Source organism: Streptomyces capillispiralis, from assembly GCF_007829875.1.
GTDB lineage: Bacteria > Actinomycetota > Actinomycetes > Streptomycetales > Streptomycetaceae > Streptomyces > Streptomyces capillispiralis.
On sequence record NZ_VIWV01000001.1, the window covers coordinates 5,905,564 to 6,019,754 of the forward strand.

The 114,191-nt window shown below is 72.8% G+C and carries 109 protein-coding genes and 1 riboswitch (2 of these 110 only partly in view); of the genes, 68 read left to right on the forward strand and 41 right to left on the reverse strand.

Translation table 11 applies throughout. The features are described from left to right. Positions 1-22: the final stretch of an aminotransferase class V-fold PLP-dependent enzyme gene (locus tag FHX78_RS25690; RefSeq protein ID WP_145869769.1), read on the forward strand. The gene continues 1,352 nt to the left of window position 1, outside the view; the window shows 22 of its 1,374 coding nt (coding positions 1,353-1,374); its start codon lies beyond the left edge, outside the window; its stop codon occupies positions 20-22. A 63-nt stretch (positions 23-85) separates the two neighbouring features. On the opposite strand, the gene FHX78_RS25695 is transcribed toward FHX78_RS25690, so the two are convergent. The 7 genes from FHX78_RS25695 to FHX78_RS25725 form a co-directional block, all read right to left on the reverse strand. Next, a complete protein-coding gene (locus FHX78_RS25695) occupies positions 86-1,294 on the reverse strand; it encodes a glycerate kinase (RefSeq protein ID WP_145869770.1) in 1,209 nt (402 codons plus the stop codon). Between the two features lie 54 nt (positions 1,295-1,348). Next, complete coding sequence (locus FHX78_RS25700; RefSeq protein ID WP_167531854.1) at positions 1,349-2,764, reverse strand: SLC13 family permease; 1,416 nt, start codon at positions 2,762-2,764, stop codon at positions 1,349-1,351. 91 nt (positions 2,765-2,855) lie between these two features. Further along, complete coding sequence (locus tag FHX78_RS25705) at positions 2,856-3,518, reverse strand: response regulator transcription factor (RefSeq protein ID WP_145869771.1); 663 nt, start codon at positions 3,516-3,518, stop codon at positions 2,856-2,858. A gap of 20 nt (positions 3,519-3,538) precedes the next feature. Beyond that, positions 3,539-5,023: a sensor histidine kinase gene (locus tag FHX78_RS25710; RefSeq protein WP_189908692.1), complete on the reverse strand. Its 1,485-nt coding sequence runs from the start codon at positions 5,021-5,023 to the stop codon at positions 3,539-3,541. Further along, positions 4,953-5,264, reverse strand: a complete 312-nt coding sequence (locus FHX78_RS25715; RefSeq protein ID WP_145869772.1) for a small secreted hydrophilic protein — start codon at positions 5,262-5,264, stop codon at positions 4,953-4,955. Before FHX78_RS25715 ends, FHX78_RS25710 begins: the two co-directional genes overlap by 71 nt. A gap of 81 nt (positions 5,265-5,345) precedes the next feature. Next, complete coding sequence (locus FHX78_RS25720) at positions 5,346-5,627, reverse strand: Lrp/AsnC family transcriptional regulator (protein ID WP_030820493.1); 282 nt, start codon at positions 5,625-5,627, stop codon at positions 5,346-5,348. Then, positions 5,624-6,358, reverse strand: a complete 735-nt coding sequence (locus FHX78_RS25725; RefSeq protein ID WP_145869773.1) for a rhomboid family intramembrane serine protease — start codon at positions 6,356-6,358, stop codon at positions 5,624-5,626. The genes FHX78_RS25720 and FHX78_RS25725 overlap by 4 nt, the downstream gene beginning before the upstream one ends. A gap of 157 nt (positions 6,359-6,515) precedes the next feature. Here FHX78_RS25725 and FHX78_RS25730 point away from each other — a divergent pair, with 157 nt between their 5' ends. The 5 genes from FHX78_RS25730 (at position 6,516) to FHX78_RS25750 (ending at position 11,953) form a co-directional block, all read left to right on the forward strand. Next, on the forward strand, positions 6,516-6,755 hold the full coding sequence (locus FHX78_RS25730) for a hypothetical protein (protein ID WP_145869774.1): 240 nt from the start codon (positions 6,516-6,518) through the stop codon (positions 6,753-6,755). Between the two features lie 103 nt (positions 6,756-6,858). Further along, positions 6,859-8,202, forward strand: coding sequence for an NYN domain-containing protein (locus FHX78_RS25735; RefSeq protein WP_145869775.1), 1,344 nt, complete (start codon positions 6,859-6,861; stop codon positions 8,200-8,202). Between the two features lie 272 nt (positions 8,203-8,474). Next, a complete protein-coding gene (locus FHX78_RS25740; protein ID WP_145869776.1) occupies positions 8,475-9,515 on the forward strand; it encodes a C40 family peptidase in 1,041 nt (346 codons plus the stop codon). A gap of 197 nt (positions 9,516-9,712) precedes the next feature. Further along, positions 9,713-10,729 carry a C40 family peptidase gene (locus FHX78_RS25745; protein WP_145869777.1) on the forward strand — a complete coding sequence of 339 codons (1,017 nt, stop codon included), beginning with the start codon at positions 9,713-9,715 and terminating at the stop codon, positions 10,727-10,729. 33 nt (positions 10,730-10,762) lie between these two features. After that, on the forward strand, positions 10,763-11,953 hold the full coding sequence (locus tag FHX78_RS25750) for a hypothetical protein (protein WP_167531855.1): 1,191 nt from the start codon (positions 10,763-10,765) through the stop codon (positions 11,951-11,953). A 12-nt stretch (positions 11,954-11,965) separates the two neighbouring features. On the opposite strand, the gene FHX78_RS25755 is transcribed toward FHX78_RS25750, so the two are convergent. Continuing rightward, positions 11,966-13,198 (reverse strand): glycosyltransferase family 87 protein, encoded by a 1,233-nt coding sequence (locus tag FHX78_RS25755; protein ID WP_145869778.1) that lies wholly within the window; start codon positions 13,196-13,198, stop codon positions 11,966-11,968. Between the two features lie 122 nt (positions 13,199-13,320). Between FHX78_RS25755 and FHX78_RS25760 the strand changes: the two genes are divergently transcribed. Then, entirely contained in the window at positions 13,321-14,463 is a 1,143-nt protein-coding gene (locus FHX78_RS25760; RefSeq protein ID WP_145869779.1) for a glycosyltransferase family 4 protein, read from the forward strand. Positions 14,464-14,520: 57 nt separating this feature from the next. On the opposite strand, the gene FHX78_RS25765 is transcribed toward FHX78_RS25760, so the two are convergent. After that, on the reverse strand, positions 14,521-16,317 hold the full coding sequence (locus FHX78_RS25765; protein WP_145869780.1) for an AMP-dependent synthetase/ligase: 1,797 nt from the start codon (positions 16,315-16,317) through the stop codon (positions 14,521-14,523). A gap of 297 nt (positions 16,318-16,614) precedes the next feature. On the opposite strand from FHX78_RS25765, the gene FHX78_RS25770 reads away from it, so the two are divergent. From FHX78_RS25770 to FHX78_RS25805, 8 genes are all read left to right on the forward strand, one after another. Beyond that, on the forward strand, positions 16,615-17,412 hold the full coding sequence (locus FHX78_RS25770) for a metallophosphoesterase family protein (RefSeq protein ID WP_145869781.1): 798 nt from the start codon (positions 16,615-16,617) through the stop codon (positions 17,410-17,412). Positions 17,413-17,549: 137 nt separating this feature from the next. Next, a complete protein-coding gene (locus tag FHX78_RS25775; protein ID WP_145869782.1) occupies positions 17,550-17,993 on the forward strand; it encodes an SRPBCC family protein in 444 nt (147 codons plus the stop codon). Positions 17,994-18,035: 42 nt separating this feature from the next. Beyond that, positions 18,036-19,208: an ArsA family ATPase gene (locus FHX78_RS25780; RefSeq protein ID WP_145869783.1), complete on the forward strand. Its 1,173-nt coding sequence runs from the start codon at positions 18,036-18,038 to the stop codon at positions 19,206-19,208. A gap of 57 nt (positions 19,209-19,265) precedes the next feature. Then, a complete protein-coding gene (locus tag FHX78_RS25785) occupies positions 19,266-19,784 on the forward strand; it encodes a DUF5304 domain-containing protein (RefSeq protein ID WP_145869784.1) in 519 nt (172 codons plus the stop codon). A gap of 138 nt (positions 19,785-19,922) precedes the next feature. Further along, positions 19,923-20,876 (forward strand): ROK family glucokinase, encoded by a 954-nt coding sequence (locus FHX78_RS25790; RefSeq protein ID WP_145869785.1) that lies wholly within the window; start codon positions 19,923-19,925, stop codon positions 20,874-20,876. Between the two features lie 217 nt (positions 20,877-21,093). Next, entirely contained in the window at positions 21,094-21,915 is an 822-nt protein-coding gene (locus tag FHX78_RS25795; RefSeq protein ID WP_145869786.1) for a helix-turn-helix domain-containing protein, read from the forward strand. Next, entirely contained in the window at positions 21,912-22,097 is a 186-nt protein-coding gene (locus tag FHX78_RS25800; RefSeq protein WP_145869787.1) for a DUF397 domain-containing protein, read from the forward strand. Before FHX78_RS25795 ends, FHX78_RS25800 begins: the two co-directional genes overlap by 4 nt. A gap of 39 nt (positions 22,098-22,136) precedes the next feature. Then, positions 22,137-22,892 carry an endonuclease/exonuclease/phosphatase family protein gene (locus FHX78_RS25805; RefSeq protein WP_145869788.1) on the forward strand — a complete coding sequence of 252 codons (756 nt, stop codon included), beginning with the start codon at positions 22,137-22,139 and terminating at the stop codon, positions 22,890-22,892. A gap of 6 nt (positions 22,893-22,898) precedes the next feature. Here the strand turns inward: FHX78_RS25805 and FHX78_RS25810 are convergent, their stop codons facing one another. Together FHX78_RS25810 and FHX78_RS25815 are read right to left on the reverse strand one after the other, a co-directional pair. Further along, entirely contained in the window at positions 22,899-23,534 is a 636-nt protein-coding gene (locus FHX78_RS25810) for a hypothetical protein (protein WP_145869789.1), read from the reverse strand. Continuing rightward, positions 23,527-24,324, reverse strand: a complete 798-nt coding sequence (locus tag FHX78_RS25815; RefSeq protein ID WP_145869790.1) for an alpha/beta hydrolase — start codon at positions 24,322-24,324, stop codon at positions 23,527-23,529. Before FHX78_RS25815 ends, FHX78_RS25810 begins: the two co-directional genes overlap by 8 nt. 180 nt (positions 24,325-24,504) lie before the next feature. Between FHX78_RS25815 and FHX78_RS25820 the strand changes: the two genes are divergently transcribed. The 5 genes from FHX78_RS25820 to FHX78_RS25840 all read left to right on the forward strand — a co-directional run bounded on the left by FHX78_RS25820 (position 24,505) and on the right by FHX78_RS25840 (position 29,534). After that, positions 24,505-25,308, forward strand: coding sequence for a lysophospholipid acyltransferase family protein (locus FHX78_RS25820; RefSeq protein WP_145872159.1), 804 nt, complete (start codon positions 24,505-24,507; stop codon positions 25,306-25,308). Between the two features lie 42 nt (positions 25,309-25,350). Next, complete coding sequence (gene macS / locus FHX78_RS25825; protein WP_145869791.1) at positions 25,351-26,595, forward strand: MacS family sensor histidine kinase; 1,245 nt, start codon at positions 25,351-25,353, stop codon at positions 26,593-26,595. After that, positions 26,592-27,284, forward strand: coding sequence for a response regulator (locus FHX78_RS25830; RefSeq protein WP_145869792.1), 693 nt, complete (start codon positions 26,592-26,594; stop codon positions 27,282-27,284). Before macS ends, FHX78_RS25830 begins: the two co-directional genes overlap by 4 nt. A 127-nt stretch (positions 27,285-27,411) precedes the next feature. After that, entirely contained in the window at positions 27,412-28,440 is a 1,029-nt protein-coding gene (locus FHX78_RS25835) for a 6-phosphofructokinase (RefSeq protein WP_145869793.1), read from the forward strand. Between the two features lie 98 nt (positions 28,441-28,538). Next, positions 28,539-29,534: a 2-hydroxyacid dehydrogenase gene (locus FHX78_RS25840; protein WP_145869794.1), complete on the forward strand. Its 996-nt coding sequence runs from the start codon at positions 28,539-28,541 to the stop codon at positions 29,532-29,534. Here FHX78_RS25840 and FHX78_RS25845 read toward each other — a convergent pair. Beyond that, positions 29,486-31,375, reverse strand: a complete 1,890-nt coding sequence (locus tag FHX78_RS25845) for an anthranilate synthase family protein (protein ID WP_145869795.1) — start codon at positions 31,373-31,375, stop codon at positions 29,486-29,488. The two genes, FHX78_RS25840 and FHX78_RS25845, sit on opposite strands and share 49 nt — an antisense overlap. Positions 31,376-31,481: 106 nt before the next feature. After that, positions 31,482-31,538, reverse strand: coding sequence for a trp operon leader peptide (locus FHX78_RS38225; protein WP_190117052.1), 57 nt, complete (start codon positions 31,536-31,538; stop codon positions 31,482-31,484). Positions 31,539-31,697: 159 nt separating this feature from the next. Between FHX78_RS38225 and FHX78_RS25855 the strand changes: the two genes are divergently transcribed. Further along, entirely contained in the window at positions 31,698-33,053 is a 1,356-nt protein-coding gene (locus tag FHX78_RS25855) for a class II 3-deoxy-7-phosphoheptulonate synthase (protein ID WP_145869797.1), read from the forward strand. Positions 33,054-33,208: 155 nt separating this feature from the next. Further along, positions 33,209-33,445: a (2Fe-2S)-binding protein gene (locus FHX78_RS25860; protein WP_189908693.1), complete on the forward strand. Its 237-nt coding sequence runs from the start codon at positions 33,209-33,211 to the stop codon at positions 33,443-33,445. A gap of 8 nt (positions 33,446-33,453) precedes the next feature. Here FHX78_RS25860 and bfr read toward each other — a convergent pair whose 3' ends face one another. Next, positions 33,454-33,972 carry a bacterioferritin gene (gene bfr, locus FHX78_RS25865; RefSeq protein ID WP_145869799.1) on the reverse strand — a complete coding sequence of 173 codons (519 nt, stop codon included), beginning with the start codon at positions 33,970-33,972 and terminating at the stop codon, positions 33,454-33,456. A gap of 185 nt (positions 33,973-34,157) precedes the next feature. On the opposite strand from bfr, the gene FHX78_RS25870 reads away from it, so the two are divergent. After that, on the forward strand, positions 34,158-34,805 hold the full coding sequence (locus tag FHX78_RS25870) for a sulfite oxidase-like oxidoreductase (protein ID WP_145869800.1): 648 nt from the start codon (positions 34,158-34,160) through the stop codon (positions 34,803-34,805). Positions 34,806-34,816: 11 nt separating this feature from the next. On the opposite strand, the gene FHX78_RS25875 is transcribed toward FHX78_RS25870, so the two are convergent. From FHX78_RS25875 to thiO, 5 genes are all read right to left on the reverse strand, one after another. Next, positions 34,817-35,695, reverse strand: a complete 879-nt coding sequence (locus FHX78_RS25875; RefSeq protein WP_145869801.1) for a deoxyribonuclease IV — start codon at positions 35,693-35,695, stop codon at positions 34,817-34,819. Positions 35,696-35,738: 43 nt separating this feature from the next. Then, positions 35,739-37,661: a Stk1 family PASTA domain-containing Ser/Thr kinase gene (pknB, locus tag FHX78_RS25880; RefSeq protein WP_145869802.1), complete on the reverse strand. Its 1,923-nt coding sequence runs from the start codon at positions 37,659-37,661 to the stop codon at positions 35,739-35,741. Between the two features lie 98 nt (positions 37,662-37,759). Next, entirely contained in the window at positions 37,760-38,554 is a 795-nt protein-coding gene (locus tag FHX78_RS25885; RefSeq protein ID WP_145869803.1) for a thiazole synthase, read from the reverse strand. Positions 38,555-38,556: 2 nt separating this feature from the next. Then, positions 38,557-38,769 (reverse strand): sulfur carrier protein ThiS, encoded by a 213-nt coding sequence (thiS, locus tag FHX78_RS25890; RefSeq protein WP_145869804.1) that lies wholly within the window; start codon positions 38,767-38,769, stop codon positions 38,557-38,559. Continuing rightward, the gene (thiO, locus tag FHX78_RS25895) at positions 38,766-39,932 is read right to left on the reverse strand and encodes a glycine oxidase ThiO (protein ID WP_145869805.1); all 1,167 of its coding nucleotides are present in this window, start codon (positions 39,930-39,932) and stop codon (positions 38,766-38,768) included. Before thiO ends, thiS begins: the two co-directional genes overlap by 4 nt. Next, positions 39,930-40,041: riboswitch (TPP riboswitch) on the reverse strand. It overlaps the preceding gene by 3 nt. Positions 40,042-40,154: 113 nt before the next feature. Here thiO and FHX78_RS25900 point away from each other — a divergent pair. The 5 genes from FHX78_RS25900 (at position 40,155) to FHX78_RS25920 (ending at position 44,840) form a co-directional block, all read left to right on the forward strand. After that, complete coding sequence (locus FHX78_RS25900; RefSeq protein ID WP_189908694.1) at positions 40,155-41,396, forward strand: NAD(P)/FAD-dependent oxidoreductase; 1,242 nt, start codon at positions 40,155-40,157, stop codon at positions 41,394-41,396. A gap of 90 nt (positions 41,397-41,486) precedes the next feature. Continuing rightward, positions 41,487-41,852 (forward strand): Rv2175c family DNA-binding protein, encoded by a 366-nt coding sequence (locus tag FHX78_RS25905; protein ID WP_145869806.1) that lies wholly within the window; start codon positions 41,487-41,489, stop codon positions 41,850-41,852. Positions 41,853-42,099: 247 nt separating this feature from the next. Beyond that, positions 42,100-42,780 carry a thiamine phosphate synthase gene (gene thiE / locus FHX78_RS25910; protein ID WP_145869807.1) on the forward strand — a complete coding sequence of 227 codons (681 nt, stop codon included), beginning with the start codon at positions 42,100-42,102 and terminating at the stop codon, positions 42,778-42,780. 126 nt (positions 42,781-42,906) lie between these two features. Next, positions 42,907-43,830 carry a methylenetetrahydrofolate reductase [NAD(P)H] gene (gene metF, locus FHX78_RS25915; RefSeq protein ID WP_145869808.1) on the forward strand — a complete coding sequence of 308 codons (924 nt, stop codon included), beginning with the start codon at positions 42,907-42,909 and terminating at the stop codon, positions 43,828-43,830. 56 nt (positions 43,831-43,886) lie between these two features. Then, the gene (locus FHX78_RS25920; protein ID WP_145869809.1) at positions 43,887-44,840 is read left to right on the forward strand and encodes an SCO2102 family sporulation regulator; all 954 of its coding nucleotides are present in this window, start codon (positions 43,887-43,889) and stop codon (positions 44,838-44,840) included. Between the two features lie 7 nt (positions 44,841-44,847). Here the strand turns inward: FHX78_RS25920 and FHX78_RS25925 are convergent, their stop codons facing one another. From FHX78_RS25925 to FHX78_RS25940, 4 genes are all read right to left on the reverse strand, one after another. Further along, positions 44,848-46,344 carry a phytoene desaturase family protein gene (locus FHX78_RS25925; RefSeq protein ID WP_145869810.1) on the reverse strand — a complete coding sequence of 499 codons (1,497 nt, stop codon included), beginning with the start codon at positions 46,342-46,344 and terminating at the stop codon, positions 44,848-44,850. Positions 46,345-46,764: 420 nt separating this feature from the next. Further along, positions 46,765-47,394 carry a TetR/AcrR family transcriptional regulator gene (locus tag FHX78_RS25930; protein WP_145869811.1) on the reverse strand — a complete coding sequence of 210 codons (630 nt, stop codon included), beginning with the start codon at positions 47,392-47,394 and terminating at the stop codon, positions 46,765-46,767. A 35-nt stretch (positions 47,395-47,429) separates the two neighbouring features. Beyond that, a complete protein-coding gene (locus FHX78_RS25935) occupies positions 47,430-49,514 on the reverse strand; it encodes a YhgE/Pip domain-containing protein (RefSeq protein WP_145869812.1) in 2,085 nt (694 codons plus the stop codon). After that, entirely contained in the window at positions 49,486-50,244 is a 759-nt protein-coding gene (locus FHX78_RS25940) for an ATP-binding cassette domain-containing protein (RefSeq protein WP_229924094.1), read from the reverse strand. Before FHX78_RS25940 ends, FHX78_RS25935 begins: the two co-directional genes overlap by 29 nt. Before the next feature lie 165 nt (positions 50,245-50,409). On the opposite strand from FHX78_RS25940, the gene FHX78_RS25945 reads away from it, so the two are divergent. The 3 genes from FHX78_RS25945 (at position 50,410) to FHX78_RS25955 (ending at position 52,640) form a co-directional block, all read left to right on the forward strand. After that, a complete protein-coding gene (locus tag FHX78_RS25945; protein ID WP_145869814.1) occupies positions 50,410-50,982 on the forward strand; it encodes an SAV_6107 family HEPN domain-containing protein in 573 nt (190 codons plus the stop codon). Between the two features lie 190 nt (positions 50,983-51,172). Continuing rightward, entirely contained in the window at positions 51,173-51,943 is a 771-nt protein-coding gene (locus FHX78_RS25950; protein ID WP_167531856.1) for a class I SAM-dependent methyltransferase, read from the forward strand. 289 nt (positions 51,944-52,232) lie between these two features. Further along, on the forward strand, positions 52,233-52,640 hold the full coding sequence (locus FHX78_RS25955) for a DUF3040 domain-containing protein (RefSeq protein ID WP_145869815.1): 408 nt from the start codon (positions 52,233-52,235) through the stop codon (positions 52,638-52,640). 234 nt (positions 52,641-52,874) lie between these two features. Here the strand turns inward: FHX78_RS25955 and FHX78_RS25960 are convergent, their stop codons facing one another. From FHX78_RS25960 to FHX78_RS25975, 4 genes are all read right to left on the reverse strand, one after another. After that, the gene (locus tag FHX78_RS25960) at positions 52,875-55,214 is read right to left on the reverse strand and encodes a transglutaminase TgpA family protein (protein ID WP_189908696.1); all 2,340 of its coding nucleotides are present in this window, start codon (positions 55,212-55,214) and stop codon (positions 52,875-52,877) included. A gap of 47 nt (positions 55,215-55,261) precedes the next feature. Further along, positions 55,262-56,623, reverse strand: coding sequence for a DUF58 domain-containing protein (locus FHX78_RS25965; RefSeq protein WP_145869817.1), 1,362 nt, complete (start codon positions 56,621-56,623; stop codon positions 55,262-55,264). Next, on the reverse strand, positions 56,623-57,642 hold the full coding sequence (locus FHX78_RS25970) for an AAA family ATPase (RefSeq protein WP_145869818.1): 1,020 nt from the start codon (positions 57,640-57,642) through the stop codon (positions 56,623-56,625). Before FHX78_RS25970 ends, FHX78_RS25965 begins: the two co-directional genes overlap by 1 nt. Before the next feature lie 270 nt (positions 57,643-57,912). Continuing rightward, positions 57,913-58,461, reverse strand: a complete 549-nt coding sequence (locus FHX78_RS25975) for a beta-class carbonic anhydrase (protein WP_145869819.1) — start codon at positions 58,459-58,461, stop codon at positions 57,913-57,915. Positions 58,462-58,880: 419 nt separating this feature from the next. On the opposite strand from FHX78_RS25975, the gene rsmH reads away from it, so the two are divergent. From rsmH to FHX78_RS26055, 16 genes are all read left to right on the forward strand, one after another. Beyond that, positions 58,881-59,837 (forward strand): 16S rRNA (cytosine(1402)-N(4))-methyltransferase RsmH, encoded by a 957-nt coding sequence (rsmH, locus tag FHX78_RS25980; protein WP_145869820.1) that lies wholly within the window; start codon positions 58,881-58,883, stop codon positions 59,835-59,837. Between the two features lie 91 nt (positions 59,838-59,928). Further along, positions 59,929-60,462 carry a cell division protein FtsL gene (gene ftsL, locus FHX78_RS25985; RefSeq protein ID WP_483025209.1) on the forward strand — a complete coding sequence of 178 codons (534 nt, stop codon included), beginning with the start codon at positions 59,929-59,931 and terminating at the stop codon, positions 60,460-60,462. Between the two features lie 5 nt (positions 60,463-60,467). Then, positions 60,468-62,447: a peptidoglycan D,D-transpeptidase FtsI family protein gene (locus tag FHX78_RS25990; protein ID WP_280117373.1), complete on the forward strand. Its 1,980-nt coding sequence runs from the start codon at positions 60,468-60,470 to the stop codon at positions 62,445-62,447. A 170-nt stretch (positions 62,448-62,617) separates the two neighbouring features. Next, positions 62,618-64,165 (forward strand): UDP-N-acetylmuramoyl-L-alanyl-D-glutamate--2,6-diaminopimelate ligase, encoded by a 1,548-nt coding sequence (locus FHX78_RS25995; RefSeq protein WP_145869822.1) that lies wholly within the window; start codon positions 62,618-62,620, stop codon positions 64,163-64,165. 4 nt (positions 64,166-64,169) lie between these two features. Beyond that, positions 64,170-65,585 (forward strand): UDP-N-acetylmuramoyl-tripeptide--D-alanyl-D-alanine ligase, encoded by a 1,416-nt coding sequence (locus FHX78_RS26000; RefSeq protein ID WP_145869823.1) that lies wholly within the window; start codon positions 64,170-64,172, stop codon positions 65,583-65,585. After that, entirely contained in the window at positions 65,582-66,655 is a 1,074-nt protein-coding gene (gene mraY / locus FHX78_RS26005; RefSeq protein ID WP_030820598.1) for a phospho-N-acetylmuramoyl-pentapeptide-transferase, read from the forward strand. Before FHX78_RS26000 ends, mraY begins: the two co-directional genes overlap by 4 nt. Further along, positions 66,637-68,055: a UDP-N-acetylmuramoyl-L-alanine--D-glutamate ligase gene (gene murD, locus FHX78_RS26010; protein WP_145869824.1), complete on the forward strand. Its 1,419-nt coding sequence runs from the start codon at positions 66,637-66,639 to the stop codon at positions 68,053-68,055. The genes mraY and murD overlap by 19 nt, the downstream gene beginning before the upstream one ends. 81 nt (positions 68,056-68,136) lie before the next feature. Next, complete coding sequence (gene ftsW, locus FHX78_RS26015) at positions 68,137-69,489, forward strand: putative lipid II flippase FtsW (protein WP_145869825.1); 1,353 nt, start codon at positions 68,137-68,139, stop codon at positions 69,487-69,489. Positions 69,490-69,495: 6 nt separating this feature from the next. After that, positions 69,496-70,590 (forward strand): undecaprenyldiphospho-muramoylpentapeptide beta-N-acetylglucosaminyltransferase, encoded by a 1,095-nt coding sequence (gene murG / locus FHX78_RS26020; RefSeq protein ID WP_145869826.1) that lies wholly within the window; start codon positions 69,496-69,498, stop codon positions 70,588-70,590. A gap of 26 nt (positions 70,591-70,616) precedes the next feature. After that, positions 70,617-71,414, forward strand: a complete 798-nt coding sequence (locus FHX78_RS26025; RefSeq protein ID WP_145869827.1) for a cell division protein FtsQ/DivIB — start codon at positions 70,617-70,619, stop codon at positions 71,412-71,414. 288 nt (positions 71,415-71,702) lie between these two features. Next, positions 71,703-72,896, forward strand: coding sequence for a cell division protein FtsZ (gene ftsZ / locus FHX78_RS26030; protein WP_145869828.1), 1,194 nt, complete (start codon positions 71,703-71,705; stop codon positions 72,894-72,896). Beyond that, positions 72,893-73,621: a peptidoglycan editing factor PgeF gene (pgeF, locus tag FHX78_RS26035; protein ID WP_145869829.1), complete on the forward strand. Its 729-nt coding sequence runs from the start codon at positions 72,893-72,895 to the stop codon at positions 73,619-73,621. Before ftsZ ends, pgeF begins: the two co-directional genes overlap by 4 nt. Before the next feature lie 5 nt (positions 73,622-73,626). Beyond that, positions 73,627-74,346: a YggS family pyridoxal phosphate-dependent enzyme gene (locus tag FHX78_RS26040; protein ID WP_145869830.1), complete on the forward strand. Its 720-nt coding sequence runs from the start codon at positions 73,627-73,629 to the stop codon at positions 74,344-74,346. 129 nt (positions 74,347-74,475) lie between these two features. Beyond that, entirely contained in the window at positions 74,476-75,117 is a 642-nt protein-coding gene (locus tag FHX78_RS26045; protein ID WP_145869831.1) for a cell division protein SepF, read from the forward strand. A gap of 49 nt (positions 75,118-75,166) precedes the next feature. Continuing rightward, positions 75,167-75,457 (forward strand): YggT family protein, encoded by a 291-nt coding sequence (locus FHX78_RS26050; RefSeq protein WP_004932337.1) that lies wholly within the window; start codon positions 75,167-75,169, stop codon positions 75,455-75,457. A 52-nt stretch (positions 75,458-75,509) separates the two neighbouring features. Next, positions 75,510-76,664, forward strand: a complete 1,155-nt coding sequence (locus FHX78_RS26055) for a DivIVA domain-containing protein (protein WP_145869832.1) — start codon at positions 75,510-75,512, stop codon at positions 76,662-76,664. Between the two features lie 225 nt (positions 76,665-76,889). On the opposite strand, the gene ileS is transcribed toward FHX78_RS26055, so the two are convergent. Then, positions 76,890-80,033: an isoleucine--tRNA ligase gene (ileS, locus tag FHX78_RS26060; RefSeq protein ID WP_145869833.1), complete on the reverse strand. Its 3,144-nt coding sequence runs from the start codon at positions 80,031-80,033 to the stop codon at positions 76,890-76,892. Positions 80,034-81,074: 1,041 nt separating this feature from the next. Between ileS and FHX78_RS26070 the strand changes: the two genes are divergently transcribed. The 6 genes from FHX78_RS26070 to FHX78_RS26095 all read left to right on the forward strand — a co-directional run bounded on the left by FHX78_RS26070 (position 81,075) and on the right by FHX78_RS26095 (position 86,527). Next, the gene (locus FHX78_RS26070) at positions 81,075-81,953 is read left to right on the forward strand and encodes a TraR/DksA family transcriptional regulator (RefSeq protein ID WP_145872163.1); all 879 of its coding nucleotides are present in this window, start codon (positions 81,075-81,077) and stop codon (positions 81,951-81,953) included. 65 nt (positions 81,954-82,018) lie between these two features. Continuing rightward, positions 82,019-82,615 (forward strand): signal peptidase II, encoded by a 597-nt coding sequence (gene lspA, locus FHX78_RS26075; protein ID WP_145869834.1) that lies wholly within the window; start codon positions 82,019-82,021, stop codon positions 82,613-82,615. Positions 82,616-82,658: 43 nt separating this feature from the next. Then, the gene (locus FHX78_RS26080) at positions 82,659-83,603 is read left to right on the forward strand and encodes an RluA family pseudouridine synthase (protein ID WP_145869835.1); all 945 of its coding nucleotides are present in this window, start codon (positions 82,659-82,661) and stop codon (positions 83,601-83,603) included. Further along, a complete protein-coding gene (locus FHX78_RS26085; protein ID WP_145869836.1) occupies positions 83,600-84,070 on the forward strand; it encodes a GNAT family N-acetyltransferase in 471 nt (156 codons plus the stop codon). Before FHX78_RS26080 ends, FHX78_RS26085 begins: the two co-directional genes overlap by 4 nt. 88 nt (positions 84,071-84,158) lie before the next feature. Beyond that, a complete protein-coding gene (locus tag FHX78_RS26090; RefSeq protein WP_145869837.1) occupies positions 84,159-85,745 on the forward strand; it encodes a Na+/H+ antiporter in 1,587 nt (528 codons plus the stop codon). Positions 85,746-85,786: 41 nt separating this feature from the next. Further along, the gene (locus FHX78_RS26095; RefSeq protein WP_145869838.1) at positions 85,787-86,527 is read left to right on the forward strand and encodes an SDR family NAD(P)-dependent oxidoreductase; all 741 of its coding nucleotides are present in this window, start codon (positions 85,787-85,789) and stop codon (positions 86,525-86,527) included. 7 nt (positions 86,528-86,534) lie between these two features. On the opposite strand, the gene FHX78_RS26100 is transcribed toward FHX78_RS26095, so the two are convergent. Further along, on the reverse strand, positions 86,535-87,650 hold the full coding sequence (locus tag FHX78_RS26100; RefSeq protein ID WP_145869839.1) for a mechanosensitive ion channel family protein: 1,116 nt from the start codon (positions 87,648-87,650) through the stop codon (positions 86,535-86,537). A gap of 107 nt (positions 87,651-87,757) precedes the next feature. On the opposite strand from FHX78_RS26100, the gene FHX78_RS26105 reads away from it, so the two are divergent. Then, complete coding sequence (locus FHX78_RS26105) at positions 87,758-88,348, forward strand: dienelactone hydrolase family protein (protein WP_145869840.1); 591 nt, start codon at positions 87,758-87,760, stop codon at positions 88,346-88,348. On the opposite strand, the gene FHX78_RS26110 is transcribed toward FHX78_RS26105, so the two are convergent. The 5 genes from FHX78_RS26110 to FHX78_RS26130 all read right to left on the reverse strand — a co-directional run bounded on the left by FHX78_RS26110 (position 88,333) and on the right by FHX78_RS26130 (position 94,507). Further along, positions 88,333-89,316 carry a zinc metalloprotease gene (locus tag FHX78_RS26110; protein ID WP_145869841.1) on the reverse strand — a complete coding sequence of 328 codons (984 nt, stop codon included), beginning with the start codon at positions 89,314-89,316 and terminating at the stop codon, positions 88,333-88,335. The two genes, FHX78_RS26105 and FHX78_RS26110, sit on opposite strands and share 16 nt — an antisense overlap. 329 nt (positions 89,317-89,645) lie before the next feature. Further along, positions 89,646-91,328, reverse strand: a complete 1,683-nt coding sequence (locus FHX78_RS26115; RefSeq protein WP_145869842.1) for an alkaline phosphatase D family protein — start codon at positions 91,326-91,328, stop codon at positions 89,646-89,648. 90 nt (positions 91,329-91,418) lie between these two features. After that, positions 91,419-92,231 (reverse strand): DsbA family protein, encoded by an 813-nt coding sequence (locus FHX78_RS26120; protein ID WP_145869843.1) that lies wholly within the window; start codon positions 92,229-92,231, stop codon positions 91,419-91,421. A gap of 135 nt (positions 92,232-92,366) precedes the next feature. After that, positions 92,367-93,062: a hypothetical protein gene (locus FHX78_RS26125; protein ID WP_145869844.1), complete on the reverse strand. Its 696-nt coding sequence runs from the start codon at positions 93,060-93,062 to the stop codon at positions 92,367-92,369. Positions 93,063-93,157: 95 nt separating this feature from the next. Further along, positions 93,158-94,507, reverse strand: a complete 1,350-nt coding sequence (locus FHX78_RS26130) for a DUF2252 domain-containing protein (protein WP_145869845.1) — start codon at positions 94,505-94,507, stop codon at positions 93,158-93,160. Positions 94,508-94,733: 226 nt separating this feature from the next. On the opposite strand from FHX78_RS26130, the gene dnaE reads away from it, so the two are divergent. Next, entirely contained in the window at positions 94,734-98,273 is a 3,540-nt protein-coding gene (dnaE, locus tag FHX78_RS26135; protein WP_145869846.1) for a DNA polymerase III subunit alpha, read from the forward strand. Positions 98,274-98,364: 91 nt separating this feature from the next. Here the strand turns inward: dnaE and FHX78_RS36910 are convergent, their stop codons facing one another. Beyond that, the gene (locus FHX78_RS36910) at positions 98,365-98,532 is read right to left on the reverse strand and encodes a hypothetical protein (protein WP_167531858.1); all 168 of its coding nucleotides are present in this window, start codon (positions 98,530-98,532) and stop codon (positions 98,365-98,367) included. A gap of 220 nt (positions 98,533-98,752) precedes the next feature. Here FHX78_RS36910 and FHX78_RS26140 point away from each other — a divergent pair, with 220 nt between their 5' ends. The 4 genes from FHX78_RS26140 to FHX78_RS26155 all read left to right on the forward strand — a co-directional run bounded on the left by FHX78_RS26140 (position 98,753) and on the right by FHX78_RS26155 (position 102,732). Next, a complete protein-coding gene (locus FHX78_RS26140; protein ID WP_145869847.1) occupies positions 98,753-99,961 on the forward strand; it encodes an NYN domain-containing protein in 1,209 nt (402 codons plus the stop codon). A 143-nt stretch (positions 99,962-100,104) separates the two neighbouring features. Continuing rightward, on the forward strand, positions 100,105-101,079 hold the full coding sequence (locus FHX78_RS26145; protein WP_145872165.1) for an ABC transporter ATP-binding protein: 975 nt from the start codon (positions 100,105-100,107) through the stop codon (positions 101,077-101,079). An 89-nt stretch (positions 101,080-101,168) separates the two neighbouring features. Further along, the gene (locus FHX78_RS26150; protein ID WP_167531859.1) at positions 101,169-101,990 is read left to right on the forward strand and encodes an ABC transporter permease; all 822 of its coding nucleotides are present in this window, start codon (positions 101,169-101,171) and stop codon (positions 101,988-101,990) included. Positions 101,991-102,024: 34 nt separating this feature from the next. Beyond that, positions 102,025-102,732: an AAA family ATPase gene (locus tag FHX78_RS26155; protein WP_145869848.1), complete on the forward strand. Its 708-nt coding sequence runs from the start codon at positions 102,025-102,027 to the stop codon at positions 102,730-102,732. A gap of 230 nt (positions 102,733-102,962) precedes the next feature. Here FHX78_RS26155 and ybaK read toward each other — a convergent pair whose 3' ends face one another. The 4 genes from ybaK to FHX78_RS26175 all read right to left on the reverse strand — a co-directional run bounded on the left by ybaK (position 102,963) and on the right by FHX78_RS26175 (position 107,047). Then, complete coding sequence (gene ybaK, locus FHX78_RS26160; protein ID WP_145869849.1) at positions 102,963-103,463, reverse strand: Cys-tRNA(Pro) deacylase; 501 nt, start codon at positions 103,461-103,463, stop codon at positions 102,963-102,965. 28 nt (positions 103,464-103,491) lie between these two features. Then, positions 103,492-104,232: an LON peptidase substrate-binding domain-containing protein gene (locus FHX78_RS26165; protein WP_145869850.1), complete on the reverse strand. Its 741-nt coding sequence runs from the start codon at positions 104,230-104,232 to the stop codon at positions 103,492-103,494. Positions 104,233-104,243: 11 nt separating this feature from the next. Next, positions 104,244-105,308: a hypothetical protein gene (locus FHX78_RS26170; protein WP_145869851.1), complete on the reverse strand. Its 1,065-nt coding sequence runs from the start codon at positions 105,306-105,308 to the stop codon at positions 104,244-104,246. A 161-nt stretch (positions 105,309-105,469) separates the two neighbouring features. Beyond that, the gene (locus FHX78_RS26175; protein WP_145869852.1) at positions 105,470-107,047 is read right to left on the reverse strand and encodes an oxidoreductase; all 1,578 of its coding nucleotides are present in this window, start codon (positions 107,045-107,047) and stop codon (positions 105,470-105,472) included. 193 nt (positions 107,048-107,240) lie between these two features. Between FHX78_RS26175 and hisD the strand changes: the two genes are divergently transcribed. The 8 genes from hisD to hisF are packed head-to-tail and all read left to right on the forward strand — an operon-like array spanning position 107,241 to position 113,000. Further along, on the forward strand, positions 107,241-108,578 hold the full coding sequence (hisD, locus tag FHX78_RS26180; RefSeq protein WP_189908695.1) for a histidinol dehydrogenase: 1,338 nt from the start codon (positions 107,241-107,243) through the stop codon (positions 108,576-108,578). Then, complete coding sequence (locus FHX78_RS26185; protein WP_145869853.1) at positions 108,575-109,693, forward strand: histidinol-phosphate transaminase; 1,119 nt, start codon at positions 108,575-108,577, stop codon at positions 109,691-109,693. Before hisD ends, FHX78_RS26185 begins: the two co-directional genes overlap by 4 nt. Then, the gene (gene hisB / locus FHX78_RS26190; protein WP_145869854.1) at positions 109,690-110,292 is read left to right on the forward strand and encodes an imidazoleglycerol-phosphate dehydratase HisB; all 603 of its coding nucleotides are present in this window, start codon (positions 109,690-109,692) and stop codon (positions 110,290-110,292) included. Before FHX78_RS26185 ends, hisB begins: the two co-directional genes overlap by 4 nt. A 3-nt stretch (positions 110,293-110,295) precedes the next feature. Further along, the gene (locus tag FHX78_RS36915; protein WP_167531860.1) at positions 110,296-110,454 is read left to right on the forward strand and encodes a hypothetical protein; all 159 of its coding nucleotides are present in this window, start codon (positions 110,296-110,298) and stop codon (positions 110,452-110,454) included. Between the two features lie 4 nt (positions 110,455-110,458). Continuing rightward, the gene (hisH, locus tag FHX78_RS26195) at positions 110,459-111,100 is read left to right on the forward strand and encodes an imidazole glycerol phosphate synthase subunit HisH (RefSeq protein WP_145869855.1); all 642 of its coding nucleotides are present in this window, start codon (positions 110,459-110,461) and stop codon (positions 111,098-111,100) included. A gap of 4 nt (positions 111,101-111,104) precedes the next feature. Next, entirely contained in the window at positions 111,105-111,827 is a 723-nt protein-coding gene (gene priA / locus FHX78_RS26200) for a bifunctional 1-(5-phosphoribosyl)-5-((5-phosphoribosylamino)methylideneamino)imidazole-4-carboxamide isomerase/phosphoribosylanthranilate isomerase PriA (protein ID WP_145869856.1), read from the forward strand. Positions 111,828-111,843: 16 nt separating this feature from the next. Beyond that, positions 111,844-112,248, forward strand: a complete 405-nt coding sequence (locus FHX78_RS26205) for a Rid family hydrolase (RefSeq protein ID WP_145869857.1) — start codon at positions 111,844-111,846, stop codon at positions 112,246-112,248. Further along, positions 112,245-113,000 (forward strand): imidazole glycerol phosphate synthase subunit HisF, encoded by a 756-nt coding sequence (hisF, locus tag FHX78_RS26210; RefSeq protein ID WP_145869858.1) that lies wholly within the window; start codon positions 112,245-112,247, stop codon positions 112,998-113,000. Before FHX78_RS26205 ends, hisF begins: the two co-directional genes overlap by 4 nt. 3 nt (positions 113,001-113,003) lie before the next feature. Here hisF and FHX78_RS26215 read toward each other — a convergent pair whose 3' ends face one another. Then, a complete protein-coding gene (locus FHX78_RS26215) occupies positions 113,004-113,402 on the reverse strand; it encodes a VOC family protein (protein ID WP_145869859.1) in 399 nt (132 codons plus the stop codon). Positions 113,403-113,425: 23 nt separating this feature from the next. Beyond that, complete coding sequence (locus tag FHX78_RS26220; RefSeq protein ID WP_145869860.1) at positions 113,426-114,061, reverse strand: TIGR03085 family metal-binding protein; 636 nt, start codon at positions 114,059-114,061, stop codon at positions 113,426-113,428. A 128-nt stretch (positions 114,062-114,189) separates the two neighbouring features. Here FHX78_RS26220 and hisI point away from each other — a divergent pair, with 128 nt between their 5' ends. Then, positions 114,190-114,191 carry a 2-nt sliver of a phosphoribosyl-AMP cyclohydrolase gene (gene hisI, locus FHX78_RS26225; RefSeq protein WP_145869861.1) on the forward strand. 391 nt of this gene lie beyond the right edge of the window, so just 2 of its 393 coding nucleotides fall inside the window; its start codon straddles the right edge of the window (only 2 of its three bases are visible, at positions 114,190-114,191); the stop codon falls past the right edge of the window.

The following is a 114,191-nucleotide window of genomic DNA, read 5'->3' on the forward strand; positions in this document are numbered from 1 at the left end:
GGACACGTCCGACCGGGTCTGAGCCCCGCCCTCCCGGGGGCCTGCCGCCCCCGGACCCCGCTTCGGCCCCGAAGGGGCCTCGTCCTCACACGCCGGAGGGGCTGAACTCGGCGCCTGCGGCGTCCGGGGCGGGCGCGCCGGCCGGTACGGGCAGCCGGGTGCCCAGGACGATCATGCGCAGGGCGCGTTCCGTCGCGTCCGTGAGGAGTTCCGCGCCGCGGACCAGGGCCTCCGTCAGGGCCATCGGGGCGGGCAGGATGCCGTGGCAGGCGTCCACGCCCGGCACCTCGTGCGCGCCCTCGCCGAGCGTCCCCGCCAGCGCCAGCACCGGCCGGCCGGACAGCTTGGCCCGGCGGGCCACCTCCGCCGGGACCTTGCCGCGCGGCGTCTGGTGGTCCAGGGCGCCCTCGGCGGTGACGACCAGGTCGGCGCGGGCCAGCCGGGCGTCCAGGTCCAGGTGGTCCAGCAGCACCTGGAAGCGGGGCAGGAGGGCCCCGCCCAGGGCGGCGAGTCCGGCGCCGAGCCCGCCGGAGGCGCCCGTGCCGGGGCCGTGGCGCAGATCGGTGCCGGTGACGGCGAGGTCCCGGGTCAGCACCCGCGCCCAGTTCTCCAGCCCCGCCGACAGCTCCTCGACCTGCGCCGGGGTCGCCCCCTTCTGCGGCCCGAACACCCGGGCCACGCCCCGCTCCCCGCACAGCACGTTGAACGGGTTGCAGGCGACGAGGAGGTCGATGTCCGCGAGGCGGGGGTCGAGCCCGGCCGGGTCGATGCGTGCCAGCCGGTGCAACTCGCGGCCGCCGCGCGGCAGTTCGAAGCCGTCCGCGTCCAGCAGCCGGGCCCCGAGGGCCTGGAGCGCGCCCGCGCCGCCGTCCGAGGTGCCCGAGTCGCCGCACCCCACCAGCACCCGCCGTACGCCCCGGTCGAGCGCGGCGCGGATCAGCTCCCCCACGCCGTACGTGGTGGTGGCGCCCGGGTCGCGGCGGGTGCGCGGGACCAGGGAGAGGCCCGCGACCGCCGCCATCTCCACGACCGCCGTGTCCCCGGAGCCGAGCAGCGCGAAGTGGGTGCCGACGGGTTCGCCGACCGGGCCGGTCGCGGCCAGCTCGACCAGCCGGCCGCCGGTCGCCGCGGCCAGCGCGGAGGCCGTTCCCTCACCGCCGTCCACCAGCGGGATGCGGTCGATCTCGGCGTCCGGCAGGACCCGGCGCACGCCCGCCGCGATCGCGTCGGCGGCGGCCGGGGCGGAGAGCGACTCCTTGAAGCCGCTGGGGGCTACGACGACACGGCTGAGCATGGTGGACTCCTTGCGGTCGGGCCCCGGCGGTCCGGGGCCTCGGTGGTACGGGTGTCAGCGGGTGACGGGCACGCCGAGCAGCGGCCACACCGCGACGGCGAACAGCAGGACCAGCGCGGCCGTCAGCGGTGCGAGCACGGCGGACAGCCGCAACAGGTCGCGCGGGGTGTAGGTGGGGGTGCCGGGCAGGTCCGCGAAGAGCGTCACCGGCTTCGCGGAGGCCGGCAGCGTGTGGCAGAAGCCCGCCGCCGCGGTGGAGGCGAGCGCCGCCGCGACCGGGTTCACCCCGGCGCCCACGGCCGCCGCGACCACCAGCGGCACCAGTACGGAGGAGCGGGCGGAACGGGACTGCAGGACCAGGTGGGCCGCCGTGCTCACCGCGATCACGACCGCCAGGAACAGCACCGGTGTGATCCCCGACGGCATCCCGCCGACCAGCCACCTCGCCGCGCCCGACTCGGCGAGCGCCACGCCCATCGCCATGGTGGCCGCCATGAACAGCAGCAGCGACCAGGGCACCGTCCTCAGCGCGTCCTTCAGCCGTACGGTGCCCAGAGCCGGCGAGGCGGCGACGACCGCGCCGATCAGCGCGACCACGGCCGGCGGCACCCGGTGCAGCGGCTCGCTGCACCACAGGGCGACGACGGTGGCCAGCAGCAGCGCGCAGCGCTTCTCGGCCTGGGTCCAGGGACCGGTGACCGGGCGGTCGCTGTGCCGCTGGATCTCCTCGGCGGTGATGTGCACCGGGCCCGCGCGGTCCGCGCGCCGGGTGGTGGTCAGCAGGACGGCCTCGGCGGCGAGGTGGGAGGAGGCCACGGCCAGCGGCAGCCCGAGCAGCAGCCACTCGGTGAAGCCGACCCGTTCCCCGGTGGCCTCCCACAGCACCGACACGGTGATCAGATGCGCGCCGGCGCCGATCAGGGTCGCCACCGCCGACAGGAGGATCACGGTGGGGAACAGCAGCGCCAGCATCACCACCAGCCGCTTCCGGTCGGCGAGGGCCTTGGCGAGGGCGAGGAACACCGGCAGAGCCAGCGCCGCCCGGCCCGAGGTGGCGGGCACCGCGAACGCGGTGACGACCAGTGCGGCGGTCGTCAGGTGCGTCAACTGCCGTACCGTACGCGCCCCGCCGACCAGGAAGGCGGCCGCGCGGCCCGCGAGCCCGGTCCTGGCCACCGCGGCGGCGAGGACGAACGCGCAGATCAGCAGCCACACCGTGGAGTCGCCCAGGGTGCCGAACAGGGTGTCGCTGCTGATCACCCCGGTCACCGTCAGCGCCAGTCCGGCGCCCAGCGCGATGTACGTGTCGTCGATCGGCGTACCGATCCAGGCGCAGGTCGCCAGCGCGAACACGGCGAGGGTGACCCGCGCGTCCCCGCTCAGGCCGGGGAAGTTGCCGGGCACCGCGAGCAGCGCGCACAGCGACAGGGCCACGCACAGGGCCGCGGTCAGTCGGGGATTCAGGCTCACGTCATCGAGGATTCACCGGCGCCGTGAGCCGTCGATGAGCCGGAGATGAAGGGAACTTCACCCAAGGCGCGGCGGGGGCCGGCCGGCGCCGTCAGCCCGGGAGGCGGTAGCCCATCCCGCGGACCGTCTCCACCTTGTCCGCGCCGAGCTTCTTGCGCAGCGCCCGCACGTACACGTCCACGATGTTGGAGCCCGGGTCGAAGTCGTAGCCCCACACGTGGGAGAGGATCTGCTCGCGGGAGAGTACCTGCCCGGGGTGCCTCAGGAACAGTTCCAGGAGCACGAACTCACGGGCCGTCAGGTCGACCGTGCGGTCCGCCGCCCGTGCCCTGCGGGTCCTCAGGTCCAGGGTGAGGTCGCCCGACTTGAGCACCGTCACCTCCGGCGCGCGGGCCGCCGTGCGCAGCCGCAGCCGCACCCGGGCGAGCAGTTCCTCGAAGCGGAACGGCTTGGTCATCCAGTCGTCGGCGCCGCCCTCCAGACCGGCCACCGTGTCCCGGACCGAGTCCCGCGCGGTCAGCACGATCACCGGGGTCGTCACCCGGGACTCGCGCAGCTCCCGCAGCACGGTGAAGCCGTCCCGGCCGGGCAGCCCGATGTCCAGTACGACCAGGTCGAAACCGCCGGTCAGCGCGTACTCGTAGCCCGCCTCGCCGTCGGGGACGACGGTGGTGGTGAAGCCGTTGGCGCGCAGGCCCTTCTCCACGAAGGACGCAATGCGCTCCTCGTCCTCGACGATCAGAATCCGGTTCACGGATGTGCCTCTTCTTGTGCTCAGTCCAGCGTCAGTACGAAGGTGGCGCCGCCGCCCTCGGTGTCGTGCAGGCGGACCCGGCCGCCGTGGCCCTCCGCGATCGCCTTGACGATCGACAGGCCGAGGCCCGCGCCCGAGCCGCGCGCGCCGCGCCGGGCGGTGCCGCGCCGGAAGCGTTCGAAGATCAGCTCCCGGTCCTGCGGCCGGACACCGGGGCCGGAGTCGGCGACGTACAGCTCGATCCGGGAGCCCTCGGCGCGGGAGCCGATGCGGATGGTCTGGCCGGCGGTGGTGTGCTGCACCGCGTTCTGCGCCAGCTGCACCATGGCCTGGGTGATCCGCTGCGGGTCCAGTTCCGCCTCCCGGTCGGCTATGCCGGTGAGCTGCCAGTCGCGTTCGCCCAGGGTGCGGGCCTTGACGTAGACGTCGGCGGTGAGTTCGGCGAGCTGCACCGGCTCGGGGGTGACGAAGTCGGGGCGCTCGGCCTTGGCGAGCAGCAGCAGGTCCTCCACGATGCGGCTCATCCGGTCCAGTTCGTCGGTGACGAGGCGGACGGTCTCCTCGCGTTCGGCCGGGTCGTCGCCCATCAGCTCCAGATGGCCGCGCACGATCGTGATGGGCGTGCGCAGCTCGTGGCCGGCGTCGTCGACGAACTGGCGCTGCGCGGCGAAGGCCCGCTCCAGACGGTCCAGCATCGCGTTGAACGTCTCGGCGAGGGCCGCGATGTCGTCACGGCCGCGCACCGGGATGCGCCGGGTGAGGTCCTGCTCGGTGAGCTGCGCGGCGGCGGTGCGCACCAGCCGTACGGGCTGGAGGATGCGTCCGGCGACCGCCCAGCCGATGCCGGTGGTCAGCAGCAGGCCGACCCCCGAGATGGCGAGCAGCACCCGGAACACCTCGTCCACCCGGGCCGCTTCCCGCTCGGGGTGGAAGGCGACGACGAACGCCGCCGCGGGCTCGCCGCCGCCCGCCGGGGCCACGGACACCTTGGCCCAGCGAATCTCCCCCTCGGGCCGGTGCAGCACCCCGGTGGGGTCGGGCGAGTCGAAGATGCGGCGCCGGGCGTCGGGGTCCCGGTGCAGCGGCAGGGCGACGGGCAGGTCGCGCGGCTGGGTGAGCTGCGCCGGGCCGCCGCTCGGCCGCGCCACCAGGCCGATCAGCTCCTCGTCCGGGTCGGCGTACTGCCGTTCCAGGAAGACCCGCAGCAGCCGGTCCGGAGCGGTGAAGGGCCGGCCGGTCTCCGGGTCGAAGCCGCGCTGCTCGAAGTTGGCGAACTCGCCGGTCTCCTGGGTGAGCAGGCCGTTGATCCGGTCGTCGACGTCCCGCAGCAGGAAGGAGCGGGTGGTGGTGGCCACCGAGGCGAGCGCGACCGCCATGACGAACAGCAGCCAGAGCAGGATGCGGACCCGGGCGGAGATCCGCCGGCGCGGCACGTCAGCCGTCGTCGCCCGGTCCGTCGTCCCCGCCGGGGCCGTCGTCCGAGTCCTGGCCGCGGTCGTCGTCATCGTCATCACCCGCCGGGCTGTCGGTCAGCGGAGGCCGGGAGACGACCTCGTCGCTCGGCGTGGGGTCGGGCCGCGTCGAGGGGGCCGTGGCGGAAGGGGTGGGCGAGCCGCTGTCCAGTTCGACCTGCGGCGGCACCTTGGGCGGCGCGGGGCTGTCGGAGAGCGCGAAGCTGGTCGCGGCGACGCCCAGCGGGATCAGTACGACGGCGGCCAGGGCCGCCATCCGGCGAGTGAAGACCATGGCCCGAGCCTGCGGCCCGAACCGGACGGCCCGGATGAGTCCTGGATGAAGAACTCTTCATCCGCCGGGCCGCCCACCGCCTCAGCTGTCCAGGCCGATGGCGAACGCCGCCTCCAGGTCGTGCTGCGAGTACGTGCGGAACGCCACGTGCGTGTCGGTCCCCTCCACGCCCGGGATCTTGCTGATCCGGCCGGGGATGACCTCCGCCAGGTCCTCGTGCTCGCGGACCCGGACCATGGCGATCAGGTCGTAGGTGCCGGTGACGGAGAAGACCTCGCTGACGCTGTCCAGCGCGGCGATCCGTTCCGCGATCTCGGGGATCCGGTCCACGCTGGTCTTGATGAGGACGATCGCGGTGATCACGGCTGGTTCTCTCCCTCGGGGGCCGGAGCAGGGGCGGCCTTCACTGTAGTCGCCCCGCCGAAACGCACCCACGCGTAGCCGAAGCCCAGGCCGAACCCCACGAGGTGCGCCAGGTAGGCGACGCCCGGGCCGTCGTCCGCCCGCCCCGCCGCCAGCCACTGCAGCGCCGCCCAGAACGGCAGCACCACCCAGGCCGGCAGGCGGACCGGCAGGAAGAACAGGAACGGCAGGAGACTGGTCACCCGCGCCCGGGGGAACAGGAAGAGGAACGCGCCGAGCACCGCCGAGACCGCCCCGGAGGCACCGACCAGGGACCGCTCGGAGGCCGTGTTGGCGGCGGCGTACCCCAGCAGCGCGAGGTAGCCGCAGCCGGCGTAGCACAGGGTGAACCGGACCCGGCCCATCCGTGTCTCGGCCATCGTTCCGAAGACGTGGAGGAACAGCATGTTGCCGAGCAGATGCACCCAGCTGCCGTGCACGAACAGCGCCGTGGCGGGGGTGAGGAAGGCCTCGGGGGAACCCTCGAACAGGTCTGCGGGGATCACGCCCCAGCGCCGGAAATAGGCCGTTTGCGCGGCGAGCAGCTCCTCACCGGAGCCGTGCGCCGGGTGCAGCCCCGACGCGGGCCCGATCAGGAAGACGAGGCAGCACAGGACGATGAGGGTGCGGGTCACCGGCGCGGAGGCGCCCCGGATCGCCTCGGCGGCCGACGCGCTCCACTTGCGGATCATGAACACAGAGCATGACGTAACCGGACGCACCCGTACAGACCGCCTCGCCGCCGTGGACGGGCGGGCGACGGAGACCCGCCAGGCCGTAGGGTTACGTGCCACACGCACCGGGACGCCCGGCGCGTCACGGACACTGGAAGGAAGGCGAACAGCCACGATGACGGTTCCTCTGCCGACCGCCTCGACGCGGTGGCGCTGCACTCTCTGCGGCAACCTCACCCGCTTCGACGTGACCCGCTCGTCGAAGGTCGTCGAGTACGTCCACCTCGACCTGGCGGGAGAGCCCGCGGTCGAGGAGCGCGAGGTGCTCGATGAGACGATCGAGTCGGTGCGGTGCCGCTGGTGCAACGCGGTCGACCAGGTGGAACTCGTGGACAGGCCGGGCGCCGGCTCCTGAGCAAAGGGGGTCCCTCCCGCTCGAGCGAAGTCGAGAGTGGCGGAGGGCCCCGCTGACGGTGACCCCGCACACGGGGTCGCACACAGGCATTGGGGTGTGACGGATGGTGGAGACCACGGGCGGGGGGCCGCAGGACGGCGCCGCCGAGGTGCTCGACCGTCCGCTGCCCGACGGAGTGCGCCGCCGGGTCGTCCAGATCGTCGCCGACGGTTTCGGCGGGCTCACGGTCACCGAGCTGCCCGCCCAGCTCAGACAGTACGCCCGGTTCACCCCGAACCGGCGCGCCAAGTTCGCCGGCAACGCCATGGCCGCGGCACTGGAGACCGACCCGCTGTTCCGCCAGCGCATCGGCGAGCGGCTCAAGGAGGCCCAGCCGGAACTGACCGGCGCCCTCGAATCCGGTTCCCCGCCCCCGGCCGCGGACCCGCTCGACGTGGCGGCCGCGGCCTATGTGCTCCGCCCGCCCGGCTGGGTGAAGCTGGTGACCGCCGCCGGCGAGGAGGCCCAGCGCGCCGACGCCGAGCGCGTCGACGAGGAGAGCCGGGCCGAGCTGGAGCGGCTGCGCGCCGAGCTGGCCCGCGCCCGCGAGCACACCAAGGCCGAGACCGAGCGGCTGCGCACCGAACTGGAGTCGGCCAAGAAGGAGGTCGACGCGCTGCACCGCAAGCTGCGGTCCGCGCTCAGCGACGTCAAGCGCGGCGAGGCCGCCCTGCGCAAGCTGCGGGGCGAGACGGAGGCCGTCCGCGCCGAGGGGCACGCCCAGGTGTCGGCCGCCGAGAGCGAGAGCCGCAGGCTCAAGGCCCGGCTGGGGGAGACCGAGGCCGCGCTGGAGGCCGCGCGCCGGGCCGCCCGGGAGGGCCGCAGCGTGGAGGACATGCGGGTCCGGCTGCTGCTGGACACGGTGCTGGACGCCGCCCAGGGGCTCCGCCGCGAGCTGGCGCTGCCCCCGGTGTCCGTGCGGCCCGCCGAGACCGTGGACGCCGTGGAGCCGGGGCGCATGACCCCGAAGGACATCGCCGCCCGCGCGCTGTCCGAGCACGACCCGGCGATCCTCGACCAGTTGCTGGCACTGCCGCAGGCGCACCTGGTCGTCGACGGCTACAACGTCACCAAGACCGGCTATCCCCAGATGCCGCTGGAGAAGCAGCGCCTGCGCCTGCTGGGCCAGCTCGCGCAGCTCGCCGCCCAGACCGGCGCCGAGGTGACCTGTGTCTTCGACGGCGCCGAACTGGCCGCGCCGGTGCTGCTGGCGCCGCCGCGCGGGGTGCGGGTGCTGTTCTCCAAGCCGGGCGTCACCGCCGACGAGCTGATCCGCCAGCTGGTGCGCGCCGAGCCGCCGGGGCGGCCCGTCATCGTCGCCTCCACCGACCGCGAGGTCGCCGACGGCGTGGCCCGCGCGGGTGCCCGCCCGGTCGCCTCGGCGGTGCTCCTCAAGCGCCTCTCCTGAGGGCAGTTCATCACACCGCTCTCTTCCCACCGCTTTCATGGCACCTGATTGACTTGCGTCCCCCCTGCAACGTACGTGATCTATGCCTGAATTGACCGTTCCGTCACGCAACGTAGCGTCAAGGGTGCATCACTGCAGGTGAGTTGAGACCAAATACACGTGCTGTAACGGAGATTTTGTGCCCGGGGATTTGAACTGATCACAAGAGAATCACTAGGGTCTGCCTTCGAACCCGCGACCGCGCGATCACTCTCGAGAAGGAGCTCGTCTCCGTGGCGTCCCACCGTCGTCCCAAGCAGCCGAGCCGCGCACGTGTGACCGTGCTCACCACCGCTGCCGCAGCTGCCGTCGTCATGAGCTCGCAGGCCGCCAACGCCGCTCCCAGCGAGAAGCCGAGCAAGGACGAGGTCAAGGCCAAGGTCGACAAGCTCTACGAGCAGGCGGAGCAGGCCACCGAGAAGTACAACGGGGCCAAGGAGAAGCAGGAGAAGCTCCAGAAGGAGATCTCCACCATCCAGGACAACGTCGCGCGCGGTCAGCAGGAGCTCAACGAGCTGCGCGACGGCCTCGGTTCGATGGCCAGCGCCCAGTACCGCAGCGGCGGCATCGACCCCTCCGTGCAGCTCTTCCTCTCCTCCGACCCGGACGACTACCTCGACAAGGCGTCCGCCCTCGACCAGTTGAGCACCCAGCAGGTCGACGCGCTGGAGAAGATCCAGGAGAAGCAGCGCGAACTCGCCCAGCAGCGCTCCGAGGCGTCCGAGAAGCTCGAGGACCTCGCCTCCACCCGCACCGAACTGGGCAAGAAGAAGAAGGAGGTCCAGGCCAAGCTGGCTTCCGCGCAGAAGCTGCTCAACAGCCTGACCGCCGCCGAGAAGGCCCAGCTCGCCGAGGAGCAGAACCGCGCCACCCGCACCAGCGAGCGCGACGCCCTCTCCACGAACGTCCCGGCCGGCTCCGGCCGCGCCGCCGCGGCCTACGCCGCCGCCCAGAGCAAGCTCGGCTCCCCCTACGTCTACGGCGCCACCGGCCCGTCCTCCTACGACTGCTCGGGCCTGACCCAGTGGGCGTACGCCCAGGCCGGCGTCGCCATCCCGCGCACCTCCGAGGCCCAGACCGGCGCCGGCACCAGGATCTACTCGGTGAGCCAGCTCAAGGTCGGCGACCTGGTCTTCTTCTTCAACGACCTGCACCACGTGGGCCTCTACGCGGGCAACGGCCAGATCATCCACGCCCCGCGCACCGGCACCGTCGTGCGCTACGAGTCGATGAACACCATCGGCGGCCCGTTCATGTTCGGCGTCCGCGTCTAGTTCTCCTCCGCCCCCGGCCGGTGCCGCCGTTCGGGGGATTCGCACCGGCCCCGGCCGGCCCCGTGCCCCGCCTGTGACCTGCGTCAGAGGCGGGGCGCCGTCGTGTGCGGCCGACCGCGGCCGTTGGTCCGCCCGCCGCCGCTGGGGCTACTGTCTGCCGCGTTTCCCTGTCCGCAGCGGAAGGAGCGCGGTTTCCCGTGGGGTCCCATCGCCGTGTCGCACCGTCCTCCGGATCCGACCGGAGCACCGTCGTCGCCCTCGGGCTGCTGTCGGCGGCCGCCACCGCCCTCGGCGCCGTACCGGCCGCGGCCACGCCGGACGACGTCACCCGTGCCGAGGTGGACCGCCTCTACCGGGAGGCCGAGAAGGCCACCGAGGCGTACAACGAGGCCGACGAGCGCGCCGACGGCCTGCGCCGGCAGATCGCCGCCGCGCAGGACGGCATCGCCCGGCGGCAGGAGCGCGTCAACACCATGCGGGAGTCACTGGGCTCGCTCGCCGAAGCCCAGTACCGCTCCGGCGGTTTCGACCCCTCCCTCGCCCTGCTCTTCGCCGACGACCCGGAGGACTACCTGGAGAAGGCCTCCGTCCTCGACCGGATCACCGTCCACCAGGCCGGGGAGCTGAGGAGACTGAGAAGCGCCCTGCGCTCCCTCGCCCAGGACCGCGCGGAGGCGGCCGGCAAGCTCGGCGCGCTGGACAGGAGCCGCAGGGCCGCGGCCGCCCACAAGCGGACCGTGGAACGCAAGCTCGCCGAGGCCCGCCGGCTGCTCCACTCCCTCCCGGCCGGCGAACGCGCCGACTGGGACCGGGCCACCCGCTCCGGCCGCGCGGACCTGCTCGGCCCGGGCGGCACCGCACCCGCCTCGGCCCGCGCCGCCGCGGCCGTGGCCGCCGCCCGCTCCGCCCTCGGCAAGCCCTACGTCTGGGGCGCCAACGGCCCCTCCGGCTTCGACTGCTCCGGGCTGACCCAGTGGTCGTACGGGCAGGCGGGGGTCGCCCTGCCGCGCACCTCGCAGGCCCAGCGGTACGCCGGCCGGCAGGTGCCGCTCTCCGAGGCACGCCCCGGCGACCTGGTGGTCTACCGCTCCGACGCGAGCCACGTCGGCATGTACGCGGGCAACGGCCAGGTGATCCACGCGCCCTACCCGGGCGCCCCCGTGCGCTACGACCCGGTCGGGATGATGCCCGTAACGTCGGTCACCAGGGTCTGACCGCAACGGCCCGGCACCCGTACCCTCGGGAAGGTGGCTGGTCGAAGGCGGGTGTCGGGGGCGTCGGTGGTGGCGCTGTGTCTGCTGCTCGTCTCCCTCGTCGCGTGCGGCGGGGGAACGGCCGTCGACGGCGCCCGCGCGGAGGTGCAGTCGCTCCTCGACCGCCGCGCGACGGCGGTCCTCGACCGCGATGCCGCCGCCTACGCCCGCACCGGCAGCCGGGCCGGTTTCGACAACCTGCGCGCGGTACCGCTCGCGGACTGGTCCTACCGCGTCACCGGCCTGGACCGCACCGGTGACACCGCCACCGCCTCGGCCGACCTCAGCTACCGGGTCGAGGGCTACGACGCCTCCCCGGTCACCACCGCCCGCTCCCTGCGCCTGAGCCGGGACCGGGACGGCCGTTGGTCCGTCGACTCCGACCGCCCCGCGAAGAAGTCCGGCCAGCAGCTGTGGGACCAGGGCACCGCTCGGGCCGTCCGGGGGGAGCGGAGCCTGGTGCTGGGCGTCGGACAGCCCGAGGCGGAACTGCGCGACTACGCCGAGCTGGCCGACCGCGCCGTGCCCGCCGTGTCCGACGCCTGGAGTCCGCGCTGGTCCGGCCGGGTCGTCGTCCTGGTGCCGGAGTCCCTGGAGGGCATGGCGGGCCTGCTGGGCTCGCCCGCCTCCTCCTACCGGGGCATCGCGGCCGTCACCACCGGCGCCACCGCCCCCGGGGCGAGCGCGCCGGCCGATCGCGTCATCGTCAACCCGGACGCCTTCGGGCTGCTCGGCGACCCGGGCCGGCAGGTCGTCCTCACCCACGAGACCACCCACGTCGCCACCCGCGCCCACACCTCCGCCGCCACCCCGCTGTGGCTGTCCGAGGGCTTCGCCGACTGGGTCGGCTACCGCGGCTCCGGCCGCACCCCCGACGAGGCCGCCCCCGAGCTGGCCTACGCGGTGGGCCGGGGCGAGGCGCCGGACGCCCTGCCGGACGACGACGACTTCGGCTTCTCCGGCGACGCCGACCTGCTCGCCCGGGCCTACGAGGGCGGCTGGCTGGCCTGCCGCATGATCGCCGAACGCTGGGGCGAGGAACGCCTCGGCGCGTTCTACCGCGCGGTGGGCGCCCACGAGGGGCGCGCCGGCGCGGTGGAGGACGCCATGGACCGGGTCCTCGGCACCACCCCCGGAGAGTTCACGGCCCAGTGGCGGCAGTACGTGAGGGACGTACTGGGCTGAGCCGGAGCGGGGTCAGGACGACACCGGGGTCTCGCTGGAGCGGGCGGCCGGCTGCCGGGGCAGCGGCGCCGGGAGCGGGACGGTGGCGCTCCACAGCCTGCGGGCCGCGAGGAGCGACGCGGCCACCAGCAGCCCGTTGCGCAGCACCAGCAGGCCGATGCCCAGCGGATCACTGGCCACGACGTGCGCGAACCAGAGCGGGAACTCCAGCACCGTCACGAACGACGCCACCAGCACCAGCGCGACCGGAAGGCGCATCCGGCTCCCCCGGAAGCACAGGCAGACCGCCGCCAGCCCGACCAGCCACACCATGTACTGCGGGCTGATCACCCGGCTGGTGGTGGTGAACAGCAGCACCGCCACGAACGCCGCGTCGGCGACCGTGTGCGCCTCGGACCGGGTGGCCAGCAGCCGCCACAGCACCAGCCAGGCCAGCGCGGCCCCGCTCAGCACCAGCGCGCCCGTGCTCACCCAGGGCACGTACGGGCCGAGGAACTCCACCGAGCCGTAGTTCAGCAGCACCTCGCCCTCCCAGCCGTGGTGCCGGGCCACGTGGAAGACGAGGGAGCCCAGCGACTCGACCTCCGTGCCCCGGTCCCGCTGGAAGGTGAGGAACGCGAACGCGCCCGGCATGAGCACCGCGAACAGCGCGGCCGCACCGGCCCCGGTGACCGCCGCCGACACCCACGCGGCACGCCGGCGCACCCCGAGGAGCAGCAGGGCCGGCCACACCTTCAGCAGCGCCCCGAAACCGGCCAGCGCGCCCATCACCCGGGGGTACCGGCCGGCGGCCAGCAGCGCGGCCACCGCCACCGCGGTCACCATCACGTCGTAGCGCGCGTACACCGTCGGCCCGAGCAGCGGCACGCCCGCCACCCACACCCAGGCGCCGCCCCGCGTCCGGCCGGGGCCACGGCCCGCGTACAGCAGCAGCGCCAGCGTGACCACGTCGGCGACGAGGGCCAGGACGAAGAACGCGGTGGCGTACTCCAGGAAGGGCAGCAGGCCGGGGGAGAGGATCGCCAGGGCGGCGGCGGGCGGGTACTGCCAGGTGACGTCGTCCAGCGGGAAGGTGCCGGTGCGCAGGACGTCGTACCAGCCCCGGTAGATCACCGACACGTCGCTGGTGACGTCCGGGCCGGGGAAGACGACCACCTTCAGGACGCACAGCAGCAGGGCCCCTCGCGTCAGGGCCCAGAGGGCCAGGAGCCCGGCGAGGGAGCCTCGTGCGGCCGTCGTCTTCACGTGATTCCCGTCCGTCCGGTGTGCGGTCCTGAGGGGGCCATGATGGCGCGGACCCCTGTGCCCGTGCCACGGAGCGCCGCCGTGGCGGACGGCGGAACCGCTGTTCGGTAGGGTCGGCGGCGATGCACAAGACCCTGATCGTGACCAACGACTTCCCGCCCCGCCCCGGTGGCATCCAGGCGTTCCTGCACAACATGGCGCTGCGGCTCGACCCGGAGCGGCTCGTCGTCTACGCCTCCACCTGGAAGCGCACCCGGGAGGGCGTCGAGGCGACCGCCGCCTTCGACGCCGAGCAGCCCTTCACCGTCGTACGCGACCGCACGACGATGCTGCTGCCCACCCCGGGCGCCACCCGGCGGGCCGTCGGGCTGCTGCGGGAGCACGGGTGCACCTCGGTCTGGTTCGGGGCGGCCGCGCCGCTCGGGCTGATGGCACCGGCGCTGCGCCGGGCGGGCGCCGAGCGGATCGTGGCCACCACCCACGGCCACGAGGCCGGCTGGGCCCAGCTGCCCGCCGCGCGGCAACTGCTGCGCCGCATCGGCGAGTCCACGGACACGATCACCTACCTCGGCGAGTACACCCGCTCCCGGATCGCCGGCGCGCTCACCCCGGAGGCGGCGGCGCGGATGGCGCAGCTGCCGCCCGGGGTCGACGAGAAGACCTTCCACCCCGGTTCGGGCGGCGACGAGGTGCGGGCGCGGCTCGGACTGACCGACCGGCCGGTGGTCGTGTGCGTCTCGCGGCTGGTGCCGCGCAAGGGACAGGACACGCTGATCCGGGCGATGCCCGCGATCCTGGCGGCCGAGCCGGAGGCCGTGCTGCTGATCGTCGGCGGCGGACCGTACGAGAAGGACCTGCGCGCCCTCGCGCGCGACACCGGCGTTGCCGCCTCCGTGCGCTTCACCGGCTCCGTCCCCTGGTCCGAGCTGCCCGCCCACTACGGCGCCGGGGACGTCTTCGCCATGCCCTGCCGCACCCGGCGAGGGGGCCTGGACGTCGAGGGGCTCGGCATCGTCTACCTGGAGGCCTCCGCGACCGGCCTGCCCGTCGTGGCCGGCGACTCGGGCGGCGCGCCCGACGCGGTCCTCGACGGCGAGACCGGCTGGGTCGTCCGCGGCGAGGACCCCGGCCAGACCGCCGACCGCGTGATCACCCTCCTCGGGGACGAGGAGCTGCGCCGCAGGATGGGCGAGCGGGGCCGGGAGTGGGTCGAGCGGAAGTGGCGCTGGGACCTGCTGGCGGAGCGGCTGAAGACGCTGCTCTGACGGGCCGTCCCGAAGAACGCCCCCCGGGGGGCGGGGGCAACCGGGCCGCGCCCCCGCCTACTTGGCGTAGATCGCCTCGATCTCGTGGGCGTAGTCCTTCGCCACGACGTTCCGCTTCAGCTTCAGCGACGGGGTCAGGTGCCCCGACTCCTCGGTGAACTGCGCGGGCAGGATGCGGAACCTGCGCACCGACTCCGCCTTCGACACCGCCGCGTTGCCGTCGTCGACCGCCGACTGGATCTCCGCGAGCAGATCCGGGTCGGCGCTCAGCGACGACGCCGTCGACCCGGCCGGCTTGCCGTGCTCGGCGCACCAGCGGCCCAGGAACTCCTCGTCGATGGTGACCAGCGCGCCCACGAACGGCCGCCCGTCACCCACCACCATGCACTCGGCGACCAGCGCGTGCGCCCGGATGCGGTCCTCGATCACCGCCGGGGCGACGTTCTTGCCGCCCGCGGTCACCAGGATCTCCTTCTTGCGGCCGGTGATCCGCAGATAGCCGTCCTCGTCCAGGGTGCCGATGTCCCCGGTGTGGAACCAGCCGTCGGCCAGGGCCTCGGCGGTCGCGGCCGGGTTGTTCCAGTACTCCTTGAACAGGTGCTCGCCGTGCAGCAGCACCTCGCCGTCGTCCGCTATGCGGATCACCGAACCGGGCAGCGGCTGGCCGACCGTGCCGATCTTCTGCCGGTCCCACGGGTTGAACGCGGTGGCCGCGCAGGACTCGGTCAGCCCGTAGCCCTCCAGCACGCTGAAGCCGATGCCGCGGAAGAAGTGGCCCAGGCGCTCGCCCAGCGGGGCGCCGCCGGAGATGGCGTACTCGCCGCGCCCGCCCAGCACCGCGCGCAGCTTGCCGTAGACCAGCTTGTCGAACACCTTGTGCCTGATCCTCAGGCCGAGCGAGGGCCCGGACGGCGTGTCCAGCGCCCGGCTGTAGGCGATCGCCGTGTCCGCGGCCCTGTCGAAGATCTTGCCCTTGCCGTCGGCCTGCGCCTTGGCCCGCGCCGAGTTGTAGACCTTCTCGAAGACCCGCGGCACGCCCAGGATCAGCGTCGGCCGGAACGAGGCCAGCTCGTCCGTGAGGTTCTTGATGTCGGGCAGACAGCCCAGCTTGATCGGCGCCATCATGGGCGCGATCTGCACCAGCCGCCCGAAGACGTGCGCGAGCGGCAGGAACAGCAGCACCGAGCACTCGCCGGTGCGGAACAGCGGCCGCAGCCGCTCCACGATGTTGCCGCACTCGGCGAAGAAGCTGCGGTGGGTGAGCACACAGCCCTTGGGGCGGCCGGTGGTGCCGGAGGTGTAGACGATGGTCGCCGGGTCGTCCGCCTTCGCGGACGAACCGCGCTCCTCGACCGTCTCGTCGGTGACGTCCCGGCCGAGCCGGTCCAGCTCCTCGACGGCGCCGGCCTCGATCTGCCACAGGTGCTTCAGCGCGGGCAGCCGGTCGCGCACCGACTCCACGGCCTCGGCGTGCGCCCCGAGTTCCACGAAGCAGGCGGTGGCGCCGGAGTCGCCGAGGATCCACGCCACCTGCTCCGGCGAACTGGTCTCGTACACCGGCACGGTGACCGCGCCGGCGCTCCAGATCGCGAAGTCCAGCAGCGTCCACTCGTAACGGGTGCGGGACATCAGGCCGACCCGGTCACCGGGCCGCACTCCGGCGGCGATCATGCCCTTGGCGGCCGCGCGCACCTCCGCGAGGAAGGCCGACGCCGTCACGTCCTGCCAGCCGTCGCCCGCCTTGCGGGCGATGACGGCGACGTCGGGGTGCTGCGCGGCGTTTCTGCGGACGATGTCGGTCAGATTGCCGTCCGCTGGGACCTCGTACAAAGCCGGAAGGCTGAACTCGCGCAAGACTGCTGCTCCTCTTAGGGCGCCGGCGCCACGACGTGGTGCGATGCGACGGTGCGGTCCAAGGCTCGGGCGGGTGCTCGCGAATTCACAAGTTGAAATCCCGAGCACGAGTGGACTGCCCGGACGTTACCCGCCGGTATGGCGTCTGCGACAGGGGGGCCCGGTGAGATGTTCCTTGCGTCACACAGGTTTGGTGTTCCACGGCGCACAGTAGTCCACCCCCTCACCGACGAGCCAGTAACCGCAGGTCCGCCCGCCATTGTCCACGCCCGGCGGACCCGCTTACCCTTGATCGCCATGGCACCCACAGCAGACGGCAAGCGCCGCACGCGTGTCCACGTGGTCAGTGACGTGCACGGCAACGCCCGTGACCTGGCCCGGGCCGGCGACGGCGCCGACGCCCTGATCTGCCTGGGCGACCTGGTGCTCTTCCTCGACTACGCCGACCACTCGCGCGGCATCTTCCCCGACCTGTTCGGTACTGCGAACGCCGACCGCATCGTGGAGCTGCGCACCGCCCGCCGCTTCGAGGAGGCGCGCGCCTTCCAGCGCGAACTGTGGGCGGGCATCGGCACGGACCGGGCCGCGGCGATCGAGAAGGCGGTGCGCAAACAGTACGCCGAGCTGTTCGCCGCCTTCCCCACCCCGACGTACGCCACCTACGGCAACGTCGACATGCCGCCCCTGTGGCAGGAGTACGCCGGCCCCGGCACGACCGTCCTCGACGGGCAGCGGGCGGAGATCGGCGGCCGGACCTTCGGCTTCGTCGGCGGCGGCCTGCGCACCCCCATGCGCACCCCGTACGAGATCGACGACGAGGAGTACGCGGCGAAGATCGAGGCCGTCGGCGAGGTCGACGTGCTGTGCACCCACATCCCGCCGGAGGTGCCGGAGCTGGTCTACGACACCGTCGCGCGCCGCTTCGAGCGGGGCAGCCGGGCGCTGCTGGACGCCATCCGCCGCACCCGGCCCCGCTACGCCCTGTTCGGGCACGTGCACCAGCCCCTGGTGCGCCGGATGCGGATCGGCGCCACCGAGTGCGTCAACGTGGGGCACTTCGCGGGCAGCGGACGCCCCTGGGCGCTGGAGTGGTGAGGCCGCGCGGGCGCCGACGCCCCAGGTGGGGTGAGTGGGGCCGGCCGACCGCGCGGTAGCCTTCCGCTGCACAGGCGTGCGCTGCACTCGCGCACGGCGATTCCGAGTACCGGCCCGCATCCGGAGGAGCCACGGCGATGGCGGAACACACCAGCTCGAGCATCACGATCGAGGCGGCACCGGCCGATGTCATGGGGGTGATCGCCGACTTCGCCCGCTACCCGGACTGGACCGGTGAGGTGAAGGAGGCCGAGGTCATCGCGACCGACGGCCAGGGCCGCGCCGAGCAGGTGCGCCTTGTCATGGACGCCGGCGCGATCAAGGACGACCAGACCCTGGCGTACACCTGGACCGGCGAGCACGAGGTCTCCTGGACGCTGGTGAAGTCCCAGATGCTCCGCTCCCTCGACGGCTCCTACCTCCTCACCCCGGCCGCCGCGGGCACGACCGAGGTCACCTACCGGCTGACCGTCGACGTCAAGATCCCCATGCTCGGCATGATCAAGCGCAAGGCCGAGAAGGTCATCATCGACCGCGCCCTGGCGGGGCTGAAGAAGCGCGTGGAGGCGGGCCCGAAGTAGCGCGGAACGGCGCGCGGGGCACGCCGGGTAGCGTTCAGCCTCATGCGTACCCTCCTGATCACGGGCCCCGGCGGCGGCGGGCGGACCACCGTCGCGGCCGGCACCGCGCTCGCCGCAGCCCGTGCGGGCGCCCGCACCCTGGTGCTCGGCACCGACCGGACGGACACCCTGGGCGCGGTGCTCGGGGTGCCCGTCGGACCGGGGCCGGTCGAGGCCGCCCCGGGACTCACCGCCCGGCGCGTCGACCCCGACGCCGACTTCCGCGCCGACCTCACCGCCCTCCAGGACCGGGCCGCCTCCGCGCTGGACCTCCTCGGCGCCTCCCGGCTCGACCCCGAGGAGATCGCCCCGCTCCCCGGCGCCGAGGAACTCGCCGTCCTGCGCGCCCTGCGCGACGCCGCGCTGTCGGAGGAGTCGTACGACCTCGTCGTCGTGGACCTCCCGCCCGCCCCGCGCGCCCTCTCCCTCCTCGCCCTCCCCGAGGAACTGCGCCGCTACCTGCGCCGGCTGCTCCCGCCCGAGCGGCAGGCCGCCCGCGCCCTGCGCCCCGTCCTCGGCCGCCTCGCCGGCGTCCCGCTGCCCGCCGAGTGGCTGTACGAGACGGCGGCCCGCCTCGACCTGCAACTCGCCGCCGTCGAGGCCGTGCTCGCCGACCGCGGCACCGCCGTACGCCTGGTCGCCGAACCGGGCCCCGCCGGTGCCGACGCCGTCCGCACCGCGGCCCTCGGCCTCGCCCTGCGCGGACTGCGCACGGACGCGCTGATCGCCACCCGCGTACTGCCGGAGACCGACGCGGACAGCTGGCTCGCCGGCCCCGTCGCCCAGCAGCGCAAGACCCTGGAGGAGTGGCGCGAGACGTACGCCGTCCACCCGGTCGCCCACCTGGGACGCGACCCGCGCGGCACCGACGACCTCGCCGCCCTCGCCGTGCCCGCCGCCCCGGCGGAACCCGGCACCGTCGCCTGGCCGGTCACCGACCGGCTGGCCGACGACGGCGTCCTGGTCTGGCACATCCCCCTGCCGGACGCCCGCCGCGACGAACTCGACCTCGTCCGGCGCGGCGACGAACTCGTCGTCACCGCCGGACCGTTCCGCCGCGTCGTCCCGCTGCCCTCCGCGCTGCGCCGCTGCACCGTCGACGGCGCCGCCCTGCGCGAGGGCGAGCTGCGCATCCGGTTCCGGCCGGATCCGGGACTGTGGCCGCGCACCCCGTGAAGCGGTCACGGCCGTTCGGGTACCGTCGAAGGTGCCATCCGTAGTCAGGAGCCCGTCATGAGCGAACAGCTCCCCCCGTCCGACGACGCCGGGGACGAGAGCGCCGGCCAGCCGGTGGACGACGTGCGGGCGGCCGAGACCCACGCCGACGCCTGGGCGACCGCCGCCGCCGAGGACCTCGAGGCGGAGAAGACCCGCCGCCGGACCCAGTACGGACCGCCCCCCGGCTCCGCCGCCGAGGAGCTGAGGAAGCTCGTCGACGCCGTCGCCGACAAGCTCTCCGGCCTTCAGTCCCCGCTCCTCGGCGCGGTCGCCGGACCCGCCGCGCAGCAGGTGGTGCGCCAGGTCGTCGAGCAGGCGAAGGCCGCCGTCGAACCCGTCATCGAACGCAACCCGGACGTCTTCGACCACCTGGCCGCCGCCGGCAGCGAACTCCTCGCCGCCTACCGCTCCGCCGTCCAGGACCAGGAGCGCCGCTGGGCGGCCCGCGAGACCGATCCCCGCGACCTCGACGAGCGCCGGGACCGGGGCGACGACCCCGGCACCGGTCCCGGCGAGCGCATCGACCTGGACTGACACCCCGGTCCTCACGGGGTCCGGCCGGGCACTCCCATGATCCCCGCCGGTCCGCCCACCGTACGGACGGCGGGCCCCCGACGGCAGTGCCTCGGGTACCGTTGGCGGTAGCGGGGCTCGACCGGAACTGAGGGATTCATGGGACTCACCATCGGCGTCGACATCGGCGGCACGAAGATCGCGGCCGGCGTGGTCGACGAGGAAGGCAACATCCTCTCGACCCACAAGGTGCCGACCCCGGGCACGCCCGAGGGCATCGTGGACGCCATCGCCTCCGCGGTGGAGGGAGCGCGCGCGGGGCACGACATCGTCGGCGTGGGCATCGGTGCGGCCGGGTACGTCAACCGTCAGCGCTCCGAGGTCTACTTCGCGCCCAACATCCACTGGCGCAACGAGCCGCTCAAGGAGAAGGTCGAGGCCCGCACGGGTCTCCCGGTCGTCGTGGAGAACGACGCCAACGCGGCGGCGTGGGGCGAGTACAAGTTCGGCGCGGGCGCGGGCCACCGCAACGTCATCTGCATCACGCTCGGCACCGGCCTCGGCGGCGGCATCATCATCGGCAACAAGCTGCGCCGCGGCCACTTCGGCGTGGCCGCCGAGTTCGGCCACATCCGCATGGTGCCGGACGGCCTGCTGTGCGGCTGCGGCTCGCAGGGCTGCTGGGAGCAGTACGCCTCCGGCCGCGCCCTCGTCCGCTACGCCAAGCAGCGCGCCAACGCCACCCCCGAGAACGCGGAGACGCTGCTCGCCCTCGGCGACGGCACGCCCGACGGCATCGAGGGCAAGCACATCTCCATGGCCGCCCGCCAGGGCGACCGGGTGGCCGTCGACTCCTACCGCGAGCTGGCCCGCTGGGTCGGCGCCGGCCTCGCCGACCTGGCCTCCCTCTTCGACCCCTCCGCCTTCATCATCGGCGGCGGCCTCTCCGACGAGGGCGAACTGGTCCTCGGCCCGATCCGCAAGTCCTACAAGCGCTGGCTGGTGGGCAGCAACTGGCGCCCCGTCGCCGACGTCCTCGCCGCCCAGCTGGGCAACAAGGCGGGCCTGGTGGGCGCGGCGGACCTGGCCCGGGAGCCCGACCCCATCATGTGACCCGGCCCCACCCACGCACGGCAGCGCCCGCCCGACCCCTCCGGGGACGGCGGGCGCGGTCGTTCCCGGGGGGGCGGACATCCGCCCCCGTGCGGGCCCGCCGCCCGTACACGCCGGCTTGTACGGGCTCCGGGCGGGCCGGGCGCGTAACTCCGCGTGGCGTCCCGGCCGTTGTACGACCGCAAGGTGTGCAACCAGCGTGACAAGGGGGTCGTCGATGGCGAACGACAGCACACTTGAGTCGTCCGACAGTCTGAAGGCGTTCGGGGCGGCCCTGAGGACGTTCCGGCAACGTGCCCTGCTGACGCAGGAGCAGCTCGCCGAGCGGCTCAGCTACTCGCACGCCTCCGTCGCCTCGGTCGAGCAGGGCCGGCGGATGCCGACCGCCGCCTTCGTCGAGCGGGCGGAGGAGGAACTGGAGGCGTTCGGCGTGCTGCGGGCCATGATCCGGCACGTCGGGCGGCAGCGGGGGCTGGCGGTCTGGTTCCGGGAGTGGGCCCAGCTGGAGGAGGTCGCGGTCGCCCTGTGCACGTACGAGTGCCGGGTGGTGCCGGGGCTGCTCCAGACCGAGGCGTACACGCGGGCCGTCATGCTCAACGTGCCGCCGCCGCCCAGTGAGGAGCAACTGGAGCAGCGGATCGCCGCCCGGCTGGCGCGGCAGGAACTGCTCGGGCGCAGGCCGCCGATCGCGTTCAGCTTCATCGTCGAGGAGTCGGTGCTGCTGCGGCACACCGGGGGCGAGGACGTCACCCGGGAGCTGATCGACCATCTGCTCGCGTCCACCGAGTTGTGGAACGTAGAATTGCAGATCATGCCGTTGCGGCAGCCGTGTCACGCGGGGACGGACGGGCCGATGAGGCTTCTCGAGACTCCGGAACGGCAGTGGGTGGGGTACTCGGAAGGGCAGAAGACCGGGCAGCTCGTCTGTGACCGAGAAGCGGTGAGCGTCATGCAGATGCGCTATGCCAAGATGCGCTCACAGGCCTTGTCCCCGGCGGACTCGGTGGAGTTGTTGCGGCGGATGCGAGGAGCGCTATGAGCACCCACAGTGATCTGGACTGGTTCAAGAGCAGCTACAGCGGGTCCGAGGGCGACGACTGTGTGGAGGTCGCCTTCGCCGTCGGCGCCGTGCACGTGCGGGACTCCAAGACGCAGGACGGGCCCCGGTTCGCCGTGTCCCCGGATGCCTGGCGTGACTTCCTCGGGCGCGGGGAGCGCTGACCCGCCTCCCGTCGTGCGGGTCGGCGTATCTTGATCCATATGGCGACGACTCCGCTGCTGCCCGGCTCCCGGACCGAGTCCGATGGTTCGGCCGTCATCCGGGTCCTGAGTTACAACATCCGTTCGATGCGTGACGACACCGGCGCCCTCGCCCGGGTGATCACCGCCTGCGCCCCTGATCTGGTCCTGCTCCAGGAGGCGCCGCGGTTCTTCCGCTGGCGCAAGAAGCTGGCCCGGCTCGCCTCGGGGACGGGCCTCGTCGTCCTCTCCGGGGGCGCCACCGCCGCCGGGCCCGCGCTCCTGTGCTCCCTGCGGGCGACCGTCGAGCGCACCGAGGACGTGCTGCTGCCGCTCACCCCCGGGCAGCACCGGCGCGGGTTCGCCACCGCCGTCGTACGGTTCGGCGGCGCCCGGGTCGGGGTGCTGAGCTGTCACCTCTCCCTGGAGAAGGGCGAGCGGTACGAGCAGGGCGGCATGCTGCTCGACCGGCTCGCCGCGATGGGCGTGGAACACGCGGTCGCGGGCGGGGACCTCAACGAGCGGCCGGACGGGCGTGCCTTCCGGCGGCTGACCGAGTCCCTGACCGATTGCTGGGCGGCGGCCCCGTGGGGAGGCGAGCACACCTGGGTCCGCGACGCGCCCCACCGGCGGATCGACGCCCTCTTCACCACCAAGGGCGTCGAGGTCCTGGGCTGCGGGGTGCCGATCGAGCAGCCCGGGGTGAGCGCGGCGGACCTGAGGGCGGCCACGGACCACCTTCCGGTCCTGGCCGCCCTCCGGGTGCCCTCCGCCTGAGGGCCCTCAGACCACCGCGCCCCGCCCCGGGTCGTCGTCCTCGTCGTCCGTGCGCATGCGCATCACCAGGGTGGCGAAGCCGCCGAGGAAGCCGCCGATGCACAGGGTGGTCAGCCACCACGTCATCTCCCAGCCGAGCAGTATCGCCAGCAGCAGGAGCAGCGGGCCGCCGAGCACGCCCAGCCAGGCGAACTTCGAGGTGACGTCGGCATCCGGCAGCGGCGGCGGCTCCGGCGGCACGAAGTGGCCCTCGTCGGTCTCGTCGAGGTCGTCCTCCGAAGGCTCCCGCACGCTGTAGTCGCGCGGGCCGCCCACGCCGGGGGCGAAGGAGACGGAGCCGCCCAGCGGCTTGGCCGGCTTCTCCTCGGCCTTGCGCGGCGCCTCGGTCTGCACGCCGCCGCCCTCCTCGTTGGTCTCGGGCTCCAGCAGCGCCAGGTCCTCGACCGACTTGAACGGCTTGGCGCCCGGCGGGTCCGGGGGCTCCTCCCCGTACCCGGCGACGATCGCCGCCCACGCGGCGTCCTCGTCGAACGGGACGCCCTGCTCCTCCGGCTCGCGGCCCTCACGGCTCTCGCGGCCTTCACCGCCTTCACGGCCCTCGCGGTCCTCGCGGTCCTCGCGGTCCGAGTCGTGCTCAGCCACCTGCGGTCGTCCCTTCCTTGCCGAGACCCGGCTCCTCCACGGCGCCGGGTGCGAGCCGGCCGATGAACGCGGTGCTCTCCCGGAAGATCCGCTCCGCGTCGTAGTCCAACGTCGCCACGTGGTAGCTCTGTTCCAGCAGGACCTCCGTGACGTCCGTCGACGACACACGGCCGAGGATCCGCGCCGAGTCCGCGGGCGGCACCACATGGTCCTGCGGGCTGCGCAGGAGCAGCAGCGGCTGGGTGACCTGGGGCAGCTCGCCGTCGACGAGCCGGAAGAAGGTCCGCAGGGAGTGCGCCGCGTGCAGCGGCACCCGGTCGTACCCGAGCTCCCTGCCCGACGGCAGCGCGATGTCGCCGGCGACCCCCTTCGTCGCGGGCACGAGGTGGCGGAGCACCGGAAGGGCGTGCGCGGCCACCCCGTGCACCTTGTTCGCCGGGTTGACGACCATCACCCCGCTCACCGTGTCCCCGTGCCGCGCGGCCAGCCGCAGCGCCAGCGCGCCGCCCATCGACAGCCCCGCCACGAAGACCCGGGCACCGCGGTCCGCCAGCAGCCGCAGCTCGCGGTCCACCTGGGCGTACCAGTCCTGCCAGCCGGTGACCCCGAGGTCCTGCCAGCGGGTGCCGTGCCCGGGCAGCAGCGGCAGCGAGACGGTCAGGCCGCGCCCGGCGAGGTGCTCGGCCCAGGGACGCAGCGACTGCGGCGAACCGGTGAAGCCGTGGCAGAGCAGGACGGCGGTCTCCCCGCCCTCGTGGCGGAACGGCTCGGCTCCGGTCAGGAGCGGCACCTTCGGCCTCCTGTTCGTAGGAAGGTCACGATGATCGCGGCAGGCGCCGCACACAGGTTGCAGGACCTTCACCGTACGCGACCGCACTGACACCGACCAGGGCCGCAGGGGCCTTTGACGGTGCTCCGGGATATGGTCTGACCAACACGCACGGGAGGCACTCGGTTGTTGTACGGCACGATGAAGGTCGCCATCGGAGGGCCGCTGAAGCTCGCCTTCAGGCCCTGGGTGGAGGGCCTGGAGAACATCCCCGCCGAGGGCCCGGCCGTCCTGGCCAGCAACCACCTGTCGTTCTCCGACTCCTTCTTCCTCCCGGCCGTCCTGGACCGCAAGGTCACCTTCATCGCCAAGGCCGAGTACTTCACCACGCCCGGCGTGAAGGGCCGGCTGACGGCCGCCTTCTTCAAGGGCGTGGGCCAGCTCCCGGTGGACCGCTCCGGGGCGCGCGGCGCCGGTGAGGCGGCGATCAGGAGCGGCATCGAGGTGCTGGAGCGCGGCGAGCTGTTCGGGATCTACCCCGAAGGCACCCGCTCGCCCGACGGGCGGCTCTACCGCGGCAAGCCCGGCGGCCTCGCGCGCGTCGCGCTGGCCACCGGCGCGCCCGTGATCCCGGTCGCCATGATCGACACGGAGAAGATCCAGCCGCCCGGACAGGTGATGCCGAAGCTGATGCGCCCCGGCATCCGGATCGGCCGGCCGCTGGACTTCACCCGCTACCAGGGCATGGAGCACGACCGCTTCGTCCTGCGCGCGGTGACCGACGAGGTCATGTACGAGATCATGAAGCTCTCCGGCCAGGAGTACGTCGACATGTACGCCACCGCCATGAAGCGGCAGCTCACGGAGGCGGCCAAGGCCGAGAAGGAAGCGGAGAAGGCGGCCAGGGCCGCCCGCGCGCGCACGGAGAAGGAACAGGCCGACAAGCTCAAGGCCGCGATGGAGCAGGCCGACCGGGAGCGCACCGAGCGGCAGTCCGGCCCCTAGACGGGGCACAGGGCCGGACGGGGCACAGGGGGAGTGGGGGACATGGCCAGGCGCGAGAAAGTCATGCGCATGTCGGTCGAGCAGCCGCTGTGGCGCGCGCTCGCCGGCTACCGGATCCTCGCCCTGGTGTACGCGGTCGGCCTGTTCGCCACCGCCCACGAGACGTTCACCCGCCCCTGGCTCGCCGTCGGCTACTTCGTCCTCCTGGCGGTGTGGACGGCGGCCACCCTGCCCAAGGTCTCGGGCGCCGCGGCCTGCACCAAGCGCTTCCTGACCGCCGACCTGACCATCGCGCTGGCCGGCATCCTGCTCACCCCCCTCGCCGACACCCACGAACGCGTCCAGGCGGGCGGTCCCACCCTGCCCTCCATATGGACCGCCGGATCGGTGCTCGCGTTCGCCATCAAGGGCGGCTGGCGCTGGGCCGCCCTCGCCTCCACCCTCGTCGCCGTCGCCAACCTCGTCGAGCGCGGCAGCCCCGCCCGCGACACCGTGCACAACGTGATGCTCGTATGGGTCGCCTCCATCGCCATCGGCTACGTCGTCGAGGTCGCCCGCGCCTCCGAGCGCACTCTCGCCCGAGCCCTGGAGATCGAGGCCGCGACCAGGGAGCGCGAGCGCCTCGCGCGGGACATCCACGACAGCGTGCTCCAGGTGCTGGCCATGGTGCAGCGCCGGGGCGCGGTGATCGGCGGCGAGGCCGCCGAGCTGGGCCGGCTGGCCGGGGAGCAGGAGGTGGCGCTGCGCACCCTGGTCTCCGGCGGTCTCGTCCCGGTCTCCCGCGCCTCCGAGGACGCCGCCCGGGGCGCCGTCGTACGGGCCGTGGAGCAGGACGAGGACGACAGCGGCGACGACGGGCCGGTCGACCTGCGCACGCTGCTCGCCCCGTACGCCGGAGCGCTGGTCAGCCTCGCCGAGCCCGGAGCGCCGGTGCCGCTCGCACCGGCCGCCGCGCGGGAGGTGGCCGCCGCCGTCGGGGCCGCCCTGGACAACGTCCGCAGGCACGCGGGGGAGCGGGCGCGCGCCTGGATCCTGGTCGAGGACGAACCGGACGAGGTGATCGTCACCGTCCGCGACGACGGCCCCGGCATCCCCGAGGGCCGGCTCGCCCAGGCCGAGGGCGAGGGCCGCCTCGGCGTGGCCCTGTCCATCCGCGGCCGGCTGCGCGACCTCGGCGGCAGCGCGGAACTCGTCTCGGTGCCCGGGCAGGGCACGGAGGTCGAACTGAAGGTGCCCAAGGACGCGAAGGAAACGAACGACCCACGGGGGAAGGCGGAACAGCGATGACGGACACCACCGGGGACCGCGGGGGACCGATCAGGGTCATGGTGGTCGACGACCACCCCATGTGGCGCGACGCCGTCGCCCGCGACCTGTCCGAGTCCGGCTTCGAGGTCGTCGCCACCGCCGGGGACGGCGACCAGGCGGTGCGCCGCGCCAAGGCCGTCGCACCCGACGTCCTCGTCCTCGACCTGAACCTGCCCGCCAAGCCCGGCGTCCAGGTCTGCAAGGAGGTCGTCGCCGCCGACCCCGCCGTCCGGGTGCTGGTGCTCTCGGCCAGCGGCGAGCACGCCGACGTCCTGGAGGCGGTGAAGTCCGGCGCCACCGGCTACCTGCTGAAGTCCGCCTCCACCGAGGAGCTCCAGGACGCGGTGCGGCGTACCGCCGCCGGCGACCCGGTGTTCACCCCCGGCCTGGCCGGACTGGTCCTCGGCGAGTACCGCCGCCTCGCCTCCGAACCGGCCGGCGCCACCACCGCCGGCGGTGAGTCCGACGCGCCCCGGCTGACCGACCGGGAGACCGAGGTGCTGCGCCTGGTCGCCAAGGGACTGAGCTACAAGCAGATCGCCGAACGGCTCGTCATCTCCCACCGCACCGTGCAGAACCACGTGCAGAACACCCTCGGCAAACTCCAGCTGCACAACCGCGTGGAACTCGTCCGCTACGCCATCGAGCGCGGCCTCGACGACGAGTAGGCGCGGCAACGGCCCGTAGCCGCCCGGGAATTGACCGTCCCGGGGATGCCGATGTGACCCGGATCACCCTTACCGTGCCAGGTGGGAACCAACGGCATGTCGGCAACCACGGCGAAGGGACACTTCCATGCGCGTCGGAATACTGACCGGGGGCGGTGACTGCCCCGGGCTCAACGCCGTCATCCGGGCCGTCGTCCGCAAGGGCGTCCAGGAGTACGGCTACGACTTCACCGGATTCCGGGACGGCTGGCGCGGCCCCCTCGACGGGCACACCGTCCCCCTCGGCATCCCCGCCGTGCGCGGCATCCTCCCGCGCGGCGGCACCATCCTCGGCTCCTCCCGGACCAACCCCCTCAACCAGGAGAACGGCATCCGGAGGATCAAGGACAACCTCACCGCGCTGGGCGTGGACGCGCTCGTCACCATCGGCGGCGAGGACACCCTCGGCGTCGCCACCCGGCTCACCGACGAGTACGGCATCCCGTGCGTGGGCGTCCCCAAGACCATCGACAACGACCTCTCCGCCACCGACTACACCTTCGGCTTCGACACCGCCGTCGGCATCGCCACCGAGGCCATCGACCGGCTGCACACCACGGCCGAATCGCACATGCGGGTCCTGGTCGTGGAGGTGATGGGCCGTCACGCCGGCTGGATCGCCCTCCACTCGGGACTGGCCGGCGGCGCCAACGTCATCCTCATCCCCGAGCAGCCCTTCGACGTCGACCGGGTGTGCGATTGGGTGACGTCCCGGTTCCGCGCCTCGTACGCGCCGATCGTCGTCGTCGCCGAGGGCGCCGTCCCACGGGACGGCGACATGGTGCTCAAGGACGCGTCGCTGGACTCCTTCGGACATGTCCGGCTCTCCGGCGTCGGCGAATGGCTGGCCAAGCAGATCGAGAAGCGCACCGGCAAGGAGGCCCGCACCACGGTCCTCGGACACGTCCAGCGGGGCGGCACGCCCAGCGCCTTCGACCGCTGGCTCGCCACCCGGTTCGGACTCCACGCCATCGACTGCGTGCGCGACGGGGACTTCGGCACGATGGTCGCCCTCAGCGGCACCGACATCGTCCGCGTCCCGATCGCCGACGCCACCGCCCGGCTGAAGACGGTGGATCCGGCGCTCTACGAGGAGGCCGGGGTCTTCTTCGGCTGACCACCCCGCCTCCCGCGACGCCACCCCGCGAGCACGCCGGCCGCGGCATATTCTCGCTCGTACGGCAGCAAACCCGGCACAACCCCCGGAGGGACCCCGTGGAGATCCTGGCGTTCGGTGTGCAGGCCGACGAGAAGCCCCTGATCGAGCGGGCCTTCGCGGACCACCACGAGGTACGCGGCCTCGACGTCTTCCTCAACGAGGACACCGCCCCCATCGCCGCCGGCCACGAGATCATCTCCACCAGCGTCAACTGCGACCTCGGCGCCCGGGTCCTCGCGGACCTCGCGGCCGGCGGCACCCGGATGGTCGCCCAGCGCTCCACCGGCTTCAACAACATCGACCTCGACGTCGCCGAACGGCTCGGCCTGACCGTCGCCCGGGTGTCGTCCTACTCGCCCTACTCGGTCGCCGAGTTCGCCTGGACCCTCGCCATGGCGGTCAACCGGCGGGTGGTCCGCGCCTCCACCCGCACCCGCGACTTCGACTTCCGGCTCGACGGACTGATGGGCCGCGACCTGCACGGCCGCACCGCCGGCGTGCTCGGCACCGGCAGGATCGGCGAGGCGTTCACCCGGATCGCCCACGGCTTCGGCATGCGCCTGCTCGGCTGGGACGTCACCGAGAACCCCGCCTGCCGGGACCTCGGCATGACCTACGTCCCCAAGGAGCAGTTGCTCGCCGAGTCCGACCTGATCACCCTGCACGTCCCGCTGCTGCCCGCCACCCGGCACCTCATCGACGCCGACGCCCTGAAGACCATGCGGGACGACGCCATCCTGGTGAACTCCAGCCGGGGCGGCCTCATCGACACCGCGGCCCTCGTCGCCGAACTGCGCGAGGGCCGCTTCACCGGCGTCGGACTCGACGTGTACGAGGCGGAGGCCGGGCTGTTCTTCCTCGACCGGTCCCTGGAGGCCGTCGACGACGACACCCTGGCCCGCCTCGTCACCTTCCCGAACGTCCTGGTCACGTCCCACCAGGCGTACTACACCGTGGACGCCGTCGGGCAGATCGTCCGGACCACGGTGGACAACGTCCTCGACTACACCGCCGGCCGCCGCTCCGGGAACGTCCTGGTGCCGCGCAGCTGACCCACCAGGTCCCGGACGATCGCGGCGCCGTTCAGGGTCAGCACCGACTCGGGGTGGAACTGCACCCCGGCGAAGCCGGGCCCGCGCAGCGCGTGCACCTCGCCGTCGGCCGCGCGGCTCACCTCCACGCCGTGCGCGGCCAGCTCCCGCGCGGTGTCCTCGTCGCAGCGCGCCACGAAGCTGTTGTAGAAGCCGACCGTCTCCGTCCGCCCGAACAGGTCGATCTCCGTCTGCGCCCCCTGGTGGGGAACCGCCTTGCGTACGGTCTCCAGGCCCAGCTCGGCAGCGATCAGCTCATGGCCGAGGCAGACCCCGAGGACGCCGTGCCGGTTCTCCCCGATCACCTCGGCGGTCAGCGCGCGCAGGAACCGCATCCTCGGGTCGGCCGTGTCCGCGGGGTCACCCGGGCCCGGGCCCAGCACCAGCGGCCCCTCGTGCGCCAGGACCGCCTCCCGCAGCCCCGGCTCGTCGTACCGCCGCACGGTCACGTCCAGACCGGCGGCACGCAGCACGTGCGCGAGCATCGCGGTGAAGGTGTCCTCCCCGTCGACGACCAGCGCGTGGCCGGTGAGCGCGTCCGACCGCTCCTGCATCCGCAGCCAGAACGGCGCCAGCGAGGCCCGCCGCCCGTCCAGCGCCGCCCGCACCCGGGGGTCGTCGGCCAGCCCCGGCCGTACGGACTCCGCGCGCGGCCGCCCGGGACGCACGCCCAGCGCGGCCAGCACCCCGGCCGCCTTGGCGTGGGTCTCCGCGACCTCGCCCGCCGGGTCCGAGCCGCGCACCAGCGTGGCCCCGACCGGCACCCGCAGCCGCCCGGCCGCGTCGATGTCGGCGGTGCGGATCAGGATGGGGGAGTCCAGCGTCTGGGCGCCGCCCTCGTCGCGGCCGATGAGCGCCAGCGCGCCCGCGTAGTAGCCGCGCCCGCCGGACTCGTGCCGTTCGATCACCCGGCAGGCGTTCTGCACCGGCGACCCGGTGACGGTCGCCGCGAACAGGGTCTCCCTCAGCACCTCGCGCACGTCCAGCGAGGACCGGCCGCGCAGCTCGTACTCGGTGTGCGCCAGGTGCGCCATCTCCTTCAGCCGGGGCCCGACCACGACCCCGCCCATGTCCCCGACGGTGCACATCATCTTGAGCTCCTCGTCGACGACCATCGACAGCTCCTCGATCTCCTTGCCGTCGGCGAGGAACTCCAGCAGGTGCTCGGGGGTGGGCCCCTCGGCCGGGTAGCGGTAGGTGCCGCTGATCGGGTTCATCACGACCGTCCCGCCGGACGCCCGCACATGCACCTCAGGGCTGGCCCCGACCAGCGTCCGCTCCCCGGTGTGCACGACGAACGTCCAGTACGCGCCCCGCTCGCCCTCCAGCAGCCGCCGGAACAGGGCGAGCGCGTCGGCCCGCCCGAACCCGGGGATCGCACCCTCGTACGTCCGCCGGATCACGAAGTTGGCGCCCTCGCCCCGCGCGATCTCCTCGTCCAGGACCCGGCCGACGATCCGCGCGTACTCCTCGTCGCCGACGTCGAAGCCGCCGCCCTCCACCCGGACGTCATGGGCGGGGAGCCGGTCGAGGGCCTCGGCGAGCGGGATCTCGTACCGCTCCTCGGGCGTCAGCACCAGCAGCGGGGTGCCGTCGTCGCGGACGTCGAAGCCGCGCTCGCGGATCTGCCGGAAGGGGACGACCGCCAGGCACTCGTCGGGCAGCTCGGCCAGGAGGTCACGGGTGCCGACCGGGCCGATCAGCAGCTCGACCACGTCGCCGTCCCCGGCGGGGCGGCCCGGCGTGCGGCGGCGCAGGAGGGCGAAGGGGCGTTCGTCGTGCGGGAGCTGTGCCAGGTCCATGGTGGGCCTTCCTCGTTTCGTCGCTGTCATGAGCGTGAGGAACGACCCCGGAAAAACCGAAGGCCGCCCCTCGGGCGGCCTTCGCGCAGTCTGTGCGTACGCGCAGTCAGTGGGCCGCCGGAAGAGCGGGCCACCACCAGTTCTGGGTCGAGTGCGCGAACATGGCAGGCACGCTACACGATGTGACGCGTGACGCGTGCGGCCGATGTTCCCTCCCCCGACGCGGGGATCCCGGATCCGGCCGGGCGTCCGGCCGAGCGGCTCCCGTCTCATTTGTTGAGCGCCGGGATGGACGGCCGATGCGACCGCGTACTGTGGGCGTGTGACCGTGAACGCTGATTCTCAAAGCGTCGCCGCTCAGGCGACCTGGCGAAACCTGCCTGCGGCGCAGCAGCCCGAGTACCCGGATGCCGAGGCTCTGCGCGATGTGATCGCCGAGCTCGAAACGTATCCCCCGCTGGTGTTCGCCGGCGAGTGCGACCAGCTGCGCGCGCGTATGGCGGCCGTTGCGCGGGGTGAGGCGTTTCTGCTCCAGGGCGGTGACTGTGCCGAGTCCTTCGACGCGGTGTCCGCCGAGCACATCCGGGCGAAGCTGAAGACTCTCCTCCAGATGGGCGCCGTCCTCACGTACGCCGCCTCCGTGCCGGTCGTGAAGGTCGGGCGGATCGCCGGCCAGTACTCCAAGCCGCGCTCCAAGCCCACCGAGACCCGCGACGGCGTGACGCTGCCCACCTACCGGGGCGACTCCGTCAACGGCTTCGACTTCACCGAAGCGGCCCGGATCCCGGACCCCGAGCGGCTGAAGCGCATGTACCACGCCTCGGCCTCCACGCTGAACCTGGTGCGCGCCTTCACCACCGGCGGCTACGCCGACCTGCGCCAGGTGCACGCCTGGAACCAGGACTTCGTGAAGTCGTCCCCGTCCGGCCAGCGCTACGAGCAGCTCGCCCGCGAGATCGACAACGCGCTGCACTTCATGCACGCCTGCGGGGCCGACCCGGAGGAGTTCAAGACCGTCGAGTTCTTCTCCTCGCACGAGGCGCTGCTGCTCGACTACGAGTCCGCGCTCACCCGCGTCGACTCCCGCACGGGGCAGCTGTACGACGTCTCCGGGCACATGGTGTGGATCGGTGAGCGCACCCGGCAGCTGGACTACGCGCACATCGAGTTCGCCTCGAAGATCCGCAACCCGATCGGCATCAAGCTCGGCCCGAGCACCACGGCCGAGGAGGCGTTGCAGTACATCGACCGCCTCGACCCCGAGCGCGAGCCCGGCCGGCTGACCTTCATCGTCCGGATGGGCGCGGACAAGGTCCGCGACAAGCTCCCCGAGCTGGTCGAGAAGGTCACGGCCTCCGGCGCCACGGTGGCCTGGGTGACCGACCCGATGCACGGGAACACCTTCGAGGCGGCCTCCGGTCACAAGACCCGCCGCTTCGACGACGTGCTCGACGAGGTCAAGGGCTTCTTCGAGGTCCACAAGGGGCTCGGCACCCACCCGGGCGGCATCCACGTGGAGCTCACCGGTGACGACGTCACCGAGTGCGTGGGCGGCGGCGACGAGATCTTCGTCGACGACCTGCACCAGCGCTACGAGACGGCCTGCGACCCGCGGCTCAACCGCAGCCAGTCGCTGGACCTGGCGTTCCTCGTCGCGGAGATGTACCGCGACCAGTGACCGTTTCCGCCGCTGACCAGCGGCGAAGGGGGTGGGGCGCGGATCACATGGGACCGCGCCCCACCCCCCTTTTGTGCCCTCGGGGCGACAGGTAAGGTTAGGTTAGCCTCACCGATTCAGGGTCGGTAGGGCATGACCCAGCACTTCGTCGGGAGGTGAACCGCGTGTTCGTCTGCAGCTGCTTCGGCGTGACCGAGGAACAGGTGAAGAGCCACGCGGAGGCCGGCGCGTGCACCCCTCGGCAGATCGCCTCGGCCTGCAAGGCGGGCACCGACTGCGGCGGCTGTGTGCGGCGCATCCAGGCGCTGCTCGGCCGCGGCGCCTGCCCCCGCCGGGACCTGGCCGACCGGGCGGAGCCGTCGCTCACGGCGAAGCTGCCGGAAGCCGCTTAGCCCGGTTCTCAGTGCGTGGAGAAGCCGCTCGTTCCCGGGCCCGAGGCGTCGGGCTGGGACTGCTCGACGACCGTCGACAGGTACAGGGCCTCGCCCAGCTTCTCGATCAGCTCCAGCTGGGTGTCCAGGTAGTCGATGTGGTGCTCCTCGTCGGCCAGGATCGCCTCGAAGATGTTGGCCGACGTGATGTCGTTCTTGTTGCGCATGACCTCCACCCCCCGGCGCAGTCGGTCGATCGCCTCCAGTTCGATCTCCCGGTCGGCCTGGAACATCTCGGTGACCGTCTGGCCGACCCGGACGTGGAACAACCGCTGGTAGTTCGGCAGGCCGTCGAGCAGGAGGATGCGGTCGGTGAGCACCTCGGCGTGCCGCATCTCGTCGAAGGACTCGGCGCGCGTGTACTGGGCGAGTTTCGTCCAGCCCTTGTGGTCCTGCAGCTTCGAGTGCAGGAAGTACTGGTTGATGGCCGTCAGCTCGGCGGTCAGCTGCTCGTTGAGGAATTCGATGACCTCGGGGTCGCCCTGCATCGCATGGGCTCCTTCCGCGCGGGGGAACTGGCAGGTTGGGGCGCATGATTGCACCGGCGCGGAAGATCGTCCAGTAAGTCTTCACTTAGTAAGTAAGTCCATGCTTAGTCGATTTCGCACCTGATTGCCCGAATCTGTCCGGGCCCGGTTCGGGGGCATCGCCCCTGGTCTGTCAGGATGGAGGCATGGGTCAGCCGGCGGAACGCGAAGCGGGGGAGCGCGCATCACAAGGAGCGGCGCGGTTCGAGCTCCCGCCGGGACAGCGCCTGCAGAAGGGCTGGCCGGTGACGCATTACGGGCCGGTGCCCAAGTTCCGGCCCGAGCGCTGGGAGTTCCGGGTCTTCGGCGCCACCGCCGACGGTGAGAAGCACTGCTGGACCCACGAGGAGTTCACGGCCCTGCCGCACACCGCCGTCGTGGCCGATCTGCACTGCGTCACCAAGTTCAGCATGGTCGGCGCCGAGTGGGGCGGGATCCCGGCGCGCACCATCGTGGACATCGCCCCGCCCGCGCCGGACGTCACCCATGTGATGGTGTGGGCGGAGTACGGCTTCAGCTCCAACCTGCGGCTGGCCGACTTCCTGTCCGAGCGGGCCCTCTTCGCCACCCACAAGGACGGCGAGCTGCTGACCGCCGAGCACGGCTTCCCGCTGCGCCTGATCGTCCCCCATCTGTACGCCTGGAAAGGACCCAAATGGGTCCGCGGCGTGGAGTACATGACCGCCGACCGCCGGGGCTTCTGGGAGGAGCGCGGCTACCACAACGTCGGCGACCCCTGGCGGGAACAGCGCTACTCCTACCAGGAGGAGCCCGGGGACGGCCCCGAGGCCTGACCGGCGGCCCCTCAGAGGTCCCGCAGCTTCTTCAGGCGCTCCACGTCCGCCGCGTGCCCCTCCTTGCCGCCGGGCGTCTCGATGATCAGTGGGACGCCCTCGGTCGCCGGGTGCGTCATCAGGGCCCGGAAGGGATCCTCACCGATGTGTCCGGCGCCAATGTTCGCGTGACGGTCCTTGTGTGCGCCGACCACATCCATCGAGTCATTGGCGTGGATCAGCTTCAGCCGTCCCTCACCGACCGTCTCCACCAGCAGGTCGAGCGTCTGGTGCATCCCGACCGGCCCGGTGAGGTCGTGGCCGGCCGCGAAGACATGGCAGGTGTCCAGGCAGACGCCCAGCTTCGGATGGGAGTCCAGCACCTCGAAGTACGGCCCGAAGTCCCAGGTCCGCGAGCACAGCGAGGAGCCCTGCCCGGCCGTCGACTCCAGCAGCAGGAACGGGTCGTCGTCATGGGTGAGCTCGTCCAGCAGCGGCAGCAGGTGCTCGCGCACCTGCCGCAGCGCCACCGGCCGCTCCCGCCCGCCGGTCGCGCTGCCGGTGTGCACCACCACGCCCAGCGCGCCGATCTCCCGGCCGCGCCGCAGCGAGTGCCGCAGCGACTCCACGGACCGCTCGACGGTCGCCTCTGTGTGGGACCCGAAGTTGATCAGGTACGGGGCGTGCACGTACGCCGGGATCGACGCCGCCGCGCAGGCGGCGCGGAACGCCTCGTCCTGCCGGGGGTTGCCGGCCGGTGTGGCCCAGCCCCGCGGGTTGGCGACGAAGACCTGCACGCTCTCGGCGTTCAGCTCACGGGCGTAGGACAGGCCGACGGAGTGCAGGCCGCCGGCCACGGGGACGTGGCCGCCGATCGGGTTGCGGGCGGGGCCGGACAGGTGACTCTTCACCCGTCAAGGGTGTCATGCGCGCCGGGCCCGCCCGTCGGCGGACTCAGCGGATCTCGATGGTGATCGTCGACCCCTTGGGCGCGGTGTCGCCGCCGTCCACGGACTGGCCCTTGACGGTGTCGCCGAACAGGCCGAGCAGTCCGCGGTCCTCCTCCACCCGGAAACCGGCGGCCTCCAGCTTCTCCTTGGCCTCGTCCACGCCGTCACCGACGACGTCCGGCACCGCGATCATCTCCGGTCCCCTGGACAGGGTCAGGGTCACGGTGTCGCCCTCGGCGGCCTGGCGTCCGGCACCGGGAGACTGCCGGGCCACCCGGCCCGCGTCGTGTTCGGAATGGACCCGCTCGGTGGCGACCTTCACCTTGAGGCCGGCCTCCCGCAGCTCGGCGCGGGCGTCCTCGACGTCGTCACCGCTCACCTCGGGCACGCTCACCGGGCGGCCCTTGCTGACCGTCAGCGCCACCGCGGAGCCCGCGCGGACCTTGGTGCCCTTGCCCGGCTCCGTGGAGATCACGGAGCCCCGGGGGACCGTCCCGCTGAACTCCCGGGTCACCATGCCGGGCTCCAGGCCCTCGTCCTCCAGCAGCGAGCGCGCGTTGTCCAGCGGATAGCCGTCGAGGTCGGGCACCCGCACGGTCCGCGGGCCCCGGGAGAGGGTCAGCGACACCGAGTCGTTGCCGCGGATGCGGGCGCCGGGCGCGGGGTCGGTGCTGATCACCGTGCCCCGCTCGACCGTGTCGCTGTAGGCCTCCTTCACCGGGCCGACGTCCAGCCCGGCGTCCGCCAGCCGGTCCCGGGCCTCGTCCTCGGTCTTCGCCAGCAGCGGCGGGACCTTGATGAACTGGCCGGAGTTGATGTACCACACGCCGCCGCCGAGCCCGAGGACCAGCAGCACGGCCACGACGACCGCCGTCGGGCCGCGCCGCAGCGCCGTACGGCGCCGGGGCGGCAGCGGCGGCGACTGGAGCCGGCTGGTGTGGTGCGGAAAGCCGGCGCCGTCGTCCTCGTCGACGGGCAGCGGGCGGGGCATCGTCAGCCCGCGCGGGATGACGCTCGTACGGTCCTCGGCGTTGTCGTGCTCCGCCGACAGCGCCTGCGGCGGCACCGCGTCCAGCTGCTCGGCACCGAGCCGGCCGCGCCCCGCGCGGACCTGCGCGAGCAGCGCCACCGCGTCGTGCGGACGGACCTCGGGGTGGCGCGCGGTCGCCGACGCGACCAGCTCGTCCAGCTCGTACGCCAGCCCGGGCACGGCGGCCGACGGGGCCGGCACGTCGTCGTGCAGATGCTTGTAGAGCACGATCGCGGGGGAGTCGCCGTCGTGCGGCTTCTCGCCGGTCAGCATCTCGTACAGCAGGATGCCGCAGGCGTAGACGTCCACGCGCGGGTCGGCGGTGCCGCTCTCGATCTGCTCCGGCGCCAGGTACGAGACCGTGCCGAGCACGGTGCCCGTGGTGTTCGTCACCGTGTCCACGGCGCGGACCAGTCCGAAGTCGGCGACCTTGACCCGGCCGTCGTCCCCGATCAGCACGTTCTCGGGCTTCATGTCGCGGTGCACGAACCCGGCCCGGTGCGCCGCGCCGAGCGCGGCCAGCACCGGCTCCAGGATGTCCAGCGCGGCCCGGGGCTGGAGCGCTCCGCGCTCGCGCAGCACGTCGCGCAGGGTGCAGCCGGCGATGTACTCCATCGCCAGGTAGACGTACGCCCCGTCGGTGCCCTGGTCGAAGACCTGCACCACGTTCGGGTGGGCCAGCCGGGCGACGGACTTGGCCTCGCGGATGAACCGCTCGACGAAGGAGGCGTCGGCGGCGAGCGAGGGGTGCATCACCTTGAGCGCGAGGACGCGGTCCAGACGGGTGTCCACGGCCCGGTAGACCGTGGCCATCCCGCCGACCGCGATCCGCGCCTCGACGCGGTACCGGCCGTCGAGCACCTGCCCGACCAGAGGGTCCTGAAGGGTCGTGTCCACGCAGCGAGTCTACGAGCCCCCACCGACACCCCCGACCCGTTCCACCCCCGTTGGAGCGGACCTGTGACGTGCGGGACCGGGCGCGGCAGCGGCGGAGCCTAGAACGCGGGCCGCTCCGGATCCAGCACGGCCATGCCCTCCGCGGGGGAGGACGCCGTGGCGAACCACCGGCGTGGGATCCGCCCCGCCAGCCGCGCGAGCCGCCCCGCCTCCACCGCCGCCCGCATGGCGGACGCCATCAGCACCGGTTCCTGCGCCCGGGTCACCGCCGACGCCAGCATCACCCCCGCACAGCCCAGCTCCATCGCCAGCGCCGCGTCCGAGGCCGTCCCCGCGCCCGCGTCCAGGATCACCGGCACGCGCGCGTGCTCCACGATCAGCTGGAAGTTGTGCGGGTTGCGGATGCCCAGCCCCGACCCGATCGGCGAGCCCAGCGGCATGATCGCCGCGCAGCCGGCGTCCTCCAGCTTCCGGGCCAGCACGGGATCGTCGTTGGTGTACGGCAGCACCGTGAACCCGTCGTCGACCAGCGTCTCCGCCGCCTCCAGCAGCTCGATCGGGTCCGGCAGCAGGGTCCGCTCGTCGGCGATGACCTCCAGCTTGATCAGGTCGGTGCCCAGCGCCTCGCGCGCGAGACGCGCCGTGAGCACGGCCTCCCCGGCGGTGAAGCAGCCCGCGGTGTTCGGCAGCACCCGGATGCCGAGCCGCTCCAGCACCGACAGCACGGAGCCGTGCACCGAGGGGTCCACCCGCCGCATCGCGACGGTCGTCAGCTCCGTGCCGGACGCCACCAGCGCCCGCTCCAGCACGTCGAGGCTCGGCGCCCCGCCGGTGCCCATGATCAGGCGGGACGTGAACGACGTACCGCCGAGGACGAAGGGATCGTCGGCCATGGTCAGCCTCCTTGGACGGCGGTGAGGACTTCCACCCGGTCCCCGTCCGCGAGGGGGGTGGTGGGCCACTGCGCGCGCGGGACGACGGTTTCGTTGAGGGCGGCGGCCACCCCCGAGGGCGCCGCGGTGAGGGACCGGACGACGTGGTCGAGGGGCGTGCCGGGCGCGAACTCCCGGGGCTCCCCGTTGACCGAGACGGTGACCGGGGCGGTCATGCGGGCTGCTCCGTGGGGACGGCGGCGCCGAAGCGCCGGGGGGTGAACGGACGGAATTCCTCCGGCAGTTCGCCGGTGGTCAGGGCGTGCGCCATGATGTCGCCGGTGACCGGGGTCAGCAGGACGCCGTTGCGGTAGTGGCCGGTGGCCAGCAGCAGCCCGTCGAGGCCGGTCGGACCGAGCAGCGGCGCGTTGTCGGGGGAGCCGGGGCGCAGTCCGGCCCGGATCTCGGTGAACGGCAGTTCGGTGATCCCGGGGACCAGCTCGTGGGCGTCGCGCAGCAGCTCGTACACGCCGCCCGCGGTGACCGTGGTGTCCCAGCCCATCTCCTCGCTGGTCGCGCCGATCACCAGCTCGCCGTTCTCGCGCGGCACGAGGTAGACGTGGCTGCCGCGCACCACGGCCCGTACGGTCCGGCTCAGGAAGGGACCGTGCCGCGTGGGCATCGTCAGCCGCACCACCTGCCCCTTCACGGGCCGCACGGGCGGCAGCACGTCCCGCGGGACGCCCGCGAGCCGCCCGCCGAGGCTGCCCGCGGCGAGCACCACCTGTCCGGCGGCCAGCGCGGTGCCGTCGGCGGTGACGACGCCCGTGGCCCGGTCCCCCGCGACGGTGAGCCGCTCGGCCCACGCGCGGTGGATCACGACGCCCGCCCGTTCACAGGCGGTCACCAGCGCCGCCGCCAGCCGCCGCGGATCGATCTGGTGGTCGCCGTCGACCCGCAGACCGCCGCGCACGCCCGGCGCGAGCATCGGCTCCAGCCGCCGGCACTCCCGCCCCGACAGCCACTGCGACTCCAGCCCGCACCGCTGGTGCAGGGCGTGCAGCTCCCGCAGATGGGCGCGGTCGTCGGCGTCCAGCGCCACGGCGAGCGTGCCGCAGCGGCGGTGGCCGAGGTCCTGGCCGGTCAGCTCGGACAGCTCGGCCGCGAAGCCGGGATAGCGCCGCGCGGAGGCGAGGTTCAGGCCGAGCAGGGTCTCCTCGCCGTAGTGCAGCTCGGTGACCGCGGCCAGCATCCCGGCGGCCACCAGGGCGGCGCCGCCGCCCGGTTCGGGGTCCACCACGGTCGTGGCGAGACCGCGCTGCGCGGCCCGCCAGGCCGTGACCAGTCCGATGATTCCGCCCCCGACGACGAGGACGTCCGAGGTACTCGTGGGCGACATGGGCGTCCAGCCCCTCCCTTCGCCGGCATGACCCGGATCAGGTTCGTACGGTCGGAGGCCGCCAGCCTCCCTCTCAGCCCGGTGCGCCCGGGCTCCCGCGAGTGCTTACGCCCGCCACCCTAGCCCTCGGCCCGCCGGCCGGGTAAGGGAGCCTCCGCGCGGCGCCCGCGTTCCTCCGGGTACCGGCTGATCGACGCGGCCCGCGGTGCCTATGGTGATCGGGTGAGCGAGCAGACGCAGCAACCGGGACGCCCCGAGCCGCGGCGGGTGGTGGTGGCGGGCGCGGGCATGGCCGGTGTGCAGACCGCGGCCGCCCTGCGGGAGCAGGGCTTCACCGGCACCGTGACCGTGATCGGCGCCGAGCCCCACCAGCCCTACGACCGGCCGCCGCTGTCCAAGGCGGTGCTGCTGGGCACGGCCGAGGGCTCCGCCTTCGACGTCGACTTCGAGGAACTCGGCATCGGTCTGCGGCTCGGCTGCGAGGTGCTCGGCCTGCGCCCCGCCGACCACGAGCTGGACACGGAGGCCGGGCCCGTCCCGTACGACGTGCTGGTGATCGCCACCGGTGCGGAGCCGGTGCGGCTGCCGGGCTCGGAGGGCGTCCCGGGGGTGCATCTGCTGCGCACCCTGGACGACGCCGAACGGCTGCGGCCGGTCCTCGCGCGGCAGCACGACATCGTGGTGGTGGGCGCCGGCTGGATCGGCGCGGAGTTCGCCACGGCGGCCCGGGAGGCGGGCTGCGCGGTCACCGTCGTGGAGGCCGAGGGCCGGCCGCTGGCCGAGGCGCTGCCCGCCGAGGTGACCGCCCCGATGACCGCCTGGTACGCCGAGGCCGGGGCCGTGCTGCGCACGCACGCGCGCGTGGCGCGGGTGGAGCCCGGCGTCGTGGTCCTGGACGACGGCTCGCGGCTGCCCGCCGGTGCCGTGGTCGTCGGCATCGGGGCCCGGCCCGCCACGGCCTGGCTGGCGGGCTCCGGGATCGAGCTCGGGCAGCGGGGCGAGGTCGTGGCCGACCGCCATCTGATGACCTCCGTGCCGGACGTGTACGCGGTCGGCGACTGCGCCTCCTTCCCGTCGGGGCGCTACGGCGGGCGGCTGCTGGTCCACCACTGGGACAACGCCCTCCAGGGACCGCGCACGGTCGCCGTGAACATCCTCGGCGCGGCCGCCGGCCGGCCCCCGGCGGTGTACGACCCGGTGCCCTACTTCTGGTCCGAGCAGTTCGGGCGGTTCGTGCAGTACGCGGGACATCACGCGGACGCCGACCGGACCGTGTGGCGCGGGGACCCCGCCGGGCCGGCGTGGAGCGTGTGCTGGCTCCGGGAGTCCCGCCTGGTCGCCCTGCTCGCGGTGGGCCGGCCCCGGGACCTGGCCCAGGGGCGGCGGCTGATCGAGGCGGGCACGGCGGTGGACGCGGAGCTGCTGGCGGATCCGGCCAGGCCGCTGAAGTCGGCGACGGCGTGACGCTCCGGCCGGGCGTGTCCGGGCGACGCGTCGGCCCGGGCGGGCGGGGCTGACTTCCGACTGTCAGTGGCAGGTGGCAGGCTTGTACCCGTGACCGAGATTGACGCAAAGATCGATGCTCTCGTCCCCGCCTGGCTCACTCTCCCCGACATCGCCGAACAGCTCGGCGTCGAGGTGACGCGCGTCCGGCAGCTGGTCAAGGAGGGCCAGCTCATCGCCGTACGCCGCGGTGAGAACCGGGCGCTGCACGTCCCCGCCGCCTTCATCGACGGCGACAAGGTGGTCAAGGGCCTGTCCGGCACCCTGACGCTCCTGCGGGACGACGGCTTCACGGACGAAGAGATGCTGGAGTGGCTCTTCACCCCCGACCCCACCCTGCCGGGCACGCCCGCACAGGCACTCGGCGAGAACCGCGGCACGGAGGTGAAGCGCCGGGCCCAGGCGCTCGCGGTCTGAGCCGCGGCCGACCGGCCCCAGCCGAAGAACCGTCCGGCGTCACCCGAGGTGGCGCCGCCCGAACAGCACCGGCCGGGGCACCCCGTGCCCCGGCCGGTGGCCCGTGCACCGGTGCCGCGCGGCGGACGGGCCCGGCATAGGGTCCTGTGCGGCGCGTTCCGCCGGCCCGTGACGGCCGGGGGTGCCCGCCGCCGACACACCGGGCCCGCCGGGCCCGTACGCCGCAGATCCTCCGGGGGGCACCCGTATGACCGACACCGTTCGTGTGACCGACACCGCCCGGGCCCGGCTCGCCGACGCCCGGCTCTACCTCTGCACCGACGCCCGCGAGCGGCAGGGCGATCTCGCGGAGTTCCTGGACGCGGTCCTGGCCGGCGGGGTCGACATCGTGCAGCTCCGCGACAAGGGCATGGAGGCCCGCGAGGAGCTGGAGCACCTGGAGGTGCTGGCGGACGCCTGCGCCCGGCACGGCAAGCTGCTCGCGGTCAACGACCGCGCCGACGTCGCCCACGCCGCCGGCGCCGACGTCCTCCACCTCGGCCAGGGCGACCTGCCCGTGCCCGCCGCCCGCGCCGTCCTCGGCGACGAGGTGCTCATCGGCCGCTCCACCCACACCGAGTCCGAGGCCGCGGCGGCGGCCGTCCAGCCCGGCGTGGACTACTTCTGCACCGGCCCCTGCTGGCCCACCCCCACCAAGCCCGGCCGCCCCGCGCCCGGCCTCGACCTGGTCCGCCGCACCGCCGCCCTCGGCACCGACCGCCCCTGGTTCGCCATCGGCGGCATCGACCTCGGCAACCTCGACGAGGTTCTCGAAGCGGGCGCCCGCCGGGTCGTCGTCGTCCGCGCGCTCACCGAGGCGGACGATCCGGGCGCGGCGGCCGCCGAGTTCGCCGGGCGGCTGCGGCAGGCCGCCGGAAAGGCCCGCTGACCCGTGCGCTTCCGGCGCCGACCCGGCGTGTCACCGGGTGTCCAAGGGATGGACAACAAGTCGGCGTTTCGGACAAATCTCCCGCATCCGGTTGGGGGACCGCCGTCCCCTGGCTAACCTGCCCGTATGGCCCTCGGAACCGCATCCACCAGGACTGATCGCGCACGCACCGTACGCGACATGCTCGCCGCCGGGAAGACGACGTACTCGTTCGAGTTCTGGGCCCCGAAGACGGAGAAGGGCGAGCGCAACCTGTGGGACGCGCTCCGCAGGGTCGAGGCCGTCGCCCCCAGCTTCGTCTCCGTGACGTACGGCGCGGGCGGCTCCACCCGGGCGGGCACGGTGAAGGCGACCGAGCAGATCGCCGCCGACACCACCCTCACCCCGGTCGCCCACCTCACCGCGGTCGACCACTCCATCGCGGAGCTGCGCAACATCATCGGCCAGTACGCCGACGCCGGGATCCGCAACATGCTGGCCGTGCGGGGCGACCCGCCCGGCGACCCCATGGGTGACTGGATACCGCACCCGCAGGGACTGACCTACGCCGCCGAACTCGTCCGGCTCATCAAGGAGTCGGGCGACTTCTGCGTGGGCGTCGCGGCCTTCCCCGAGATGCATCCGCGCTCGGCCGGCTGGGACGCCGACGTCGCGCACTTCGTCGACAAGTGCCGGGCCGGCGCCGACTACGCGATCACCCAGATGTTCTTCCAGCCCGAGTCGTACCTGCGGCTGCGTGACCGAGTCGACGCGGCGGGCTGCGAAACCCCCGTGATCCCCGAGGTCATGCCGGTGACCAGCGTGAAGATGCTGGAACGGTTGCCGAAGCTCAGTAACGCCTCGTTCCCTGACACCCTCAAAGAGCGGATCCTCACAGCGAAGGACGATCCGGCGGCGGTACGCTCCATTGGCATCGAGTTCGCCACGGAGTTCTGCGCGCGGCTGCTGGCCGAAGGAGTGCCCGGACTGCACTTCATCACGCTGAACAACTCCACGGCGACGCTGGAAATCTACGAGAACCTGGGCCTGCACCACCCACCGCAGGCCTAGACCGGTCGCACGCACATACGACACACTGCGTAGCGACCACTGGGAGAGGGGCGTACATGGGCTGGACGGTCCTCTACATCGCGTTCGGCATCGTCGCGCTGTGGCTGCTCGGCGAGGTGCTGCTGCAGTACAAGGCGCGGCTGCGCTGGCGGCTGCTCGCCTTCGGCGGCTTCCTCGGTGTCGTGCTCGGTGTGCTGATCCCGTCCGTCGTCGTCATCGGGCTGGGCGCCGCCGCCTTCGCGGTCGGCCAGACCTATGTGACGCTGTCGTTCCGCCGCGGCTTCGCGTCCGGCTGGGCGGTCAACGCGCCGCTGCTGGCCGCCGCCAAGGGCCGCCGCGGTGACCGCGGGCGCTCGGAACCGACCCTGGAGGTCTCCGACCTGGAGCCGTCCGGCGCCGGCTACGGCGACGCGGCCGACGGCCACCACGACAGCGCCGCCCACGGCACGGACGACGACTACGACCGCGACGACGTGTTCACCCCCGCGCGCGCCGCCCAGCCGGCGGCCGCCGAGACCACCGCCGTCTACGAGCCGCAGCCCCTGCCCGACGACACCGGCTCCTACGGCGTCTACGGCGGCGACAACGGATACGCGGCCCCGTCCCAGGACCAGTACGCGGCGGCCGCCCAGGGCACCGACCAGAACTACGCCTACGACTACTCGGGCTACGGCCAGCAGCAGGGCTACGACACCACCGGCCAGCAGCAGTACGCCGCCTACTCCGACCCGTACATCGGCAACGCGGCGTACGGCGCCACCGGGTACGACACCGGCTACGCCGACCCGCAGCAGTACCAGCAGCAGGGCTACACCCAGGACCCGTACGCGGGCGGCTACGCCGGCGAGACCCCGGCCGGCGGCCTGTGGGTCCCGCAGCAGCGCAGCCCCGAGGACCCGTACGGCGGCGAACTCCCGCCGGAGCAGCCGTACCCCTACCAGGGCGACGGACAGCCCCACGGCAACGGCGGCGGCACCAGCAACGGGTACGACGAGCAGTACCGCTTCTGACCCGCGCTCACTGCGAGCCGCGGAACTCCGGTCCCTCCACGATCAGCCCGGCGGCCAGCGCCCCCGACATCCCGGCGTGCGGGAGACCGCCGCCGGGGTGGGACCAGCCGCCGACCGTGAACAGCCCCGGCAGCCGCGTGCCGGTGGACGGGTGCAGCAGCCGCCCGCCCGCCGCCGCCAGCGCCGGCGCCGGCACCGCGCCGCCCTCCGCACCGGTCTCCCCGGCGATGTCGGCCGGGGTGCGCACCTCGTGCCACAGCAGCCGGTCGCGCAGGTCCGGCACGGCCCGCCCGGCGACCGCGATCAGGTGCTCGGCGAGCGCGTCCGGTGCCCCTTCGGACCCCCCGGGCGCCACCGCCGTCACCGTCACCGCCTCGTGGCCGGCGTCCGGGACCAGCGCCGGGTCGTCCGGCCGCAGGACCGTGACCGTGGGCCGGGCGGGCACCGCCGCGGGGGCACCGAACAGCGACTCAAGCTCCGCCTCCCGGTCCCCGGTGTGCACGACCGTACGGTGCGCGGTCCCCTCCGGACGCCCGCCCCGCAGCGCCAGCAGCACCGTGACCCGGCTCGCCGCGCCCCGCTGGGCCGGAACGTCGTCCGCGGCGCGCACCCGGGTCCCCCGGCAGAGCCGGTCCAGGACCCCGGGCGCCACCCCCGCGACCACGAGGTCCGCCTCCGCCACCGCGCCGTCGGCCAGCTCCACGCCCGCCGCCCGGCCGTCCTTCTCCACGATCCCGGCCGCCTCGGCACCGAAGTGGAACTCCACCCGCCGGGCCAGGCACCGCTCGTACAGCGCCCGCGCCAGCTCCCGCATCCCGCCCCGCACGTACCAGGTGCCGAAGGCGTGCTCCATGTACGGCAGCACGGCCGCGCTCGCCGGGGTCGCGCGGGGGTCGAGGCCGTGGGCGAGCGCGTGGCTCTCCAGCAGCGCGACCAGCCGGGGATCACGCAGCTCCCAGGCGCCGACCTCCGCGAGAGTGCCCGCGACACGGGTACGCAGCAGCCGCTTGTGCGGGACCGCGGGGTAGGGCTCGCGCTCGGCCAGGACCTGCCAGTTGGGCCACAGCGGCTCCTCCAGCAGCGGCCGGCGTGACCGGTCCCAGGCCTCCCGGGCCCGCACCAGGAAGTCGCCCCAGCGCCGGGCGGCGGCCGCGCCGAGGGTCTCCTCCAGGGCGGAGACGACGCCCGCGCGGGAGGTGTTGGGCAGCGACAGGCGCGTGCCGTCCGCGAACACGTGGTGCGACGACGGATCCACCTGGACCAGCTCGACGCACTCCTCCAGCGGCTCCCGGCCGGTCTTCAGGAACAGGTCGCGGTACACGGCGGGCAGGGGGAGCAGCCCCGGCCCGGTGTCGAAGGAGAACCCGTCCCGCTCCCGGCGGCGCAGCGCACCGCCGTACGTCCGCGTCCGCTCGTACACCGCCACCCGGTGGCCCGCGACGGCCAGCCGGGCGGCGGCCGCCATCGCGCCCATCCCGGCGCCGATCACCGCAATCCGTGCCATGCCAGGGACCTTATCGGCCGCCACCGACAGTCCGTGCCCGAGTACCCGCGCCCCCGCCGGGGGGACCAGGCGGCGGCGGGCGCGGGTGGGCGCGGGTGCGCAGGCCTGAGTACCGGTACCTAGTCACCGAGATGAGTACGCGCGCGGAGGGGAGCCGGCCCGCGCGAACGGGAGAGTGGAGACCACGGAGAGGGGCACGGCCCCGGAACCGGCGACACGGGGCGCCGGAACGGGACGGGCCCGCGATCCGCTCCTTCCGTCGGCGCCGTCGGCGGGAGCGAGGCACGGGGGAACCCGGGGGACGACCGCAACGGGGGTTGTGGGGGGACGTACGGGGGAGCACGGAAGGCGCCGGTCCGACCGGTGGCCCGCGGGGGACGCGGCCACCGCCGGACCGGCGCTCTTCGCCGTGCCGCGGGCTCAGGGGCGGCCGCTGACCCGTCCCTGGAGCAGCCGGGAGAGCGCCGCGTGGACCTCGTCCAGGGAGCGCTCCGGCTGGAAGGACTGCCAGTCCAGCGCGGCCACCAGCACCATGCCGACCAGGGCCGCCGCCGTCAGCGGGACGTCGATCTCCTCGCTGAACTCGCCGGTCGCCACGCCCTCGCGCAGCACCCCCTCGACCACCGCCACGGCCTGCTGGCGCACCACCATCAGCGTGGACTGCCAGGCCCGGTTGGTGCGCCACAGCTCGGCCACGTACAGCTGGGTGAAGGCCGGGTAGCGGTCGATGAAGACGAGCCCCGCGCGGATCATCGCGTCCAGGGCGTCGACCTTGCCGCCGCCCTCCCCGGCCGTCCTCTCGGCGGCCTCCCGCAGCGAGGCGGTCAGCAGACCGACCCCGTGCCGCAGCAGCTCCTCGAAGAGGACGGACTTGCTCGCGAAGTTGTAGTAGACGGTGCCCTTCGCGACTCCCGCCCGCTCGGCGATCTCGTCCACGGTGGTGGCGGAGAAGCCCTGCTCGGCGATGAGGGTGACGGCCGCCTCGTAGAGCTTCTGCCGGGTGGCCTCGCGGCGGGCGCTGCCGCCCGGCGTGGTGCTGCTGCGTTCCATGGCCCCGATTCTCACAGCAACGCCGGTCCGCGTGTTCACAGGCTCAGCTCCGGGTGCAGCCGGTCCAGGGTCCACACCTGGCGGCGGCGGGCCGACAGCGCGGTCAGCGCCAGCGCGCCCGCGGTGAAGGCCGCCAGCACGGCGCACGCGAGCCACACCGGCTCCAGGCCGCCGCCGCTGATGAGCCGCCGCAGCGCCGCGACGACGTGGCTCATCGGCAGGAACGGGTGCAGCGCGCTGAAGAAGCCCGGGCTGGTCTGCACGGGGTACGTGCCGCCCGCCGAGGTCAGCTGGAGCATCAGCAGCGCCAGGACGAGGATCCGGCCGGCCGCGCCGAAGCGGGCGTTCAGCCACTGCACGATCGCCGCGAAGCACGCCGTCACCAGGAACAGGAAGCCCACCGTCCCGGCCGCCCGCGCCATCTGCAGTCCGAGCGCCCAGTGCAGCACCGACATCAGCGCCACCGTCTGCGCGACGCCGATCGCCACCACCGGCAGCCAGCCCGCCAGCGCGATCCGCCACGCCGGGGCGCCCGCCGCGAGCGCCCGCCGGTTCATCGGCGCGATCAGCATGTACGCCACCATCGCGCCCACCCACAGGGACAGCGGGATGAAGTAGGGGGCGAAGCCGGTGCCGTAGTCGGGCGCCTTGTGCGGGTCGGCGGAGACGAGGCGGACCGGGTCGGCCATCACCTCGGTGCGCCGGTCGCGGTCCCGCGCGTCGTAGTCGGGGATCCGTCCGGCCCCGTCGTGCAGTCCGCCGGCGAGTTCCCGGGAGCCGTCGACGAGCTTGTAGAGGCCGCCGTTCAGGTCGTCCGCGCCGGTCTTCAGCGCGCCGACGCCCTTGTCCAGGTCCACGGCGCCGGTCTCGGCGGTGCCCAGGCCCTGGTCCAGCTTCTTCGCGCCGGCCGCGACCTTGCCCGCCCCGGCGTTCAGCCTGTTGATCCGGGTGACGGCGTCGTCGAGGTCCTCGGAGAGGTGCGGGGCGCGGCCGGCGAGCGTCCGGGCCTGCTTCTGCAGGGCCGCCAGGTGGGTGTCCAGCTCCTTCAGGCCGGCCTGGTGGTCGGTGACCAGGGCGGCGACGTCGTCGGCGACGTCCGCCGCGCCGGCCGCCGCGTCCCGGGCCTTCTCCAGGTCCGGGCAGGCGGGATCGGGCAGGGCCGCGTCCTCGCAGCGCGTGCGGTACGCATCGTCCAGGGTGCCGGACGCCGCGCGGGCGTCCTTCGCGGCGGCCGGTGCCCTCTCCTCCAGCGCGCCGAGGTCGTCGCGGAGCCCGCCGGCCGCGTCGGCGACGAAGCGGGCCGTGGCGCCGATGCTCTTCTCGTTCTCCCTGAGGAAGGGGCCCACCTCGGCGTCGACCGCGTTCACCTTGCCGGCGAGCAGGCGCGTCCCGTCCGCGACCTTCCGCGAACCGTCCGCCAGGTCGCCCGCGCCCTCGTGGAGGTCCTTCAGGCCCCTGGACAGCTTGCCGCTGCCCTTGCGGGCGTCCTTCAGCCCCGTGGCGAGGTCCTCGGAGCCCTTCTCCGCCTTCCCGATGCCGCCGTTGAGGTCGTCGGCCCCCTTCGCCGCCTTCACGGTCTCGTCGTGGATGCCGGAGAACGAGACGAAGATCCGGTCGAGGAAGGAGCGCGAGGTCTTCGTGGACGCGGCCCGGCGCACCTCGCCGAAGACCGTCCGGGAGATCTGCCCGACGATGTAGTTGTTGGCGTCGTTCGTCCGCACCTGGAGGGCGCCGGCCCCGGGGGAGTCGCCGGAAGCGGAGGCGATGCGGCGGCTGAAGTCGGCGGGCAGCGTCAGCGACAGGTAGTACGTGCCGTCCTCGACCCCGCGGCGGGCCTCGTCCGCGCTCACCTCGCGCCAGTCGAAGGTGCCGCTGTCGCGCAGTCCCCGGGCGATGTCGTCGCCCGCGGTGACCCGCTCGCCGCCGGCGGTCGCCCCCTCGTCGGCGTTGACCAGCGCCACCGGGATCCGGTCCAGACGGCCGTACGGGTCCCAGAACGACCACAGGTACAGCGCGCCGTACAGCAGGGGCAGCACCAGCAGCGCGACCAGGGCCGCGCGCGGCAGCGGGCCCCGGCCGAAGCGGCGGAGCTCAAGAGAGGCCAGTTCCGGCGAGCGCATCGGCCGCCCCCTTCGTGTCGTCGTGCCGGTCGTCCGCCGTGCCGACGACCACCGCGTCGTGCGGTGCCTCGCCGCACACGGCCACCACGGTGGTGCCGGAGGCGGTGAGGGACCTCAGCAGGTCCCAGACCTCGGCCCGTTCGGCGGAGGAGAGCTTCAGGTCGATGTCGTCCACACCGAGCAGCCGGGGCCGCCCCAGCAGCGCCAGGGCCAGCGACAGCCGCAGCGCCTCGACCCGCTCCAGGTCCCGTACGGCGGTGCGCGCGCCCTTGGGCAGTACCGCGAGGTCCAGCCCGGCGCCGGCCAGCGCGGTGTCGACGCGCCGCTTCTCCTCCTCGCGCCGGCGCCCGCCACGCGGACGCAGCAGCCCCTGGCGGAGCGAGTCGCCGAACCGGCGTTGCAGCAGGGCCCGTTCGCGCAGGTGCTCGCCGACGGTGAGGGCCGGGTCGAGGTCGGTCACGCCGGTGACGTGCGCGAGGGCGCTGACCCGGCGCACGGCGGCCATCCGCCCGGGCAGCTCGAACCCGCCGACGCGGGCCGTGCCCTCCGTGGGCCGCATCCGCCCGGTGAGGGCGAGCAGCAGGCAGGTGCGGCCCGACCCGGAGGGCCCCTCGACCGCGATCAGTGAGCCGGGCTCCGCGTCGGCCGAGATCCCGCGGAACGCCCAGCCCCGCGGTCCCCTCAGGCCGAAGTCGCGGGCCTCGACGGCGAGTCCGCACGGACCGTCCACCACGCCCCCTTGTTTGAACTGACTGGTCAGTGCAAAAGTTAGCCCGAACTGGCGTGCGCAGCAAAACCCCAGGTCAGAACGGATTGTCAGTGCCATACCTCACGATGTGCACATACGGCACCTCGTGTCAGGGCGTGCCGTCACGAAGACGACAGGAGGTTCGTCATGGCCAACACGTCCGCAGCCGCGGCCCGTCGGCACCGCGCAACCCGCCCTGCCCCCTCGCCGCACGGCCCGGCGAGCGACATCCACCCCGTGCTGCGCCGCGCCGCGGCCCCGCCCGCCGCCCTCGACCTGCTCGCCCAGGCCCGTGCCGGACTCGACGAGGCCACCGCCCTCGACACACCGAACGAGCGCTACGCGACGGCCCATCTCGCCGCCCTGCGCACCGCCGCCGCCGTCCTCGCCGCCCGCGGACGGCCCGAGACCTCGCCCCGGGCCCGGGCCAGGATCCGCAGCGCCTGGGAAGTGCTCCCCGAGATCGCGCCCGAGCTCACCGAGTGGAGCGCGCTGTTCGCCTCCGGGGCCCGGCGCCGCGCCCGCGCCGAGGCGGGCATCCGGGGCGCGGCGACCGCCCGGGACGCCGACGACCTGATACGGGACGTGGCGGTGTTCCTCCGCCTGGTCGAGCGCATGCTCGTCCTCCAGCCGGTCCTCCCGCACCCCCGCGGCGACGCGGACCACCCCGCGACCCGGGCCCCGGACCCCGGTGCCGGAGGCCTGCCGGACGCGGGCTGACCACGGCGGACGCCGTGCCGCCCGGTCGTTGCCGGCCGCTGTCTCACGAGGGCGTGGGCAGGTGGGCGGGCGCCGCCGGGTAGGCAATAGGGTGGGCAGCGCCTGAACCCCTCCCCGTCCGGTGCCGGCCGGGGAGGGAGCCCGATCGCTCCGCCGAGGTGGCGGTGCAAGCGCCGAGGAGTCAACTGCCGTGTCGGACCCGATGCGATCCCGCGCCTCCCTCCGTACCGCCGTGGTCCGGGAGGTCCTCCAGGACGCCCTGGAGCGCCGGGCCGAGGCCACCGGACGGCAGGCGCTGGACGTCCTCGACACCGGCGGCGGCAGCGGCAACTTCGCGGTGCCGCTGGCCCGGCTCGGCCATCGGGTGACCGTCGTCGACCCCAGTCCCAACGCGCTGTTCGCGCTGGAGCGCCGCGCGGCCGAGGCCGGCGTCGCCGACCGGGTCCAGGGCGTCCAGGGCGACGCCCGCGGACTCTTCGACGTGGCCGAGCGCGGCGGCTACGACGCCGTGCTGTGCCACGGCGTCCTGGAGTACGTCGACGACCCGGCCGAGGGCGTCCGCAACGCGGTGGCCGCCCTGCGCCCCGGCGGCGTCCTCAGCCTGCTCGCCGCGGGCCTCGGCGGCGCGGTGCTCGCCCGCGCCCTCGCCGGTCACTTCACGGAGGCCAGGCAGGCGCTCGACGACCCGAACGGCCGATGGGGCACGGGCGACCCCGTGCCGCGCCGCTTCACCGCCGACCAGCTCACCGCGCTCGTGGAGGGCGCCGGACTCCGGGTCGGTGCCGTGCACGGCGTGCGCGTCTTCGCCGACCTCGTTCCGGGCGTGCTCGTCGACACCGAGCCCGGCGCCCTGGACGCGCTGCTGAAGCTGGAGGCCGCGGCGGCCGAACTGGCCGCCTTCCACTCCGTGGCCACCCAGCTCCATGTGCTCGGTGAGACGCGGGGGACCTCCGGGGCCTGAGTGCCGCGTGGGATGCCCCGCTGATCAGCGGCGCGTCCGCCGTCCCGGCCGCGCATGGAGTGCGCCACAGGCCCCCCGAATGGCGGCTTGGCGCCGTATGATCGAAGGAGACCGCCCGGCATGACGGGTCGGCCGCCGGGGAATGAGAAGCCTCAGCGGACCGGTGCGCGCATGGCGGGAACCGGTTGGCCAATTGGCGCAGAGGGGCGGGTTTCACGGGGGCGATTCCCTGCCTATCCTGAAGGGACCCCCCGGGTCGCCCCGGCGACTGCACGATGAGGAGGACTCCGTGCCGCTCTCGGAGCACGAGCAGCGCATGCTCGAGCAAATGGAGCGAGCGCTGTACGCCGAAGATCCCAAGTTCGCGACGGCGCTCGAGGGAAGCGGGCTGCGTACGTACACCCGGCGACGGGTCTACCAGGCGGTCGCGGGCTTCCTCGTGGGTATTGCGCTCCTCATGGCCGGTATGGTCGCCCAGCAGGTCTGGCTCAGTGTCGTGGGATTCCTCGTGATGCTGGGCTGCGCGGTCCTCGCGGTGACCGGCTGGCGCAAGGCTCCCAAGCCGGGCGAGCAGCCCGCCGCCGCCGGCACCCCAGGTGCGCCGCAGGCGGGCCGTCAGGGCAGACAGCGCCGCTCCGTGATGGACCGCATCGAGGAGCGCTGGCAGCGCCGCCGCGACGAACAGGGCGGCCACTAGGCGCTCAGGGCCCCCGGGCCCGGCCCCGGAACAGACGTCAGGACATGCGTCGGGGGGGTGACCACCGAGCCGGTGGTCACCCCCCCGACGCATGTCCTCGAGGAATCGTCGCGCCCGCACCAACGTCCGATGACGGTCGGCGGGTCCGGTGCGTCGGGCCGACCACCGCGCCGCCGACTGCCGGCCCGGCCCGGCGCGGTCGGCGGGACGGCCGAGGCCGTCCCGCCCTCCCGTTCAGCCCTGCTGCCGCGACGGCTTCCGCCAGGCCGGCCGCATCGCGGCGACCCGCTCGCGCACGCCCGACCACCGGGCCGACACCGCCCACACCACGCGCACGGTGGAGCGCGGGGCGAACACCGCGCGCAGACGCGTCCACCGGCTCACCCGGGCCCGCAGACCCGCGCCCGCCCGGCGCACATCGTCCGTCAGACCCGGCGCCGGCCGCGGCCGCGGCGCGTACAGGACCTGCTCCACCGCGTCGGCCACCCGGTGCACCGAAGCCGCCGCACCCTGCTCCAGACGGCCGAGCCGCACGATCCTCGCCGCCGCCCCGCGCGGGGTCAGCGACTCGTCCGGCGAGATGCCGAGGTCCCACGCCGTGTCGGTCAGCTCGTCCCAGACGGCCAGGACGTACGCTCCCGCGTCCGCCTCCGAGCGGCCGTGCCCACCCAGGCGCACCGCCCGCGTCCTCGTCCGCCACAGCATCGGCGCCAGCGGAAGCAGCAGCACGGCGAGACCGGCCAGCACCCACGCCGGCACCACGTACCACTCCGGCCCGTCGTCGCCGCCGGGCAGGGCCGCGGCCGGCGACTCGTCGTCGCACGCCTCCAGCTTCTTCTCCTGCGCCGTGCAGCTCTCGCTCTGCGAGGGCGCGGCCGACGGCTCCACCGGCGCCGCCCGGGACGGCCGGGCCGGGTCCGGCACCGAACTGTCCGCGGCGTCCGGCACGGTGTACGACGGCGTCGAACCGCGGGTCGGGGTCGGCTCGAAGCGGGTCCAGCCCACCCCCTCGAAGTACAGCTCCGGCCAGGCGTGCGCGTCGCGCAGCCCGACCGCGATCGTGCCGTCCGCCTGCGGGGTGCCGGGCGCGAAGCCCACGGCCACCCGCGCCGGTATGCCCAGCGAACGGGCCATCGACGCCATCGCGAACGAGAAGTGCACACAGAAGCCCTGCTTGTCGCGCAGGAAGCGGGCGATCGCCCGCGAGCCGCTGCCGACGTCCACCTCGGTGTCGTACTCGAAGCCGCCGTTCAGCGTGAAGTACTCCTGGAGCCTGACCGCCCGCTCGTAGTCGTTGTCCGCGCCCTCGGTGACCTCGCGGGCGGTCCGGGACACCACGCCCGGCAGGGAGTCCGGCAGCTCGGTGTACTCGCGCAGCAGGGCGGGCGGCGGCTGCTCCGCGCCGGCCAGCTGCTCCGGCGTCGGCCGCACCTGGAGGCTGCGCACCTCGTACGACAGACCGCGCGTGTTCTGCCCGTGGTCGCCGACCAGGGTCATGCCGACCGGTTCGTAGCGCCAGTTGCCCCTGATGCTCACCCCGCTCGGCGGGTACGGCATCGGCAGCCAGTCCTGGGCGTACCAGTCGGCGGTCGAGATCGTGGCGACGACCCCGGTGCGCCTGGTGTCCGGGCCGAGGCCCGGCGGGGTCGGGAACGCCCCGTCGGGCACGGTGGTGATGGACCGCTTCGACGGCTTCCACGTGGTGCCGTCGAAGTCGTCCAGGGACACGATGCGCAGGTACAGGTCCGTCACGTCCGCCGTGTCGGAGCGCACCGACATGACCTGCCGGTCCTCGTCCACGTTCAGTGAGTCGCGCAGCGACACCAGCGGGTTCACCGCGGAGATGGTGCCGCCCCCGCCGGTGCCCGAGCCGACGCCCGCACCGGTGGCGTCCAGCAGACCGCCGTTCATCGCGGGCAGACCGAGCGGCACCACCAGGGCGATCCCCAGCGCGACCGCACCGATCCGCCGGCCGGTGCGCACCGGGGCGACGGCACCGGGCGGCCGCTCACCGGGCCCGCTCGGTGCCCCGCCGAAGACCCGGCCCCACTGGGAGAGCCGGTCGCGCCCCTCGGCGAGCAGCAGCATCAGATAGCCCGCCGCCGCCAGCAGGAACCACAGCCAGTCGACGCCGTTGTCCGACAGTCCCGCCGCCACCGAGTACAGGGCGAGCAGCGGCAGCCCGGCCGGGGCCGCGCTGCGGAAGGTCACCGCGAGGGTGTCCACCAGCAGCCCGATCAGCACGACACCGCCGATGAGCATCAGCCGGATGCCGTCGGACAGCGGCGCCGGGATCGCGTACCGGCTGACGTCGTCGCCGCCCTGCTCCAGCAGCCCGGCGAAGACACCGAAGGCGTCGGGGCCGGGTATCAGCCCGACGACGGCGTGTTCCCGCGCGAAGAGCAGGGTGAGCAGCATCAGGGTGACCAGGGCCTGGAGCCCCACCGTCACCGGACGCGCCAGCGGCACCCGCCGCGCCGCCGCGCCCGCGCCCGACTGCACCGCCAGCACCAGCGCCGCCTGGAGCATCCAGGACGCCGGTTCGACCAGCGGCAGCAGGGCGCACGCCGCCATCAGTGTGGCCGCCCACGCGCACAGCGCCAGCCTCGCCCGTCCGCTGATCACGGTCCCTCCCCACCACTCGCCGCGGTCAGGCCCGAGCGCTCCCGGTCCGCCTGCCGCCACAGCTCCTCCAGCGGGGTGCCCCGCGGTACCGCCAGGGCCGTCCAGCCCGCCTCGCGCAACATCCGCAGCCGCTCCCCGCTCCCGTCCGACGGGCCGGCCACGTCGGCCGGTTCCCGCAGCCAGGACTCACCGTCCAGCAGGAAGGCGATGGCGCCTCCGCTGCGCTGCCGCATCCGGGCGAGCACCGCGGCCTGCTCCTCGTCGAGGTCCCCGAGGAAGGCCACCAGCAGCCCCTCGTTCCCGCCGCGCAGCACGTCGTAGGCGCGGGACAGACCGGCCTCGTCGGAGTGGTCCACCACGGCGAGGGTGTCCATCATCAGCCCGGCCGCGTCCGCCGACTGCTGGCTCGCGCCCGCGAACCCGTCGGAGCCCTCGCCGGGCACCGAGCTCCCGGTGTCGGTCAGCAGCCGCACCGAGAACCCCCGCTCCAGCATGTGCACCAGCACGGAGGCGGCCCCCGACACCGCCCACTCGAAGGCCGAGTCGGGGCCGGCGCCCGTGTAGGCGACGGCCCGGGTGTCCAGCAGCACCGTGCACCGGGCGCGCTGCGGCTGCTCCTCGCGGCGCACCATCAGCTCGCCGTAGCGCGCGGTGGAGCGCCAGTGCACTCGGCGCAGGTCGTCGCCGTAGCGGTAGCCGCGCGGGATCACGTCGTCGTCGCCGGCCAGCGCCAGCGAGCGCTGCCGCCCGTCGCCGTACCCCTTCGCCTCGCCGGTCAGCCGCACCGGAGGCAGCGGCTCCACGCGCGGGATCACCGTCAGTGTGTCGTACGTCGCGAAGGACCGGGTCAGCTCGCACATCCCGAACGGGTCGCTCAGCCGCAGCTGGAGCGGGCCCAGCGGATAGCGGCCGCGCAGATCGGAGCGGACCCGGTAGGACACCTCGCGGTGCCCGCCCGCCTCGACCCGGTCCAGCACGAAGCGCGGACGCGGGCCGAGGACGTAGGGCACCCGGTCCTGGAGCATCAGCAGGCCCGTCGGCATCCGCGAGACGTTCTCCATCCGCAGGTGCACCCGCGCCTCGGAGCCGGCGGGCACCCGCCCGGGGGACAGCCGGCGGCTGCCCGCCACCCGGTAGCGGGTGCGGTAGAGCACGGCCGCGCACACCAGCGGCAGCACCGCCAGCAGCAGGCCCACCCGCAGCAGATCGCTCTGCCCGAGCACGTACGCGCAGACCGCGGCCGCCACACCGGCGGCCAGGAAGGAACGCCCGCGGGTGGTGAGTCCCGCCAGCGCCGTGCGGACGCCGCCCCGCTCGCCCCGGTCGCCCTCCGCGTGGACGGCGCCCGCGGTGGTCATCACAGCCTCCGGGGCGGCTGGCCGTACGCCTGGCCGGCGCGGCCCAGGCCGGGCTGCTGCGCGGGCACCGGGGTGCGCTGCAGGATCTCCTGCACCACCTGCTCCGCGGTACGGCGGTTCAACTGGGCCTGGGCGGTGGGCAGCAGCCGGTGGGCGAGCACGGCCACGGCGAGCGCCTGCACGTCGTCCGGCAGCGCGTACTCCCGGCCGCCGAGGGCCGCGGACGCCTTCGCCGCGCGCAGCAGGTGCAGCGTGGCGCGCGGGGAGGCGCCGAGTCTGAGGTCGGGGTGCGTGCGGGTGGCGGAGACCAGCTCCACCGCGTACCGGCGCACCGGCTCGGCCACGTGCACGCCGCGCACCGCCTCGATCAGCTTCACGATCTCGTGGGCGTGCGCCACCGGCTGGAGGTCCTCCAGCGGGGAGACCCCACCGTGCACGTCCAGCATCTGCAGCTCCGCCTCCGCGCTCGGATAGCCGACCGAGACACGGGCCATGAAGCGGTCGCGCTGGGCCTCCGGCAGCGGGTAGGTGCCCTCCATCTCGACCGGGTTCTGGGTCGCCACGACCATGAAGGGGCTGGGCAGTTCGTAGGTCTTGCCGTCGATGGTGACCTGGCGCTCCTCCATCGACTCCAGCAGCGCCGACTGCGTCTTCGGCGACGCGCGGTTGATCTCGTCGCCGATCACCACCTGCGCGAAGATGGCGCCCGGCTTGAACTCGAAGTCACGGCGCTGCTGGTCCCAGATCGACACCCCGGTGATGTCCGAGGGCAGCAGGTCCGGCGTGAACTGGATCCGCCGGACCGAGCAGTCGATGGACCGCGCCAGTGTCTTGGCCAGCATTGTCTTGCCGACTCCCGGGACATCCTCGATGAGCAGATGTCCCTCGGCGAGCAGTACGGTCAGCGAGAGCCGTACGACCTCGGGCTTTCCCTCGATCACGCCTTCCACCGAACTCCGCACGCGCTCCACCACGGCGGTCAGATCAGTGAGGCTCGCTCGATCGTCATAGGTCGTCACCCGGCCCTCCTCGGCCTTTCCCCACGCTCCGGGAGGAGCGGGGTCCCCAAATGTCCCGGGCCGACGCCTTGCTGCGCGGACCGGCCCACCCCGAATCACGGACACCACGCGGGAAAAGTTCCGCGTGCCACCACTCCCGCATTCTTGCCGCCGTTACCGTTTCGTGTCACTCGCCTGTGGACAACCGGCGGCGGCACGCGGCGCCTCGCGGGCTTCACGGAGGCCGGATCCGGGTGGACTCCGGGGCGGGCGGCCTGCGCTTCCGTCGGGTCAGGCGGGGTCGATCTCCCGCAGCAGACCCGTTTTCACGTCGAAGACGAAGCCCCGTACGTCGTCGGTGTGCAGCAGGAACGGAGAGGTCCGCACCCGCTGCATCGACTGCCGTACGTCCTGGTCGACGTCCCGGAAGGCCTCCACGGCCCAGGCGGGACGCTGGCCCACCTCCATCTCCAGGTCGTGCCGGAACTCCTCGGTGATGGCCTCCAGGCCGCAGCCGGTGTGGTGGATGAGGACCACGCTGCGGGTGCCCAGGGCACGCTGGCTGATGGTCAGCGAGCGGATCACGTCGTCGGTGACGACGCCGCCCGCGTTGCGGATGGTGTGGCAGTCACCGAGCGAGAGGCCGAGCGCGTCGTGCAGGTCGAGGCGTGCGTCCATGCAGGCCACGACGGCGACGTGCAGTACGGGACGGGCGTCCATGCCGGGATCGGTGAAGGCGGCGGCGTACTGCTGGTTGGCCTCGACCAGGCGGTCGGTGACCGTGCCGTGGCCGACGGCGGTGTTCGCGGAACCGGCGGGAACGGATGCAGAAGTCGTCATACCCATGACGGTACTGGTCACAGCGGCGTCAGGCCCGTTGTGAGAGGGGACAAAGAACGTCAGCGGTTCTTGGAGTGAGGTAACCCACAGGGGTGGAGTGGTCTCCCTCCCACGGGTGATTCCCCCGCCGTACGTCTTGACCCCGCCGTGCGGACCCGCGACGCGCAGGCCGGTTGATTGACCGGGCGACACCGTGGACTAAAGTGACGCGAAGCGGGAGGCGAGACCGCCCGCTGCACTGATTTCCCCGGAGATCCCGGCGACGACCCGGGGAACTCCCCGCGTGCGCGGCGCGTACGCACGGCTCGGCCTCCTCCCGCCGCCGGCCGGCTGACGCCTCCGGCGCCGGCCGCCCCTTCACCGGGGGAGTGCGGGAACCCGGCGGTGCGTGACGGCCGTGCCGGACCTGAGAGGGCCAGTTGAGCCAGAGTCGACACGTCCCGGTGATGCTCCAGCGGTGCCTGGACCTGTTGGCGCCCGCCCTGGAGCGGCCGGGAGCGGTGGTGGTCGACTGCACCCTCGGCCTCGGCGGCCACAGCGAGGCCCTGCTCCGGCGGTTCCCCGAGGCGCGGCTCGTCGCCCTGGACCGCGACAAGGAGGCCCTGCGCCTGTCCGGCGAGCGGCTCGCGCCCTTCGGCGAGCGGGCCACCCTGGTGCACGCCGTCTACGACGAACTCCCCGACGTCCTCGCCCGGCTCGGCCTGCCGCGCGTACAGGGCGTCCTGTTCGACCTCGGGGTGTCCTCCATGCAGCTCGACGAGGCCGACCGCGGCTTCGCCTATGCCCAGGACGCCCCGCTCGACATGCGCATGGACCAGACGACCGGCATCAGCGCCGCCGAGGTCCTCAACACCTACCCGCCCGGCGAACTCGTGCGCATCCTGCGCGCCTACGGCGAGGAGAAGCAGGCCAAGCGGATCGTGTCGGCGATCGTGCGCGAGCGCGCCCGGGAGCCGTTCACCACCAGCGCGCGCCTGGTCGAGCTGATCCGGGACGCGCTGCCGCAGGCCGCCAAGCGCACCGGCGGCAACCCGGCCAAGCGCACCTTCCAGGCCCTGCGGATCGAGGTCAACGGCGAGCTGTCGGTGCTGGAGCGGGCGATCCCGGCGGCGGTGAAGGCACTCGGCGTCGGCGGACGGATCGCCGTGCTGTCGTACCACTCCCTCGAGGACCGCCTCGTCAAGCAGGTGTTCGCGGCCGGCGCCGCCGTCACCGCCCCGCCCGGGCTCCCGGTCGTGCCCGAGCACCACCAGCCCCGGCTCAAGCTGCTCACGCGCGGTGCCGAACTTCCCACCGAGGAGGAGATCGCCGAGAACCGCCGGGCGGCCCCCGCGCGGCTGCGCGGCGCCGAGCGGATCCGGGAGGACGTCGATTGAGGCACGTGACGGCGCCCGGGGTGGGTGAAGGGCCGGGCGTACGGGTGGGAACAGCGAACTCAGGGGAGCGTGAGTGAGTAGGAAACCCGAAGTGAGGGGGAGGCCCGGGCCGGGGCCCCAGGGGCGGCGGCCCCGGCTGCGGGGCAGGGCGGCCCGGCTCGCGCGGATGCTGCCCACCGGCCGCGCCCAGGCGGCGCGCACCCCCTTCGTCCTTCTCGTCGTCCTGCTCCTCGGCGGCGGCCTGATCGGCCTCCTGGTGCTGAACTCCGCCCTCAGCGAGGGCGCCTTCCAGCTCGACGACCTCCAGCGGGAGACCAAGAACCTCACCGACGAGGAACAGGCCCTGCAGCGCGACATCGATGCCTACTCCGCCCCCGACGCCCTCCAGCGCCGCGCCCGCGAGCTCGGCATGGTGCCCGGCGGCGACCCCGCCTTCCTCGGCCCCGGCGGCGAGGTGAAGGGCGTCCCCGGCGCCGCCACCGCCGCCCGGGCCCCGCTGGTCCTCGCCCCCGAGGCGCTGGCCACCGCGACGGTCCCGCCCCCCGGCTCGGCTCCGAGCCCGGCGTCCGTCGTCCCGACCCCCGCCCCCACGCCCTCCGCGTCGACATCGAATCCCGGCAGGTGACGGAAGTGTCCGACAGGGAACCGCCCCGCCGCCGGGTGCCCGGACCCGCCAGGCCCGCCCGACCGGGCGCCGGACGCGCCGGAGCCGGCGCCGGGGGCCGCCCGGGACCCGGCGCCCGCCCGGCCCGCCGCCCCGCCGGGCCCCGCCCCGGGGCCCCGAAGGTCCTCCGGCTGGGCAGCCCGCGCCCCCGGCTGCGCCTGGTCGGCGTGGCCCTGACCCTGGTGCTGATCGCCTTCGTCGTACGCCTGTTCCAGGTGCAGGCCGTGGACGCGAGCACCTACGCGGCGAAGGCCGAGCAGAACCGCTACGTGGGCCAGGTGCTGGCCGCCGAGCGCGGCGAGATCACCGACCGCGGCGGCGTGGCCCTGGCGACCAGCGAGGACGCCTACGACATCACCGCCGACCCCACGATGTTCGCCCCGGACGAACTGGACGTCGCCGACGGCCCCGAACAGGCCGCCGCCCTCCTCGCCCCGATCCTCGGCCAGGACCAGGACGACCTGGTCCGCAAGCTGCGGCCGGAGAACGAGGCGCTGCGCTACGTCAAGCTGGCCGGCCGTCAGACCCCGCAGGTCTGGAAGCAGATCAAGGACCTGAAGGCGGCGCTGGCGAAGAAGGCCGAGACCGACGAGTCCGCCGCCAACGTGCTGGCCGGCGTCTTCTCCGTGCCCACCAGCAAGCGCGTGTACCCGAACAACGAGCTCGCCGCCGGGATACTGGGCTGGGTCAACGCCGAGGGCAAGGGCGCCGGGGGCATCGAACTCCAGCTGGACAAGCGGCTGGCCGGCAAGGACGGCAAGATCCGCTACGCCCAGTCCGGCGGCCGGCTCGTGCCGACCGCGGGCTCCACCGAGACCCCGGCCGTGCCCGGCAGCGACATCCAGCTCACCATCGACCGCGACATCCAGTGGGCCGCGCAGAACGCCATCAGCGAGCAGGTCGCGGAGTCCGAGGCCGACCGCGGCTACGTCATCGTCCAGGACACCCGCACCGGCGAGGTCCTCGCGATGGCCAACGCGCCCGGCTTCGACCCCAACGACCTCTCCGAGGCGGATCCCACGGCGCTCGGCAACGCCGCCCTCCAGGACGCCTACGAGCCCGGCTCCACCGCCAAGGTCCTGTCGATGGCGGCCGTCCTGGAGGAGAACGCCGCCACCCCCGAGACCCATGTGGTCGTGCCCAACCGGCTGCACCGCGGCGACCGGCTGTTCAAGGACGACATCGACCACCCGACCTGGTACCTCACGCTCAACGGCGTGCTCGCCAAGTCCAGCAACATCGGCACCATCCTCGCCACCGGCCAGCTCGGGAAGACGCAGGCGCAGGCCAACCGGGTCCTCTACGACTACCTGCGAAAGTTCGGGCTCGGCGACCACACCGGCCTCGGCTTCCCCGGCGAGACCCGGGGCATCCTCGCCCCGCCGGACACCTGGTCCACCTCGCAGCAGTACACGATCCCCTTCGGCCAGGGCGTCTCCATCAACGCCATGCAGGCCGCGTCCGTGTACTCGACCATCGCCAACGGCGGCGTCCGCGTCGAACCCACCCTGGTGCGCGGCGCCAAGGGACCGGACGGACGCTTCACCCCGGCCCCGGAGCCCAAGAAGACGAGGGTCGTCAGCGAGAAGACGGCGAAGACGCTCGCCCGGATGCTGGAGTCCGTCGTGGACGACGAGGAGGGCACCGGCACCAAGGCCCGCATTCCGGGGTACCGGGTGGCGGGCAAGACCGGTACGGCGAACCGCGTGGATCCGGCCACCGGCAAGTACCACGGCTACACCTCGTCCTTCGCCGGGTTCGCCCCCGCCGACCAGCCCAGGATCACCGTCTACTGCGTCATCCAGAACGCCACCGAGGGCAGCTACTTCGGCGGCCAGATCTGCGGACCCGTCTACAAGCAGGTCATGGAGTTCGCCCTGAAGACCCTCCAGGTGCCGCCCACCGGCGCCGACCCGGCCAGAATCCCGGTCACCTTCACCCCCTGACCCGTACCGAGCACCGAGCCACCAGGAACCACCCCGTGACGACGATCACCCCCGACCCCGGGAACCAGAGCACCCCCCGGCCCTCGCTTGGCCCCCGGGCCGCCGAGCCCGGTACGCTCACCGCCGTGCCACACGCTGATCAGTCCCAAACCACCCAGAAGGGCCACCCCGTGACATATCCGGGACCGCCCCGTCCGGCCCAGGTCGCCGCCACATCCCTGGCGGAACTCGCCGGTCAGCTGGGTGCCCCCGCGCCGGAGAAGACCGCCGAGGTCACGGGCATCACCCACGACTCGCGCGCCGTCCGGCCCGGCGACCTGTACGCCGCCCTCCCGGGCGCCCGCGCCCACGGGGCCGACTTCGTCACCCAGGCAGCGGGGCTCGGCGCGGTCGCCGTGCTCACCGACCCCTCCGGCGCCGAGCGCGTCGCCGCGACCGGCCTGCCGGCCCTGGTGGTCGACGACCCGCGCGCGCGGATGGGCGAGCTGGCGGCCACGATCTACGGCCACCCGGGCCGTGACCTGCTCCAGATCGGCATCACCGGCACCTCCGGCAAGACCACCACCGCCTATCTCGTCGAGGGCGGCCTGAAGACGGTCCGCGGCACGGCCGAGGGCGGCGGTGGACGACGGGTGGGGCTGATCGGCACCGTCGAGATGCGCATCGGCGACGAGCGCATCAAGTCCGAGCGCACCACACCCGAGGCCACCGACCTCCAGGCGCTGTTCGCCGTCATGCGCGAGCGCGGCACGGACGCGGTCGCCATGGAGGTCTCCAGCCACGCCCTGGTCCTCGGCCGGGTCGACGGCTGCGTCTTCGACATCGCGGTCTTCACCAACCTCAGCCCGGAACACATGGAGTTCCACTCCGACATGGAGGACTACTTCCGGGCCAAGGCACAGCTCTTCACGCCGAAACGCAGCAAGTTCGGCGTCGTCAACGTCGACGACGAGTACGGCCGCCGCCTCGCCAAGGAGGCCGGCGTCCCCGTCGTCACCTACTCCGCCGAGGGCCACCCCGACGCCGACTGGCGCGCCGAGGACGTCCGGGTGGGCCCCATGGACTCGACGTTCACCGTGATCGGCCCCAAGGGCGAGCGGGTCGCCGCCCGGGCGCCGCTGCCGGGCCCCTTCAACGTCGCCAACACCCTCGCCGCGATCGTCGCGCTGGCCGCCGCCGGGCTCGACCCGCAGGCCGCCGCCGACGGCGTCGCCGCCGTGCCGGGCGTGCCGGGCCGGCTGGAGCGGGTGGACGCCGGACAGCCGTACCTGGCGGTCGTGGACTACGCCCACAAGACCGACGCCGTCGAATCGGTGCTGCGCGCCCTGCGCAAGGTCACCGAGGGCAAGGTGCACGTGGTGCTCGGCTGCGGCGGCGACCGCGACACCACCAAGCGCGCCCCCATGGGCGCCGCCGTCGCGCGGCTGGCCGACACCGCCGTACTGACCTCCGACAACCCCCGCTCCGAGGACCCCCTCGCGATCCTCGCCACCATGCTCCAGGGCGCGGCCTCCGTGCCCGCCCACGAGCGCGGCGAGGTCCAGGTCTTCGAGGACCGGGCCGCGGCCATCGCCGCCGCCGTCGCCCGGGCCCGTCCCGGTGACACCGTGCTGGTCGCCGGCAAGGGCCACGAGCAGGGGCAGGACATCGCCGGGGTGGTGCGTCCCTTCGACGACCGCCAGGTGCTGCGCGAAGCCATCAAGAAGACTCAGGGATGAACTTGTGATCGCCCTCTCCCTCGCCGAGATCGCAGAAGTCGTCGGCGGGCAGACGCACGACATACCGGACCCGTCCGTCCAGGTCACCGGACCGGTCGTCCGTGACTCCCGGGAAGCGGGTCCGGGCAGCCTGTTCGCCGCCTTCGTCGGCGAGCGCGTGGACGGACACGACTACGCGGCCCAGGTCGTCGAGGCGGGCGCGGTCGCCGTGCTGGCCTCCCGGCCGGTCGGTGTCCCCGCGATCGTCGTCGAGGACGTCCAGGCGGCCCTCGGGGCCCTCGCCCGGCACGTCGTCGGCCGGCTCGGCACCACCCTCGTCGCGCTCACCGGCTCGGCCGGCAAGACCAGCACCAAGGACCTGATCGCCCAGGTGCTGCGGCGCAAGGCGCCGACCGTGTTCACCCCCGGCTCCCTCAACAACGAGATCGGGCTGCCGCTCACCGCGCTCACCGCCACCGAGGAGACCAAGTTCCTCGTGCTGGAGATGGGAGCGCGCGGAATCGGCCATATTCGGTACCTCACCGGTCTGACGCCCCCGAAGGTCGGCCTCGTCCTGAACGTCGGTTCCGCCCACATCGGCGAGTTCGGCGGCCGGGAGCAGATCGCCCAGGCCAAGGGGGAACTGGTCGAGGCCCTGCCCCCGGCCGAGGAGGGCGGCGCCGCGATCCTCAACGCGGACGACCCCCTCGTACGCGCCATGGCGTCCCGTACGAAGGCGAAGGTGATCCTTTTCGGAGAGTCCGACGAAGCGGACGTTCGGGCGGAGAACGTGCGACTCACGGACAGCGGACAGCCCTCCTTCAGGCTTCACACACCCTCCGGTGCAAGCGATGTGACCATGCGCCTGTACGGTGAGCATCACGTGTCGAACGCGCTCGCCGCGGCCGCCGTCGCCCACGAGTTGGGCATGTCCGCAGACGAGATCGCCCGCGCGCTCTCCGAGGCGGGCTCCCTCTCCCGCTGGCGGATGGAGGTCACCGAGCGCCCGGACGGCGTGACGGTCGTCAACGACGCCTACAACGCGAACCCCGAGTCCATGAAGGCAGCGCTGCGTGCGCTGGCCGCCATGGGCAAGGGGCGACGTACGTGGGCGGTGCTCGGCAAGATGGCCGAGCTCGGGGACGAGGCGCTCGCCGAGCACGACGCGGTCGGACGGCTCGCCGTCCGGCTCAACGTCAGCAAGCTCGTCGCGGTCGGGGGCAGGGAAGCCGCCTGGCTGCAACTGGGCGCATATAACGAGGGTTCGTGGGGTGAGGAGTCGGTGCACGTGTCCGACGCACAGGCGGCGGTCGACCTGTTGCGCAGCGAATTGCGCCCGGGAGACGTCGTTCTCGTGAAGGCGTCCCGTTCGGTCGGGCTCGAGAGCGTGGCGCAGGCGCTGCTCGAGACCGGTGCCGAGGGTGAGGTCGCAGTCCGATGATGAATCAGATCCTGTTCGCAGGAGTCATTGGCCTCTTCCTGACGCTGATCGGCACCCCGCTGCTGATCAAGCTGCTCGCCCGCAAGGGCTACGGGCAGTACATCCGTGACGACGGCCCGCGCGAGCACGCCAGCAAGCGCGGTACGCCGACCATGGGCGGTATCGCCTTCATCCTGGCGACGGTCGCCGCGTACTTCCTCAGCAAGGTGATCAGCGGCGAGCCGCCGCGGTACTCGGGCGTGCTGGTGCTGGGCCTGATGGTCGGCATGGGCCTGGTCGGGTTCCTGGACGACTACATCAAGATCGTCAAGCGGCGTTCGCTGGGTCTGCGGGCCAAGGCGAAGATGGCCGGCCAGCTGATCGTCGGCATCGCCTTCGCGGTGCTGTCCCTGCAGTTCGCGGACTCCCGCGGGCAGACCCCGGCCTCCACGAAGCTGTCGTTCATCACGGACTTCGGCTGGACCATCGGCCCGGTGCTGTTCGTCGTCTGGGCGCTGTTCATGATCCTCGCGATGTCGAACGGCGTGAACCTGACCGACGGTCTGGACGGTCTCGCCACCGGCGCCTCCGTGCTCGTCTTCGGCGCCTACACCTTCATCGGCGTCTGGCAGTTCCAGGAGTCCTGCGCCAACGGCGAGACGCTGACCAACCCGGGCGCCTGCTACGAGGTGCGCGACCCGCTGGACCTCGCGGTCGTGGCCTCCGCGCTGATGGGTTCCTGCCTGGGCTTCCTGTGGTGGAACACCTCCCCGGCCAAGATCTTCATGGGCGACACCGGTTCGCTGGCGCTCGGCGGTGTGCTCGCGGGTCTCGCGATCTGCTCCCGCACCGAGCTGCTGCTGGCCATCCTGGGCGGTCTGTTCGTCCTCATCACCATGTCGGTGGTCATCCAGGTCGGCTCGTTCAAGCTCACCGGGAAGCGGGTCTTCCGGATGGCGCCACTCCAGCATCACTTCGAACTCAAGGGCTGGTCCGAAGTCCTCGTGGTGGTCCGCTTCTGGATCATCCAGGGAATCTGTGTGATCGTCGGACTGGGCCTCTTCTACGCGGGATGGGCAGCGGACAAGTGACCGACTGGCAGGGTAAGCACGTCACCGTCGCCGGACTCGGCGTCTCCGGCGTCCCGGCGGCCAAGGTGCTGCACGGGCTCGGCGCGAAGGTCACCGTCGTCAACGACGGGGACGACGCACGCGCCCGCGAGCAGGCCGCCGAACTGGAGGCGCTCGGCGTCACCGTGCGCCTCGGCGACGGAGCGACCCTGCCGGAGGGCACCGAGCTGATCGTCACGGCCCCCGGCTGGAAGCCGGACAAGCCGCTGTTCGCGGCGGCGGACGAGGCCGGGGTGCCGGTGTGGGGCGACGTCGAACTCGCCTGGCGGCTCAGGAAGCCCGGCGCGGCACCCTGGCTCGCGGTCACCGGCACCAACGGCAAGACCACGACCGTCCAGATGCTCGCCTCCATCCTGAAGGCGGCGGGCCTGCGCACCGCCGCCGTCGGCAACATCGGCGTCTCCCTCCTCGACGCGGTCCTCGGCGGGGAGGAGTACGACGTGCTCGCCGTGGAGCTGTCCAGCTACCAGCTCCACTGGGCGCCGTCCCTGCGCGCCCACTCCGCGGCCGTGCTGAACCTCGCCCCGGACCACCTCGACTGGCACGGCTCCATGGAGGCGTACGCCGCCGACAAGGGCCGGATCTACGAGGGCAACCAGGTCGCCTGCGTCTACAACGTCGCCGACGGAGCCACCGAGGACCTGGTCCGCGCGGCCGACGTCGAGGAGGGCTGCCGCGCCGTCGGCTTCACCCTGGGCACCCCGGGACCCTCCCAACTCGGCGTCGTGGAGGGCATCCTGGTCGACCGGGCGTTCGTCGAGAACCGGCAGCGCAACGCGCAGGAACTCGCCGAGGTCTCCGACGTCCGCCCGCCCGCCCCGCACAACATCGCCAACGCCCTTGCCGCGGCGGCCCTCGCCCGGGCCTACGGGGTGCCGGCGGGCGCCGTACGGGACGGCCTGCGGGCCTTCACCCCGGACGCCCACCGCATCGCGCACGTGGCCGACGTGGACGGCGTGGCGTACATCGACGACTCCAAGGCCACCAACACCCACGCCACCGAAGCGTCGTTGGCGGCGTACGAGTCGATCGTGTGGATCGCCGGCGGCCTCGCCAAGGGCGCCACCTTCGACGAGCTGGTCGCGGGCGCGGCGAAGCGGCTGCGCGGTGCCGTGCTGATCGGCCGGGACCGCGCGCTGATCCGCGAAGCCCTCGCGCGACACGCCCCGGAAGTACCCGTGGTCGACCTCGACCGGACCGACACTGGGGCGATGCTCGAGGCCGTCCGGGAGGCCCGGCGGCTCGCACGGCCGGGCGACACGGTGCTGCTGGCCCCGGCCTGCGCCTCGATGGACATGTTCACCAACTACAACCAGCGCGGTGACGCGTTCGCACAGGCGGTGCGCGAGCTCGGCGCCTGACCCGGCCGCCTGACGCCGGGCGACCTTGGGAGGGACGCGTGAGAGGCCCCAGGCCCTGTCCGGCGCACAGCGGAGGCCGTGATGCCCAGTAGCCGTACCGGCCGCCCGCCCGTGCAGCGGGCCGCCCGCCGGCCCGTCGTACCCCGGTCCCCGCGCGAGAACCCCCTGCGCACCCTGCACACCAGGGCGCGCAGGTCCTGGGACCGGCCGCTGACCGCGTACTACGTGATCCTCGGCGGCAGTGCGCTGATCACCGTGCTGGGCCTGGTGATGGTCTACTCGGCCTCCCAGATCACGGCGCTCCAGATGTCGCTGCCGGGCTCGTACTTCTTCCGCAAGCAGCTCCTGGCCGCCGTGATCGGCACCGTCCTGCTGCTCGTGGCCTCCCGGATGCCGGTGAAGCTGCACCGGGCGCTGGCCTATCCGATCCTCGCGGGCGCCGTCTTCCTGATGGCGCTGGTCCAGGTGCCGGGGATAGGAGTCGCGGTCAACGGCAACCAGAACTGGATCGCCCTCGGCGGCTCCTTCCAGATCCAGCCCAGCGAGTTCGGCAAGCTCGCGCTCGTGCTGTGGGGCGCCGACCTGCTCGCCCGCAAGCAGGACAAGCGGCTGCTGGCCCAGTGGAAGCACATGCTGGTGCCGCTGGTGCCGGCCACCTTCATGCTGCTCGGGCTGATCATGCTCGGCGGCGACATGGGTACGGCCATCATCCTCACCGCGATCCTGTTCGGCCTGCTGTGGCTGGCGGGAGCGCCCACACGGCTGTTCGTCGGCGTGCTCTCCGTCGCCGCGCTGATCGGGGCGGTCCTCATCCGCACCAGCCCCAACCGCATGGCCCGGCTCGCCTGCCTCGGCGCCACCGAACCCCAGTCGGGACCGGTCGACTGCTGGCAGGCCGTGCACGGGATCTACGCCCTCGCCTCCGGCGGTATCTTCGGGTCGGGCCTGGGGGCGAGCGTGGAGAAATGGGGCCAACTACCGGAAGCCCACACGGACTTCATCTTCGCCGTCACCGGTGAGGAACTGGGTCTCGTGGGGACGCTGTCGGTACTCGCCCTCTTCGCGGCTCTAGGCTATGCGGGTATCCGCGTGGCCGGACGCACGGAGGACCCCTTCGTCAGGTATGCCGCGGGAGGCGTGACCACCTGGATCACGGCCCAGGCCGTGATCAACGTCGGTGCGGTGCTCGGTCTGCTGCCGATCGCCGGAGTCCCGCTCCCGCTGTTCTCCTACGGGGGATCCGCCCTGCTGCCGACCATGTTCGCCATCGGGCTGCTCATCGCCTTCACGCGTGAGGACCCCGCTGCGCGGATGGCGCTGGCGATGCGGCAACCCCGCTTTGGTAGAAAGCGGGGCGGGGGTTCACAGCGGCCCCGGAGATGGAACACGATGCGACGGCGCGCCCCGGTGGCGCGTTCGTCCGGAGAGCGGTGAATTTCGGTGCATGTCGTACTCGCCGGCGGAGGAACCGCGGGCCACATCGAGCCCGCGCTCGCCCTCGCGGACGCCCTGCGCAGGCAGGATCCGACCGTGGGCATCACGGCCCTGGGCACGGAGCGTGGCCTGGAGACCCGTCTCGTACCCGAGCGCGGGTACGAGCTGGCGCTGATCCCCGCCGTGCCGCTGCCACGCAAGCCCACCCCCGAGCTGATCACCGTCCCGGGCCGGCTGCGCGGCACCATCAAGGCGGCCGAGCAGATCCTGGAGCGCACCAAGGCGGACGCCGTGGTCGGCTTCGGAGGCTACGTCGCCCTGCCTGGCTACCTCGCGGCCAAGCGGCTCGGTGTGCCGATCGTGATCCACGAGGCCAACGCCCGGCCCGGACTGGCCAACAAGATCGGCTCCCGCTACGCCGCCCAGGTCGCCGTCTCCACGCCCGACAGCAAGCTGCGGGGCGCCCGTTACATCGGCATCCCGCTGCGCCGCTCGATCTCCACCCTCGACCGGGCCGCCGTGCGCCCCGAGGCCCGCGCCGCGTTCGGCCTCGACCCCAACCTGCCGACGCTGCTGGTCTCCGGCGGCTCGCAGGGCGCCCGGCGCCTGAACGAGGTGGTTCAGGCGGTCGCCCCCTGGCTCCAGCAGGCCGGGATCCAGATCCTGCACGCGGTCGGCCCGAAGAACGAACTGCCGCAGGTCCACCAGATGCCCGGGATGCCCCCGTACATCCCGGTAAGTTATCTGGACCGGATGGACCTCGCTTACGCCGCGGCCGACATGATGCTGTGCCGCGCGGGCGCGATGACCGTCGCCGAACTCTCCGCCGTCGGGCTCCCGGCCGCCTACGTCCCGCTGCCCATCGGCAACGGCGAACAGCGGCTCAACGCCCAGCCGGTCGTCAAGGCCGGCGGCGGACTGCTGGTCGACGACGCGGAACTGACGCCGGAGTGGGTGCAGCAGAACGTGCTCCCGGTCCTCGCCGACCCGCACCGGCTGTACGAGATGTCCCGCGCCGCCGCCGAGTTCGGCCGCCGGGACGCCGACGACCTCCTCGTCGGCATGGTGTACGAGGCGATCGCCGCCCGTGCGCATCGTTAGACGCGTCTGACGGAAGGGCAGGCAACGTGGCCGGATCGACCACCGCCGAGCGCGGTGCACGCCAGCAGGGGTCGTCCGGCCCCCCGCCGCCCGTCCGGCGGTTCGGGCAACGGCATGTTCGTCGGATCATCGTTTCGGCCATCGCCCTGCTGTTCCTCGGCAGCGGGGCGTTCTGGCTGCTCTACGGGTCGGACCTGGTCCGCGTGGAACGCGTCACCGTGTCGGGGACCCGGGTGCTGACGCCGGACCAGGTCCGCGCCGCCGCCGACGTGCCGCTCGGGGAACAGCTGGTGTCCGTGGACACCGACGCGATCGAGGCGCGTCTCGCCCATGAGCTGCCCCGAATTGACATGGTTGACGTGATCCGTTCCTGGCCGAGCGAAATCACGCTGAAAGTGGCGGAACGCACCCCTGTTCTTCTCATTCACCAAGGCGAGAAGTTCGTCGAAGTGGACGACGAAGGCGTCCGTTTCGCCACGGTCGCCAAGGCGCCCAAGGGCGTACCCGCTCTGGAATTGGCCGTCTCCGGAACCGGTTCCACGGCACCGAGCCTGCGTCGCTTCGGCCAGGACCGGCTGGTGCGGGAGGCGGTACGGGTGGCCGGCGACCTTCCGTCCGCCGTGGCCCGCACGACCCGGAGCGTCAAGGTCCGTTCCTATGACGACATCTCGCTGGAGCTGACGGACGGCCGGACGGTCGACTGGGGAAGCGGTGAGAAGAACGCCGAGAAGGGTCGTACTCTCACCGCGCTCATGAAAGCGGAGCCCGGCGCGCGGCACTTCGACGTCAGCGTTCCCACGGCCCCCGCGTCATCGGGAAGTTGACGCACATCAGCGCAGGCCAGCACCCTGGTTGGGCAGCGCTACGGCTGATCACATAGGGTGAAAAGAAAAACGGGAGGTTCGGCGTGTTCGTTGAACGCGCGCCACTTGTCGACTTAGTGTCCTGTTCAGAAGACTCCAGGGAACAGACACACTGGTAACCCTAAACTTCAACGTTAGGGTTCGGGTCGGCGCTACGGACCGTCCCATTCGGCATCAGTCGTCGGGTCGCGGGGGCATCAGTGCTTCAGCGGTCGGGCGACACGTAACTCGAGGCGAGAGGCCTTCGACGTGGCAGCACCGCAGAACTACCTCGCAGTCATCAAAGTCATCGGTGTCGGCGGCGGTGGTGTCAATGCCATCAACCGGATGATCGAGGTCGGTCTCAAGGGCGTCGAGTTCATCGCCATCAACACCGACGCGCAAGCTCTGTTGATGAGCGACGCCGACGTCAAGCTCGACGTCGGCCGTGAACTCACCCGCGGACTCGGCGCCGGAGCCAACCCGGCCGTCGGCCGCAAGGCCGCCGAGGACCACCGCGAGGAGATCGAGGAGGTCCTCAAGGGGGCCGACATGGTCTTCGTGACGGCCGGTGAGGGCGGCGGCACCGGCACCGGCGGCGCGCCCGTCGTGGCCAACATCGCCCGCTCGCTCGGTGCCCTCACCATCGGTGTGGTCACCCGCCCGTTCACCTTCGAGGGACGGCGCCGCGCGAACCAGGCCGAGGACGGCATCGCGGAGCTCCGCGAAGAGGTCGACACCCTCATCGTGATCCCGAACGACCGGCTGCTGTCCATCTCGGACCGCCAGGTGTCGGTCCTCGACGCCTTCAAGTCGGCCGACCAGGTGCTCCTCTCCGGTGTGCAGGGCATCACCGACCTCATCACCACGCCCGGTCTGATCAACCTCGACTTCGCCGACGTCAAGTCCGTCATGTCCGAGGCCGGTTCGGCGCTCATGGGCATCGGCTCGGCCCGCGGCGACGACCGCGCGGTGGCCGCCGCCGAGATGGCCATCTCCTCGCCGCTGCTGGAGGCCTCCATCGACGGCGCCCGCGGCGTGCTGCTCTCCATCTCCGGCGGCAGCGACCTCGGCCTGTTCGAGATCAACGAGGCGGCCCAGCTGGTGAGCGAGGCCGCGCACCCCGAGGCCAACATCATCTTCGGCGCGGTGATCGACGACGCCCTCGGCGACGAGGTCCGGGTCACCGTGATCGCGGCCGGCTTCGACGGCGGCCAGCCCCCGGCCAAGCGGGACAACGTCCTCGGTTCGTCCTCGGCCAAGCGCGAGGAGCCCGCCCCGGCGCGGCAGCCCGAGAGCCGCCCGTCCTTCGGCTCGCTCGGCAGCGTCACGCCGAAGGAGGACCCGGAGCCGGTGGCCCCGGAGCCGGTGAACGACATCCCGGTCGTCCAGCCGCCGGTCCCGCCGTCGCGGTCCTACGACAGCGCCGCCGAGGAACTGGACGTACCGGACTTCCTGAAGTGATAGGACAGCGCGAGAGCGTGAGCGGCGCGCACTTCGCCTTCACCGACCGGTGGGGCGGGGTGAGCGCCGCTCCGTATGAGGAGCTCAACCTCGGGGGAGCGGTCGGCGACGACCCCGGCGCGGTCCGCACCAACCGCGAACTGGCCGCCAAGTCCCTCGGCGTCGACCCGGCCCTGGTGGTCTGGATGAACCAGGTCCACGGGGCCGACGTGGTCGTGGTCGACGAGCCGTGGGGCGAGCGTCCCGTGCCGGAGGTCGACGCGATCGTCACCGCCCGGCGGGGACTCGCCCTCGCGGTGCTGACCGCCGACTGCGTGCCGGTCCTGCTGGCGGACCCCGTCGCCGGAGTCGTCGCCGCGGCCCACGCGGGCCGGCCCGGACTGGTCGCCGGGGTGGTCCCCGCCGCCGTACGGGCCATGACCGGACTCGGCGCCGAACCCTCGCGGATCGTCGCCCGCACCGGACCCGCCGTCTGCGGCCGGTGCTACGAGGTGCCGGAGGCGATGCGCGCCGAGGTGGCCGCCGCCGAGCCGGCGGCGCACGCCGTCACGAGCTGGGGCACACCGGCGGTCGACGTCGCCGCGGGCGTGCACGCGCAGCTCGAACGGCTCGGGGTGCGCGACCGGGAGCAGTCGCCGGTGTGCACGCTGGAGTCGGCGGATCACTTCTCGTACCGCCGCGACCGCACCACCGGGCGGCTCGCGGGTCATGTGTGGCTGGACTGAGGAAGATGACGGACCGTAAGGACGAACTCGCCGTGAACCTGGCGAGGGTGGAGGAGCGGATCGCCGCCGCGTGCGCCGCCGCCGGCCGCGCGCGCGACGAGGTGACCCTGATCGTGGTCACCAAGACCTACCCCGCGAGCGACGTGCGGATCCTGTCGGAACTCGGTGTGCGTCACGTCGCCGAGAACCGGGACCAGGACGCCGCCCCCAAGGCGGCGGAGTGCTCGGATCTGCCCCTTACGTGGCATTTCGTCGGTCAGCTTCAGACCAATAAGGTGCGTTCCGTGGTCGGTTATGCCGATCTCGTACAGTCGGTCGACCGATCCCGACTGGTGACGGCTCTCTCCAAGGAGGCCGTGCGGGCCGGGCGCGAGGTGGGCTGTCTCGTCCAGGTCGCCCTCGACGCCGGCGCGAGCGGCCGGGGCGAGCGCGGAGGAGTCGCGCCCGGCTCGGTCGCGGAGTTGGCCGCGCTCATCGCCGGGGCCGAGGGGCTGCGGCTGGACGGGCTGATGACGGTCGCCCCGCTCACCGGCGAGTACGCGGGACGCGAACAGGCCGCCTTCGAGCGGTTGATGGATTTGTCGACGGACCTGCGCCGCACCCATCCGACTGCGAACATGGTCTCGGCAGGGATGAGTGCGGACCTCGAACAGGCTGTGGCCGCCGGAGCGACACATGTGCGCGTCGGCAGTGCGGTACTCGGAGTCCGCCCCGGGCTCGGGTAACGTCGCCAAGAAGTCGGACCACAGCAGAAAATATGGTCATTTCCGCCAAATAGCGGACGTAACGACCTAGTGGATCGCGGGCACTTGGCGGTCGTCAGCAGATCCACCACAGAGCGGAGGACTCGGAGCATGGCCGGCGCGATGCGCAAAATGGCGGTCTACCTCGGCCTCGTGGAGGACGATGGGTACGACGGCCGCGGATTCGACCCAGATGACGACTTCGAACCCGAACTCGACCCGGAGCCCGAGCGGGACCACCGGCGACATGAGTCATCTCACCAGTCGCACGGTGCACATCAGTCCCAAAGGGACGAAGAGGTACGAGTCGTACACCCTCCCGCGCCGCGCGAACCGGTCTCCCGTTCCGCTTCGCTCCCCGCGGAATCGCCACGCCCGGCGCGGATCGCGCCCGTGGCATCCATCACACAAGAACGCGCGAGCCTGGAGAAGAACGCACCGGTGATCATGCCCAAGGTCGTGTCCGAACGAGAGCCTTACCGGATCACCACGCTCCACCCCCGGACCTACAACGAGGCCCGTACCATCGGGGAACACTTCCGTGAGGGCACGCCGGTGATCATGAATCTGACTGAGATGGATGACACAGACGCGAAGCGACTTGTCGACTTTGCGGCCGGTTTGGTGTTTGGTCTTCACGGCAGCATCGAGCGGGTGACGCAGAAGGTGTTCCTGCTGTCTCCTGCTAACGTCGATGTCACGGCGGAGGACAAGGCCCGCATCGCAGAGGGCGGGTTCTTCAACCAGAGCTGAGACGCAGTACCGGACCGAGCAGTGCACAGGGGAGAGGGAAAAACAGGCCATGAGCGTGTTCGCGCAGGTGATCTACATCGCGCTGATGGTGTTCCTCATCGTGCTCATCTTCCGGCTGGTCATGGACTACGTGTTCCAGTTCGCCCGCTCGTGGCAACCCGGCAAGGCGATGGTGGTCGTCCTGGAGGCCACCTACACTGTCACCGATCCACCGCTGAAGCTTCTGCGGCGGTTCATCCCGCCGCTGCGTCTCGGGGGCGTGGCGCTCGACCTGTCCTTCTTCGTCCTGATGATCATCGTCTACATCCTGATCTCGATCGTGGGCAATCTCGCGAGGTGACTGTGGACGATACGGTCTTGCCGACTGCCGATGACTACGTTGAGGTGAAGAGATGCCGTTGACCCCCGAGGACGTGCGGAACAAGCAGTTCACGACCGTCCGCCTCCGAGAAGGCTATGACGAGGACGAGGTCGATGCCTTCCTCGACGAGGTCGAAGCCGAACTGACGCGCCTGCTCCGCGAGAACGAGGACCTGCGCGCCAAGCTGGCCGCGGCCACGCGTGCCGCCGCGCAGAACCAGCAGAACATGCGCAAGCCTCCTGAGCCACAGGACCAGCAGCAGCAACAGCAGCAGGGGCCGCCCCAGGGCATGCCCCAGCAGGGCATGCGAGGTCCCGGCGCTCCGGTGCCCGCCGGGATATCGGGCCCGCCGCAGCAGCAGATGGGTGGCCCCATGGGTGGTCCGCCCCAGCTGCCGAGCGGTGCGCCGCAGCTGCCCGCCGGCCCCGGCGGACAGGGCGGCCCGCAGGGCCCCGGCCCCATGGGTCAGGGTCCCGGGCCGATGGGCCAGGGCGGCCCGATGCAGGGGCAGATGGGCCATGGCGGCCCGATGGGCGGTCCCATGGGCGGACCCGGTATGCCCGGTCAGGGCGGCCCGGGTGGCGACAGCGCCGCGCGCGTCCTGTCGCTGGCCCAGCAGACCGCCGACCAGGCGATCGCCGAGGCCCGTTCCGAGGCCAACAAGATCGTCGGCGAGGCGCGTTCGCGTGCCGAGGGTCTCGAGCGGGACGCCCGCGCCAAGGCGGACGCCCTGGAGCGGGACGCGCAGGAGAAGCACCGCGTCGCGATGGGCTCCCTGGAGTCCGCCCGCGCCACGCTGGAGCGCAAGGTCGAGGACCTGCGCGGCTTCGAGCGCGAGTACCGCACGCGGCTGAAGTCCTACCTGGAGTCGCAGCTGCGCCAGCTGGAGACCCAGGCGGACGACTCGCTCGCCCCGCCGCGCCAGGCTCCCGCCTCCAGCGCCCCGTCGCTGCCGCCGTCCCCGGCGCCCTCGATGGCTCCGGCCGGTGCCGGTGCGCCGTCCTACGGCGGCACCCAGACGATGGGTGGCCCGCCGAGCCAGTCCGGCCCGTCCTACGGCGGTCAGCAGCAGATGCAGCCGGCGATGACCCAGCCGATGGCGCCGGTGCGTCCGCAGGGCCCCTCTCCGATGGGTCAGGCGCCCTCGCCGATGCGCGGGTTCCTCATCGACGAGGACGACAACTGACGGCCCTCGTGGTCATGAGTACGGCGTAGCAGTCGGCAGCGTTCAGGGCGGGGCCCCCGGATCCACAGGATTCCGGGGGCCCCGCCCTTGTGCTGTGCGCGCCCGTCGTCCCTGCGGTGGGTGTTCGACCGCGGGGCAGCTGTCCGTCGGACACCACGCCGAGGGCCCGGTGCCGCCAAGATTCTTCCTGGCGGCACCGGGCCCTCGTGTGCGGTGCCCCGCGTGTTACGCCTTGCGCAGGCGGAACGTCAGGGACAGGCCCTCGTCCGTGAAGGCGTCGCCGTAGCCGGCGTCCGCCTCGCCCTGGGCGAAGTCGGTGGCGAGGACCTCGTCGGCGATCAGGGCGGAGTGGCCGGTCAGGGCGTCGACCGTCGCGGCGTCCGTGGCCGTCCAGCGCAGGGCGATCCGGTCGGCCACGTCGAGGCCGCTGTTCTTGCGGGCCTCCTGGATGAGACGGATCGCGTCCCGGGCCAGGCCCGCGCGGCGCAGCTCCTCGGTGATCTCCAGGTCCAGGGCGACGGTGGCACCGGCGTCGGAGGCCACCGACCAGCCCTCGCGCGGGGTCTCCGTGATGATCACCTCGTCCGGGGCGAGGGTGATCGTCTCGCCGTCGACCTCGACCGAGGCCGTGCCCTCGCGCAGCGCGAGGGACAGCGCGGCGGCGTCCGCGTTCGCGACCGCCTTGGCCACGTCCTGGACCCGCTTGCCGAACCGCTTGCCCAGCGCGCGGAAGTTGGCCTTGGCCGTGGTGTCCACCAGCGAGCCGCCCACCTCGGACAGCGACGCCAGCGACTCGACGTTCAGCTCCTCGGTGATCTGCGCGTGCAGCTCCGGGTCGAGGCCGTCGAAGCCGCTCGCGGCGATCAGCGCCCGCCTCAGCGGCTGGCGGGTCTTCACGCCCGACTCCGCGCGGGTGGCACGGCCCAGCTCCACCAGACGGCGCACCAGCAGCATCTGCCGCGACAGCTCCGGGTCGATGGCGGTCAGGTCCGCCTCGGGCCAGGTGGACAGGTGCACCGACTCCGGGGCGCCCGGGGTGACCGGGACGATCAGGTCCTGCCAGACCCGCTCGGTGATGAACGGGGTCAGCGGGGCCATCAGCCGGGTGACCGTCTCCACGACCTCGTGCAGGGTGCGCAGCGCGGCCTTGTCGCCCTGCCAGAAGCGGCGGCGCGAGCGGCGGACGTACCAGTTGGACAGGTCGTCGACGAACGCGGAGAGCAGCTTGCCGGCGCGCTGGGTGTCGTAGCCCTCCAGAGCCTGCGTCACCTGGTCGGTGAGCGCGTGGAGTTCGGACAGCAGCCAGCGGTCGAGGACCGGCCGGTCGGCTGGGGCCGGGTCGGCCGCGGAGGGAGCCCAGTTCGACGTGCGGGCGTAGAGGGCCTGGAAGGCGACCGTGTTCCAGTAGGTCAGCAGCGTCTTGCGGACGACCTCCTGGATGGTGCCGTGGCCCACCCTGCGGGCCGCCCACGGCGAGCCGCCGGCCGCCATGAACCAGCGGACCGCGTCCGCGCCGTGCTGGTCCATCAGCGGGATCGGCTGCAGGATGTTGCCCAGGTGCTTGGACATCTTGCGGCCGTCCTCGGCCAGGATGTGACCGAGGCAGACCACGTTCTCGTACGACGACTTGTCGAAGACGAGGGTGCCGACCGCCATCAGGGTGTAGAACCAGCCGCGGGTCTGGTCGATGGCCTCGGAGATGAACTGCGCCGGGTACCGGCTCTCGAACAGCTCCTTGTTCTTGTACGGGTAGCCCCACTGCGCGAACGGCATCGAGCCCGAGTCGTACCAGGCGTCGATGACCTCCGGCACGCGCACGGCCGTCTTCCCGCAGCCGTCGTGGCGGCAGGCGAAGGTGACCTCGTCGATGTACGGGCGGTGCGGGTCGAGCCCGGACTGGTCGGTGCCGGTCAGCTCGGTCAGCTCCGCGCGGGAGCCGACGACGGTGAGGTGGTCGTCCTCGCAGCGCCAGATCGGCAGCGGGGTGCCCCAGTAGCGGTTGCGGGACAGCGCCCAGTCGATGTTGTTGTTCAGCCAGTCGCCGTACCGGCCGTGCTTGACGGAGTCGGGGAACCAGTTGGTCTTCTCGTTCTCCTGGAGCAGGCGGTCCTTGATGGCCGTGGTGCGGATGTACCAGGACGGCTGCGCGTAGTAGAGGAGCGCGGTGTGGCAGCGCCAGCAGTGCGGGTAGCTGTGCTCGTACGGGATGTGCCGGAAGAGCAGGCCGCGCTCGTCGAGGTCGGCGGTGAGCTTCTCGTCGGCCTTCTTGAAGAAGGCGCCGCCGACGAGCGGGACGTCCTCCTCGAAGGTGCCGTCGGGGCGGACCGGGTTGACGACGGGCAGGCCGTAGGAGCGGCAGACCTTGAGGTCGTCCTCGCCGAAGGCGGGGGACTGGTGGACCAGGCCGGTGCCGTCCTCGGTGGTGACGTACTCGGCGTTCACCACGAAGTGGGCGGGCTCGGGGAACTCCACCAGCTCGAAGGGGCGCCGGTAGGTCCAGCGCTCCATCTCGGCGCCGGTGAAGGACTGCCCGGTGGCCTCCCAGCCCTCGCCGAGGGCCTTGGCGAGCAGCGGCTCGGCGACGACCAGCTTCTCCTCGCCGTTCGTGGCGACGACGTACGTCACCTCGGGGTGGGCGGCGACCGCGGTGTTGGAGACCAGGGTCCACGGGGTGGTCGTCCAGACGACCAGCGCGGCCTCGCCGGCCAGCGGGCCCGAGGTGAGCGGGAAGCGGACGTAGACGGAGGGGTCCACGACCGTCTCGTAGCCCTGCGCCAGCTCGTGGTCGGAGAGGCCGGTGCCGCAGCGCGGGCACCAGGGGGCCACGCGGTGGTCCTGGACCAGCAGGCCCTTGGTGAAGATCTCCTTCAGCGACCACCAGACGGACTCGACGTACTCCGGGTCCATGGTGCGGTAGGCGTCGTCGAGGTCGACCCAGTAGCCCATGCGGGTGGTCAGCTCGGTGAAGGCGTCGGTGTGGCGGGTCACGGACTCGCGGCACTTGGCGTTGAACTCGGCGATGCCGTACGCCTCGATGTCCTGCTTGCCGGAGAAGCCGAGTTCCTTCTCGACGGCGAGCTCCACCGGGAGGCCGTGGCAGTCCCAGCCGGCCTTGCGGGCCACGTGGTAGCCGCGCATGGTGCGGAAGCGGGGGAAGACGTCCTTGAAGACGCGGGCCTCGATGTGGTGGGCGCCGGGCATGCCGTTGGCGGTGGGCGGGCCCTCGTAGAACACCCACTCGGGGCGTCCCTCGGACTGCTCCAGGCTCTTGGCGAAGATCTTCTGCTCGCGCCAGAAGTCGAGCACGGCGTGCTCGAGGGCGGGCAGGTCGACCTGGGCGGGCACTTGGCGGTACGTCGGCGTTGTCATCAGCGGGCTTCCTCCGGCGGACTTGCTGCCTTCCGTCCGGAGGGACGAGAGCCGTGTCGATCCCTGCGCCGCCTTGGCGCGCTCCCGCGGTACCACCCTCCTTGGCCCCCCGGTGCTTCGTGTGCGCCGGTGAGCCCCCTCATTGGGGTCGCGATGCCGGTTCTACCGCCCCCGTGGGGGTTTCTTCCGGCGGCTCCGGGGTGATCTTCACGTCGCGCTCGCCCCCGGGCTCACACCGTCCCCGGGTCGCTCTGGGCTGCGTACGCCGCTACTCGTCCCCATCCACGCTTTTCGCTCCGCCCAGTGTACGGCGCGCCGGGGACAGCGGCCGACCCGATTTCCGCGACCGGGGGGCGGGACGCCGTTTCGGTGCCCTGCCGCCCGGTGTACTCCGAATGGCGAGGTACGGGTGTTCGGATTCCCGGGCGCCCTTCCCGGCGGCATACCCGGCGGGGAGCTGGGCACAACGCATGCAGGCTCGTCGCGCGGCGTCCGCGGGGCGGGGGAATCGGGCGGTGTGCCCCGTTGCCGCGGGACTCAAGTCGATTTATCGTCCCAGCACGATTCGCGTGCAAGATCACAATATGTGAAGGGGCCGCGGCCATGGTGGCGAAGAAGACCGCCGTACAGCAGTCGGCGCCGTTCGGCGAGCCCCGATCCGTTCCCGGTGGTGGGTCCCGTGGGACCGGTGGGACGAAGGGGTCCGGTGGGAAGGCGCGGGGCACGCTGGCGACGGTCGGCGGCACGGCGGCACCCGAGGTGGGGGCGGACGGCGGGGGACCCGCCGCACCCAAGGCGGCCGTGAAGAAGGCGTCCGCGAGGACGTCCGGGAAGTCAGCGTCCGGAAAGACAGCGTCCGTGAAGAAGGCGTCCGGGAAGAAGGCGTCCGTCATGGAGGAGCCTGCGAAGAGGACGGCGGCCGGGGGTACGGCGACGGGAGGTGCGGCCGTCGAGGAGGCGGAGGCGCCTGTCGGGCGGCCGGCAGGGAAGAAGTCCCCTGCGAAGAAGTCCCCTGAGCAGGGGACACCTCCCAAGAAGGCGGTGGCGGAGAAGACGGCGGCTGCCGGGGCGCCCGAGAAGAAGGCGGCGCCGGGGAAGCCGCCCGCGGCGGCGAAGAAGAAGACGGCCGCGACGGCGAAGAAGACAGCGGCGAAGAAGACGGTGGCGAAGAAGACGGCAGCGGCGGACAAGGCGCCCGCGGGGAAGGCGCCCGCCAAGAAGACGAGGGCCCGCGACGTGCCCCCGGAGAAGGCGGCCCGGGCGGCGGGTGCCGTCGTGGCGGGGGCGGAGGGAACCGGGCCGGAGGGTCCGGGTGGTGGCGCCGGCGGGAAGCCGCGGGGCGTCGCCAGGACCAGTGGGTCCGCTCAGGATGTGGCCGGGCACAGCGCGGCCGATGACGCGGACGCGGCCGAGGCCGCGCCGCAGACGGGAGTGACGACGGTGGGTGCGAAGAAGACTCCTGGCACGGCGGCGACGGCGGCGAAGACCGCTGTACCCAAGGCCCGGATCGGCGCGGCGGAGCCGGGCGACCTCGCGGTGCGTCCGGGCGAGGAGCCCTGGACTCCGGACGAGGTCGAGGAGGCGCGGACCGAGCTGATGTCCGAGGTGCTGCGGCTGCGCGAGGAGATCACGTCCTCGGAGCAGTCGCTGGCCGGCCTGATGCGGGACTCCGGCGACGGCGCGGGCGACGACCAGGCGGACACCGGGACCAAGAACATCACGCGCGAGCACGAACTCGCGCTCGCCGCCAACGCGCGCGAGATGCTCACCCAGTTCGAACGCGCCCTCCAGCGCCTCGACGCCGGGACGTACGGCCTGTGCGAGAACTGCGGCAACCCCATCGGAAAGGCCCGGATGCAGGCCTTCCCGCGGGCCACCCTGTGCGTCGAGTGCAAGCAGAAGCAGGAGCGCCGGTACTGATCGGCGGCCGTGCAGGTCGTGCCGTACCCTCGTCCTCAGTCAGGTACCTAGGTTGAGGGACTCACGTGGCAGAGGCGGAGCGCATCATCGGTACGCCGGACACCCCGGACGCGGACCGGGACGAGCAGGAGACGGCCGGCACCGAGGGCACGGCGGCGGAGACCGGGCGGCCCCGCGGCAAGCGGCGGGTCGTCGTGCTGTTCGCCGTCGCCGCCTTCGCCTACGCCCTCGACCTGATCAGCAAGATGATCGTGGTCGCCAAGCTGGAGCACCACGAGCCCATCGAGATCATCGGGGACTGGCTGAGGTTCGAGGCGATCCGCAACGCGGGCGCGGCGTTCGGCTTCGGCGAGGCCTTCACCGTGATCTTCACGGTGATCGCCGCGTCGGTGATCGTGGTGATCATCCGCCTGGCGCGCAAGCTCTACAGCCTGCCCTGGGCGATCGCGCTCGGCATGCTGCTCGGCGGCGCCCTCGGCAACCTCACCGACCGGATCTTCCGGTCCCCGGGTGTCTTCGAGGGCGCGGTCGTCGACTTCATCGCCCCCAAGCACTTCGCCGTGTTCAACCTGGCGGACTCGGCGATCGTGTGCGGCGGCATCCTGATCGTGCTGCTGTCGTTCCGGGGCCTCGACCCGGACGGCACCGTCCACAAGGACTGAACGCGCGTACGGCGCTGTCCGGCCCGTCCGGCATACTCGACGGGTGAGCACGATTCCCGAGATCCGTACCCTGCCCGTGCCCGACGGCCTGGAGGGCGAGCGCGTCGACGCCGCCATCTCCCGCATGTTCGGCTTCTCCCGGACCAAGGCGGCCGAACTCGCCGCCGCGGGGAAGGTCACGGTCGACGGATCGGTGGTCGGCAAGTCGGAGCGGGTGAGCGGCGGCGCCTGGCTGGAGGTGGAGATGCCGCAGGCGCCCGCCCCGGTCCAGGTGGTCGCCGAGCCCGTCGAGGGCATGGAGATCGTGCACGACGACGACGACGTGGTCGTGATCGTCAAGCCCGTCGGCGTCGCCGCCCACCCCTCGCCCGGCTGGACCGGCCCGACCGTGATCGGCGGGCTCGCCGCCGCCGGGTACCGCATCTCGACCTCCGGCGCCGCCGAGCGCCAGGGCATCGTGCACCGCCTCGACGTCGGCACCTCGGGCCTGATGGTCGTCGCCAAGTCGGAGCGCGCGTACACGTCGCTCAAGCGCCAGTTCAAGGAGCGCACGGTCGACAAGCGCTACCACACGCTCGTCCAGGGCCACCCCGACCCCACCAGCGGCACCATCGACGCCCCCATCGGCCGCCACCCGCAGCACGACTACAAGTGGGCGGTCACCGCCGAGGGCAAGCCGTCCGTCACGCACTACGACCTCATCGAGGCCTTCCGCGCCGCCTCCCTGCTCGACGTCAAGCTGGAGACCGGCCGCACCCACCAGATCCGCGTGCACATGGCCGCCCACCGCCACCCCTGCGTCGGCGACCTCACCTACGGCGCCGACCCGACGCTCGCCAAGCGGCTGCGCCTGACCCGGCAGTGGCTGCACGCGGTGCGGCTCGGCTTCGAGCACCCCGGCGACGGGCAGTGGGTGGAGTTCGGCTGCGAGTACCCCGACGACCTGCAGCAGGCGCTCGACCAGGTCCGCGAGGAGACCTACGCATGAGCGTCCCCCACGTCGTCGTGCGCGTGGCGGAGGAGCCCGCCGACCGCGAGGCCTGCTTCGCGGTCCGCAAGGACGTCTTCGTCGCCGAGCAGGGCGTCCCCGAGGACATCGAGTACGACACCCACGACGCCGACGCCGTGCACGTGCTGGCGATCGGCGAGGACGGCGTACCGCTCGGCACCGGACGGCTGCTGCACGGCGCGGCCGCCGCGGCGAAGAACGGCGGCGACCCGGCCGTCGGATCCCTGGGCCGGCTCGCGGTGACGCGCGCCGCGCGCGGCCTCGGCGTCGGTGCGGCGCTGGTGCGGGCCATCGAGGACGCGGCCCGCGCGCGCGGCCTCACCGCGGTCGACCTGCACGCCCAGACCCACGCCCTCGGTTTCTACGAGCGGCTGGGCTACGAGCCCTACGGGCCGGAGTTCCCGGACGCGGGGATGCCGCACCGGGCCATGCGGCGCGTTCTGTAGCCGGAGGCGGCGAACGGCCTGGTGAGGGCGGAGGCGTGGCAGGGTGGAGATCCGCCCTGCGACCGCCGATCCGTCCGGAGTGCCGACCGTGGATCAGTTGACCCTGCTGTTCGCCCTGTTGCTCGGGGCCGTGGTGAGCGTCCCGGTCGGTGAGCGGCTGGGGCTGCCCGCGCCGGTGCTGATGACGGTCCTCGGCATCGTCCTGGCGCTCCTGGAGTTCGTGCCGAACGTCGAGATCCCGCCCGACCTGATCCTCCCGCTGCTGCTGCCGCCCCTGCTGTACGCCGCCGTACGGCGCACCTCCTGGCGGCAGTTCGCGGCGAACGTCAGACCCATCCTGCTGCTCGCGGTCGCGCTGGTCTTCGTCACCATGCTGTGCGTGGCCGCCGTCGCCCACGCGATCGTGCCCGGGCTGCCGCTCGCCGCCGCCTTCGCCCTCGGCGCGCTGGTCGCGCCGCCCGACCCGGTCGCCGCGACCGCCGTCGCCGGGAAGCTGGGGCTGCCGCGCCGGCTGGTGTCGATCCTGGAGGGCGAGGGCCTGTTCAACGACGTCACGGCGATCGTCCTCTACAACGTGGCGATCGCCGCCGTGGTCAGCGGCACCTTCTCGCCCTGGGAGGCCGGGTTCGACCTGGTGCTGTCGGCCGTGGTCGCGGTGGCCGTCGGACTCGCGCTCGGCTGGGGCGCCAACCGGCTGATGGACCTGCTCGGGGACGCCACCCTGCAGATCGGGCTCAGCCTGCTGGTGCCGTACGCCTCCTACGTGCTGGCCGAGGAACTGCACGGCTCCGGCGTCCTCGCCGTGCTCACCACCGCGCTGTTCCTGGTCGAGTACGCCACCGACGCCGACGACGTCATGACCCGGCTGGCCGGGCACACCGTCTGGGACATCGTCGACACCCTGGTCACCGGCGTGGCGTTCGGGCTGGTCGGGCTCGAACTGCACAACGCGATCCGCACCGCCTCCGGCCGCTGGGGAGAACTGCTGGCCCGGGCCGCGGTGATCGTGGGCGTGGTCGTCCTGGTGCGGCTGCTGTGGCTGCTCCCGGCGACCTGGCTGACGCAGCGGCTGCACGCCGCGCGGGACACCGCCGAGGAGATCCCGGTCAGCTGGCGCGAGACCGTGGTGATGTGGTGGTCGGGGATGCGCGGGGTGGCCTCCGTGGCGCTGGCGCTCGCCATTCCGCTGGAGACCGACGCGGGGGCGGCCTTCCCCGGCCGCGACGAGATCGTCTTCATCGCGTTCGGCGTGATCATGGCGACGCTGCTGGTGCAGGGGCTGACCCTGCCCTGGCTGGTGGGACGGCTGGGCGTGCGGGCCGACACAGGGCGCGAGAAGCGGTTCGAGCACGACCTCGCGGTGCGCGCGACGAAGGCGGCCAAGCACCGGTTGCGGGAGATCGAGGAGGTCGAGGAACTGCCGGAAGAACTGTCCGAGCAGATGCTGCGCAGGGCCTTCGACATCGGTGTGCGGATCAGTCCCGACCTCGCGGAGGACGAGCGGCGGGAGGCGCACCGGCAGCGGGCGCTGCGGCTGAAGCGGGTCCGCCGGATCCAGCGGGAGATGCTCAGCGCCGCCCGGCACGAGGTGCTGGCGGCGCGCAGCGAGCCGGGCGCGGACCCGGAGGTCGTGGACCGGGTGCTGCGCCACCTCGATGTGCGCAGTCTGCGGTGAGCTTGGCGACAGCCGCGCCCTTTCGTCCGTAAAGTCTGGGCATGACTCGGAATGTCGTGATCAGTGGGGGCGGCACGGGGATCGGTCTGGCCGCCGCGCGGGTGTTCGCCGCCGACGGGGACCAGGTGCTGCTGCTCGGACGGCGCGCGGAGGTCCTGGAGCGGGCCCCGGTGCCGGGCGCCCTGACCTACGCCGCCGATCTGGCGGACCCGGAGGCGGTGCGCGGCGTCGCCGGTTTCGTGGGCCGGGAGCTGGGCGCCGTGGACGTACTGATCCACTCCGCCGGGGGCAACGGGCTGCTGGAGCCCCCGGCCGCCGGCGACGACCCGCTCGACGCGGTCGTCCGCTCCTGGACCGTCAACTTCCGCCTCAACCTCCTGTCCGCCGCGCTGCTCACGGAGGCCCTGCGGGAGCGCCTCGCCGAGCCCGGCGGCCGGGTGCTGTTCCTCAGCTCCATCGCCGCCTACCGGGGGCACGGGCAGGTGGCGTACGCGGCGGCCAAGGCGGGCCTGCACCCGTACGCGCACGACCTCGCCCGCAGGCTCGGCCCGCACGGCATCACCGTGAACGTGGTCGCCCCCGGCTACATCGAGGACACCGCGTTCTTCGGCGACGGCATCGACGAGGGCCTGCGGACGTGGCTGGTCGAGGAGACCCTGGACAAGCGGGCCGGGACGCCCGGGGACGTGGCCGCGACCCTGCACTGGCTTGCCTCCCCGGGCGCCGCGCACATCACCTCGCAGATCATCCAGGTCAACGGCGGCGCCGAGCGAGGCCACTGAGGCCCGCTCAGCGCTCCCTGGGATGGCTGTGCGCACGGCGGGCCGCCGGAATGCCGCCGGGGGAGCCGCGGCCGTCGCGGCCCGGCGCCGGCACCGCGTCCGCCGTGTTGACCCGGGGCAGCGCGTACGGGTGCTCCTCGGTCAGCCAGCGGATCATCCGCTCGCGGACCTCCACCCGCACCGTCCATATGTCGTCGGCGTCCTTGGCCGTGACCAGGGCCCGCACCTCCATGGTGCTGGGGGTGCTGTCCGTCACGTTCAGGTTGTAGGCGCGGCCGTCCCAGGCCGGGCAGTCGCGCAGGATGTCGCGGAGCTTGTCGCGCATCGCCTCCAGCGGGGCCGAGTGGTCGAGGTGCCAGAAGACGATGCCGGTCATCTGCGGGGTGCCGCGCGACCAGTTCTCGAACGGCTTGGAGGTGAAGTACGACACCGGCATGGTGATCCGGCGCTCGTCCCAGGTGCGCACGGTGAGGAAGGTGAGGGTGATCTCCTCCACCGTGCCCCACTCGCCGTCCACGACCACCGTGTCCCCGATGCGCACCATGTCGCCGAAGGCGATCTGCAGCCCGGCGAACATGTTGCTCAGCGTGGACTGGGCGGCCACACCGGCGACGATGCCGAGGATGCCCGCCGAGGCCAGCAGCGAGGCGCCCGCCGCGCGCATCGCCGGGAAGGTCAGCAGCATCGCGGCCACCGCCACCACACCGACGATCGCCGAGACCACCCGGCGGATCAGCGTCACCTGGGTGCGCACGCGGCGGACCCGGGCGGGGTCGCGCTGGTGGCGGGAGCTGGCGTACCGCGTGTACGAGGTCTCGACGACCGCGGCCGCGATGCGGATCACCAGCCAGGCCGCCGAGCCGATCAGCACCAGTGTCAGGGTCCTGCCGATCCCCGCCTCGTGGCTCGGCAGCAGCCGGGCCTCCTCGTAGGACCCTCTCAGCAGGGCCGCGCAGATCACCAGCTGGTACGGGACGCGGCCGCGGCGGAGCAGACCCCACAGCGGAGTGTCGTGGTGGCGTTCGTCGGCCTTGCGCAGCAGCAGGTCGGTGGCCCAGCCGAGCAGCAGCGTGAGCACGACCGAGCCGCCGACCACGATCAGGGGGCGGAGCACGTCATCCATGCCCTCGAACCTAACCGGCCCACCGCGGGCATGAACATGTGACTTCCGCGCGATCAGGGGTACGGCCGGGATCCGGCACCGTCACACCGGGCTGGCACCATGGCCTCATGAACATCGTGCTCTTTCACTCGACCTACGGTCTGCGCCCCGCGGTGCGGCGGGCGGCGGACCGGCTGCGCGCGGCCGGACACGAGGTGTGGACGCCCGACCTCTTCGAGGGCCGTACGTTCGACACGGTCGAGGAGGGCACGGCGTACAAGGAGGAGACCGGCAAGGACGAGCTGCTGAGGCGGGCGGTGCTGGCCGCCGCGCCCTACTCGGAGCGCGGGTTGGTGTACGCCGGGTTCTCCTTCGGCGCCTCCGTGGCCCAGACGCTGGCCCTGGGCGACGAGAAGGCGCGCGGACTGCTGTTGCTGCACGGCACCTCCGACATCGCGGAGAACGCCTCGGTGGACGACCTGCCGGTGCAGCTGCACGTCGCCGAGCCCGATCCGTTCGAGACCGACGACTGGCTCACCGCCTGGTACCTGCGGATTGGCCGGGCCGGCGCCGACGTGGAGGTGTACCGGTACGCCGGGGCGGGCCACCTCTACACCGACCCCGACCTGCCGGACTACGACGAGGAGGCCGCCGAGGCCACCTGGCGGGTGGCGCTCGGCTTCCTCGGCTCGCTGGAGGGGGATCAGCCGGCGCGGTAGGCGGTCCAGCTCTCCTGCATGCGCGTCACCTGACCGGCGGTGAACTGGTACATGCACGCGTCGTAGGTGTAGTCCATGAAGTTGTGGATCGGGTCGGCACCCGCGCCGCGGGCGCAGGTGTCGCGGCCCTCGGGGCACTGGTAGGCGGCGCTCTTCTCGGCCGGGGTGTCGCTGACGTAGTCGCCGCTGCCATTGCAGCCGCCCTGGAAGGTGTGGTACAGGCCCATCCAGTGGCCGACCTCGTGGGTGGCGGTGTCGCCCTCGTCGTAGTGGGTGGCGGAGCCGCCGGGCAGCGAGGAGTTCAGGACGACGACGCCGTCCATCTCCGGGCTGGAGCGGTAGGAGCTGGGGAAGGTGGCCCAGCCGAGCAGGCCGTCGCCGATGTTGGCGGTGTAGAAGTTGAGCGCGTTCGCGCCGCCCTGGTGCAGGGCGGTCTTCATCGCCTTCTCCTCCGGCGAGCCGTAGCCGACGGTGTACCAGGCGGCGTTGTCGGTGTAGTCGGTGCCCGCCAGCGTGAACTGGAAGCCGGAGTCGGTGTTGCCGGTGCCCTGGCCGGCGTAGGCCGCGTTCAGGACGTTCATCTGCGCGGTGATGGCGGCGGAGCCGAGCTTGCCGGTCTCGCCGTCGTGGATGACGTGGAAGTAGACCGGGACGCTCACCGAGGCGGCGGTCGCGGTGCTCCGGCCGGTGGCGCGCAGCCGGTCCAGCTTGGCGCGCAGGTCGGCGTCCATGGCCTGGGCGCGGGCCGCGCTGATCTCGTTCGGCTCGGCGGCGTGCTCGCCGTGCCCGGGGTGGGCCTCGCGGGCCGCGGTGTGGGCGTCGTCGGCGCACTCGGCGGACCGGGTGGTGTCGGCCGCGGCGACGGTGGTGGGCGCGGACAGGGGGGTGAGCATGAGGGTTCCGGCCACGACGGCCGTACCGAGCAGACGTCTGCGCGACAGGGACGAGATCCGGGCGAGCGTACGCATGAGGGCTCCTGGCGGATGCGATGGGGAGAGGGGCCAGGGATCTTCCTGGCCGCCGCCGGGAGATTACGTGGACATGACTATGCGCCAAGAGGAGTGATCAAGCCCAATCAACCGCCGGTCAAACAGGGGCAATCGCGGAAGTGGCGAAAGAGGAAACGTTACGGCGCGCACCCTCCGGCAGCGGGATGCCATCGATTCGGCCATCGGGCGGGTGGTGTGTCCGGATTCGGCTCACGGTCCCACACCACCCGCCGTAGCGATGCGCTCCGCCGCGAACGGGCCATCCCGCGGCGGGGAGTGGCTGAAAATCGCCCCTCACGGGGCGGGGGCTACACCGGGTCGTAGGTGCGTTCGACCTTCTGCGTGCCGCTGCGCGTGCGGTACGAGCGCGCCCACGCCGACGTGGCGTCCGCCGTCGTACGGCCGGACAGCACGTAGTAGTCCATCTGCGCCCGCTCGGCGGTGATGTCCAGCACGCCGTAGCCGTGGCGGTCGGTGTCGACCCAGTGGACGTGCCGGTTGGCGGCCCGGATCAGCGGAGCGGCGACCGCGGAGACGGTTCCCTCGGGGACCTTCACGATGTCGTCGAGGTTGTCCGAGGTCACCGAGGTGACGACGAACTCCGTGGCGGCCGAGGCCGACAGCGGATAGGTGCCCGCGTTCACCGGCACGTCGTTGGCCCACGCCATGTGGATGTCGCCGGTGAGGAAGACCGTGTTGCGGACGGCGTTCGCGCGCAGGTGGGCGAGGAGTTCGCGGCGGTCGTCGGTGTAGCCGTCCCACTGGTCGGTGTTGAGGGCCAGGCCCTCCTGCGGCAGGCCCAGCAGCTTCGCGAGCGGCTTCAGAATGCTCGCGGGGAGGGAACCCACCGAGAACGGCGAGATCATCACCGAGGTGCCGACCAGCCGCCAGGTGGTGTCGGACGCCGTCAGGCCCGCCTTCAGCCAGTCCAGCTGGGCGCGCCCGGTGAGCGTGCGGTCCGGGTCGTCCACGTCGCCGTCACCGGTGGAGACCTGCTGGGACCGGAAGGAGCGCAGGTCCAGCAGGGACAGGTCGGCGAGCCGGCCGAAGCGCAGCCGGCGGTAGGTGGTGCCGGCCAGCGCGGGGCGCACCGGCATCCACTCGAAGTAGGCCTGCTTGGCCGCGGCCTGACGCGCCGCCCAGGTCCCCTCCGCGCCCTCGGTGTGGTTCTCGGCGCCGCCCGACCAGGTGTCGTTGGCGATCTCGTGATCGTCCCAGATCGCGACGACCGGCGCCCGGTGGTGCAGGGCCTGGAGGTCGGGGTCGGTCTTGTACTGCCCGTGCCGGACGCGGTAGTCGGCGAGGGTGACGATCTCGTGGGCGGGCGCGTGCGGGCGGACGGCCTCGCCGCGGGTGCCGTACTCGCCGGTCGCGTACTCGTAGAGGTAGTCGCCCAGGTGCAGCCAGGCGTCCAGGTCGGACCGGGCCGCGAGATGGCGGTACGCCGAGAAGTGGCCGGCCTCCCAGTTGGAGCAGGACACCACGCCGAAGCGCAGCCCGGGCACGGCGGCGTCGGCGGCCGGGGCGGTGCGGGTGCGGGCGACGGGGGAGTCGGCGCCGCCCGCGGAGAAGCGGAACCAGTAGTCGGTGGCGGGTGCCAGGCCCCGGATGTCCGCCTTGACGGTGTGGTCGGAGGCGGCGGTGGCGAGCGTCGAGCCCGAGGAGACGACGTCGGTGAGCGCCTTGTCCCGGGCGACGGTCCAGCTCACCTCCGTGTCCGGGCCCAGCCCTGAGCCGGGTATCGCCTCCGGCACCGGGGTCACCCGGGTCCACAGCAGGACGCCGTCCGGCAGGGGGTCACCGGAGGCCACGCCGTGCAGGAAGGCGGGGGCCCGTGTCGCCGCCCAGGCGGGCAGGGACGCGGCGAGCGGTCCGGCCAGCACCGCGGTGGCGGCGGCTGCCCTGACGACCGTACGACGGCGCGGGGAGAGGGAGTTGGGGTCCGCGGTGGCGGGGACGGCACTCTCGGATGATCTGTGTCGGCTGGTCACAGCCGATCAGGTTACTGACAGGTACACGCGAGAGCGGGCGAACTCGCGAAAGTTCGCCCGCTCTTCGGCCTGCGGTCAGCCGGCCCCGGTTCAGGCCTTGAGGGCCTTGTCGACCGCCGTGGTGAACTCGGCCACCGTCATCGGCGCGTTCTGGCCGTCGGAGCCGGTGAGCTTCTCCCCGTCCATCATCAGCGTCGGCGTGCCCTGGGCCTCGCTCTTGTCGAACACCTCGGACATCTCCAGCGCCCACTTGTCGTAGGTGCCGTCCTTCACGGCCGTCTGGAAGCCCTTGTCGCCCTTCAGGGCGTCGACCGTGTTCGCGATCTTGATCAGGTAGGCGTCGTCCTTGAACTTGTCGTCGGTCTCCTCGGGGTGGTACTCGGCCGAGTAGAGCGCGGCCTTGTACGCGAGGAACGCCTCGGGGCTGACGTCCAGCGCGGCACCCAGCGCGCTCAGGGCGTTCTTGGAGCCCTCACCGGTCAGGTTGCGGTCGAGGAACGAGGCGCCGATGAAGCGGATCTTGTACTTGCCCTCCTCGACGTCCTTCTCGATCGTCTTGCCGACCGTCTGCTCGAACGAGGCGCAGACCGGGCAGCGCGGGTCCTCGTACAGCTCCAGGGTCTTCTTCGCGTCGGACTTGCCGATGACGACGGTGGTGCCGTTCTCGCCGCTGGTGTGGGCCGGCTTGACGAGCTTGGCGTCCGCCGCGGCCTCCCAGTGGTCGGGCTTGTTGCCCTGGACGACGGCGTAGCTGATGCCGCCGGCTATCGCCAGCACACCGACGAGGGAGCCCGCGACGACGAGCTGCCGCTTGACCTTGTCGCGCTTGGCCTGGCGCTCGCGCTCGACGCGCAGCCGCTCACGGGCCGCCTGCTTCGCCGCCTGGCTGTTCCGCTTGCTCATGGTGATGTTCTCCACGGGGGACGCACACGTCGTGTGCGGGATACGTATGGGGACTGTTCGTGCGGGGGAGGCCTGCCGGCAGCCGGGCCGGGTGCCTCGGGCGACCCGGACCACCGGTACCGGGGCGGGGTCGCCTCAGACGAGGGCGGTGGGGCACGGCGGTCCGCGCCGCCCCAGGGAGTGCACGAAGAGCAGGGTCCGGGCCGTGGCGGCGCGGCGCGCCGGGCGGAACGGGCGGAGCGTCCCGGGGGCCCGGACGGTCCCCGCGGCGACCGCGAGCAGCAGCGGCCGGAAGGTGGTCGCCGCCACCGCGCCCAGCAGCTGGGCCAGCGCGCGCTCGCCGCGGCGCAGCCACGCGGCGGCGAACAGGCCGACCCCGATGTGGGCGCCCAGCAGCGCCCAGGCGGTGGCCGGGTCGGCCTGGGCGAACAGGCCCGCCAGCCGGTCGCCGCCCTCGGCGGCGGACCCGGTGACCCGGGCGAGGGGTGCGCCCACGTCGGCGCCGCCGCACAGCACGTCGAAGCCGACGGAGCGCAGCGGGCCCGCGACCGGGCCGCCCATCCGGCCGTAGCAGACGTGCTGGCCGGTGGTGAAGACGGTGTCGGCGGCCAGCTCCAGCGGGATCAGCAGGGCGGCGATCCGCCCGAAGGAGCGCTCCCGGCCCGCCAGGACGTACGCCAGGGCGAACACGGCGGCGGCGATCGCGGCCACCGTGCTCACCGGCAGCGGAGCCCCGGACAGCAGCACGTGCGACGCGGTGCTGAGCGTCACGACGACGGCCGTGAACAGCGCCGCGCGGACGGCTCTGAGTCGGGTTCCGGATATGTCCATGGCGGTGAAGAGTGTGTCACGTGCTCCGGTAAGAGGTCCCTAAAGGGTTCCTGTGGACGGACGGGCGGTCACGGAGGTCACACGGGTCGCAGGGGTCACAGCCCCGGAATCCTGCCGTTGCGGAACAGGTCCAGGAAGATCTGGTGGTCCCGGCGGGCCCGCGCGCCGTAGTCGTGCGCGAAGCCGACCAGCAGCGGGACCAGCCCGTCCTCGTCGGCCGCGATCGCGGCGTCGATCGCGCGCTCGGTGGAGAACGGCACCAGGGACTCGCCGGAGGTGTCGTCCGCCGCCGAGTGCATCGTGGCCGTGGCCCGGCCGAGGTCGGCGACCACCTGGGCGATCTCCTCCGGCTCGTCGATGTCGCCCCAGTCCAGGTCCACGGCGTACGGCGAGACCTCGGCGACCAGCTGGCCCGCGCCGTCCAGCTCGGTCCAGCCCAGCCACGGGTCGGCGTGCGCCTGGAGGGCGCGCTGGGAGATCACCGTGCGGTGCCCCTCGTGCTGGAAGTAGGCGCCGATGGCCGGGTCGGTGACGTGCCGGGAGACGGCCGGGGTCTGGGCCTGCTTGATGTAGATCACCACATCGTTCTCCAGGGCGTCGCTGTGGCCCTCCAGCAGGATGTTGTACGACGGCAGCCCGGCCGAGCCGATGCCGATGCCGCGCCGGCCCACGACGTCCTTCACCCGGTAGGAGTCCGGGCGGGCCAGCGAGGCGTCCGGCAGCGTCTCCAGATAGCCGTCGAAGGCGGCCAGCACCTTGTAGCGGGTGGCGGCGTCCAGCTCGACCGCGCCGCCGCCGGCGGCGAAGCGGCGCTCGAAGTCACGGATCTCGGTCATCGACTCCAGCAGCCCGAAACGCGTCAGCGAGCGGGCGTCGCGCAGGGCGTCCAGCAGCGGCCCCTGGGCCGTGTCCAGCGTGAACGGCGGCACCTCGTCGCTCTTCGCGCCCGTGGCCAGCGCGTGGATCCGCTCCCGGTAGGCGGCGGCGTAGACGGTGACCAGCTCGGTGATCTGCTCGTCACTGAGCGCCTTCGCGTAGCCGATCAGCGCCACCGAGGCCGCGAAGCGCTTGAGGTCCCAGGTGAAGGGGCCGACGTAGGCCTCGTCGAAGTCGTTGACGTTGAAGACCAGGCGGCCGTTGGAGTCCATGTACGTGCCGAAGTTCTCCGCGTGGAGGTCGCCGTGGATCCAGACCCGGGACGTCCGGTCGTCCAGGTACGGCCCGCTGTGTATGCCCCTCCCGACCCGCCCGGCGCTCTCGGCGTCCAGGTCGTGGTAGAAGAGGCACGCCGTCCCGCGGTAGAACGCGAAGGCCGAGGCCGCCATCTTCCGGAACTTCACGCGGAAGGCGGCCGGGTCGGCGGCCAGGAGCTCGCCGAAGGCGGTGTCGAGGACGGCGAGGATCTCCTCGCCGCGGTGCTCGTCGTTGAGCTGCGGGACCGACATCGCTGGGTGCCTCCTGGTGCGGATCGTTTCGGGACGGTGGCCCGTCCCCTGCGTAACGTGTGACGGGGGGCCGGAGTGCCCGTGACCCCCGCCCGAAGGTACGCCGGGATGCGCTCCGGGTGTCAGTGCCGGGGCATAGACTTCGAGGCTGTCCCCCGGACTGTCCGCCTGCCGTCCGCGGACCGTCCACAGTCCGTCGCCGAGAGTTCGCCTTGGAGGCCGCACCGTGTCGAAGCCGCCGTTCACGCACCTGCACGTCCACACCCAGTACTCGCTGCTGGACGGTGCCGCGCGGCTGAAGGACATGTTCAACGCCTGCAACGAGATGGGCATGACGCACATCGCCATGTCCGACCACGGCAACCTGCACGGGGCGTACGACTTCTTCCACTCCGCCCAGAAGGCCGGAGTCACCCCGATCATCGGGATCGAGGCGTACGTCGCCCCCGAGTCCCGGCGCAACAAGCGCAAGATCCAGTGGGGCCAGCCGCACCAGAAGCGGGACGACGTCTCCGGTTCCGGTGGTTACACCCACAAGACGATGTGGGCGGTGAACGCGACCGGCCTGCACAACCTCTTCCGGCTCTCCTCCGACGCCTACGCCGAGGGCTGGCTGCAGAAGTGGCCCCGCATGGACAAGGAGACCATCGCCAAGTGGTCCGAGGGGATCGTCGCCTCCACCGGCTGCCCCTCCGGCGAGCTCCAGACCCGGCTGCGCCTCGGCCAGTTCGACGAGGCCCTCAAGGCCGCCGCCGACTACCAGGACATCTTCGGCAAGGACCGCTACTTCCTGGAGCTGATGGACCACGGCATCGAGATCGAGCACCGGGTCCGCGACGGCCTGCTCGAGATCGGGAAGAAGCTCGGCATCCCGCCCCTGGTCACCAACGACTCGCACTACACGTACGCGCACGAGGCGACCGCCCACGACGCCCTGCTGTGCATCCAGACCGGCAAGAACCTCTCCGACCCCGACCGCTTCAAGTTCGACGGCACCGGCTACTACCTCAAGTCCACCGACGAGATGTACGCCATCGACTCCTCGGACGCCTGGCAGCAGGGCTGCGCCAACACCCGGCTGATCGCCGAGATGGTCGACACCACGGGCATGTTCGAGAAGCGCGACCTGATGCCCAAGTTCGACATCCCGGAGGGGTACACCGAGGTCAGCTGGTTCCGCGAGGAGACCCTGCGCGGCATGCACCGCCGCTTCCCGGACGGCATCCCGGACGACCGCATGAAGCAGGTCGAGTACGAGATGGACACCATCATCTCGATGGGCTTCCCGGGCTACTTCCTCGTGGTCGCCGACTTCATCATGTGGGCCAAGAAGCAGGGCATCGCCGTCGGCCCGGGCCGTGGCTCCGCGGCCGGCTCGATCGTCGCCTACGCCCTCGGCATCACCGACCTCGACCCCATCCCGCACGGACTGATCTTCGAGCGGTTCCTCAACCCCGAGCGCATCTCGATGCCCGACGTCGACATCGACTTCGACGAGCGCCGGCGCGTCGAGGTGATCAGGTACGTGACGGAGAAGTACGGCGCCGACAAGGTCGCCATGATCGGCACCTACGGCACCATCAAGGCCAAGAACGCGATCAAGGACTCCGCGCGCGTGCTGGGCTACCCGTACGCGATGGGCGACCGCCTCACCAAGGCCATGCCCGCCGACGTCCTCGGCAAGGGCATCAACCTCGACGGCATCACCAACCCCGAGCACCCCCGGTACTCGGAGGCGGGCGAGATCCGGGCGATGTACGAGAACGAGCCGGACGTGAAGAAGGTCATCGACACCGCCAAGGGCGTCGAGGGCCTGGTGCGGCAGATGGGCGTGCACGCCGCCGGCGTGATCATGTCCAGCGAGACCATCACCGACCACGTCCCGGTCTGGGTCAGGCACACCGACGGCGTGACCATCACGCAGTGGGACTACCCGAGCTGTGAGTCGCTCGGCCTGCTGAAGATGGACTTCCTCGGCCTGCGCAACCTGACGATCATGGACGACGCCGTCAAGATGGTGAAGTCCAACAAGGGGATCGACATCGATCTCCTGAGCCTTCCGCTCGACGACCCCACGACCTTCGAACTGCTCCAGCGCGGCGACACCCTCGGCGTCTTCCAGTTCGACGGCGGCCCCATGCGCTCCCTGCTCCGGCTGATGAAGCCGGACAACTTCGAAGACATCTCCGCCGTGTCGGCCCTGTACCGCCCGGGCCCGATGGGCATGAACTCGCACACCAACTACGCCCTCCGCAAGAACGGCCAGCAGGAGATCACACCGATCCACCCCGAGCTGGAGGAGCCGCTCAAGGAGGTCCTGGACGTCACCTACGGCCTGATCGTCTACCAGGAGCAGGTGCAGAAGGCCGCCCAGATCATCGCCGGCTACTCGCTCGGCGAGGCCGACATCCTCCGCCGCGTGATGGGCAAGAAGAAGCCCGAGGAACTGGCGAAGAACTTCGTGCTGTTCCAGGAGGGCGCCCGCAAGAAGGGCTTCAGCGACGAGGCCATCCAGTCGCTCTGGGACGTGCTGGTGCCGTTCGCCGGCTACGCCTTCAACAAGGCGCACTCCGCCGCGTACGGACTGGTGTCCTACTGGACCGCCTACCTCAAGGCGAACCACCCCGCCGAGTACATGGCCGCGCTGCTCACCTCGGTCAAGGACGACAAGGACAAGTCGGCGGTCTACCTCAACGAGTGCCGCCGCATGGGCATCCGGGTGCTCCCGCCCAACGTCAACGAGTCCGAGTCCAACTTCGCCGCCCAGGGCGACGACGTGATCCTCTTCGGCCTCTCCGCGGTGCGCAACGTCGGCACCAACGTCGTGGAGTCGATCATCAAGTGCCGCAAGGCCAAGGGGAAGTACGCCTCCTTCCCCGACTACCTCGACAAGGTCGAGGCGGTCGTCTGCAACAAGCGCACCACGGAGTCCCTGATCAAGGCCGGCGCCTTCGACTCCATGGGCCACACCCGCAAGGGCCTCACCGCCCAGTACGAGCCGATGATCGACAACGTGGTCGCGGTCAAGCGCAAGGAGGCCGAGGGGCAGTTCGACCTCTTCGGCGGCATGGGCGAGGCCGAGACCAGCGAGCCCGGCTTCGGCCTCGACGTCACCTTCACCGACGACGAGTGGGACAAGACCTATCTGCTCGCCCAGGAGCGCGAGATGCTCGGTCTCTACGTCTCCGACCACCCGCTGTTCGGCCTGGAGCACGTGCTGTCCGACAAGGCGGACGCGGGCATCTCCCAGCTCACCGGCGGCGACTTCGGCGACGGCGCGGTCGTCACCATCGGCGGCATCATCTCGGGCCTCCAGCGCAAGATGACCAAGCAGGGCAACGCCTGGGCCATCGCCACGGTCGAGGACCTGGCCGGCTCCATCGAGTGCATGTTCTTCCCGGCGACCTACCAGCTCGTCTCGACGCAACTCGTCGAGGACGCCGTGGTCTTCGTCAAGGGCCGGCTCGACAAGCGCGAGGACGTGCCGCGGCTGGTCGCGATGGAGCTGATGGTCCCCGACCTGTCCAACGCGGGCACCAACGCGCCCGTGGTGCTCACCATCCCGGCCACCCGCGTGACACCGCCGATGGTCAGCCGGCTCGGCGAGATCCTCACCCACCACAAGGGCGACAGCGAGGTCCGGATCAAGCTCCAGGGGCCGACCAGGACGACGGTGCTGCGTCTGGACCGGCACCGGGTCAAGCCCGATCCGGCCCTGTTCGGCGACCTGAAGGTGCTGCTCGGCCCGTCCTGCCTGGCCGGCTAGCACCGTCCGGCCGACGCGCTCGAGGGGCGCACCCCGCAGTGGGTGCGCCCCTCTTCATGTGCCGGGGCCGCGACGGCCCGTCACCGGGACGTCAGTTGTGGCCGAAGCGCTTCTGCCGGCCCTTGCCCCGGCCGACCTCGCCGGGGAGGACCTGTGTGGTGCGCTGCTCGTCCGGCGTCTCCATGGTGGACGTCTGCGTCGCCCGCTGGGCGCGCTCGGCCTGCGGCTGCTTACGGTCACGGTTCTTGTTCTTGGCCATGGTGGTGCCTCCTGTGGGGACTAGGGGCCAGGGCCGGGACCAGATTCACATAGCCCGACAACCCGCGCATGTCAGACAATTACCGTGTGTCACCGGGGTGGTCGGGGGAGGAAGTGTGGAAACGCCACGCCGAAGATCGAGTTCGGGCCGTTAACCCCGGCGTGGTCGGGCAGACTCGAAGCAAGCCCGAAGCAAACCTCCCGGAAAGAGGGTGGATCGCGTGGACCGCTGCATCGTCCTGGTGGACGCCGGGTATCTGCTGGGGGCCGCCGCCAGTCTCCTCGCCGGGGAGCCGTCGCGGTCCCGCATCACCGTCGACCACGCGGCCCTCATCCAGGGGTTGCGCGATCGCGCCGAGAACGACACGCGGCAGCCGCTGCTGCGCATCTACTGGTTCGACGGCGCCCCCGACCGCGTCCCGCAGCCCGAGCACCGCAGGCTGCGCGTGATGCCCCGGGTCACCGTCCGGCTGGGGGCGCTGACCCGCAGCGACGGCCGCTGGGCGCAGAAGGGCGTCGACGCCGCCATGCACGCCGAGCTGACCGAGCTGGCCCGCAACCGCGCCTGCTCCGACATCGTCCTGGTCACCGGCGACGGCGATCTGCTGCCCGGCATGATGGCCGCCAAGGAGCACGGCGTCGCCGTGCACCTGTGGGCCGTACAGGCCGCCGACGGGGACTACAACCAGTCCGAGGACCTGGTCGCCGAGGCCGACGAACGCCGCGTGCTGGACCGGGCGTGGATCACCCAGGCCGTACGGGCCAAGGAGTCCACCGGCGTGTGCGCGCCGCCGTCCCTGCCGCGGCCGGAGATCGCGGCGATCCTCTCCGCCCCGCTGCCGGACTCCGCGCTCGCCGCGGCGGCCGAGCGGACCGCCCAGGAGCCCCCGCACCCGGCCGCCGCGGCGCACAACGGCACCGCCGAGCGGGCGCCCACCGCCAAGGGCGTCCCCACCCCGAAGGACCTGGCCGCGCTGCGCAGCCCCGCCCCGCACCCGGCGCAGCAGCCCGCCTCCGCCACCCTGCGCTGGTCCTCGGACAAGGGCTGGGTCGACCGGCCCGTCGCCGAGCCGCCGGACGCCGCCTCCATGCCGACGCTCGCCCAGCTGACCACGGCCGAGCAGCGGTGGGCCGACCGCGAGGAGGACATCACCACCGTCGGCGGCGACCCCTTCGAGGTGGGGCAGGTCTTCGCGCGGCGCTGGGTGGAGCGGCTCGGCGACCAGAGCCACCTCCAGAAGCTGTCCGCCATGTACCCCCGCATCCCGCACCGCGTCGACGGCGAGCTGCTGCGCTACGCGGCCCGCTTCGGGCTCCTGGCCCACAAGGACGACCAGATCGACGAACGCGACCGTTACGCCATCCGGGCGGGCTTCTGGCGCGAGCTGGACCTGCGCACCGGTACGGAGCGGGCTCCCGCGGGGGAATGAGCGGGCCTCCCGGCCCGGCGGGCGGTTGGGGCGGGTTTGCGGGCACCGGGGTGACCCGAGGGAGGGGCGGGGACGCCGACCCCGTAGGCTCGTCCCTTGTGAGTACGCGCGCGGCACAGGCATTCCGGCACGGTGGTGACGTCGTGTGTGCGGTGCGCGGGCTGACCAAGACCTATCCGGCGGTGCGCGGACGGCGCGGCGTCCCGGCCACCCCCGAGGTCCGCGCCACCAACGACGTACGGCTGGACATCCGGCGCGGTGAGATCTTCGGCCTGCTCGGGCCGAACGGCGCCGGCAAGTCCACCCTCGTACGCCAGCTGACCGGGCTGATGCGGCCCGACCGCGGCAGCGTGGAGATCCTCGGCCACGACATCGTGCGCCACCCCGAGCGGGCCTCGCGCATCCTCGCCTACCTCGGCCAGGAGTCCAGCGCCCTCGACGAACTGACCGTGTCCCTGGCCGCCGAGACCACCGGCCGGCTGCGCGGGCTCGACGTGCGGCGCGCCCGGGCCGAACGGGACGACGTCCTGGACGAACTGGGGCTCACGCCCCTCGCCGGACGCCCGCTGAAGAAGCTCTCCGGCGGCCAGCGCCGACTGGCCTGCTTCGCCGCCGCGCTGGTGGGGGAGCGGCCGCTGCTCGTGCTCGACGAGCCGACCACCGGCATGGACCCCGTGGCCCGGCGGGCGGTGTGGTCCGCCGTCGACCGGCGCCGCGGCGACCGCGGCACGACCGTGCTGCTGGTCACCCACAACGTCATCGAGGCCGAGACCGTCCTCGACCGGGTCGCCGTCCTCGACCGGGGCCGGGTCATCGCCTGCGACACCCCGGCCGGACTCAAGGAACAGGTCGCCGGCGAGGTCCGGGTCGACCTGGTGTGGCGTGCGGCGCCCCCGCTGCACGTGCCCGAGGTGGCCGCGCTGCGCGACCGGGTCGAGGAGTCCGGCCGCCGCTGGACCCTGCGACTGGCGCCCGAGGAGGCCCGTACGGTCGTCGCCACCGTCACCGGCGGGGCCGCCTTCGCCGCCCTGGACGACTTCACGCTGGCCACGCCGAGCCTGGAGGACGTCTACCTGGCGCTGGGCGGCGCCGTGCGGCAGGGGCTGGTGAAGGCGTGAGCGCCCGGGCCGTGAGCGCACAGGCCGCCGTTTCCGTATCCGACGGGGCGAACGCCGGAGTGGATCCCGACGAAGGGGAGCAGCACGACGTGAGTGTCGTACCCGCCGAAGTCCTGCCGGGCGGCGCCCTGGCCCTGGACCAGGCCGCGCCGGAACCGGCCCAGCTCGGCCCGCGGGCGCGGCTGTGGCCGTCGCTGGCGGCCGTGTACCGGGCGCAGCTGTCCCGGGCGCGGGTCGCGCGGATCCCGCTGCTGTTCGTGGCGACCTTCCAGTCGGTCGGCATCATGATCCTGATGCGCGGGGTCGTGGACGGCGGCGGCGAGGCGCAGGCCGTGGTCGCCGGCTCGGCGGTGCTGGTCGTCGCCTTCGTGGCGCTGAACCTCCTCGCCCAGTACTTCGGGCAGCTGCGGGCCAGCGGCGGACTCGACCACTACGCGACCCTGCCCGTGCCGCCGGCCGCGGTGGTGCTGGGCGCGGCGGGCGCGTACGCCTCCTTCACCGTGCCGGGGACCGTCGTCACCGCCGTCTTCGGCTGCGTGCTGTTCGGGCTGCCGGTGGCACACCTGTGGGTGCTGGCCGCGGTGATCCCGCTCGCGGGCGCCGCGCTCGCCGGGCTCGGCGCGGCCCTCGGTCTGCTCGCGCCCCGGCCCGAACTGGCCACCCTGCTCGGGCAGCTGGGCATGTCGGCGGCGCTGCTGCTGGGCGTGCTGCCGTCGGAGCGGATGCCGGAGGCGGTGCGCCTGGCCCGCGACCTGCTGCCCTCGACGTACGGCGTCGAGGCCTTCGCCCGGACCTTCGGACCCCACCCCGACTGGGCCCGTGTGCTCGGTGACCTCGCCGTGTGCGGGGGCGTCGGCGTGATCTCGCTGGCGGTGGCGACCTGGGCGTACCGCAGGGCGGCCGTCCGGTGACGCGCCGCACAGCGGGGCCTGGCACGATGGCAGGGTGAGCGCACCTCTGACACCCCCACCGCCTCCACACGAACATTCCGCGCGGGACGCGTGGCAGCCCCCGGCGCACGGCCCCCTCCAGCACTCCGGGAGCACCGGGCCCGCCGGGTATCCGCGGCACGGCTGGGGGCACGACCAGGACGGCCCCGGGATGAGGACCGAAGTGCGGGAGGCCGCCGTGACGGCGGTGGCGGTGGCGCTCGGCGGAGTGCTGCTCGGCGTGCTGTGGTGGTGGCTGGCGCCGCGCGTGCCGCTGGTGGGCGACGTGGCCGGCGACACCTGGGTCGTCTACTTCAAGGACTCCGAGGGTGAGCAGGCCGCCGGGGTGGACGGCACGTTCTCACTGCTCGCCCTGGGCTTCGGCGCGCTGTGCGCGCTCGTCGCGTTCCTGGTGCGCCGCCGCGGCGGGGTGCCGCTGGTGGTGGCGCTGGCCGTCGGAGGGCTGCTGGGATCGCTGCTGGCCTGGCGGCTCGGGGTGTGGCTCGGGCCGCCGCAGGACGTGATGGCGCAGGCCAGGAGCGCCGGCAAGGGCGTCACCTTCGACGCGCCGCTGAAGCTGAGCGCCAAGGGCGCGCTGCTGGTCTGGCCGTTCGCGGCACTGGTCGTGCACCTGGGCCTGACGGGCCTGTTCGGCCCCCGGGACCCGGACCCCTTCGCGCCCCAGGGACCGTACGCCGCGGACGGCGGCGGGCAGAAGGCCTAGGGTCTGTCGTTCGGGACCGTGCCCGCGTCACGGGCGTGGCACGCACGCACCACGCCCCGCTCGGGTGGGCTGAGAGGCGCGGTCTTCCTCGGCCGGCCTGATCCGGACGACAGACCCTGGGGACGCCGCACGGCCGGCCCGGTGTGGCCTCCGGGCAGGCCGGTGACGGGGCCGGTCCGGCGCTGCCCGCGGCCGCTTCGGCGTGTCTCTCCCGGTGCACGGGTGAGGGCCTACGCGCGTCCGATCGGTGCCAGGGTCGCCGAGGTCAGCTCGGTCAGGTCGCCGGGGGAGAGCTCGACCTCCAGGCCGCGGCGGCCGGCCGAGACGCAGACCGTGCCGTGCCGCGTGGCCGACTGGTCCACGACCGTCGGCAGCCGCTTGCGCTGGCCGAGCGGGGAGATGCCGCCGCGGACGTACCCCGTGGTGCGTTCCGCCAGCGCCGGGTCGGCCATCGCCGCCCGCTTGCCGCCGACCGCCGCCGCGAGGGCCTTCAGGTCCAGCTGGCCCGCCACCGGGACCACCGCCACCGTCAGCACGCCGTCGACGTCCGCCACCAGCGTCTTGAAGACCCGCTCCGGCGAGACGCCCATCGCCTCGGCCGCCTCCTCGCCGTACGACGGGTGGGAGGGGTCGTGGTCGTAGGAGTGGACGGTGAACGGCACACCGGCCGCGGTGAGCGCGACCGTGGCGGGCGTGCCCGCGGACTGCTGCTTCTTGGACTTCTTCGCCATCGCGGCCGGTACCCCGTTAGGTCGTGCGTCAGTTGAGACTGGTCGGGCCGCGCGTCAGGTCCGACGACGGCAACGAGGGCAGGTTACGGATGATGGCCGTCTCCCGGCGAAGGAGTTTCAGTTCGTCGCGGAGCCGGGAGGCGGTGTCCGGTGCCTGGAGCAGACGCTGCTTCGTCGGCGTGTCCAGCATCATCGCGGCGGCGACCAGGTAGGAGACGACGCCCGGCTCGTCCGGCAGGTCCGCGCCGGTCGACAGGGACCGCTCGCGCGCCCCCGCCAGCCGCTTCTGGTACTGGCGGAACGCCCGCAGCACCCCCTCCGCCAGCGCCCCCGCCTCCTCGCCGGGATCCTCCTCCACCGGCTCCGCCTCGGCGGTCAGGAACGGGCCCGAGGAGTCGACCGACAGCAGCCGGATCCGGGTGGTGCCGGTCGCCAGCACCTCGAAGGTGCCGTCCGCCCGTTCCCGGATCGTCGCCGCGTCGGCCACACAGGCCACCTTGTGGAAGGCGCGCAGCGGGTCGGTGCCGAAGCCGGCCGCCGGGCCCCGGTCGGGCACCGCCGTCGGGTCCGGCATGCCGGGCACGCTCGGGGCCACCTCGTGGCCGTCGCGGATCGCCACGACGGCGAACCTGCGCGGCTCGTCCTCGGGGGTCTTCAGCAACTCGCGCATCATGGCGCGATAGCGCTCCTCGAAGACGCTGAGCGGAAGCACGAGCCCCGGGAACAGCACCGTGTTCAGGGGGAAGAGCGGAAGCCGGACGGTGGTCACGACGCAAAAGCCTAATGGTCGCCGAAGCGGACTCGCCCGCCCTGCTCATCTCGCGGACGCTCGGAGGTCCGCAAGGAGGCATTCGTTCCGGCCGCGGGGGCCCCGGACACCACCGCCGCGCGTACGGCCTGACGCACCTCGAGGAACCGGCCGAGCGGATCCTCGGCGTCCCGGTCCCACGGGAAGGACGTGGCGTACGGGCCGGTCAGACGCAGCTGCTCCAGGGCGTCCTGCCAGCGCTCCAGGCGGACGAGGACGTAGACCAGCAGGTTGCGCAGCTCGGCCGGCCAGCAGCGGCCCGCCGGCAGCCGGGCGGACAGCGCGACGGCACGGTCGGCCGCCGCCTCCACCCGCTCGCGCGGCACCTCGGGACCGCAGCCGTCGGTCAGATAGCCGAACGCCGCCCGCAGCGGCAGCGCCTGCGTGAGCGCGTCCCGCGGCGCGTCCTGTGCGGCCAGGTCGGCGAAGTCGAAGCACTCGCGGTGCGAACCGTGCCACGAGGACGCCAGGTAGCGCAGGGCCGCCACATGGCAGCCGTAGTGGTGCGGGGCGCGGCGGACCGCCGCCTCCCACAGCTCCTCGAAGTAGGTGTGACCGGCGCGCGCGCCCCGGGCGTGGTCCAGGGCGATCCGCCAGGGCACCGGGTCGCGGCCGTCCGACCGGGCGGCGGCCGTGATCAGCGGGCTCACCTCGCGCAGCAGCTCGGCCCGGGCCGGTGAGCCCCAGGCGCGGTCCACCGCCCGCTGGGCGTCCACCAGCAGCCCGTCGGGGTCGTGCGGGGCGAGGGCGCGCCAGGCGTCCAGCCACTCGGGGCGCGCGTGCGCGAAGCGGGCGAGGCGCCGCACATACCGGTCGCGGTGCTCCCAGGCGCCCGTGCGCCGGGTGGCGGCGAGCAGGTCGGCGGCCGGTACGTGGTCGCCGTCCGCCGCCCCGACCAGCGCCGGGCCCAGCATGTCGTCGGGTGCGTCGAGGAGCACCTCGTCGTCGGCGGGCAGCGCGACGAGGACGGCGGGCGCGGGGCCCGTCGACCTGCCGCGCACCCGGGAGGTACGGGTGAACCCGTGCAGCAGAGCCATGGTTGGACCATTGAAAGTCCGCAGGTCACAGCGGCGCCAGAGCCCACACGGAAGTCGGGGAAAGTTGTACGGGGCTCGGTCAAGGCCCGGTAAAAAGCAGAGGCCCCCTCACCTTGCACCGGGCCCCTGCCGCCCCATGAGCCACAGGAGTCTCGGCAACCTCAGGTGCGCCGCAGTGTCCTGGTCGCCCCCGCCGCCACGGTCGTCGCCAGGATCCAGCCCAGCAGGATGAACACGGCCGACAGCCACTGCCAGCCGCCGCGCATCTGCCAGAAGCCCACCTGGCCCAGGTCGATCACCGGCAGCAGCAGGTCCAGGGCGAACAGGGCCGGGTTCCACGCCGGATGCTCACCGCTCTTCAGGGGCGGGAGGTCCGCCCGCGCGAACGCCACCGACCCGCCCGCCCACAGCACCGCCATCCACACCGCGGCCCGGCCCGGCCGGTATCCGTAGGCGACCGTCCAGTCCTGCGCGTAGCCCCACAGCTTGGCCGCGGGCGGCAGGCTCTCGCGGCGACGGCGCTGCTTGGCGAGCAGCACCTCCCGGGCGTCCTCGTCCTCCCCGCCCTCCCGCAGCACGGCGGCCAGCCGCTCGTACGGCTCCGGGTTGTACTCGGCGCTCGCCGCGTCCACCCACCGCAGCCGCAGCGCCAGCGGGAACGGCCCGCGCGGCACCAGGTTCTCGTAGGTGAAGCCGCCCATGTGCAGCCGGCCCGGGCCCGGCCAGCTGTCCGCCCGGTCCATCAGGTTCACCACCTTGGCCCCCGACAGCACCACCTTGCCGCGCGCCGGCCGCTCCCCGAGGAAGCGCAGCTCCGGCGTCTGCACCCGGCGCAGCGACAGCTCCTGCTCGTCCGTGAAGGTGAACCCGGCCCCCTCGAAGTCGACCGCGTCCCCGAACCGCCCGTCGTCCAGCCGCACCCCGCCCTGGCACTCGAACCGCTGGATCCGCGTCCCGCGCGCCGGGGTCATCCCGCTGCGCGCCTGCGCGCCCAGCCCCGCCGGGGTCAGGTACAGCGAGCGCTCCACGGTCAGCTGCGGCGCGTTCAGCGCGAGGCGGGTGTACGGGTTGACCAGACGGGCGCCGCGCAGGCTCAGCGAGACACCTATCTGGGCGCTGCGCAGGCTCAGCTCGCCGTGCGACTCCAGCATCTCCGCCTGGAGGTCCTGGCCCACGGTCATCCCGTCGGCGGCTATCGAACGGCCGCTGCGGTCCCGGTGCACGATCGCCTGGTTGAGCAGCAGGTCCGTGCCGATCCGGGCGTCGGTGAGCCGTATGCCGCCCAGGAAGCGGCAGCGCGGCAGATGCAGATCGCCCTCGGTGTGCAGCCGGGCGGCCTCCAGGCGGGGCACCGAGCAGTCCACCAGCCGCACGGTCGTGAAACGGGCCTCCGGCAGCAGCACGTCCCGCTCGAAGCGGCAGCCGCGCATCTCCACGTACGGCACGACCGTGCCCCCGGCGAGGTCCAGGGTGCCGCTGATCCGCACCCCCACCAGCTTCAGCGAGGAGACCCGGCCGGCCAGCGCGGGCGGCCCGTCGAGCAGGAGCCAGCACACCACCCGCGCCCGGACCGTCCGCTCGGCGCCCCACGGATGCCCTCCGTGCGGATCGTCGACGACCGTGTCACCGCTGCTCAGGTCGTACACACTGCCGTTGCGGAAGGCCTGCCACATCCCGGCCTCCGCGGCGGTCAGGTCCTCCGGCGGCTCTCCGGCGCCCGGCCCCACCCCCTCGGTCACGGTGCTCCCCTCCTCCCCACGTACTCGCGGGTTCGTCCCTTCGTACAACCGTTCATGCCCATTCGGGTGACGTATTGAACACGGAAAGTGAAGAAGATCTCCGTCGTGTGCGCGGACCGTCACGGCCGGTGGTCCGTATCAGCCACTGGAACGGCCGAACGGCCCACCGCGCGGGTCTGAGAGAATTGAGCACGTGCTGCAACAATTCCTCGCCCGGATCGATCTGCGCGGCGACGCCCTCCCCGAGGGCCCCGCCCTGCGCGACCTGCTGCCCCGAGCCGACTTCGACGTGGCGGCCGCCCTGGACAAGGTGCGGCCCATCTGCGAGGACGTCCATCATCGGGGCGACGCGGCGCTGATCGACTTCGCCGAGCGGTTCGACGGCGTACGCCTGGAATCCGTCCGGGTCCCGGCCCAGGCGCTCACCGACGCCCTGGAGCAGCTGGACCCGGCCGTCCGCGCGGCCCTGGAGGAGTCCGCCCGCCGCGCCCGGCTCGTCCACCGCGCGCAGCGCCGCGCCACCCACACCACCCAGGTCGTCCCCGGCGGCACGGTCACCGAGAAGTGGGTCCCCGTCGACCGCGTCGGCCTGTACGCGCCGGGCGGCCGGTCCGTCTACCCCTCCTCCGTGATCATGAACGTGGTGCCCGCCCAGGAGGCCGGCGTCCCGTCCATCGCGCTCGCCTCCCCGGCCCAGGCCGAGTTCGGCGGACTGCCGCACCCGACCATCCTGGCCGCCTGCGCCCTGCTCGGCGTCGACGAGGTGTACGCGGCCGGCGGCGCCACCGCCGTCGCGATGTTCGCGTACGGCACCGAGTCCTGCCCGCCCGCGAACATGGTCACCGGCCCCGGCAACATCTGGGTCGCCGCCGCCAAGCGCTACTTCACCGGCCGCATCGGCATCGACGCCGAGGCCGGACCGACCGAGATCGCCATCCTCGCGGACTCCACCGCCGACCCGGTGCACGTCGCCTCCGACCTGATCAGCCAGGCCGAGCACGACCCGCTGGCCGCCGCCGTCCTGGTCACCGACTCCGCGGACCTCGCGGACGCGGTGGAGAAGGAGCTGGAGCCGCAGGTCAGGGCCACCCGGCACATCGACGACCGGATCGTGCCGGCCCTGTCCGGCCGCCAGTCCGCGATCGTCCTGGTCGACGGGATCGAGGAGGGCCTGCGGGTCGTCGACGCCTACGGCGCCGAGCACCTGGAGATCCAGACCGCCGACGCCGCCGCGCTCGCCGACCGGGTGCGCAACGCGGGCGCGGTCTTCGTCGGCCCCTGGTCCCCGGTCTCCCTCGGCGACTACGCGGCCGGCTCCAACCACGTCCTGCCCACCGGCGGCTGCGCCTGCCACTCCTCGGGCCTGTCCGTCCAGTCCTTCCTGCGCGGCATCCACGTCGTGGACTACAGCGAGGACGCGCTCGCCGAGGTCGCGCACCACGTGGTGACGCTGGCGGAGGCGGAGGACCTGCCCGCGCACGGCGCGGCGATCAAGGCCAGGTTCGGCTGGAAGGTGCCCGAGAGCAAGTGAACGACGTACGCATCGACGATCTCCCCGTACGGGACGAGCTGCGCGGCAAGTCCCCCTACGGCGCGCCCCAACTGGACGTCCCCGTCCGGCTGAACACCAACGAGAACCCCTACCCGCTGCCCGAGGCGCTGGTCGAGCGGATCGCCGAGCGGGTCCGTGAGGCCGCCCGGCACCTCAACCGCTACCCCGACCGGGACGCGGTCGAACTGCGCACCAGGCTGGCCGAGTACCTGACGGACACGGCCGGCCACCCGGTCGGCGTCGAGAACGTCTGGGCCGCCAACGGCTCCAACGAGGTCATCCAGCAACTGCTGCAGACCTTCGGCGGGCCGGGCCGCACCGCCCTCGGCTTCGAGCCGTCGTACTCGATGCACGGCCTCATCGCGCGCGGCACCGGCACCGGCTGGATCTCCGGCCCCCGCAACGACGACTTCACCGTCGACGTCGCCGCCGCCGAGAAGGCGATCGCCGAGCACCGCCCGGACGTCGTCTTCATCACCACCCCCAACAACCCCACCGGCAACGCGGTCCCGCCGGAGACGGTCCTCGCCCTGTACGAGGCCGCCCAGGCCGCCAAGCCGTCCATGGTGGTCGTGGACGAGGCGTACATCGAGTTCAGCCACGGCGACTCGCTGCTCCGCCTGATCGAGGGGCGGCCGCACCTGGTCGTCTCCCGCACCATGTCGAAGGCGTTCGGCGCGGCGGGCCTGCGCCTCGGCTACCTCGCCGCGCACCCCGCGGTCGTCGACGCCGTCCAGCTGGTCCGGCTGCCGTACCACCTGTCCGCCGTCACCCAGGCGACCGCGCTGGCCGCCCTGGAGCACACCGACACCCTGCTCGGCTACGTCGAGCAGCTCAAGGCCGAGCGGGACCGGCTGGTCGCCGAACTGCGCGCCATCGGCTACGAGGTCACCGAGTCCGACGCGAACTTCGTCCAGTTCGGCAGGTTCGAGGACGCCCACGCCACCTGGCGGAAGATCCTCGACCGGGGGGTCCTGGTCCGGGACAACGGCGTCCCCGGATGGCTGCGGGTCACCGCCGGCACCCCCGCCGAGAACGACGCGTTCCTCGACGCGGTCCGTGATCTCAAGAAGGAACAGGAGCAGAGCGCATGACTCGCGAAGGCCGCGTGGGCAGAGTCGAACGCACCACGAAGGAAACGTCCGTCCTCGTCGAGATCGACCTCGACGGCACCGGGAGGACCGAGATCTCCACCGGGGTCGGCTTCTACGACCACATGCTCGACCAGCTCGGCCGGCACGGTCTGTTCGACCTCACCGTGAAGACCGAGGGCGACCTGCACATCGACTCCCACCACACCATCGAGGACACCGCCCTCGCGCTCGGCGCCGCCTTCCGGCAGGCCCTCGGCGACAAGGTGGGCATCTACCGCTTCGGCAACTGCACCGTCCCGCTGGACGAGTCCCTCGCCCAGGTCACCGTCGACCTCTCCGGCCGCCCCTACCTCGTGCACACCGAGCCCGAGAAGATGGCGCCGATGATCGGCGAGTACGACGTGACGATGACCCGGCACATCCTGGAGTCCTTCGTCGCCCAGGCGCAGATCGCCCTGCACGTGCACGTGCCCTACGGGCGCAACGCGCACCACATCGTGGAGTGCCAGTTCAAGGCCCTCGCCCGCGCCCTGCGCTACGCCTCCGAGCGCGACCCCCGCGCGGCCGGCATCCTGCCCTCCACGAAGGGCGCGCTGTAAGCCATGAACGGCCTGTCCACCGTCCTGATCGTCGTCGGCCTCTTCCTGGTCGGCGGGATCGTCTCCTTCGTCAAGCAGAAGATGCCCACGAGCCTGATCGTGGTCCTCTCGATCGGCGCCGCGATGTGCCTCGTCGCCGGCGCCATGAGGCTGGAGGTGTGAGCTCTTGAGCACCACCAAGAAGGTCGTGGTCTTCGACTACGGCTTCGGCAACGTCCGCTCCGCCGAGCGCGCCCTCGCCCGCGCGGGGGCCGACGTCGAGATCACCCGCGACTTCGACCGGGCCATGAACGCCGACGGGCTGCTGGTGCCCGGCGTCGGCGCCTTCGCCGCCTGCATGCAGGGTCTGAAGGAGGCACGCGGCGACTGGATCGTCGACCGCAGGCTCTCCGGCGGCCGCCCCGTGATGGGCATCTGCGTCGGCATGCAGATCCTGTTCGCGCGCGGCATCGAGCACGGCGTGGAGAGCGAGGGCCTCGACGAGTGGCCCGGCTCGGTCGAGCCGCTCCAGGCCGACGTCGTCCCCCACATGGGCTGGAACACCGTGGACGCCCCGGCCGGCTCCGAACTGTTCGCCGGCCTCGACGCGGACGCCCGCTTCTACTTCGTGCACTCCTACGCCGTCCAGGACTGGACCCTGGAGACGGCCAACCCGGCGATGCGCGCCCCGCTCGTCACCTGGTCCACCCACGGCAAGCCGTTCGTGGCGGCCGTGGAGAACGGCGCCCTGTGGGCGACCCAGTTCCACCCCGAGAAGTCCGGCGACGCCGGTGCCCAGCTCCTCACCAACTGGATCGGAACCCTGTAGAGACATGGCCAAGCTCGAACTGCTCCCCGCCGTCGACGTCCGCGACGGCCAGGCCGTCCGCCTGGTGCACGGCGAGTCGGGGACGGAAACGTCGTACGGCTCCCCCCTGGAGGCCGCCCTCGCCTGGCAGCGCTCCGGCGCCGAGTGGCTGCACCTGGTCGACCTGGACGCCGCCTTCGGCACCGGGGACAACCGTGAGCTGATCGCCGAGGTCGCCGGGGCGATGGACATCAAGGTGGAGCTGTCCGGAGGCATCCGCGACGACGACACCCTCGCCGCCGCCCTCGCCACCGGCTGCACCCGCGTCAACCTCGGCACCGCCGCCCTGGAGACCCCCGAGTGGGTCGCCAAGGTCATCGCCGAGCACGGCGACAAGATCGCCGTCGGCCTCGACGTGCGCGGCACCACCCTGCGCGGCCGCGGCTGGACCCGCGACGGCGGCGACCTCTACGAGACGCTGGCCCGCCTCGACAAGGAGGGCTGCGCCCGCTACGTCGTCACCGACATCGCCAAGGACGGCACCCTTCAGGGCCCCAACCTGGAGCTGCTGAGGAACGTCTGCGCCGCCACCGACCGCCCCGTGGTCGCCTCCGGCGGCGTGTCCTCGCTGGACGACCTGCGCGCCATCGCGGGACTCGTGCCGCTCGGTGTCGAGGGCGCCATCGTCGGGAAGGCCCTGTACGCCAAGGCGTTCACCCTGGAAGAGGCCCTGGAGGTCACGTCGTGAACAAGGACACGGTGCGATGACGTCCGATGCCGTACGGCGCGTGCAGAGCGGAAGCCCCTGGGAGGAGTCCTTCGGCTTCGCGCGCGCCGTGGCGGCCGGTGACCGCGTCCTGGTGGCGGGCACGACCTCGTTCCGGGGCCGCGTCCTGTATGGGGAGGGCGACCCCTACGAGCAGGCCAAGGTGGCCTTCACCATCGCGCTGGAGGCGATCGGCGAGTTCGGGCTCGGCGTCGAGTCCGTGATCCGCACCCGCGTCCACCTCGCCCACGCGCGCGACGTCGACGCGGCCGGGCGGGCCCACAAGGAACTGTTCGACGCGGTGCGCCCGGTCACCACCGTCCTGGTGGTCGAGGGCTTCGTCGACTCGCGCGTGCTGGTCTCAGTAGAACTGGAAGCATTCAGAGGAGCCGTGAATTCATGACCCTGGCGGTCCGAGTCATCCCCTGCCTGGACGTGGACAACGGCCGGGTCGTCAAGGGCGTCAACTTCCAGAACCTGCGCGACGCGGGCGACCCCGTCGAGATGGCCAAGGTGTACGACGCCGAGGGCGCCGACGAGCTGACGTTCCTGGACATCACCGCCTCGTCGGGCAACCGCGAGACGACCTACGACGTGGTGCGCCGCACGGCCGAGCAGGTGTTCATCCCGCTGACGGTGGGCGGCGGCGTCCGCACCACGGAGGACGTGGACAAGCTGCTGCGCGCCGGCGCCGACAAGGTGGGCGTGAACACCGCCGCCATCGCCCGGCCGGACCTCATCCGCGAGATCGCCGAACGCTTCGGCCGGCAGGTCCTGGTCCTCTCGGTCGACGCCCGCCGTACGGACGCCGGTTCCTTCGAGGTCACCACGCACGGCGGCCGCCGGGGCACCGGCATCGACGCCGTGGAGTGGGCGCACCGCGCCGCCGAACTGGGCGCGGGTGAGATCCTGCTCAACTCCATGGACGCCGACGGCACCAAGGACGGCTACGACCTGGAGATGATCGCGGCCGTGCGCAAGCACGTCACCGTCCCGGTGATCGCCTCGGGCGGCGCCGGCAAGCTGGCCGACTTCCCGCCCGCGGTCGCGGCCGGCGCCGACGCCGTGCTGGCCGCCTCCGTCTTCCACTTCGGCGACCTGCGCATCGGCCAGGTCAAGGAGACCCTCCGGGAGGCGGGCCACCCGGTCCGGTGAGGCTCAGTGCGTCGGCTGAGCCAGCTGGATCAGGTTGCCGACCGTGTCGTCCAGGACGGCGGTGAGGAACGGGCCCTGTTCCTGCGGGTCCTGCACGAAGTGCACGCCCTCCCCGCGGAGCCGCTCGAACTCCGCGCGGAGGTCGTCCACCGAGAGCACGATGGCGGGCAGCCCCGCCTCGCGGACCGACCGGCGGTAGGGCTCGGCGATCGGGCCCTGCCCCGGCTCCAGCAGCAGCTCCACGTCCGGCTGGGCACCCTCGCGGGCGCCCACGGTGACGAACAGCGTGCCGCCGCCCAGGTCCATGTGGGTGCGGGTCTCGAAGCCGAGGACATCGGTGTAGAAGGCGCGCGCCTTCGCCACGTCGTCGACGTACACGCTGGCCATGGCCACTTTGATCACGAGCTGCGCCTTTCCGGTACGGATCAGATGCCGAGCTGTTTGGTCCCGCGCAGCTTCGCGATCGCGTCCTCCTCGCCCTCCAGCGCGATCTTGGCCGCGCCCTGCCGGCCGTAGGCGAACAGCACCAGCTCGGACGGCTCCCCGGTCACCGTGACCACCGGGGTGCCGCGGTGCGCCACCGCCGTCTGGCCGTCCGGACGGCGCAGCACCAGACCCGTCGGCGTGCCGCGGCCCATCAGCCGCGCGGAGCGCTCCAGCCGCGACCACAGGGCGTCCTGGAACACCGGGTCGAGCTCACGCGGCGTCCAGTCCGGCTGGGCCCGGCGGACGTCCTCCGTGTGGACGTAGAACTCGACGATGTTCGACAGCTCGTCGACCTGCTTGAGCGAGAAGGGTGAGAAGCGCGGCGGACCGGTCCTGATCAGCTGGATCAGCTCCTCGTACGGCTTGGCGGTGAACTCCGCCATCACCCGCTCCAGGCGCGCCGCGAGCTGCTTGACCAGCATGCCGCCGGCCGCGTCGGGGCGGCGCTCGCGCACCACCACGTGGGCGGCGAGGTCGCGGGTCGTCCAGCCCTCGCACAGGGTGGGGGCCTCGGGGCCCGTGGTCTCCAGGAGGTCGGCCAGGAGGAGCCGTTCACGCTTGGCATGGGTCGACATGCCAGCCAGCCTACGGCCGGGCGCCGGGTCCGCCCACCCGTCGCCCGGCGGCCCCCGCGCGGACACCCGTCCACCGCCGTGCCCAATCGGTGGACGCGCGCGCGGGCGGGACCGTCCCGCGCGGCACAAT

Bases quoted from the DNA above. Each gene is read 5' to 3' on its own strand.
- FHX78_RS25695 (WP_145869770.1), bottom strand. From the start codon at position 1,294: ATGCTCAGCCGTGTCGTCGTAGCCCCCAGCGGCTTCAAGGAGTCGCTC.
- FHX78_RS25710 (WP_189908692.1), bottom strand. From the start codon at position 5,023: ATGACGACGACCGCGGCCAGGACTCGGACGACGGCCCCGGCGGGGACG.
- FHX78_RS25715 (WP_145869772.1), bottom strand. From the start codon at position 5,264: ATGGTCTTCACTCGCCGGATGGCGGCCCTGGCCGCCGTCGTACTGATC.
- FHX78_RS25725 (WP_145869773.1), bottom strand. From the start codon at position 6,358: ATGATCCGCAAGTGGAGCGCGTCGGCCGCCGAGGCGATCCGGGGCGCC.
- FHX78_RS25730 (WP_145869774.1), top strand. From the start codon at position 6,516: ATGACGGTTCCTCTGCCGACCGCCTCGACGCGGTGGCGCTGCACTCTC.
- FHX78_RS25735 (WP_145869775.1), top strand. From the start codon at position 6,859: ATGGTGGAGACCACGGGCGGGGGGCCGCAGGACGGCGCCGCCGAGGTG.
- FHX78_RS25760 (WP_145869779.1), top strand. From the start codon at position 13,321: ATGCACAAGACCCTGATCGTGACCAACGACTTCCCGCCCCGCCCCGGT.
- FHX78_RS25770 (WP_145869781.1), top strand. From the start codon at position 16,615: ATGGCACCCACAGCAGACGGCAAGCGCCGCACGCGTGTCCACGTGGTC.
- FHX78_RS25775 (WP_145869782.1), top strand. From the start codon at position 17,550: ATGGCGGAACACACCAGCTCGAGCATCACGATCGAGGCGGCACCGGCC.
- FHX78_RS25780 (WP_145869783.1), top strand. From the start codon at position 18,036: ATGCGTACCCTCCTGATCACGGGCCCCGGCGGCGGCGGGCGGACCACC.
- FHX78_RS25785 (WP_145869784.1), top strand. From the start codon at position 19,266: ATGAGCGAACAGCTCCCCCCGTCCGACGACGCCGGGGACGAGAGCGCC.
- FHX78_RS25790 (WP_145869785.1), top strand. From the start codon at position 19,923: ATGGGACTCACCATCGGCGTCGACATCGGCGGCACGAAGATCGCGGCC.
- FHX78_RS25795 (WP_145869786.1), top strand. From the start codon at position 21,094: ATGGCGAACGACAGCACACTTGAGTCGTCCGACAGTCTGAAGGCGTTC.
- FHX78_RS25800 (WP_145869787.1), top strand. From the start codon at position 21,912: ATGAGCACCCACAGTGATCTGGACTGGTTCAAGAGCAGCTACAGCGGG.
- FHX78_RS25805 (WP_145869788.1), top strand. From the start codon at position 22,137: ATGGCGACGACTCCGCTGCTGCCCGGCTCCCGGACCGAGTCCGATGGT.
- FHX78_RS25820 (WP_145872159.1), top strand. From the start codon at position 24,505: ATGAAGGTCGCCATCGGAGGGCCGCTGAAGCTCGCCTTCAGGCCCTGG.
- macS (WP_145869791.1), top strand. From the start codon at position 25,351: ATGGCCAGGCGCGAGAAAGTCATGCGCATGTCGGTCGAGCAGCCGCTG.
- FHX78_RS25830 (WP_145869792.1), top strand. From the start codon at position 26,592: ATGACGGACACCACCGGGGACCGCGGGGGACCGATCAGGGTCATGGTG.
- FHX78_RS25835 (WP_145869793.1), top strand. From the start codon at position 27,412: ATGCGCGTCGGAATACTGACCGGGGGCGGTGACTGCCCCGGGCTCAAC.
- FHX78_RS25845 (WP_145869795.1), bottom strand. From the start codon at position 31,375: ATGGACCTGGCACAGCTCCCGCACGACGAACGCCCCTTCGCCCTCCTG.
- bfr (WP_145869799.1), bottom strand. From the start codon at position 33,972: ATGCAGGGCGACCCCGAGGTCATCGAATTCCTCAACGAGCAGCTGACC.
- FHX78_RS25870 (WP_145869800.1), top strand. From the start codon at position 34,158: ATGGGTCAGCCGGCGGAACGCGAAGCGGGGGAGCGCGCATCACAAGGA.
- FHX78_RS25885 (WP_145869803.1), bottom strand. From the start codon at position 38,554: ATGGCCGACGATCCCTTCGTCCTCGGCGGTACGTCGTTCACGTCCCGC.
- thiS (WP_145869804.1), bottom strand. From the start codon at position 38,769: ATGACCGCCCCGGTCACCGTCTCGGTCAACGGGGAGCCCCGGGAGTTC.
- thiO (WP_145869805.1), bottom strand. From the start codon at position 39,932: ATGTCGCCCACGAGTACCTCGGACGTCCTCGTCGTCGGGGGCGGAATC.
- thiE (WP_145869807.1), top strand. From the start codon at position 42,100: ATGACCGACACCGTTCGTGTGACCGACACCGCCCGGGCCCGGCTCGCC.
- metF (WP_145869808.1), top strand. From the start codon at position 42,907: ATGGCCCTCGGAACCGCATCCACCAGGACTGATCGCGCACGCACCGTA.
- FHX78_RS25920 (WP_145869809.1), top strand. From the start codon at position 43,887: ATGGGCTGGACGGTCCTCTACATCGCGTTCGGCATCGTCGCGCTGTGG.
- FHX78_RS25925 (WP_145869810.1), bottom strand. From the start codon at position 46,344: ATGGCACGGATTGCGGTGATCGGCGCCGGGATGGGCGCGATGGCGGCC.
- FHX78_RS25930 (WP_145869811.1), bottom strand. From the start codon at position 47,394: ATGGAACGCAGCAGCACCACGCCGGGCGGCAGCGCCCGCCGCGAGGCC.
- FHX78_RS25935 (WP_145869812.1), bottom strand. From the start codon at position 49,514: ATGCGCTCGCCGGAACTGGCCTCTCTTGAGCTCCGCCGCTTCGGCCGG.
- FHX78_RS25945 (WP_145869814.1), top strand. From the start codon at position 50,410: ATGGCCAACACGTCCGCAGCCGCGGCCCGTCGGCACCGCGCAACCCGC.
- FHX78_RS25960 (WP_189908696.1), bottom strand. From the start codon at position 55,214: ATGGCGGCGTGCGCCCTGCTGCCGCTGGTCGAACCGGCGTCCTGGATG.
- FHX78_RS25965 (WP_145869817.1), bottom strand. From the start codon at position 56,623: ATGACCACCGCGGGCGCCGTCCACGCGGAGGGCGACCGGGGCGAGCGG.
- FHX78_RS25975 (WP_145869819.1), bottom strand. From the start codon at position 58,461: ATGACGACTTCTGCATCCGTTCCCGCCGGTTCCGCGAACACCGCCGTC.
- mraY (WP_030820598.1), top strand. From the start codon at position 65,582: ATGATGAATCAGATCCTGTTCGCAGGAGTCATTGGCCTCTTCCTGACG.
- murD (WP_145869824.1), top strand. From the start codon at position 66,637: ATGGGCAGCGGACAAGTGACCGACTGGCAGGGTAAGCACGTCACCGTC.
- ftsW (WP_145869825.1), top strand. From the start codon at position 68,137: ATGCCCAGTAGCCGTACCGGCCGCCCGCCCGTGCAGCGGGCCGCCCGC.
- FHX78_RS26040 (WP_145869830.1), top strand. From the start codon at position 73,627: ATGACGGACCGTAAGGACGAACTCGCCGTGAACCTGGCGAGGGTGGAG.
- FHX78_RS26045 (WP_145869831.1), top strand. From the start codon at position 74,476: ATGGCCGGCGCGATGCGCAAAATGGCGGTCTACCTCGGCCTCGTGGAG.
- FHX78_RS26050 (WP_004932337.1), top strand. From the start codon at position 75,167: ATGAGCGTGTTCGCGCAGGTGATCTACATCGCGCTGATGGTGTTCCTC.
- FHX78_RS26055 (WP_145869832.1), top strand. From the start codon at position 75,510: ATGCCGTTGACCCCCGAGGACGTGCGGAACAAGCAGTTCACGACCGTC.
- ileS (WP_145869833.1), bottom strand. From the start codon at position 80,033: ATGACAACGCCGACGTACCGCCAAGTGCCCGCCCAGGTCGACCTGCCC.
- FHX78_RS26085 (WP_145869836.1), top strand. From the start codon at position 83,600: ATGAGCGTCCCCCACGTCGTCGTGCGCGTGGCGGAGGAGCCCGCCGAC.
- FHX78_RS26095 (WP_145869838.1), top strand. From the start codon at position 85,787: ATGACTCGGAATGTCGTGATCAGTGGGGGCGGCACGGGGATCGGTCTG.
- FHX78_RS26100 (WP_145869839.1), bottom strand. From the start codon at position 87,650: ATGGATGACGTGCTCCGCCCCCTGATCGTGGTCGGCGGCTCGGTCGTG.
- FHX78_RS26105 (WP_145869840.1), top strand. From the start codon at position 87,758: ATGAACATCGTGCTCTTTCACTCGACCTACGGTCTGCGCCCCGCGGTG.
- FHX78_RS26110 (WP_145869841.1), bottom strand. From the start codon at position 89,316: ATGCGTACGCTCGCCCGGATCTCGTCCCTGTCGCGCAGACGTCTGCTC.
- FHX78_RS26120 (WP_145869843.1), bottom strand. From the start codon at position 92,231: ATGAGCAAGCGGAACAGCCAGGCGGCGAAGCAGGCGGCCCGTGAGCGG.
- FHX78_RS26125 (WP_145869844.1), bottom strand. From the start codon at position 93,062: ATGGACATATCCGGAACCCGACTCAGAGCCGTCCGCGCGGCGCTGTTC.
- FHX78_RS26130 (WP_145869845.1), bottom strand. From the start codon at position 94,507: ATGTCGGTCCCGCAGCTCAACGACGAGCACCGCGGCGAGGAGATCCTC.
- FHX78_RS36910 (WP_167531858.1), bottom strand. From the start codon at position 98,532: ATGGCCAAGAACAAGAACCGTGACCGTAAGCAGCCGCAGGCCGAGCGC.
- ybaK (WP_145869849.1), bottom strand. From the start codon at position 103,463: ATGGCGAAGAAGTCCAAGAAGCAGCAGTCCGCGGGCACGCCCGCCACG.
- FHX78_RS26170 (WP_145869851.1), bottom strand. From the start codon at position 105,308: ATGGCTCTGCTGCACGGGTTCACCCGTACCTCCCGGGTGCGCGGCAGG.
- hisB (WP_145869854.1), top strand. From the start codon at position 109,690: ATGACTCGCGAAGGCCGCGTGGGCAGAGTCGAACGCACCACGAAGGAA.
- FHX78_RS36915 (WP_167531860.1), top strand. From the start codon at position 110,296: ATGAACGGCCTGTCCACCGTCCTGATCGTCGTCGGCCTCTTCCTGGTC.
- priA (WP_145869856.1), top strand. From the start codon at position 111,105: ATGGCCAAGCTCGAACTGCTCCCCGCCGTCGACGTCCGCGACGGCCAG.
- FHX78_RS26205 (WP_145869857.1), top strand. From the start codon at position 111,844: ATGACGTCCGATGCCGTACGGCGCGTGCAGAGCGGAAGCCCCTGGGAG.
- hisF (WP_145869858.1), top strand. From the start codon at position 112,245: ATGACCCTGGCGGTCCGAGTCATCCCCTGCCTGGACGTGGACAACGGC.
- FHX78_RS26220 (WP_145869860.1), bottom strand. From the start codon at position 114,061: ATGTCGACCCATGCCAAGCGTGAACGGCTCCTCCTGGCCGACCTCCTG.